Annotated in this window: 111 protein-coding genes, 1 other RNA gene, 4 pseudogenes, 1 riboswitch and 1 other annotated feature (2 of these 118 running past the window's edge); of the genes and pseudogenes, 36 read left to right on the top strand and 80 right to left on the bottom strand. The window is 40.3% G+C overall.

All coding sequences use genetic code 11. The features are described from left to right. Window positions 1–17 carry the final stretch of an IS1182 family transposase gene (locus NSS77_RS15625; protein ID WP_232019826.1) on the top strand. 1636 nt of this gene lie to the left of the window's left edge, so only the last 17 of its 1653 coding nucleotides appear in the window; the start codon falls outside the window, past its left edge; it ends in the stop codon at window positions 15–17. 33 nt (window positions 18–50) lie between these two features. Here the strand turns inward: NSS77_RS15625 and NSS77_RS15630 are convergent, their stop codons facing one another. Then, complete coding sequence (locus tag NSS77_RS15630; protein ID WP_342471307.1) at window positions 51–689, bottom strand: MBL fold metallo-hydrolase; 639 nt, start codon at window positions 687–689, stop codon at window positions 51–53. Between the two features lie 205 nt (window positions 690–894). Between NSS77_RS15630 and NSS77_RS15635 the strand changes: the two genes are divergently transcribed. Continuing rightward, entirely contained in the window at window positions 895–1071 is a 177-nt protein-coding gene (locus NSS77_RS15635; RefSeq protein ID WP_342469569.1) for a DUF2759 domain-containing protein, read from the top strand. 330 nt (window positions 1072–1401) lie between these two features. Here NSS77_RS15635 and NSS77_RS15640 read toward each other — a convergent pair whose 3' ends face one another. The 4 genes from NSS77_RS15640 to rpmG form a co-directional block, all read right to left on the bottom strand. After that, on the bottom strand, window positions 1402–3297 hold the full coding sequence (locus NSS77_RS15640; protein WP_342469570.1) for an LTA synthase family protein: 1896 nt from the start codon (window positions 3295–3297) through the stop codon (window positions 1402–1404). 329 nt (window positions 3298–3626) lie between these two features. Next, window positions 3627–3842, bottom strand: coding sequence for a YqgQ family protein (locus NSS77_RS15645; protein WP_342469571.1), 216 nt, complete (start codon window positions 3840–3842; stop codon window positions 3627–3629). After that, a complete protein-coding gene (locus NSS77_RS15650) occupies window positions 3826–4422 on the bottom strand; it encodes a 5-formyltetrahydrofolate cyclo-ligase (RefSeq protein ID WP_342469572.1) in 597 nt (198 codons plus the stop codon). Before NSS77_RS15650 ends, NSS77_RS15645 begins: the two co-directional genes overlap by 17 nt. 62 nt (window positions 4423–4484) lie before the next feature. Then, complete coding sequence (rpmG, locus tag NSS77_RS15655) at window positions 4485–4634, bottom strand: 50S ribosomal protein L33 (RefSeq protein WP_208649926.1); 150 nt, start codon at window positions 4632–4634, stop codon at window positions 4485–4487. Window positions 4635–4792: 158 nt separating this feature from the next. Between rpmG and NSS77_RS15660 the strand changes: the two genes are divergently transcribed. Both NSS77_RS15660 and NSS77_RS15665 read left to right on the top strand, forming a co-directional pair. Beyond that, window positions 4793–5185 (top strand): hypothetical protein, encoded by a 393-nt coding sequence (locus NSS77_RS15660; protein ID WP_342469573.1) that lies wholly within the window; start codon window positions 4793–4795, stop codon window positions 5183–5185. After that, complete coding sequence (locus tag NSS77_RS15665) at window positions 5182–5673, top strand: hypothetical protein (protein ID WP_342469574.1); 492 nt, start codon at window positions 5182–5184, stop codon at window positions 5671–5673. The genes NSS77_RS15660 and NSS77_RS15665 overlap by 4 nt, the downstream gene beginning before the upstream one ends. 4 nt (window positions 5674–5677) lie before the next feature. Here the strand turns inward: NSS77_RS15665 and NSS77_RS15670 are convergent, their stop codons facing one another. Further along, entirely contained in the window at window positions 5678–6622 is a 945-nt protein-coding gene (locus NSS77_RS15670) for a LysR substrate-binding domain-containing protein (RefSeq protein ID WP_342469575.1), read from the bottom strand. Window positions 6623–7115: 493 nt separating this feature from the next. Between NSS77_RS15670 and NSS77_RS15675 the strand changes: the two genes are divergently transcribed. Together NSS77_RS15675 and NSS77_RS15680 are read left to right on the top strand one after the other, a co-directional pair. Then, a complete protein-coding gene (locus NSS77_RS15675) occupies window positions 7116–8312 on the top strand; it encodes an MFS transporter (RefSeq protein ID WP_342469576.1) in 1197 nt (398 codons plus the stop codon). Window positions 8313–8327: 15 nt separating this feature from the next. Then, window positions 8328–8798: a glutathione peroxidase gene (locus tag NSS77_RS15680; protein ID WP_342469577.1), complete on the top strand. Its 471-nt coding sequence runs from the start codon at window positions 8328–8330 to the stop codon at window positions 8796–8798. Window positions 8799–8840: 42 nt separating this feature from the next. On the opposite strand, the gene NSS77_RS15685 is transcribed toward NSS77_RS15680, so the two are convergent. The 7 genes from NSS77_RS15685 to NSS77_RS15715 all read right to left on the bottom strand — a co-directional run bounded on the left by NSS77_RS15685 (window position 8841) and on the right by NSS77_RS15715 (window position 17286). Then, window positions 8841–9410 (bottom strand): aminodeoxychorismate/anthranilate synthase component II, encoded by a 570-nt coding sequence (locus NSS77_RS15685; RefSeq protein WP_342469578.1) that lies wholly within the window; start codon window positions 9408–9410, stop codon window positions 8841–8843. Then, window positions 9407–10792 carry an anthranilate synthase component I gene (gene trpE, locus NSS77_RS15690; RefSeq protein ID WP_342469579.1) on the bottom strand — a complete coding sequence of 462 codons (1386 nt, stop codon included), beginning with the start codon at window positions 10790–10792 and terminating at the stop codon, window positions 9407–9409. The genes NSS77_RS15685 and trpE overlap by 4 nt, the downstream gene beginning before the upstream one ends. 55 nt (window positions 10793–10847) lie before the next feature. Continuing rightward, window positions 10848–11060 (bottom strand) — a binding site (T-box leader). Window positions 11061–11178: 118 nt separating this feature from the next. After that, on the bottom strand, window positions 11179–11976 hold the full coding sequence (gene pstB, locus NSS77_RS15695; protein ID WP_342471308.1) for a phosphate ABC transporter ATP-binding protein PstB: 798 nt from the start codon (window positions 11974–11976) through the stop codon (window positions 11179–11181). A gap of 65 nt (window positions 11977–12041) precedes the next feature. After that, window positions 12042–12923: a phosphate ABC transporter permease PstA gene (gene pstA, locus NSS77_RS15700; protein ID WP_342469580.1), complete on the bottom strand. Its 882-nt coding sequence runs from the start codon at window positions 12921–12923 to the stop codon at window positions 12042–12044. 1 nt (window position 12924) lies between these two features. After that, window positions 12925–13869, bottom strand: coding sequence for a phosphate ABC transporter permease subunit PstC (gene pstC / locus NSS77_RS15705; RefSeq protein ID WP_342469581.1), 945 nt, complete (start codon window positions 13867–13869; stop codon window positions 12925–12927). A 64-nt stretch (window positions 13870–13933) separates the two neighbouring features. After that, window positions 13934–14899 carry a PstS family phosphate ABC transporter substrate-binding protein gene (locus NSS77_RS15710; RefSeq protein WP_342469582.1) on the bottom strand — a complete coding sequence of 322 codons (966 nt, stop codon included), beginning with the start codon at window positions 14897–14899 and terminating at the stop codon, window positions 13934–13936. 185 nt (window positions 14900–15084) lie between these two features. Beyond that, the gene (locus tag NSS77_RS15715; RefSeq protein ID WP_342469583.1) at window positions 15085–17286 is read right to left on the bottom strand and encodes a penicillin-binding protein 2; all 2202 of its coding nucleotides are present in this window, start codon (window positions 17284–17286) and stop codon (window positions 15085–15087) included. A gap of 286 nt (window positions 17287–17572) precedes the next feature. On the opposite strand from NSS77_RS15715, the gene NSS77_RS15720 reads away from it, so the two are divergent. Beyond that, window positions 17573–19219, top strand: a complete 1647-nt coding sequence (locus NSS77_RS15720; protein ID WP_342468967.1) for an IS1182 family transposase — start codon at window positions 17573–17575, stop codon at window positions 19217–19219. Window positions 19220–19257: 38 nt separating this feature from the next. Here the strand turns inward: NSS77_RS15720 and NSS77_RS15725 are convergent, their stop codons facing one another. The 6 genes from NSS77_RS15725 to NSS77_RS15750 form a co-directional block, all read right to left on the bottom strand. After that, on the bottom strand, window positions 19258–20874 hold the full coding sequence (locus NSS77_RS15725; protein ID WP_342469584.1) for an EAL domain-containing protein: 1617 nt from the start codon (window positions 20872–20874) through the stop codon (window positions 19258–19260). A 365-nt stretch (window positions 20875–21239) separates the two neighbouring features. Continuing rightward, window positions 21240–21659: a pyridoxamine 5'-phosphate oxidase family protein gene (locus NSS77_RS15730; RefSeq protein WP_342469585.1), complete on the bottom strand. Its 420-nt coding sequence runs from the start codon at window positions 21657–21659 to the stop codon at window positions 21240–21242. A 64-nt stretch (window positions 21660–21723) separates the two neighbouring features. Beyond that, window positions 21724–22608, bottom strand: a complete 885-nt coding sequence (locus NSS77_RS15735; RefSeq protein WP_342469586.1) for a patatin-like phospholipase family protein — start codon at window positions 22606–22608, stop codon at window positions 21724–21726. A gap of 153 nt (window positions 22609–22761) precedes the next feature. Beyond that, on the bottom strand, window positions 22762–22935 hold the full coding sequence (locus NSS77_RS15740; RefSeq protein ID WP_342469587.1) for a hypothetical protein: 174 nt from the start codon (window positions 22933–22935) through the stop codon (window positions 22762–22764). Window positions 22936–23057: 122 nt separating this feature from the next. Beyond that, window positions 23058–23669: a superoxide dismutase gene (locus NSS77_RS15745; protein ID WP_342469588.1), complete on the bottom strand. Its 612-nt coding sequence runs from the start codon at window positions 23667–23669 to the stop codon at window positions 23058–23060. 197 nt (window positions 23670–23866) lie between these two features. Beyond that, window positions 23867–24352: a DUF456 family protein gene (locus NSS77_RS15750; protein WP_342469589.1), complete on the bottom strand. Its 486-nt coding sequence runs from the start codon at window positions 24350–24352 to the stop codon at window positions 23867–23869. Between the two features lie 115 nt (window positions 24353–24467). On the opposite strand from NSS77_RS15750, the gene NSS77_RS15755 reads away from it, so the two are divergent. The 4 genes from NSS77_RS15755 to NSS77_RS15770 all read left to right on the top strand — a co-directional run bounded on the left by NSS77_RS15755 (window position 24468) and on the right by NSS77_RS15770 (window position 27140). Further along, entirely contained in the window at window positions 24468–24983 is a 516-nt protein-coding gene (locus tag NSS77_RS15755) for a DUF1189 family protein (RefSeq protein ID WP_342469590.1), read from the top strand. Window positions 24984–25025: 42 nt separating this feature from the next. Next, window positions 25026–25355 carry a hypothetical protein gene (locus NSS77_RS15760; RefSeq protein WP_342469591.1) on the top strand — a complete coding sequence of 110 codons (330 nt, stop codon included), beginning with the start codon at window positions 25026–25028 and terminating at the stop codon, window positions 25353–25355. A gap of 90 nt (window positions 25356–25445) precedes the next feature. Further along, window positions 25446–26546 (top strand): flavodoxin-dependent (E)-4-hydroxy-3-methylbut-2-enyl-diphosphate synthase, encoded by a 1101-nt coding sequence (ispG, locus tag NSS77_RS15765; RefSeq protein ID WP_342469592.1) that lies wholly within the window; start codon window positions 25446–25448, stop codon window positions 26544–26546. 18 nt (window positions 26547–26564) lie between these two features. After that, entirely contained in the window at window positions 26565–27140 is a 576-nt protein-coding gene (locus NSS77_RS15770; RefSeq protein ID WP_342469593.1) for a hypothetical protein, read from the top strand. A 47-nt stretch (window positions 27141–27187) separates the two neighbouring features. On the opposite strand, the gene NSS77_RS15775 is transcribed toward NSS77_RS15770, so the two are convergent. After that, window positions 27188–27316, bottom strand: coding sequence for a hypothetical protein (locus tag NSS77_RS15775; RefSeq protein WP_342469594.1), 129 nt, complete (start codon window positions 27314–27316; stop codon window positions 27188–27190). A 128-nt stretch (window positions 27317–27444) separates the two neighbouring features. Here NSS77_RS15775 and NSS77_RS15780 point away from each other — a divergent pair, with 128 nt between their 5' ends. Next, window positions 27445–27939: a 23S rRNA methyltransferase gene (locus NSS77_RS15780; protein ID WP_342469595.1), complete on the top strand. Its 495-nt coding sequence runs from the start codon at window positions 27445–27447 to the stop codon at window positions 27937–27939. 328 nt (window positions 27940–28267) lie between these two features. On the opposite strand, the gene NSS77_RS15785 is transcribed toward NSS77_RS15780, so the two are convergent. Continuing rightward, window positions 28268–28900, bottom strand: coding sequence for a dienelactone hydrolase family protein (locus tag NSS77_RS15785; RefSeq protein ID WP_342469596.1), 633 nt, complete (start codon window positions 28898–28900; stop codon window positions 28268–28270). Between the two features lie 287 nt (window positions 28901–29187). Here NSS77_RS15785 and NSS77_RS15790 point away from each other — a divergent pair, with 287 nt between their 5' ends. Continuing rightward, window positions 29188–29802 (top strand): hypothetical protein, encoded by a 615-nt coding sequence (locus NSS77_RS15790; RefSeq protein WP_342469597.1) that lies wholly within the window; start codon window positions 29188–29190, stop codon window positions 29800–29802. Between the two features lie 30 nt (window positions 29803–29832). Here NSS77_RS15790 and NSS77_RS15795 read toward each other — a convergent pair whose 3' ends face one another. The 7 genes and pseudogenes from NSS77_RS15795 to pxpB all read right to left on the bottom strand — a co-directional run bounded on the left by NSS77_RS15795 (window position 29833) and on the right by pxpB (window position 34157). Beyond that, window positions 29833–30150 (bottom strand): heme oxygenase, encoded by a 318-nt coding sequence (locus NSS77_RS15795; RefSeq protein ID WP_342469598.1) that lies wholly within the window; start codon window positions 30148–30150, stop codon window positions 29833–29835. An 83-nt stretch (window positions 30151–30233) separates the two neighbouring features. Then, window positions 30234–30914 (bottom strand): annotated as a pseudogene (locus NSS77_RS15800) (ribonucleotide-diphosphate reductase subunit beta); the annotation flags it as partial. 3 nt (window positions 30915–30917) lie between these two features. Beyond that, window positions 30918–31520: pseudogene (locus tag NSS77_RS15805) on the bottom strand (ribonucleotide reductase N-terminal alpha domain-containing protein); the annotation flags it as partial. Next, the gene (gene nrdI, locus NSS77_RS15810; protein WP_342469599.1) at window positions 31517–31888 is read right to left on the bottom strand and encodes a class Ib ribonucleoside-diphosphate reductase assembly flavoprotein NrdI; all 372 of its coding nucleotides are present in this window, start codon (window positions 31886–31888) and stop codon (window positions 31517–31519) included. The gene nrdI and the pseudogene NSS77_RS15805, both read right to left, overlap by 4 nt. Beyond that, the gene (locus NSS77_RS15815; protein WP_342469600.1) at window positions 31885–32115 is read right to left on the bottom strand and encodes a glutaredoxin; all 231 of its coding nucleotides are present in this window, start codon (window positions 32113–32115) and stop codon (window positions 31885–31887) included. The genes nrdI and NSS77_RS15815 overlap by 4 nt, the downstream gene beginning before the upstream one ends. 134 nt (window positions 32116–32249) lie before the next feature. Beyond that, a riboswitch (cobalamin riboswitch) is annotated at window positions 32250–32436 on the bottom strand. Window positions 32437–32502: 66 nt separating this feature from the next. After that, on the bottom strand, window positions 32503–33447 hold the full coding sequence (locus tag NSS77_RS15820; protein ID WP_342469601.1) for a biotin-dependent carboxyltransferase family protein: 945 nt from the start codon (window positions 33445–33447) through the stop codon (window positions 32503–32505). Next, window positions 33444–34157, bottom strand: a complete 714-nt coding sequence (gene pxpB / locus NSS77_RS15825) for a 5-oxoprolinase subunit PxpB (RefSeq protein WP_342469602.1) — start codon at window positions 34155–34157, stop codon at window positions 33444–33446. The genes NSS77_RS15820 and pxpB overlap by 4 nt, the downstream gene beginning before the upstream one ends. Window positions 34158–34279: 122 nt before the next feature. Between pxpB and pxpA the strand changes: the two genes are divergently transcribed. Next, window positions 34280–35038: a 5-oxoprolinase subunit PxpA gene (gene pxpA, locus NSS77_RS15830; protein ID WP_342469603.1), complete on the top strand. Its 759-nt coding sequence runs from the start codon at window positions 34280–34282 to the stop codon at window positions 35036–35038. A gap of 78 nt (window positions 35039–35116) precedes the next feature. Here pxpA and NSS77_RS15835 read toward each other — a convergent pair whose 3' ends face one another. Both NSS77_RS15835 and NSS77_RS15840 read right to left on the bottom strand, forming a co-directional pair. Next, a complete protein-coding gene (locus NSS77_RS15835) occupies window positions 35117–35293 on the bottom strand; it encodes a YezD family protein (protein WP_342469604.1) in 177 nt (58 codons plus the stop codon). Window positions 35294–35577: 284 nt separating this feature from the next. After that, a complete protein-coding gene (locus NSS77_RS15840; protein WP_342469605.1) occupies window positions 35578–36471 on the bottom strand; it encodes a TauD/TfdA family dioxygenase in 894 nt (297 codons plus the stop codon). A gap of 500 nt (window positions 36472–36971) precedes the next feature. On the opposite strand from NSS77_RS15840, the gene NSS77_RS15845 reads away from it, so the two are divergent. Further along, window positions 36972–37376, top strand: coding sequence for a DoxX family protein (locus NSS77_RS15845; RefSeq protein ID WP_342469606.1), 405 nt, complete (start codon window positions 36972–36974; stop codon window positions 37374–37376). A 49-nt stretch (window positions 37377–37425) separates the two neighbouring features. Here NSS77_RS15845 and rbsB read toward each other — a convergent pair whose 3' ends face one another. The 16 genes from rbsB to NSS77_RS15925 form a co-directional block, all read right to left on the bottom strand. Further along, window positions 37426–38355: a ribose ABC transporter substrate-binding protein RbsB gene (gene rbsB, locus NSS77_RS15850; RefSeq protein WP_342469607.1), complete on the bottom strand. Its 930-nt coding sequence runs from the start codon at window positions 38353–38355 to the stop codon at window positions 37426–37428. Window positions 38356–38370: 15 nt separating this feature from the next. Further along, window positions 38371–39285, bottom strand: a complete 915-nt coding sequence (gene rbsC, locus NSS77_RS15855) for a ribose ABC transporter permease (protein WP_342471309.1) — start codon at window positions 39283–39285, stop codon at window positions 38371–38373. Window positions 39286–39298: 13 nt separating this feature from the next. Beyond that, window positions 39299–40786, bottom strand: a complete 1488-nt coding sequence (locus NSS77_RS15860) for a sugar ABC transporter ATP-binding protein (RefSeq protein ID WP_342469608.1) — start codon at window positions 40784–40786, stop codon at window positions 39299–39301. A gap of 28 nt (window positions 40787–40814) precedes the next feature. Further along, window positions 40815–41204: a D-ribose pyranase gene (rbsD, locus tag NSS77_RS15865; RefSeq protein WP_342469609.1), complete on the bottom strand. Its 390-nt coding sequence runs from the start codon at window positions 41202–41204 to the stop codon at window positions 40815–40817. Further along, entirely contained in the window at window positions 41201–42082 is an 882-nt protein-coding gene (gene rbsK, locus NSS77_RS15870; RefSeq protein WP_342469610.1) for a ribokinase, read from the bottom strand. The genes rbsD and rbsK overlap by 4 nt, the downstream gene beginning before the upstream one ends. After that, window positions 42079–43059, bottom strand: coding sequence for a LacI family DNA-binding transcriptional regulator (locus NSS77_RS15875; protein ID WP_342469611.1), 981 nt, complete (start codon window positions 43057–43059; stop codon window positions 42079–42081). The genes rbsK and NSS77_RS15875 overlap by 4 nt, the downstream gene beginning before the upstream one ends. Window positions 43060–43423: 364 nt before the next feature. Beyond that, complete coding sequence (locus NSS77_RS15880; RefSeq protein ID WP_342469612.1) at window positions 43424–45097, bottom strand: formate--tetrahydrofolate ligase; 1674 nt, start codon at window positions 45095–45097, stop codon at window positions 43424–43426. Window positions 45098–45401: 304 nt separating this feature from the next. Beyond that, complete coding sequence (locus tag NSS77_RS15885; RefSeq protein ID WP_342469613.1) at window positions 45402–47912, bottom strand: EAL domain-containing protein; 2511 nt, start codon at window positions 47910–47912, stop codon at window positions 45402–45404. 291 nt (window positions 47913–48203) lie between these two features. After that, entirely contained in the window at window positions 48204–49355 is a 1152-nt protein-coding gene (locus NSS77_RS15890; protein ID WP_342469614.1) for a PstS family phosphate ABC transporter substrate-binding protein, read from the bottom strand. Between the two features lie 60 nt (window positions 49356–49415). Next, entirely contained in the window at window positions 49416–50168 is a 753-nt protein-coding gene (locus NSS77_RS15895; protein WP_342469615.1) for a VOC family protein, read from the bottom strand. Between the two features lie 12 nt (window positions 50169–50180). Next, a complete protein-coding gene (locus NSS77_RS15900; protein ID WP_342469616.1) occupies window positions 50181–50699 on the bottom strand; it encodes a YbaK/EbsC family protein in 519 nt (172 codons plus the stop codon). Window positions 50700–50796: 97 nt separating this feature from the next. Then, window positions 50797–51471 (bottom strand): phosphopantothenoylcysteine decarboxylase, encoded by a 675-nt coding sequence (locus NSS77_RS15905; RefSeq protein WP_342469617.1) that lies wholly within the window; start codon window positions 51469–51471, stop codon window positions 50797–50799. A 306-nt stretch (window positions 51472–51777) separates the two neighbouring features. Beyond that, on the bottom strand, window positions 51778–51972 hold the full coding sequence (locus NSS77_RS15910; protein WP_342469618.1) for a zinc-finger domain-containing protein: 195 nt from the start codon (window positions 51970–51972) through the stop codon (window positions 51778–51780). A gap of 224 nt (window positions 51973–52196) precedes the next feature. Further along, window positions 52197–52331, bottom strand: a complete 135-nt coding sequence (locus NSS77_RS15915) for a hypothetical protein (RefSeq protein WP_342469619.1) — start codon at window positions 52329–52331, stop codon at window positions 52197–52199. A 273-nt stretch (window positions 52332–52604) separates the two neighbouring features. Then, entirely contained in the window at window positions 52605–53255 is a 651-nt protein-coding gene (locus tag NSS77_RS15920; protein WP_342469620.1) for an IS66 family transposase, read from the bottom strand. Next, entirely contained in the window at window positions 53252–53437 is a 186-nt protein-coding gene (locus NSS77_RS15925) for a transposase (protein ID WP_342469621.1), read from the bottom strand. Before NSS77_RS15925 ends, NSS77_RS15920 begins: the two co-directional genes overlap by 4 nt. Before the next feature lie 249 nt (window positions 53438–53686). Between NSS77_RS15925 and NSS77_RS15930 the strand changes: the two genes are divergently transcribed. Genes NSS77_RS15930 through NSS77_RS15955 form a run of 6 tightly spaced genes read left to right on the top strand, consistent with a single transcriptional unit; the run spans window position 53687 to window position 58334 of the window. Then, a complete protein-coding gene (locus tag NSS77_RS15930; RefSeq protein WP_096550474.1) occupies window positions 53687–54013 on the top strand; it encodes a hypothetical protein in 327 nt (108 codons plus the stop codon). Then, window positions 54003–54359, top strand: coding sequence for an IS66 family insertion sequence element accessory protein TnpB (gene tnpB / locus NSS77_RS15935; RefSeq protein ID WP_141603366.1), 357 nt, complete (start codon window positions 54003–54005; stop codon window positions 54357–54359). The genes NSS77_RS15930 and tnpB overlap by 11 nt, the downstream gene beginning before the upstream one ends. A gap of 49 nt (window positions 54360–54408) precedes the next feature. Beyond that, window positions 54409–56004: an IS66 family transposase gene (locus NSS77_RS15940; RefSeq protein WP_342469277.1), complete on the top strand. Its 1596-nt coding sequence runs from the start codon at window positions 54409–54411 to the stop codon at window positions 56002–56004. A gap of 56 nt (window positions 56005–56060) precedes the next feature. Then, entirely contained in the window at window positions 56061–57581 is a 1521-nt protein-coding gene (gene istA / locus NSS77_RS15945) for an IS21 family transposase (RefSeq protein WP_342471310.1), read from the top strand. Beyond that, entirely contained in the window at window positions 57581–57913 is a 333-nt protein-coding gene (locus tag NSS77_RS15950; RefSeq protein ID WP_342469622.1) for a hypothetical protein, read from the top strand. Before istA (NSS77_RS15945) ends, NSS77_RS15950 begins: the two co-directional genes overlap by 1 nt. After that, window positions 57813–58334, top strand: a complete 522-nt coding sequence (locus tag NSS77_RS15955) for an ATP-binding protein (RefSeq protein ID WP_342471311.1) — start codon at window positions 57813–57815, stop codon at window positions 58332–58334. The genes NSS77_RS15950 and NSS77_RS15955 overlap by 101 nt, the downstream gene beginning before the upstream one ends. Window positions 58335–58499: 165 nt before the next feature. Here the strand turns inward: NSS77_RS15955 and NSS77_RS15960 are convergent, their stop codons facing one another. Genes NSS77_RS15960 through NSS77_RS15970 form a run of 3 tightly spaced genes read right to left on the bottom strand, consistent with a single transcriptional unit; the run spans window position 58500 to window position 62084 of the window. Continuing rightward, on the bottom strand, window positions 58500–59159 hold the full coding sequence (locus NSS77_RS15960; protein WP_342469623.1) for a hypothetical protein: 660 nt from the start codon (window positions 59157–59159) through the stop codon (window positions 58500–58502). A gap of 1 nt (window position 59160) precedes the next feature. Then, window positions 59161–60024 (bottom strand): ABC transporter ATP-binding protein, encoded by an 864-nt coding sequence (locus tag NSS77_RS15965; protein WP_342469624.1) that lies wholly within the window; start codon window positions 60022–60024, stop codon window positions 59161–59163. Further along, window positions 60021–62084 (bottom strand): ABC transporter permease, encoded by a 2064-nt coding sequence (locus NSS77_RS15970; protein ID WP_342469625.1) that lies wholly within the window; start codon window positions 62082–62084, stop codon window positions 60021–60023. The genes NSS77_RS15965 and NSS77_RS15970 overlap by 4 nt, the downstream gene beginning before the upstream one ends. Before the next feature lie 538 nt (window positions 62085–62622). Between NSS77_RS15970 and NSS77_RS15975 the strand changes: the two genes are divergently transcribed. The 6 genes and pseudogenes from NSS77_RS15975 (at window position 62623) to NSS77_RS16000 (ending at window position 68019) form a co-directional block, all read left to right on the top strand. Then, complete coding sequence (locus NSS77_RS15975; protein ID WP_342469626.1) at window positions 62623–63825, top strand: transposase; 1203 nt, start codon at window positions 62623–62625, stop codon at window positions 63823–63825. Window positions 63826–64147: 322 nt separating this feature from the next. Next, a pseudogene (gene istA / locus NSS77_RS15980) lies at window positions 64148–65651 on the top strand (IS21 family transposase). Further along, on the top strand, window positions 65652–66371 hold the full coding sequence (istB, locus tag NSS77_RS15985) for an IS21-like element helper ATPase IstB (protein ID WP_340435756.1): 720 nt from the start codon (window positions 65652–65654) through the stop codon (window positions 66369–66371). It begins immediately after the preceding pseudogene. Between the two features lie 136 nt (window positions 66372–66507). After that, window positions 66508–66738, top strand: coding sequence for a transposase family protein (locus NSS77_RS15990; RefSeq protein ID WP_342471312.1), 231 nt, complete (start codon window positions 66508–66510; stop codon window positions 66736–66738). Continuing rightward, window positions 66737–66882 (top strand): annotated as a pseudogene (locus NSS77_RS15995) (LuxR C-terminal-related transcriptional regulator); the annotation flags it as partial. The gene NSS77_RS15990 and the pseudogene NSS77_RS15995, both read left to right, overlap by 2 nt. A gap of 747 nt (window positions 66883–67629) precedes the next feature. Continuing rightward, window positions 67630–68019 carry a ribonuclease HI family protein gene (locus NSS77_RS16000; RefSeq protein WP_342469627.1) on the top strand — a complete coding sequence of 130 codons (390 nt, stop codon included), beginning with the start codon at window positions 67630–67632 and terminating at the stop codon, window positions 68017–68019. A 38-nt stretch (window positions 68020–68057) separates the two neighbouring features. Here the strand turns inward: NSS77_RS16000 and coaW are convergent, their stop codons facing one another. Together coaW and NSS77_RS16010 are read right to left on the bottom strand one after the other, a co-directional pair. Further along, complete coding sequence (gene coaW / locus NSS77_RS16005; protein WP_342469628.1) at window positions 68058–68921, bottom strand: type II pantothenate kinase; 864 nt, start codon at window positions 68919–68921, stop codon at window positions 68058–68060. 135 nt (window positions 68922–69056) lie between these two features. After that, on the bottom strand, window positions 69057–70115 hold the full coding sequence (locus NSS77_RS16010) for a 3'-5' exonuclease (RefSeq protein WP_342469629.1): 1059 nt from the start codon (window positions 70113–70115) through the stop codon (window positions 69057–69059). A 225-nt stretch (window positions 70116–70340) separates the two neighbouring features. On the opposite strand from NSS77_RS16010, the gene NSS77_RS16015 reads away from it, so the two are divergent. Then, window positions 70341–71168, top strand: a complete 828-nt coding sequence (locus NSS77_RS16015; RefSeq protein ID WP_342469630.1) for a phytoene/squalene synthase family protein — start codon at window positions 70341–70343, stop codon at window positions 71166–71168. Between the two features lie 198 nt (window positions 71169–71366). Here NSS77_RS16015 and NSS77_RS16020 read toward each other — a convergent pair whose 3' ends face one another. From NSS77_RS16020 to NSS77_RS16035, 4 genes are read right to left on the bottom strand one after another with little or no spacing between them, the layout of a single operon-like run. Further along, window positions 71367–72416, bottom strand: coding sequence for a thermonuclease family protein (locus NSS77_RS16020; protein WP_342469631.1), 1050 nt, complete (start codon window positions 72414–72416; stop codon window positions 71367–71369). After that, complete coding sequence (locus tag NSS77_RS16025) at window positions 72413–73483, bottom strand: DUF4236 domain-containing protein (RefSeq protein ID WP_342469632.1); 1071 nt, start codon at window positions 73481–73483, stop codon at window positions 72413–72415. The genes NSS77_RS16020 and NSS77_RS16025 overlap by 4 nt, the downstream gene beginning before the upstream one ends. 46 nt (window positions 73484–73529) lie before the next feature. Next, complete coding sequence (locus NSS77_RS16030) at window positions 73530–74855, bottom strand: D-serine ammonia-lyase (protein ID WP_342469633.1); 1326 nt, start codon at window positions 74853–74855, stop codon at window positions 73530–73532. After that, complete coding sequence (locus NSS77_RS16035) at window positions 74848–75324, bottom strand: YaiI/YqxD family protein (protein ID WP_342469634.1); 477 nt, start codon at window positions 75322–75324, stop codon at window positions 74848–74850. The genes NSS77_RS16030 and NSS77_RS16035 overlap by 8 nt, the downstream gene beginning before the upstream one ends. A 157-nt stretch (window positions 75325–75481) precedes the next feature. Between NSS77_RS16035 and gdhA the strand changes: the two genes are divergently transcribed. Together gdhA and NSS77_RS16045 are read left to right on the top strand one after the other, a co-directional pair. Continuing rightward, complete coding sequence (gdhA, locus tag NSS77_RS16040) at window positions 75482–76852, top strand: NADP-specific glutamate dehydrogenase (RefSeq protein ID WP_342469635.1); 1371 nt, start codon at window positions 75482–75484, stop codon at window positions 76850–76852. A 169-nt stretch (window positions 76853–77021) separates the two neighbouring features. After that, complete coding sequence (locus NSS77_RS16045; protein WP_342469636.1) at window positions 77022–77681, top strand: YIP1 family protein; 660 nt, start codon at window positions 77022–77024, stop codon at window positions 77679–77681. A 132-nt stretch (window positions 77682–77813) separates the two neighbouring features. On the opposite strand, the gene NSS77_RS16050 is transcribed toward NSS77_RS16045, so the two are convergent. The 4 genes from NSS77_RS16050 to NSS77_RS16065 form a co-directional block, all read right to left on the bottom strand. Next, entirely contained in the window at window positions 77814–79013 is a 1200-nt protein-coding gene (locus NSS77_RS16050) for a malic enzyme-like NAD(P)-binding protein (RefSeq protein WP_342469637.1), read from the bottom strand. A 416-nt stretch (window positions 79014–79429) separates the two neighbouring features. Next, window positions 79430–80347, bottom strand: coding sequence for a stalk domain-containing protein (locus NSS77_RS16055; protein WP_328215237.1), 918 nt, complete (start codon window positions 80345–80347; stop codon window positions 79430–79432). Window positions 80348–80855: 508 nt separating this feature from the next. Then, window positions 80856–82127, bottom strand: a complete 1272-nt coding sequence (locus NSS77_RS16060; protein ID WP_342469638.1) for an IS4 family transposase — start codon at window positions 82125–82127, stop codon at window positions 80856–80858. Window positions 82128–82405: 278 nt separating this feature from the next. Then, a complete protein-coding gene (locus NSS77_RS16065) occupies window positions 82406–86026 on the bottom strand; it encodes a dynamin family protein (protein WP_342469639.1) in 3621 nt (1206 codons plus the stop codon). A gap of 832 nt (window positions 86027–86858) precedes the next feature. Here NSS77_RS16065 and NSS77_RS16070 point away from each other — a divergent pair. From NSS77_RS16070 to NSS77_RS16080, 3 genes are read left to right on the top strand one after another with little or no spacing between them, the layout of a single operon-like run. Continuing rightward, window positions 86859–86987, top strand: a complete 129-nt coding sequence (locus NSS77_RS16070) for a hypothetical protein (protein ID WP_342469640.1) — start codon at window positions 86859–86861, stop codon at window positions 86985–86987. A 43-nt stretch (window positions 86988–87030) separates the two neighbouring features. Continuing rightward, complete coding sequence (locus NSS77_RS16075) at window positions 87031–87525, top strand: cytochrome c oxidase subunit II (protein WP_342469641.1); 495 nt, start codon at window positions 87031–87033, stop codon at window positions 87523–87525. Then, window positions 87509–89206, top strand: coding sequence for a b(o/a)3-type cytochrome-c oxidase subunit 1 (locus NSS77_RS16080; RefSeq protein WP_342469642.1), 1698 nt, complete (start codon window positions 87509–87511; stop codon window positions 89204–89206). Before NSS77_RS16075 ends, NSS77_RS16080 begins: the two co-directional genes overlap by 17 nt. A 105-nt stretch (window positions 89207–89311) precedes the next feature. Here NSS77_RS16080 and fabG read toward each other — a convergent pair whose 3' ends face one another. The 9 genes from fabG to NSS77_RS16125 form a co-directional block, all read right to left on the bottom strand. After that, window positions 89312–90052 (bottom strand): 3-oxoacyl-ACP reductase FabG, encoded by a 741-nt coding sequence (gene fabG / locus NSS77_RS16085; RefSeq protein WP_342469643.1) that lies wholly within the window; start codon window positions 90050–90052, stop codon window positions 89312–89314. Between the two features lie 168 nt (window positions 90053–90220). Next, on the bottom strand, window positions 90221–92122 hold the full coding sequence (locus NSS77_RS16090) for an ATP-dependent DNA helicase (protein WP_342469644.1): 1902 nt from the start codon (window positions 92120–92122) through the stop codon (window positions 90221–90223). Window positions 92123–92276: 154 nt separating this feature from the next. Next, on the bottom strand, window positions 92277–93422 hold the full coding sequence (locus NSS77_RS16095) for a class I SAM-dependent RNA methyltransferase (protein ID WP_342469645.1): 1146 nt from the start codon (window positions 93420–93422) through the stop codon (window positions 92277–92279). Window positions 93423–93657: 235 nt separating this feature from the next. After that, window positions 93658–94054: RNase P RNA component class B (gene rnpB, locus NSS77_RS16100), an RNA gene on the bottom strand. Window positions 94055–94111: 57 nt separating this feature from the next. Beyond that, entirely contained in the window at window positions 94112–94402 is a 291-nt protein-coding gene (gpsB, locus tag NSS77_RS16105; RefSeq protein WP_342469646.1) for a cell division regulator GpsB, read from the bottom strand. A 172-nt stretch (window positions 94403–94574) separates the two neighbouring features. Continuing rightward, the gene (locus NSS77_RS16110) at window positions 94575–95828 is read right to left on the bottom strand and encodes a ribonuclease H-like domain-containing protein (RefSeq protein ID WP_342469647.1); all 1254 of its coding nucleotides are present in this window, start codon (window positions 95826–95828) and stop codon (window positions 94575–94577) included. A 4-nt stretch (window positions 95829–95832) separates the two neighbouring features. Beyond that, entirely contained in the window at window positions 95833–98103 is a 2271-nt protein-coding gene (locus NSS77_RS16115; RefSeq protein WP_342469648.1) for a DEAD/DEAH box helicase, read from the bottom strand. Beyond that, entirely contained in the window at window positions 98081–98455 is a 375-nt protein-coding gene (locus NSS77_RS16120; protein ID WP_342469649.1) for a YppE family protein, read from the bottom strand. Before NSS77_RS16120 ends, NSS77_RS16115 begins: the two co-directional genes overlap by 23 nt. Window positions 98456–98491: 36 nt before the next feature. After that, window positions 98492–98689: an endonuclease gene (locus tag NSS77_RS16125; RefSeq protein WP_342469650.1), complete on the bottom strand. Its 198-nt coding sequence runs from the start codon at window positions 98687–98689 to the stop codon at window positions 98492–98494. Between the two features lie 158 nt (window positions 98690–98847). Here NSS77_RS16125 and recU point away from each other — a divergent pair, with 158 nt between their 5' ends. Both recU and NSS77_RS16135 read left to right on the top strand, forming a co-directional pair. Next, entirely contained in the window at window positions 98848–99471 is a 624-nt protein-coding gene (gene recU, locus NSS77_RS16130) for a Holliday junction resolvase RecU (protein ID WP_342469651.1), read from the top strand. Between the two features lie 98 nt (window positions 99472–99569). After that, on the top strand, window positions 99570–102152 hold the full coding sequence (locus NSS77_RS16135; RefSeq protein WP_342469652.1) for a PBP1A family penicillin-binding protein: 2583 nt from the start codon (window positions 99570–99572) through the stop codon (window positions 102150–102152). Between the two features lie 187 nt (window positions 102153–102339). On the opposite strand, the gene NSS77_RS16140 is transcribed toward NSS77_RS16135, so the two are convergent. From NSS77_RS16140 to lpdA, 8 genes are all read right to left on the bottom strand, one after another. Continuing rightward, a complete protein-coding gene (locus tag NSS77_RS16140) occupies window positions 102340–102525 on the bottom strand; it encodes a hypothetical protein (RefSeq protein ID WP_342469653.1) in 186 nt (61 codons plus the stop codon). Window positions 102526–102623: 98 nt separating this feature from the next. Beyond that, window positions 102624–102977 (bottom strand): YpoC family protein, encoded by a 354-nt coding sequence (locus tag NSS77_RS16145; protein ID WP_342469654.1) that lies wholly within the window; start codon window positions 102975–102977, stop codon window positions 102624–102626. Continuing rightward, window positions 102974–103633, bottom strand: a complete 660-nt coding sequence (gene nth, locus NSS77_RS16150) for an endonuclease III (RefSeq protein WP_342469655.1) — start codon at window positions 103631–103633, stop codon at window positions 102974–102976. Before nth ends, NSS77_RS16145 begins: the two co-directional genes overlap by 4 nt. 10 nt (window positions 103634–103643) lie before the next feature. After that, window positions 103644–104363, bottom strand: a complete 720-nt coding sequence (locus NSS77_RS16155; protein ID WP_342469656.1) for a DnaD domain-containing protein — start codon at window positions 104361–104363, stop codon at window positions 103644–103646. Between the two features lie 67 nt (window positions 104364–104430). Then, the gene (locus tag NSS77_RS16160) at window positions 104431–105624 is read right to left on the bottom strand and encodes a pyridoxal phosphate-dependent aminotransferase (RefSeq protein ID WP_342469657.1); all 1194 of its coding nucleotides are present in this window, start codon (window positions 105622–105624) and stop codon (window positions 104431–104433) included. A gap of 15 nt (window positions 105625–105639) precedes the next feature. Continuing rightward, window positions 105640–106119 carry a DUF5590 domain-containing protein gene (locus tag NSS77_RS16165; RefSeq protein WP_342469658.1) on the bottom strand — a complete coding sequence of 160 codons (480 nt, stop codon included), beginning with the start codon at window positions 106117–106119 and terminating at the stop codon, window positions 105640–105642. A gap of 58 nt (window positions 106120–106177) precedes the next feature. After that, window positions 106178–108940, bottom strand: a complete 2763-nt coding sequence (gene dinG / locus NSS77_RS16170; protein WP_342469659.1) for an ATP-dependent DNA helicase DinG — start codon at window positions 108938–108940, stop codon at window positions 106178–106180. 110 nt (window positions 108941–109050) lie between these two features. Beyond that, window positions 109051–110391, bottom strand: a complete 1341-nt coding sequence (lpdA, locus tag NSS77_RS16175) for a dihydrolipoyl dehydrogenase (protein WP_342469660.1) — start codon at window positions 110389–110391, stop codon at window positions 109051–109053. A gap of 167 nt (window positions 110392–110558) precedes the next feature. Here lpdA and NSS77_RS16180 point away from each other — a divergent pair, with 167 nt between their 5' ends. Beyond that, window positions 110559–111995, top strand: a complete 1437-nt coding sequence (locus tag NSS77_RS16180; RefSeq protein WP_340714312.1) for a DDE-type integrase/transposase/recombinase — start codon at window positions 110559–110561, stop codon at window positions 111993–111995. A gap of 450 nt (window positions 111996–112445) precedes the next feature. On the opposite strand, the gene panD is transcribed toward NSS77_RS16180, so the two are convergent. The 4 genes from panD to NSS77_RS16200 all read right to left on the bottom strand — a co-directional run. Next, entirely contained in the window at window positions 112446–112829 is a 384-nt protein-coding gene (gene panD / locus NSS77_RS16185; RefSeq protein ID WP_342469661.1) for an aspartate 1-decarboxylase, read from the bottom strand. A gap of 1 nt (window position 112830) precedes the next feature. Continuing rightward, a complete protein-coding gene (gene panC / locus NSS77_RS16190; RefSeq protein ID WP_342469662.1) occupies window positions 112831–113685 on the bottom strand; it encodes a pantoate--beta-alanine ligase in 855 nt (284 codons plus the stop codon). Window positions 113686–113688: 3 nt separating this feature from the next. Further along, the gene (gene panB, locus NSS77_RS16195; protein ID WP_342469663.1) at window positions 113689–114522 is read right to left on the bottom strand and encodes a 3-methyl-2-oxobutanoate hydroxymethyltransferase; all 834 of its coding nucleotides are present in this window, start codon (window positions 114520–114522) and stop codon (window positions 113689–113691) included. Between the two features lie 275 nt (window positions 114523–114797). Then, window positions 114798–115343, bottom strand: partial view of a biotin--[acetyl-CoA-carboxylase] ligase gene (locus NSS77_RS16200; protein ID WP_342469664.1) — the 3' portion only. It continues 444 nt past the right edge of the window; 546 of the gene's 990 nt are visible here — the last part of the coding sequence; the start codon falls outside the window, past its right edge; it ends in the stop codon at window positions 114798–114800.

A 115343-nucleotide genomic window follows, 5' to 3' on the forward strand; every position in this document is an offset into this window, starting at 1 on the left:
TCCTATCTAGAAGCTAGTTTTGTCCCAGCCTCTTTTTTATTTTGCCCAAATTAAAATCCATGCAGAAACGGATTTGAATCCATCTCATGGGCAGGTGTTGTATAAGGGCCATGGCCTGGATAAATAATAAAGTCATCAGGCAGCACAAGCAATTTCTCATGAATGGATGAAAGCAACACTTCCATGGAACCGCCGAGGAGATCCGTCCGGCCGATGCTTCCTTGAAACAGTGTGTCGCCCACAATGGCAAATCCATCTTCCTTAAAAATATAGGAAATGCTTCCTGGTGAATGGCCAGGGGTAAATACGGCTGAAAACCTCATGCCGGCCACTTCAAACGATTGTTCTTTGTCGATGATTACATCAGCCGGTTGCAAACGATAGGTTGGCAATGCCGCATATTTTCCGGACCCGTTTTTATTTGGATCCATCAACCAATCCTCTTCTTCTTTATGGATGTATACAGGGATATTGAAAGCTTCCCTTACTTCATCCACAGCGCCAATATGGTCAAAATGGGCGTGAGTCAAAAAGACCGCCTTTGGTCGCAACTGTTGGGCTTGTATGGCCGAAATGATTCTATCCCCCTCTTCACCGGGATCAAAAATGATGCAATCTTTCGCTTCATTGCTCACGATGTAGCAATTCGCCTGCACAGGTCCGACAGTCAATATTTTCACATCCAACAATTTCATCACCTCTAGCGTATTATACAATGGTTTGGAAAAAATGAACATTCCGAAACCATTTGAATTCCATTGATGAAATAATTTATGTTGTTCAAATAAACGTCACTTTTTAACCTCGACATTTTATGACCGTTGCTATAAAATAGAGTAGGAATATTCTTTTACCGACATACTCTGTGGATGTCGAAAGGAGTGTAATATTTTAATGAACTTATTAATGGTTTTATTTGGTTTAATTGCAATTCTTTCATTAGTTGCGGCATTCCGCGCAATCAAAGCGAAAAATGTTCTTGCGATTATTTTTGGACTAGCTGCTGGACTTGTTTTTGGTTGGTTTACAATCATGACAATCGTTCATCAGGGATATCCTCCAATGATGTAAAACAATGTATAAAAAACGAGATACGTCATGTATCTCGTTTTTTATATGGCCAAAAAAATGACAAAAAAATAAGAGGCTGGGACAAAAGATAAAAAACACCATTTTCTCCGGGAGAAAATGGTGTTTTTTTGATAATTGAAGAAAATTGATTTCCGTTCCGGGGACGCTTTCCGCGGCCCGACTCGAGCCTCCTCGGAGCTCAATCCTTCGCTCCTGCGGGGTCTCGAGAGGGCTCGTCGCAGGAGTCGCCCCGTCACTCCAATCAATTTATTACAAAAAATCTTTTTGCAGCTCGTTCACTTTATTAGTTATGTCCCAGCCTCCTTATTATTATTTCACAGCATCAGATAATAGATTTCCTGTTTCTTCATCATAGAATCTTAACAAGTCACCATTGATAATCTTATCGGAATATTCAAGTTCTTTCTGTGCCCGTTCGATATAAGGCTTACATCCTTGAATATCCACTTCTTCCCCTGTTGCCCGGTCATAGCATGTTTCTTCAGCGTACACATATTTATCTGTTACAAATCGGCCATCGCGGAAGATAACGAAGTCTTCATGCTCATCAGAGAACAAGTCGGCACCTAATTGCATATCGTTGGAAGTATCGATACCCAATAGATGTAGAATTGTTGGTCTTAAGTCCATTTGACCTCCGACTTTATCAATCACATGCCCATCACCTGAGCCAGGAATATGAATGAATAAAGGAACAGATTGCAATAAAGCTGTATCATATGGTGTAATTTCGTCTTTGCCTAAATACTGTGCCATTGCTTTGTTATGGTTTTCAGAAATACCATAATGGTCGCCGTACATGACAATGATGGAATTATCATATAAACCTTTTTCTTTTAACTCTTCAAAGAATACTTTCAACGCTTCATCCATGTAACGAACTGTTTGGAAGTAACGGTTCAATGTACCTGAATTTGAATTATATTCAGGAATCATTTTATCTTCTTCATCCAATGTGAATGGGAAGTGGTTTGTTAAAGTAATCATCCGCGTATAGAATGGCTGTGGTTGTTCAGCCAACAAATCCGCAGATTGTTCAAAGAACGGAATATCTTTTAATCCCCAGTTCACTGAGTTTTCATCGTTGACATCATAGTAAGTAATATCATAGAATTTTTGCATTTTCAATGATTGGTACATCATGTCACGGTTCCAGAAGGATTTGTTGTTGGCGTGCATGACGCTAGTGTAATAACCATTTTTCCCGAGTTTTTCAGACATGGAGTTGAATGTGTTTCCGCTGTGTGTAAAGAATACGGCACCGCGGTCCAACCCGAACAATGAGTTTTCCAAAATGAACTCGGCATCACTCGTTTTTCCCAGCCCTGTTTGATGATAGAAATTGCTGAAATAATACGTATCTTTATCGTGAATCAAAGAATTCAAGAACGGTGTCACTTCATAACCATTCATGTCATTTTGCAACACAAAGTTTTGCAATGATTCAAGCTGGATCACAATCAAATTTCGACCTTTGTATTTGCCAAACATATCTTCGTTCACAGCAGCCTGGTTGGCTTGAACATAGTTGTCCACTTCCACCAATTCGCTTCCATCGGCAAGAGCGCGTTGAGCGGAAGATTTGGATTGAATATAAATATCATACAAATGGTAATTATAAGTTCCGATGTTTTTCACAAGCAATTCACGGTCGAAGCTTCGAGTCAATAGTTGCGGACGCTCTGTTTCGGCAAGTCCCAAATTTAAAAACAGCACTGCCAAAGCCAAAACGAAATAAGCTCGACGGACATTTTTACGCACACTATAAGAACTTCCGAGTTTCGGTATATATTTCACGGCAATCAGGATAATAAATACGTCGATGAAATATAACAAATCCTTCAAGTTAAGGATTTCAGCAACGGATGTTCCCAATTCCCCAAAGTTGCTTGTTTGGAATAGCACCGGCAACGTGATGAAATCGTTGAAGAATCGATAAAAGGCAACGTTTCCGAATAACACAATGCTTAACAGGATGCTTGTGCCGATAATCCATCGATTCCGGGCTTTTTCCGTTTTGAAAAATAAAGATAATCCGTAAGCAAATAATAAAAAGCTGAGTGGATTTATAAATAAAATGAATTTTTGCATTCCATTTTCCAAATCAAATTCAAAGCTGGTTCGATAAACGATTGCAGTTTTAATCCAAGTCGCTAAAATGGCAATGATTAAAATTGAATGTTTCGGCCATTTCCATGACTTCATGTTATATCCCCCTTTTGATGGTTTAAAGAACCCCGGAACAAAATTTACATAATCTTCATATATTCCAATTTAAACAAATAATATCTTAATCCTTTTTTTACTATTAATCAATGAAAAGCAATACCTAAAATTAAAGAATATGTGTTATTGAAATTATATATTACCTTCCTTCCGCTTTTATCCATAAATATTTACGTATTTTTTACAAAAAGGTTCCCAAAAAGAAAACACAGTGGATTTTCCACTGCCACATTGGAAGAACGACTTAACAAGTCTAAGTCTTTTAACCATAATAGTCAATCATGATTTTCTTCTATTTTTAGCAATTCTTAATATTTCACGTTCATTTTTCTCTCTTCTTCCAATTTAATTTCATTTCGGATGATCAATAAGGCGGATTGGTATTCCTTTACATCCAAAATTTGCGACTTATATAACTCACGAATCTCATCTTCCATCATTATCAGGTCGCCAATACGATCCCCTGTATAAATGAACGATCCATATTGTCTCAACAAATTCCGAATATCAAGGATTGTCTTCATTTTGCTCCCTCCGATTGTGTTCGCAATTTATAACCGATTTTTCAGTAATGATTATATCGACCGGTATATCATGTGATTCCTTTGGCAATTCGTCAACAATCTGCAAATGAAAGGCCAGTGAGATAAAACGCCCGCTACATTTTGGCAAATAGCGGTCATAATAACCCCCTCCATATCCGATTCGATACCCTTTTGCATCGAATACGATTCCCGGAACAATCATCAAATCGATTTCTTCGGGAGAGACGTAAACCGTCTGGGAAGGGATCGGCTCCTCCAAATCCATATAAACCGTTTCCAGTTGGCTGAAACTTGTAATTTCATAAAAATCCATCGTGCGACTTTCCGGATTGCATTTCGGTACAGCCACCCGCTTTTCCAAACGCCATAATTCTTCAATAATCTTGCGGGTTTCGACTTCAGGCGGCTTTGAAATCGTAATCGCTACCGTTCCGCATTGCTTGAGGAAGGGTTCGTTCATCAATCGTTCTTTAATCATCGATGAATATTTATGATAAGTTTCATTGGACAATTCGCTCAAAGCCGATTTTATCGTTTTTCGCCATTCTTTTTTGTTCAAACATCATCAATCCTTTTCGTATACATAAAAAGCCAAAACCGTAAATGGTTTTGGCAAAAAAATTACTTCGTTTCACGGTGAAGAGTGACTTTCTTCTCGCGAGAGCAATATTTTTTAAGTTCAAGACGTTCTGGATTGTTGCGTTTATTTTTTGTTGTAATATAATTACGTTCTCCGCATTCTGTGCAAGCTAAAGTAATATTTACACGCATGATTAACCCTCCCACTCTATATCATGAATTGTAATATATGCAATGATTTATACGACTAAGTCATTATATCATAAATCGAAAAAAAATCTAGCATCATTTATTAATTAACAGCGTTATGTTAAAATAATTGAAAAACGGATTAGTTCGGAGGAACGACTGTGGAACTGTCAACAATACTGATCATCATTGGTATTATTTCTATTATTGCATCCTTTTTCCTAAAAGATACATCCAAAAAATTAGAACGGGATGTCGAAGAATTGTCGATTCAATTTTATCAAGAAATGAATGGAATCAAAAGAAGATTAAAGGCGGTTGAAGAAGAACTGCTGCTTGAACCTTCATTCCAAGTGAAGCCGGCAAAAAAACCTGTACCGGCGCAACAGCAAAATATACAAAAGCAAACGTCGAATAAACCGATTAATCAAATTCTGGTGCAACAGGTGATCGAACTGAATAAGCAAGGTTACCCAATTGAGGAAATATGCAAATTGTCCACATTATCGAAAGAACAAGTACTTCACATTCTTAAATCTGGAGGTCAATCATGAAACGGTCGACTTTGCGCGGGTTCGGCATTGCTTGCATTTTGATCGGCATCCTTTATACCGGAATGGACCGTTTGCACCCGGCCGAATCCACATCAGGCGAAATGGAACAATATGAGGAAAAAATCGCCCAGCTGGAGTCGCAATTAAAAGAAGCGAAACAGCAACTGAAACAATATGAAAAGCAAACCTCTTCCAATGAAACAAACGAATCAGGCGGTAAGGATCAAACCCCTTCGCAAGAAAGTGCACCTGAAAATGAACAGAAAGATGTAAAAGAGGGGACTTTATACATATATGCCGGACAAACACCATATGAAATCGCAAAAAAATTGAAGGATATGGGCATTATCAAAAATGGCGTTGAGATGGAACTGTTTTTGGCCCAGCCGGAATACGCCCGTTCCATTCAGATCGGGCAATATCAAGTGAATTCGTCCATGTCCATTGAAGAAATCGCGAATTTGATCACCCGAAAATCGGATTCATGACGCATTAACCCTGAACAGATGAAGTTGAATCTGTTTGGGGTTTATTTTTGAAAAAATCACGGATGAATTCCGCAAACTGGATGACCGCTCCGCTCATATACCGATTATTCAAGTAACTTAGGCCGATTTCCCTTTTGCAATCTTTTGCATCCACTTTGATAATATGTACATCATATTGGTCAAGCCCTTTGATCAGCGGAATCAAAGAAACCCCCAAACCGCTTTCAACCAATCCGGCGATGGTGTGCACTTCCTCCCCTTCGAAGGCCACATTCAATTGAAACCCTTCTCTCCGAAACACTTCATCCACATATTTGCGCAATGAATTCCCTTTTTTGATGGAAATGAACGGCTCTTCAGCAAATTCGGCAATTTTCACCTTTTTTCGCGATTTTAGGGGATGCTGTTTGGGCACAATCAGATACAACTCTTCCTCCCATAATTTTTCCCAATGAACGTCTTTGCTCGTTTCCAGAGAAGAAACCAGACAAAGATCCAGCTCCCCCATCTCCAATCTTTTCATGATGGCGCTCGAATTGCTTTGGGTCAACTGAAAACGCATATGAGGGAATTGCTTCTTCGCTTTTGTCATCAAAGAAGGGATCACTTCTAGCCCCAATGTATGCATAAAGCCTAAAGAGACCTCTCCATAATTCGGTGAAACAAGATTCGCCAAGTCTTCCTTCGCCCGCTCGATTTCTTTTAAAATAATGTTGGTCCGTTCAAGGAAAAACTTCCCGTAACGGTTTAATTTAATGGAACGCCCATTTCGGTCGAATAATTCCACCCCTAAATATTCTTCCAACATGGAAATCGATTTGCTTAAAGCGGGCTGGCTGACATGCAATATTTCAGCTGCCCGGGACATATTTTCGTACTTTGCCACGGTTTGAAAATAAATGAGTGAATGAATATCCAATGCTCCAATCCCCTTATAACTTTTTTTCATACTTCCTAGTAAAAATATAGCATGAAAATGAAAAAAGCGCCCACGAAAAATCGTGGACGCTGTGCATTCCTCAACAATATAAAAATGAATCAAAGCGCCAAAAATAAATCAACCAAAGTCAAATCATTTTCCCATTCTGCAGTGACTCGTTATCTCCCAATTCATCAAAACCCTTCCTCTGCAATCTTTTTAAGGATTCATCTCTAAGTCCGTTATGCTTTTTCCAAAATCCGGCGCTTAGGATTTTCCATCCTTTTCATAGTCCCTACCTTTTTTTGCTTTCCTATGAGGAATGAAACGCTAGCTTTTTAATCATTCACGAAAGAATGGATCATCCCTTTCACGGTACTTTGAAATTCATCCAAACTTTCTTATAACCAAAAGTTATAAAAAAGATAAAAACTATGAAATTACGATTTGAGGAAATCCCCTTTATAATGAACATAAAAACGTTTGTTCAAATAAATGTCAAAATTTAAAGAGGCGAAGAACCATGTATATTCAAAAAGGAACCCGGGAGTTTCGATTGGCGAATCTGGCATTATTTGCGGCTGGATTTATCATTTTTGCCAACCTTTATATTACCCAACCCGTCTTTCCTCAATTTTCCGAGGAATTTCATGTTTCACCGGCTGTGGCGAGCCTTTCCTTATCCACTGCCACTGTTGCCCTGTCCATCAGCCTGATCTTTTTTGGTTCCTTATCGGAAGCCTGGGGGCGCAAACGGCTGATGACCTTTTCCATCTTTGCGGCATCACTGCTTACAATCGCGCTTGCTTTCTCCCCTTCCTTTGAAATCCTACTATTATTAAGGATCATTCAAGGCATTGTGTTTGCAGGGATTCCTGCCATCGCCATGGCCTATTTGGGGGAGGAAATGGATCCTTCCAGTCTCGGTGTTGCCATGGGGCTATATATCAGCGGAAATTCCGTAGGCGGCCTGAGTGGACGGATCATTATGGGAACGGTGACCGATTTGTTTTCTTGGAAAATTGGCATGCTTTCTTTGGGCATTTTAAGTTTATTGGTCAGCATCTATTTCGTATGGGCATTGCCGGCATCAAGGCATTTTGAACCCAAACCGTTGCAATTGAAATCTTTAACGAAATCATTATTCACTCATTTAAAAGATCCGGGCCTGCTTTGCCTTTTTGGCATCGCCTTCACCTTGATGGGCGGTTTCGTCACATTATACAACTATATCAGTTATAAACTGTTAGGCGAACCGTACAATTTGAGCACAACCATCGTCGGCTGGATTTTTATCGTCTATTTGGTGGGCACCTTCAGCTCCGCCTGGTTCGGCAGTTTATCCGATCAATTCGGCCGCGGAAAAGTGCTTTTTGCCGGCATCCTCATCATGCTGTCAGGTGCCCTATTAACATTACCGGTTCCATTACTCATAAAAATTTTGGGACTCATTGTTTTTACATTCGGCTTTTTCGGTTCCCATTCCATAGCCAGTTCCTGGGTCAGCCATCGGGCGAAGAAAAATAAAGCCCAAGCCTCCTCCCTTTACTTGTTCGCCTATTATTTCGGTTCAAGCGTGGGCGGTACAACCGGGGGCGTTTTCTGGTCGTTATTCGGATGGAATGGCGTCATCGCATTTATCAGTGCGTTTATCACCCTTTCTCTGCTGCTAGCTGTTATACTTAACTTAACAAGTCGCAGATCCAACAATGAACAGTGAAAGCGGGGGCAGCTTATGGAAATTTACGATATTGAAGTGACAACAGCAGGAGGAGAAACGTATCCTTTAAGCCGTTACAAAGGGCAGGTCATGTTAATCGTCAACACAGCAACCCATTGCGGCTTTACTCCTCAATTTGAAGAGTTGGAAAAACTTTATCAAAAATATAAGGACCGGGGATTTGTCGTTTTAGGTTTTCCTTCCAATCAATTCAAGCAGGAACTATCATCGGCAAAAGATGCGGAGGAGGCTTGCCGCCTGAATTACGGTGTCACTTTCCCCATCCATGAAATCGTTGCGGTCAATGGGGAAAATGCCCACCCACTGTTTCAATTTTTGACAAGCCAAAGCAAAGGGGTTTTAGGTTCCAAAGTGAAATGGAATTTTACAAAATTTTTGGTGGATTGGAACGGAAACGTTGTTGCCCGATTTGCGCCGATCGATAAACCTTCCAAGTTCGAAAAGGAAATTGAAAAATATTTATAAATAAGAAAGGGACGCCATCTGAATGCGTCCCCTTTTTTCATATCATACACCCGCCAAGAAAGCTTCCATCAATTTTGTTCCCTCAGGTGTCCCTATCGACTCGGGATGGAATTGCACCCCGTAAACCGGATACTGTTTATGTTGGATGGCCATGATTTCCCCGTCGTCTTTTGATGTGGCAACAACCTCAAACTCTTCACTCAATGACGATGGTTCAATCACCAATGAATGATAACGCATCACTTCCACCTCGTTATCAAACTCTTTGAACAAACCTTTACGTTCATAATTTAATAAGGAAGTTTTTCCATGCATGATCCGATTGGCCTGCACAATTTCCCCGCCAAATGCGGCCCCGATGATTTGGTGGCCCAAACATACGCCAATCATCGGAATATCCTTGTAAAGTTCTTTCACAAGCTGCACGCTTTGGGGAATCTCATCCGGATTTCCCGGGCCCGGTGATAATACAATCGCTTCAGGATGTAAAGAACGGATTTCCTCAATGGTGATGTCATCATAGCGGACGACTTTGACCGCTTTTCCCAAAGCGGCAATTTGCTGATATAAGTTGTATGTGAATGAATCATAATGATCGATTAATAAAATCATCGCTCTACCTCCAACAACGCCTTCATTTTATTGATCGTTTCCTCATATTCAGACTCAGGAATGGAATCATACACAATGCCTGCTCCAGCTTGAACGTAGGCTTTGCCGTCTTTCACAATCATCGTGCGGATGGCAATGGCCAAGTCCAGATTGCCGTTTATGGAAATATATCCAATCGCTCCTGCATAAATCCCCCGTTTCTGTTGCTCCAGCTCATTGATGATTTGCATGGCCCGGATTTTTGGGGCGCCGGAAACCGTTCCTGCAGGCAAACAGCTCGTCACCACATCCACCACATGAACATCATCCCTTAATTCGCCAATCACTTCTGAAACGATATGCATCACATACTTATACCGTTCAATTTTCATATATTTCGAAACTTGCACAGTGCCTATTTTGGATACACGGCCGAGATCGTTTCTTCCTAAATCCACAAGCATCCGGTGTTCTGCCAATTCTTTTTCATCGTTCAACAGGATTTGTTCAAGTCTTTCATCTTCTTCCTTCGTTTTTCCTCGAGGTTTCGTTCCAGCGATTGGATTGGTTTTGATGATGCCATCCGTAATTTTCACTAAGCTTTCAGGAGAAGTTCCAAGAATCGTATAGTCATCAAATTCCAAATAATACATATAAGGCGAAGGATTGGAAGTGCGCAAACGGCGATATAGAGAAAATGGATTTCCCTCAAAATTGGACGTAAACCGTTGGGATGGTACAACTTGGAAAATATCGCCCCGTTCAATATATTTTTTGGCCTGATTCACCATTTTTACGAAGGTCTCTTTATCGATGGATGGCTGAAACTGAATTTCGCATTTTTCAACATCCATCAAACTAGGACCATTTTTCAGCTGTTCTTCAATGTCGCTGATGTATCCATTCAACTCTTCTTCCGTTTTGCCTTCAGAAAAAAGATCAATGGCCACGATAGCGACTTTTTGCAGTAAATGATCGATCACAATAAAACGATCATAGAAGAGCAGATGCACATCCGGCATATTTAGTTCATCCGGCAATACATCACCGATCTTTTCATTATAAAAAGCCGTGTCGTAACTAATGTATCCGATTGCGCCGCCAAAAAAGGAAAAAGGAAATGGTTCCTTTGAAACCGGGAGTAATTCTCTTATTTTTTGGAAGACGGTGCCTTCCACCTTCTCTTCCTCCCCATTTTTCTTAAACAAATAATGTTGGTTATCACCGATCAGTTCCGCAATCGGATCAAAGGCGATAAAGGAATATCTTCCGCTTTCTTCATGTTTGGCGGCTGATTCAAACAACACTTTATTTCTGCCCTTTATGCTGAGAAAAGCAGAAATTGGGGTAACCATATCCCCTTGCAAAGTTTTCATTACATAATTGACTGTCTCCACTGTCATCTCAACTTTCTCCTCTCGACTCATCTATACTTAAAATAATAAAGGCTTCCCGACGTTAAAGGACGGGAAGCCGTGGTACCACCTTTATTGACATAAGAGACCTTATGTCCACTCATGTTGGTAACGCCAACGACACGCCAGCACCTACTGAAGGTTCAGCACTGGAGCTAGAAAACCCATTCGTATTACGGCTTGCGCTAGCTCGCACCAACCGCTAGCTCTCTTTTAGCAAATCCGTAATACTACTCTTTTTCATCATTGCTTCTCTATTATGTTGAAAATATTTTATTATAAATTTTTTGATTATTCAATAAAACTCTTTTGAAAAATTATCGTTCACTATATTATTTGCACATAACTTCAGTGATTCAAAGGCCGATTCACCTTTAACCGAAACGGCCGGAGATATAATCTTGCGTACGCTGGTCTTTTGGTGTTGAAAATATTTGTTCCGTACGGCCATATTCCACCACTTCCCCATTTAAGAAAAAGGCGGTTTTGTCGGAAATGCGGGCCGCTTGTTGCATATTATGGGTCACAATGATGATGGAATAATTCTTCTTTAATTCCAGTATCAGTTGCTCGATTTTTAATGTGGAAATCGGGTCGAGAGCAGATGTCGGCTCATCCATCAAAATCACATCCGGTTCGATCGCCAGGCATCTCGCAATACATAGACGCTGCTGCTGCCCACCGGATAATCCATAAGCGTTGTGGTGAAGCCGATCTTTTACTTCCTCCCAAATCGCTGCTTTGCGCAACGACTTTTCCACAATCTCATCCAGTATTTTTTTGTTTTTTATTCCATGGATTCTTGGACCGTATGCAATGTTATCGTAAATGGATTTCGGGAAAGGATTTGGCTTTTGAAAGACCATCCCGACTTTTGTGCGCAGTTCTTCCACTTCAAACCCTTCATCAAAAATATTGCGCCCCCGATAAAATATTTCACCACCCGTTTTCACTGCCGGAACAAGCTCCACCATGCGGTTCAATGATTTAATAAAGGTGGATTTCCCGCAGCCGGACGGACCGATGATGGCCGTCACTTCATTTTCATTGATGGCCAAATTGATTTCTTTTAACGCATGATGTTTGCCGTACCATAGATTAAAATGGTTCGTACGGAATACCGAAATCCGCTCGATGGAATGTAAATTTTGACGCTCACCCGGATTCTCCATTATTCCGATACCGCCAGTCTTCTTTTCCATTTTGATTACCGTTTGCACCATATTTTCCCACATCCTCAATATCGTTTTTGGAATTTATTTCGGATATACACCGCAATTGAATTCATCAAGATGAGGACCATCATCAAAACGATGATTCCTGCGGCGGCCACATGCTGAAACTCTTCTTGGGGGCGCTTTGCCCAATCGTAAATTTGCAACGGCAAAGCGGTAAATTCACTCAATAAGCTGTCTGGCAAGAAATGTACAATTACCGGGATTCCAATGACGACCAATGGAGCTGTTTCCCCGATAGCACGGGATAACGCCAAAATGCTTCCCGTCAGAATTCCGGGGATGGCAGCCGGCAGCACCACACGGCTGATGGTCTGCCATTTCGTCGCCCCCATCGCATAAGAAGCTTCCCGCTGCTCATTCGGAACGGCCCGGATCGCTTCCTGTGCAGCAACGATAATGATGGGCAGAATCAATAAACTCATCGTTAATCCTGCTGCCAGGACACTTTTTCCTAAACCGAACATCCGTACAAAAATCGTTAAACCCAATAAACCGAAAACAATGGAAGGTACACCAGCCAAGTTGGAAATATTGGTACGAATCAAATCATTTAATTTATTTTTCTTCGCATATTCTTCCAGATAAATTGCTGTAGCCACTCCGAGAATAATGGAAGTTGGAGCCACAACGAGCATCAACAAGATTGAACCGATGAAGGCAGCTTTTACTCCCGCTTTTTCAGGGAAACGGGAAGCATACTGATTAAAGAAATACCAATCGAAGTATCCGATTCCTTGGAAAACTATTCTTCCTACTAATACGACAAGGATGAATAAGGCAAACATCGTCGCAAGGAAAAAAATCCTTTTCCAAACTTTATTCCATTTCAAACGGGTTTGTATACGCTTCATTACGATTGTCTCATCGGTATATTTCACCATGTCAATATTCCTCCCTGAAGCGTTTCGAAATATAGTGGGCGACCAGATTCATCATTAATGTGAAAATAAATAAGGTAAATCCAACCGCATACATCGAATAATAGATCGTTGTTCCAAAACCGGCATCCCCTGAAGAAACTTGCACGATATAGGCCGTCATGGTCTGGATGGAACCGGTGATGTTAAAATCGAAAGTCGGTGTAGCACCCCCTGCAAGGGAGACAATCATGGTTTCGCCGATTGCCCTGGATATTCCCAATACGATGGATGCCATAATACCGGATAACGCTGCAGGCAGGACGACTTTTAATGAGACTTCGAGCTTTGTCGCCCCAAGTGCAAGTGCTCCTTCCCGAATGCCATTGGGCACGGAACTCATGGCATCTTCTGACAAAGAAATGATGCTCGGCAATATCATAATCCCCACCACAATCCCCGGACTGAGCGCATTGAATAACTTCAACGACGGAATGATGGTCTGCAATACCGGCGTGACAAAGGTTAATGCAAAGAAACCATAGACGATGGTTGGAACCCCTGCCAGCACTTCCAAAATCGGTTTTATGATCCGACGGGTCCGGTCCGTCGCATATTCAGTTAAATAAATGGCGACCGCCAATCCAAGGGGGACTGCCACAGCAATTGCGATGATAGTGACTTTTAACGTTCCCAAAACGAGCGGCAAAACACCGAAAGTTGGGTTGCTTCCGGAAAATGGGTACCATTCCGTACCGGATAAATACTCAACGATGGAAACCCTTTTGAAAAATTCTATCGTTTCAAAGATCAATGTGAATACAATTCCCAATGTGGTGATCACTGAAATGAGTGCTGCCATGATAAAGAATAAAGGCATCCCTTTTTCAATGATGTTTTTGAACGTTCTTTTTTGGTTCTTCGCAATCAATTGTTGGATTGATTGTCCGTTTCCTGACCTTTGCACCATTCATCCCCCTTTTGTTTGCGCAGGAAAAGTGCGGGATTCCTTCCACCCGAAACGTTCCAAAGAATCATTTTAATTCTTCCAGCCTTTTTAGCCCTTCTTCATATTTCTCATCCGGCAATCGAACATAACCGACCGCTTCAGCCATATCCCCCGCGTTTTCCAATGAAAATTTCATAAAATCATAGAAAGCTTTATTTTCTTTGACTTTTCCATCATTGACAAAAACATATAATGAACGCGAAAGCGGAATGTATTCCCCATTTTCGATGGTTTCGTTGGTTGGTTCCACACCATTGACACTAACGGCTTTTAGTTTGTCTTTATTTTCCAGGTAGTAAGCATAGCCAAAAAATCCAATCGCATTTTTATCAGAAACAACACCTTGAACAATCACATTGTCGTCTTCCGATAATTGTGCTGAGCGGACCAAATCTTCTCCATCCAAAATGATTTCATCAAAGTAGTCAAAGGTGCCTGAGTCTGTTCCCGGCGCATAGTATACGATTTCTTCATCCGGCCATGATGGATCGATATCTGACCACTTTTTCTTAGTTCCGTCTTCAATCCAAATTTTTTTCAATTGATCGATCGTCAAATCAGTGGCCCAGTCGTTCTCCGAATTCACGACAACTGTAATCCCGTCATAAGCAATCTCAAATTTCGTATATTCAATGCCCGCATCCTTCAAAGCCGCCGCTTCTTCCTCTTTAATATCCCGTGACGCGTTCGAAAAATCCGTTTCACCGGCAATGAATTTTTCAAAACCTCCGCCGGTTCCTGATACACCGACAGAGACTTGTACATTCGGTTGCACAGCAGCATATTCTTCCACCAGCGCTTCTGTAATCGGGGCGACTGTCGATGATCCATCCCCCATCACGGAACCTGTGATTTGTCCTTCTCCGTTTTCCTTTTGTTGTGCCGAATTGCCTGAGTTTTCAGCTTCTTCATTGGAAGTCCCTGCACAAGCTCCCAATAATAGAGCCGAACCTAAAACGGCCGTCAATGATACGTATTTCCATTTTTTCATCCTCGATCTCCTCCATCTTTCATCCAGTTTTCCTTACATTTCCCACTTTATCGTCCGTTTATTGAAAGGATATAAACCCAATGTTAAGAGATTGTAAATTTCGAAACTTTAATAAAAGAATAAAGCGGTAGGAATTCGGGGAAACATGGCAAATAAAAAAACCGCAGCAATCGTGCTGCGGCCAATTATTCATTGACAACTTTTTCTTCTGTATCTTCATCAATTTTTTCGTCCGTTGTTGGAGGTAATATTTCTTTGTTGACTGTTTGATCAGTGATTTTGTTACTTTCATATTTATATTTTAATTCGAAATACTTATCCAATATTTCACGGGCAATTTGGTTATTGTAGGATGTATAAGTATCGCCTGTCGTCACCCATGGAATCACTACGGCATAAGCAACTTCCGGATTTTCATAAGGCGCAAAGCCAACATGGGTCAAGGTTATTGTACGAGTTCTCCATTTTTCCCGCAAAGGTCCATAGTAAACAACCTCCGCTGTACCTGTTTTCCCCGCTGCTGTATAAGGAGCATTGGCAAATGCAGTGCGGGCTGTCCCTTGATTGCCGACATATACTCTGCGTAGCCCTTGTTTCACATAATTGACTTCATCTTCGGGATTTGAAATCCGGTTCAAGATTTTCGGTTGAACTTCTTCAACAAGGGGACCCAACGTTTTTCCATCTTCAGATGGCTCCCGGACTTCTTTCAATAGTCTTGGCTGTACCCGATATCCGCCATTGGCAATCGTTGAAATATATTGGGCCAATTGCAAAGGCGTATACGTATCAAACTGTCCGATTGCCAAGTCCAATATTTTACCTGGCGTATCCATCTCTCCTTGGAATCCTGCGAATTCATTTGGCAAATCGATTCCTGTTCTAACGCCAAGACCAAATTCGGCATAGCCGTTTCTCATTCTTTGCAAAGTATCGTCTCTTAATGATTTCAACGACATATTATACCGGTAATTAAGTCCGCCGATTTTCATGGCAACTTGGAACATATAGGAGTTTGAAGAACGTTCCAATGCTGTCAAATCATTCATTGGAATACTTCCCGATCTGTTAAAGATGGAACTTTTGGGATCTGTTCCGGCAAGTTTGATCGGTTGGTCGATTAATCTCGTACCCGGTTTAACGACCCCTTCTTTATACCCCATCAATAAAGTGGCTGCTTTTACAGTCGACCCCACTTCATAAGCCGTTGTAAATGTGCCGTAGGAATAATCTGCTACATATGTTTTTCCTGTATCAGGGTCCTTCTCAATTTTTTTGCCGACCATTGCAAGGATTTCACCGGTCTTCGGATTCATCATGACATAGAAAGCGCGATCTAAAAGGGAAGAGCCGCCTTTCGATTTCGCTTCAAGCAATTTTTGTTCCACAATTTTTTCCGCTGCTGCCTGCAATTCAATATCGATGGTTGTGACTAAATCCTTTCCTGGTTCACCATCGAAGGTTGTAACCGTATCAATCACTTCGCCTTTTCTGTTCGTAATATTTTTCACGACAGATTTTCGGCCTTGCAGCAATTCTTCATATTGGGATTCAAAATAACTTTCCCCTACCCGGTCATTACGGGAATAATCACGGGCCAAATAATGATATAATTGGGATTTCGGAATCCCTTTGCTTGGAACTGTTGTTCTGCCCAAAACCGCCAACGAGCTCAATTTAACCCTTTTCCAATCGGTTGTCGTATTGACTCCCGGCAATTCGAATAACCGTTCAGAAACGCGGGCAAATTCTTCATCGGATACATTTTCGCTTTTGATAATCTGTGGCGATAAATTATATCCTGAAGACATTTCACGGTAAATCGCCAACACTTCCAAATCAAAATCGGAAAGCTCCGCCAATTCTTCGTCCGTGATACGGTCTCTCACCAGCTGATCTATTTCAGCTTGCGCTTCTTTATCGTCCTCAAATTTTTCCCTTATTTTCTTTTCTTCCTCTTTGGATACTTTCTTATAGGCTTTTTCTTTATTTTTCATAATCCAGAAATCTTTTTTGTCGCGAAGGGTTACCCGATTGGTCGGTTGGTCGATCAACTTCGCCAATTTCTCAGCCACTTCAATCATTTCTTCTTGTTTGGTGTTTGGAAATTTTGTATATGTAATGGCATTTTGGGGCTCATTATCGACCAGAATTCTTCCGTACCGATCGTAAATTCTTCCACGGGGTGAACTCGTATTAACCGATACTTCCTCCGTTCTTTGCACTTCCAGAACGTATTCTTCCCCTTTAACAATTTGCAAATAACCTAAACGCAATATTAAAATCGAGAACAAAATAAAAATCGAAATAAACAGAACGTTCATTCGAAATGAAAGGCTCGTACGAGAATCTCCTTTGTTGTTTGATTTCTTTAACAGCTTCCGCATCGGCACCCTCCTTTTCAACGAAGCTCATCCATGCTCTTTAGTATAGCACTTTACCTTTTGATTAAAAAGAAAATTCCTTCAGCATTTGTGACGGTTCCTATTTTTTAAAGGTTTCATTTCAAACAAAAAGAGGTTGGGACAAAACCCCCTCTAAAATGGAAACAGCCCATGAAATTTTGGAATAAAATTTCATGGGCTGTTCTTCATTTTTTCAATAAAAATAAGGACATCTTCTGTTAAAATTTAAGTATCCAACCCCAAAAATTTTAACGAAAGAAGTGTCCTTATGTTTAAATATTATAACATGAATCAATTAGTTTTGCCTTTAGATTTAGAAATAAAATTACAAGAAAATGATATTGCCTTCCACATCCACCATTTAGTTGAAAGTATTCCAGATGAAGCCTTCCAGCCGTTTCTTCGAAATACAGGTTGTCCTGCTTATCATCCACGCATGATGCTAAAAATTATTTTGTGTGCCTATTCGCAGTCTGTCTTTTCAGGTCGAAAAATTGAAGCGCTATTAAAGGACAGTATACGAATGATGTGGTTGGCACAAGGATATGAACCAAGTTATCGGACGATCAATCGTTTTCGTGTGCATCCGGAAGTAAAAGAATTAATTCGTCAATGTTTTGTCCAATTCCGTTGCCAACTGGTGGAAGAAAAGTTAATCGATCAAGAAGCCATTTTTATCGATGGTACGAAGATTGAAGCGAATGCCAATAAATTTACTTTCGTATGGAAGAAATCCATTGAAAAATACAACCAAAGCTTAATTGAAAAATCCAATCAGCTCTACAACGAACTGTTAGAGAAGGAAATCATCCCTGAAATGGAGCGGGAAAATGAGGGAGAACTGTCCGTTGAAGAACTCGCTCAAATGGTGCAACAAGTCGATGAAGTGATTACGGAATATGACCAAAAGATAGAAGCATCGCCCGATGCCACAGAACGAAAAGCATTAAGAAGCGAACGGAAATATCCGAAGCGAGTGTACAAACAGTTGATTGACTTGATTTTACGTAAACAAAAGTATCAAAAAGACTTCGAAATCTTGGGTGAACGGAATAGTTATTCCAAAACAGACTTAGATGCGACGTTCATGCGAATGAAAGACGACTATATGAAAAACGGTCAATTGAAGGCTGGATACAACGTACAAATCGCAACAGAAGGTCAATACGCACTAGCTTATAGCATCTTTCCAAATCCTACTGATACACGTACATTAATTCCGTTCTTGAATAAGATAGAAAAGGATTATTTTCCGTTGCCAAAGTATATTGTCGCAGATGCTGGTTATGGTAGTGAACAAAACTATGAAGACATCCTTTCGAATCGAAAATGTGAGGCACTCATTCCATATACCATGTATGAGAAAGAACAAAAGAAGAAATATAAACAAAATCCATTTCATCCAGACAATTGGATGTACGACGAAGAAAGTGATACCTACATTTGTCCAAATCAGCAGCGAGTAACCTTCCGTTATCGTTCTGTACGTACAGATAAGACTGGTTTCAAACGAGAATTGAAAATCTATGAATGTGAAAACTGTTCAGGATGTCCATTTCGTTCATCATGCACAAAAGCAAAGGAAGGCAATCACCGAAAGGTCATGGTGAATGAAAAATGGGAACAACAAAAAGAATATGTAAGAGCGAAGCTTTCAGAAGAAAAAGCTGGTTCTATTTTCCGTCAACGTAAAATAGACGTAGAACCAGTTTTTGGATTCTTGAAGGCTAATTTGCGTTTCACTCGATTTTCCGTTCGAGGAAAATCGAAAGTGGAAAATGAAATGGGCATTGCCTTAATGGCCGTGAATTTACGGAAATACACGGCCAACAAAGATCAACTGACCAAAAATAATGGAGAGAAATGGAAAAAGGAGAATTTGAGTTGGCTCAAATTCTCCTTTTTCCTATTTTGAAGCTAGTTTTGTCCCAGCCTCCGCATAAACCCTTTGGCTTATTTTATTAATTGATCCACATTCTCAATTGGCATCGGTTTATAGAAATAAAAACCTTGGGCTGTCGGACATTCCATTTTATGTATTAATTGGAGTTGTTCCCTTGTTTCTATTCCTTCAGCTACTGTATGCAACCCCATATTTTTTGCCATTTGGATGATCGACTGGACAATGATTCTTCCTTTATCATCATGCACTTTATTCACAAAGTTCCGGGCAATTTTAATTTCGGAAATGGGAAGATTCATCAAATAGCTTAATGATGAAAACCCGACTCCGAAATCATCGACAGAATTTTCAAAACCAAACTTCTGCAAACTTTGCAATATCGAGTTTGCCCGTTCAATATCAACCAAACAAATGCTTTCTGTAATTTCCAGTTTCAAATATTTCGGGTCAATACCATATAGATTTGTCAACCCGATTAAATCTTCAACAAATGTCGGTGTGTAAAAATGGGAAGGTGAAATATTGACCGCCACTTGATATAAACGCTGATTTCTCTCTTTTCTCTTTCTGAGCCATTGAAGAACTTGTTCAATGATAAGGGAATCGAGCTCTTTGATTTGCCCAAGAGATTCCGCCACTTCAATAAATACGGCGGGTGAAACAACCCCCAACTGTTTGGAATGCCATCTGGCAAGCGCTTCGAAGCCTTCCACTTCACCGGTTCCAATTTTCACTTTTGGCTGCAAATGCACAGCGATTTCCCTATTTTGAATTGCCCGAATCAACTCGTTTTGAAGTTCCATTGTTTTTTCAATTTCGATTCCATACTCTTCTTTGTAAGATACAATGGTATTGCCGGGGGATTTTTTGGCCACATTCAAGGCAATATCCGCAAAATGCGCCAATTCATGGATATTCCCTGTGAAATAACTTAATGAGACCACGCCAATATTGAAAGAGATAAATAACTCCATTTGATTAATAATAAATGATTGGTTCTTTATTTCTGACAATTTTTTTGTATAATGCTCAATTTTATCCTCATGGCAAATTCCGAAAACAATTAAAGATGCTTCGGAAGTTTTGGAAATGATGATTTCGATATCGGATAATTCGCTGCGTATCCTCTTTTCGATTTCCTTTTGCAATAAAGAGAGCTGGGCATTCTTTAAAAAATGGATGATTTGAAGGTAATTTGTCGGCTGTATCAACAACACAAAGCCCGTTGTATTCTTCCCGATTTTCTTCTGCAATTGATTTAAGAAAAATTCGTAGTCGGTTAATCCGGAAATTGGATCTATGTATTCCAGTTGATTTGGAATCTTATGATTCTTTTCATGAAAGATCATTACATCAAATATGTGGTTTCCTTCATCATCAAAAAACGGTTGACGCAATACATCAATCAACAAAGCACTTCCATCTTTCCTCCGGCATAACACTTCCCTTTTACTGTTCCAATCCGTGGAGCCAAACTGTAAAATAGATTCAAAGGTTTGATTTTTCACATCATCTGTTATGTGTCCTGTTAATTCCGTAAATATGTTATTGGCATATAAAATACGATGATTAACAGTATCTAAAACGAGGAAGGCCGTTTGGAACTGTTCGCCGATTCTGCAAAGCCAAAAAAATAAATTCTCTTTTTCCAATTTCGTTTCTAGCACTCGATGTCCCCCTTCCAATTACACCTCCACCTATATATTATAGAAAAATATGAAAAAAAAGCTACTTTTTAGTAAGTGATTTTTCTTCAAATAAAATAAAAAGCGGAACAAAACTTTGAAAAATAACAAAAATGAATTACAAAAGCAGATTAGATGATAATATTTTATAAAAAAACTACAAAAAATTTTTTTATTATTTTTCCCAAAAAATTCATTTTTTATTGAAAATCAATGGCATTTTTGTGAACCTTCGCTTATTAAAAATTAGAAAAAATAAATTACCATCCATATTTGGATGATAATTTGTTTTCATGATATACCATGGCTATTAAATCATGATTCATATATAACATTATTCAACAAAATTATAATTGAATAATTTTTGGGTCTTTCCCTTTTGAATTCATTATTTTTATTTGTGAAGGGACGATTTTTAATACCACCATGTTCGGATCATCCGGACCATCAAACCAAAATCTTAACACTTTATTCCAAACTTTCTCTTTCATTCCTTCATCGGAAGACACTTCCACCCTGCCTTCAATTTCCAAGTAGGAATCTCCAAATCCTTTGCCGTCATAACCGATTAAAATGTGGGTATAAGGATTTTTTGAAAGTTCCTCCACTTTATGCGTGTCTTTTTTGGTAACTGTGTACAATGTAAAATTATCATTATAAAACGCCATATACCGGGAATGGGGCTTATCTCCCTCGATGGTCGCCATTGTCCCCACCAGATTATCATTCAATATTTTTTCTGCGATTTCTCGATCTGTTTTTGGCATAACAACCACTCCATCCGTTTTTTTATTTTTTAGTATTTCAAAAAATGATTGTTTTATGTGAATGTCATACAACTGGCCGCCAACTTTTTAAAAATTGTTCCATTTTTGATCTGCCTAATTGGATCAAATGTTCCTTCGCTTCTTCGTCCAGGTCGAATTGGGTTGCATGGATGTGCTCCACCGGAATGAATATGATGTTCTTTTCGTGTCTTCTGGAAATGTAGCGGTTATCGTGGGCGTTCATCATGGCTTTAAACAATGCCTCAAATAAATTCAATCCGTTATTTATCTTTTGGGGAGGAATTTCCGCGGCTGGACTGCTGAGCTTCAGCCCCAATAAAGGACGGATCCTTTTCCCATTATCATAGATCCACAAAGGGAAATTGCTTAACACGCCTCCGTCGACAAAAACGGAATCCCCATTCCCATTGTTTAATCTTACAGGTTCAAAGAAAAATGGTATTCCGCAGCTCATTCTTAATGCCTTGGCTACCGAAAATTCTCTCCAATCTTTTCCATACAAATGCAGATCATCGGGAAGCACAATCATCCGGCCATTGGTTAAATCTGATGCAACGACTTTCAACGTATCGTGGGGCAAGTCTCCAAATGTATATACATCTTTCTCCGCCAGTTTTTTACACAACCATTTTTCAAGAGCTTTTCCTTTGTACAATCCTAATCGGACATAAAGATTGAGCCATTTCAAAAAGGGAAGAGTTTTAGAATATTTCGGCGGATCCAATAACGATTTCGTGTCCAATTCTTCCAGTGCCTTTTCGATCTCTTTAACTGTGTAACCCGCTGCGATAAAAGCTGCGACAATTGAGCCGGCGCTTGTTCCGGCTACCCTTTTAAAGGTGAATCCCTTTTCCGTCAACACTTGATAGGCACCGACAAAGGCAAACGCTTTTATTCCACCGCCTGAAAATACACCATCAATTTCCATGTACCCTCTCCCTTATCTTTCATTGTTATACTTTAAGAAAAAATAAGGGATTTTAGAACTTTTTATCGAGAAAAATCGAAAACAAGTATGAAAAAAATCGCAAGCCCATCGTACTTTTTTCTTGTAAGGCCTGCGATTTTCCTTAAACGTCTTTTATTCATTTAAGATGGACGGATTTTGCTTGCTGGACGGCTTTCCCTTATTTTCATTCTGGTTTTCTTTTTTTGCTTTCTCGTTTTGGCCGAGTACATCCAAATCATCCGGGCTTAAATCATATCCGTAACCGTATTCTTCCCGGTCCAATGGTTTTTCTTTCTTCTTTGCCATATCGGTCACCTCCATCGGACTTAATTTGCCTCATCATGGCCGATTTATACTTTGAATGACCGATGAACGTAAAAAAAGGCGAACCCCAACAGGATTCGCCTTCTTCTTATGATTGAATCATATTATTTTTTCGCAGCTGCGTATTTTTCAGCTACAACGTCCCAGTTTACTACATTCCAGAATGCGGAGATGTATTCAGGACGACGGTTTTGATATTTCAAGTAATAAGCATGTTCCCAAACGTCCAAGCCAAGGATTGGTGTTTCACCTTCCATGTATGGAGAATCTTGGTTTGGAGTGGAAGTAACTTTTAGTTCGCCGTTTTTGTCCACAACAAGCCAAGCCCAACCTGAACCGAAGCGGCCAGCTGCAGCTTTGGAGAATTCATCTTTGAACACATCGAAGCTGCCGAATTTTGCATCGATTGCAGCTGCTAAATCACCTGCAGGAGCTTTTGCACCGCCAGGAGTCAAGATTTCCCAGAATAATGAGTGGTTAGCATGTCCACCACCGTTGTTGCGTACCGCAGTTTGTTTATCTGCAGGCACTGCATCAAGATTTGAGATTAATTCAATCAAATCTTTATCAGCAAATTCTGTGCCTTCAACAGCAGCATTTAAGTTTGTCACATACGTATTGTGGTGTTTCGTATGGTGAATTTCCATTGTTTGTGCATCAATATAAGGTTCTAAAGCGTCATATGCATAAGGTAATTTTGGTAATTCAAAAGCCATGAAAATTTCCTCCTTTTATATAAATCAGTAATTTCTTACCTCTTCTATAAGATTATCAGAATAAAGATAGCCGTTCAATTATTACGCTCACCTGCTCAATGATTTTCAGACTTTTGACCGAAATTTGATCAACCCCAAAAATTCAGCCAACTTCACTATAACCTTATGAAGGGTTTTTTATACAATGAAATGCTTCATTAAAAAACAATCGCAATGATAAAGATGAGAATCATCACCAATTGAAGAATGCTTTTGGTGATCACGGATGTCAAAAAGCCGACAAGCGAACCGATCCCTGCCCGGACAGCTTGTGGGAAATCAGATCTTGCAACGATAAATTCCCCGAGCACCGCTCCAATGAAAGGGCCGATAATTATGCCCAAATACGGTATGATGAAAGGTCCAATCAACAACCCGATCGTGCTGCCCCAGAGGCCGGCTTTCGTGCCCCCAAACTTTTTTACACTGACAAGATTCGCTAAAGCATCCGCCATAAACAATAAAACCACGAACAATATTTCAATCAGCCAGAACCACCAGGAAAGTTCAGCAAAGGAGAAAAACAGCCCATACAAGATGAACCCGAACAATAAAAACAGCACTGATGGTATGACAGGATATAATAACCCTGCAAAGGCAATGATAAAACAAATGATAATCAACAACCAGGCCAGTATTTCCATCCTTTTCCCTCCATATCTTAACTGTATTTACGTAAAGATTTTGAAAAAGTTTCATTTCAACAAATTTGTCCATTTTTTCTTATTTCATGATAAACTTTCAATGGAGGAGAAGAAGATGGTCACACATATACAATTGTTCATAGACAGCCTATTTCAACCGAAAAAACTGGCGGCTTATCGTGTGCTGCCAATCGGCAAAGTGATTCAATACGTATTTATTTTGATTGCAATCGTAACGATATTTGCATTTATTCAATTTTTGACGGGCGTATCGGAAACGGCGATCCAATTCAAAGGATTGCGGCAATACGTCAAAGATATTCAATGGCTTCTTTATCCATTCGCACTTTTTTTATTATTTTTCACCTCTACCGTCCTGCTGTTTGTCAGAATTTCGATTTACGCGGCAATCGGGGCATTATTACTGAAATTGTTGAAACGGCGGGGAGAATATCGTCATATGTGGAGAACAACCGCTTTCGCCATTACTTGGTCAACCCTTCTTTCCATTCTATTTTCTTTCCTATCCATTTCTAGCTGGGTTGCAACAATGGTTTCTTCGATTCTTACCATTGTTCTATTAATTTTTGCTTCATTAAACTATCCAAAATTGGCAAAATCGAAGTTCTGAATCCTTCCTTGCTTCATATAGTGGAGCAAGGAGGGATTTTTTATGAGGCTCTTTCTATCAATCGCCATTGCAATCATTTTGATAACGGTCATCAAAATAGATTTGACGGAAGGAACGGTTCCTGTAACCGCCTATTCCAAATCGGCCCCATGCAATGAACAACTGGCTGTGAAATATGTGCCGGTCATTACGGAAGAAGGGGATACGGTGCAAAGCTTGCTTGCCCAATATCCTGCCGACGAGAGAATTTCCTTGCCGGAACGTATGGCGGATTTCTATAAATTGAATCCCCATTTAAAAAAACAGGTCATTGTGCCTGGCGAATTGATCAAAATACCAATCTATTCTAGCAATCAAAATTGCGAAAAATAAAATGTTTCTTCCTTGTCGACACTATTTTACACTGCTAAAATAATGGAAGTGAAGGTACGGGAAAAGTACCTCAAAAAGGAGAGAGTTTTGATGAGTGAAATTATTCATCGTACAAAAACACGTCCTGTACGAGTTGGTAATTTAACAATCGGCGGGAACAATGAAGTCATTGTTCAAAGTATGTGTACAACAAAAACCCACGATGTGGAAGCGACTGTCGCTGAAATATTGAGATTGGAAGAAGCAGGTTGTCAAATCGTGCGGGTTGCTGTTCCGGATGAACGGGCGGCAGCAGCCATTCCTGAAATAAAAAAACGAATCCATATCCCGTTAGTGGCGGATATTCATTTCAACTATAAACTTGCATTAATGGCAATCGAAAACGGCATTGATAAAGTGCGCATCAATCCTGGAAATATCGGGCGCCGTGAAAAAGTGGAAGCCGTTGTCAAAGCGGCGAAAGAACGGGGCGTTCCAATCCGGATTGGCGTCAACGCAGGCTCCCTTGAAAGACATATCCTTGAAAAATATGGTTATCCAACAGCGGATGGAATGGTCGAATCTGCTTTGCATCATATAAAAATACTTGAAGATTTGGATTTCCATGACATCATCGTATCCATGAAAGCTTCCGATGTGAATCTTGCCATCGAAGCCTACGAAAAAGCGGCGCGCACCTTTGATTATCCATTGCATCTTGGCATTACGGAATCCGGAACACTCTTTTCCGGCACAATCAAATCCGCTGCCGGTTTAGGTGCCCTTCTTTCAAGAGGCATCGGAAATACAATCCGTATTTCCCTCTCCGCTGACCCGGTGGAAGAAGTGAAAGTGGCAAGGGAATTATTGAAATCCTTTGGTCTTGCATCCAACATGGCAACATTGGTTTCCTGCCCTACTTGCGGACGAATCGAAATCGATCTCATTTCCATCGCCAATGAAATCGAAGAATACATTTCCAAATTAAATGTACCGTTGAAAGTGGCTGTGCTTGGCTGCGCGGTAAACGGACCTGGAGAAGCGAGAGAAGCGGACATCGGAATCGCCGGGGCCCGCGGTGAAGGCCTGCTCTTTATGAAAGGCAAAACCGTACGGAAAGTCCCTGAGGAAACGATGGTGGAAGAATTGAAAAAAGAGATCGACAAATTGGCGGCAGAAAAATTGGCTGAACGGGAACAGCAGCAAATCTGAATTTAAGGGGGGTCTATCATGAAGCAGGAAAAGCCCCGTTTCGGTATTGATATCGATGGGACAGTGACTACTCCTGATACGCTGATTCCGCATATCAATAAACAATACAAAACAAATATCGTGCTTGACGATGTGGTTGAGTACGACTTTTTAAGCGCTTTCCCCCACCCCGTTGACCGGAACGAGTTTGCGCGATGGTTCAAAGAAAATGAACCGTATCTCTACTCTGTAAGCAAAATTGTCAACGATGCCCAACGAATTTTAAACCATTGGCATAAACAATATGAGTTATATTATATTTCCGCGCGGGACCAGCACTTGTATGACGTAACAAAACGTTGGTTTGAAGAGCATCAGGTGCCTTATGATCACATTGAATTGATCGGCAGCCACAATAAATTGGAGGCTGCAAAAAAATACCGCATTGAAGTATTTTTTGAAGATAAGCACGATAATGCGGTGGAACTTGCGGAAGAACTGAAAATTCCCGTGCTGTTATTTGACACCCCTTATAATCGCAAAGCCGTTCCTTCCAATGTCATAAGGGTGCAAAATTGGAAAGAAGCGAACCAATGGATTCAGCGCCATTTTTGATGGCATCGCTAGACTTGTCCATCTTGCCGGACCAGCCTAGCGTTTTTTTATATATCCAAAATCCCCCTCACCCAACGGTCCACAAACGATTCAAAAGTAATCCCATAGCGGTTATAAATATCATGATAGACAAAATAAATTCCCAGTTTTTCCAGCAACTCATCATTGATTTTCATGAAAACTTCCCTTCTATTAGAGTTGATTTCATTGAATTTTAACGGAAATTTCATATTCCTCTAATCCAACGATGAATTTTTTCGCTATTATGATAATGAACGGTAGTTCCATCACTGGGGGGTTGGTAATGCGGAGAATGCATTGTTTTTTTGCACTCATATTTTTTATTTTTCTACTAGCTGGATGCAGCGATATTAAAGAGGCGGTTTCCGGCATACATACTCAGGCGGAAAAAGCGAAAAGCGGTTTAACGGTTGATGCTTACTCATTGCGCGAATTTGAAATTGAATATAATGATGAAACCTTTACTGTAGAAGAATTGTTTAAAACTATTCTACGTGATGTCCAATGGGAATATGAAAAAAATCAAAATCAGCATCAATTGCTGATCAAGGGCACTTGGAAAGAGCCTCTTTTCGACTATTTGCAATTATCGGATGAAGTAAAAGAAGAACTTGCAACTACGGGAAAAATTTTGATTACATTAACATTTGAAGAGGATCAGCTGGTTCCCGGCGAAACAACGGTGACAATGAAATTAAAAGAAGATACATTGGTGGATGAAAAAGGAGAAGATATTTTACATTACTTTTATGATATTTATTTGGGCGAAAAAATGTGAATGGAGCCAATGCTGTGCACCCATCAAAAAGAGGCTGGGACATAACTAATAAAGTGAACGAGCTGCAAAAAGAATTTTTGTAAAAAATTGATTGGAGTGACGGGGCGAGTGCTCCTGTCGCGCACGCTTAGTCGCAAAGCAAAAGCTTTCCTGCGACGAGCCCTCTCGAGACCCCGCAGGAGCGAAGGATTGAGCTCCGAGGAGGCTCGAGCCGGGCCCGCGGAAAGCGTCCCCGGAACGGAAATCAATTTTCTTCAATTATCAAAAAAACACCATTTTCTCCCGGGAGAAAATGGTGTTTTTTATCTTTTGTCCCAGCCTCTTTTAATTATATTTGTTCAAGAATAAAATGAATAAAATCATTCATGTTTTCGGGTGAAACCCCATGGCCCACAGGATATGTTTTATAGACCACCTTTGCCCCATATTCCTCAAAAAACGCTTTGCTTTTTTCACTCCAAACGATTGGGTAGTCATAATCATATTCCCCGTGGGAAATGAAAATTTTCGTCTCCGTCATATTCTGTTTATAATATTGATCTTTGACAAAGTCCGGCAAATATCCGGACAATGCAGCACATGCTTTAATCCGGTTCCCCATTGCCACACATAAAGTTTGTGCGATCACAGCACCTTGATTAAAACCTGCCACAAAAATTTTCTCCGGATCCAATTGATATTCGTCGATCGCTTGCAAAATAAAATCTTTGGTGACGGCCACCACTTTATCGAAAATTTCCTGTACCGGCTTTCCTTCTTCCTCAAACGTATAAAAGGCGTAACCGGGATCATGGGTGATCGGACCTCTTAAACTGAAAACATGGCAAACCTCCTGAATGCCCCCGATAATTTGCAGCAAATCCTCCTCATCGCTGCCCAATCCATGGAACAAAAAGATCGCTGGACTTTGTTTACTTTCCACTTTAGGTTCGATATGTTTAAAAGTAAATACTGATTGCATTTTATTTCCTCCCGACTTATATCCTACTATACAACTATATTTTCTTTATTTTATGAAAACATATTATTTTTGCATTAATTTTGTTGATAACCCTTTTTAAGTTTTACTAGAAATCAATGATAATATTTCAAAAAATGTCGATAAAATGTATCTTTTTTATTATTTTTAAAAAATTTGTCTATTATTTGAAAATTAATTTGGTAAACTAAGATTAGAAGTATTTTATCAATTATCCTTCAACCACTTTCGGGGAAAATTTTACCGATTTTCATAGTAAAGGGGTGTCAATGTTGTATAGGGAAATTACAGTAGATCGCAGCTTATTATATATCGAGCAATATCATATCGACAATTTTAATAACCTGGCAAAAAAGTATAATCAATGCAATCATCTTGTAAAAGAGGGAGCACTTAATATCATAGATGCATGGATTATCGCCTTTAATATTTGGCTTTTATTACTTCCCGATAAATATAACATCATTCACTCAGCCGAAAAAACCCTATACTACTCCTCGAATTTCGTCATACTAAATGCACTTCAAGAAAATGTTCATTTTAATCAATTAAAAGCTCGAAAAAATCGCCCCGAATTATTATATTATATCATTTCTCTTTTACTGGCTACAGGTTTAAATAAATGGATTTTGCAAGTGATGACAAAATACGATTTAACCCATATGATTGAACGGAATAAACGACGGATCTACTTTGATGCGCATTTAGGGTCGGAGGAAGATCTCCAAGCCTTTTTGGAGGATCAATCAAAATTCGTGAAAGCGGCTGTAAAAGAGTTAAATTCCACAAATTCCTTTGATAAAATGATAAAACGTGCCATTGATGAAGCCTACAAAATTTTTAATGAATATCGGAATAAATCAAAAGAGCCATCCACTTCCTGAAGATGGCTCTTTTATTTGGTTATTATTATATTAATTGTTTTCCAATGTGGAAGCGACTTCCGCAATCACCACAATATTGTCGATTGTAGGACTCTCTTCGCTTCCGCCTGCAGGACGTTTATGCGCTTCTTTGAATGAATCGCTCTCTCTCCATGCCTGGAAGTCTTCCAGTGTATCCCAATACATGACTACACTCATTTCATCATAATCTTCAAATTGGGTGCTCACCAATACTTCCACTTTCTTGAAACCTTTGAATGTCAATAATGGGCCAGGTTGTGTAAATCGTGGAGCCATTTTTTTCGCAAATCCTTTTTTAACTTTGATGCGATTTGTCACTGTATACATAAAAAACAAACCCCTTTTTCTATTGAGAATAACTATCATTTACATTATTAACATAGTTTAATGGAATACGCAATCCGTCCCTTTTATTCATTTGCCAAAAAATCAAAACGGAATGTATCATCCGTGATCGGTTCCACTTTTGCCAATGCATACGTGGAACCTTTTTGGGAAAAGAAATCGTATGTGGATCCTTCATTTCGGATTCCGTTCATTACAATGGGGTTGATTTCCTCCTCCGGAAACATGGTATCCAAGCCCAAATTCATCAACGCTTTATTGCCGTTATAGCGAATGTACGCCTTCACTTCATCCTCCAGGCCGGTTCCCCTGTATATTTCATCTGTGTATTGCAATTCATTGTCGTACAATTCCAGCAGTAATTCATAACCCCATTGTTTTAATGATTCTTGCTGTTCTTTCGTAAATTGGTTGAATAGATTTTGGGCAAAGATTCCGACAGCCACTCCATGAATCGATTCATCTCTCAATATGAGGGATATCACCTCTGCGCTGTTTCGCAAAATCCCTTGTCCGCCCAGATAGAGCGGATAGAAAAATCCGGAATAGAACAGGAAGGATTCGAGCATGACAGAGGCAAACATGGCTTTCCATAAACTCACCGGATCATGTTCTTGAATGGCTTGATAAATTTCCGCAATTTTTTGCGCTTTATACTGCAAATGTCCATTTTCTTTCACCCATTGAAAAATTTCTTCGATTTCGTCTTTGTTGCAAAGGGTTGTAAATATATAGGAAAAAGGCCTCAAATCCGTCAAATTGACCCCCACTCCTCCGCCAAGTCTTGAGAGTTCCAGACAATATCCAATGTTTTCGGCAATGCTGTTCATCGAATCATCCATCGACAATTTGAAACAGCTAACCAATTCACCCCGCGCTTTTTTCCCGCTGTTCAGGGCAGTTGGCGTCGCCGGTTGAAAAGCTTCCATGATGGCACGGATCGCCTTTTCCGCCATTTGTTCATTTCCATCCGCCAGATAAAGGGCAATAATGCTCATACGATCTTCATAAGTTTCTAAAATTTCCTTTCCATCCCGGCTTTTCATTGCGTAGCTGTCATAAAATTTTTTAGCGCTCATAAACGTTTGGAAACGGAACCGGTAGGCATAGGCGATTTCAAATATTTGCCGGATAAAGTCCATGGAATACTTTTTCAAGAAAGCTTCCTCATAATAACCTTCTTCTATTAAATAACGAACCTTTTCTTCTATGCCCGAAAACTGGCGCATGCGGGGATGAATATACTCGAAGAAAAATTGACGGGTGGCCTGCCGATCTTTCTCCAAGTCGATGCGGCCCGTTTGCCGATAGTGATTCAACACTTCATTATTGAGCATTAAATATGTTTTCATCTGAAAATCCCCCCTTGTATCGTTCTTTTATAAAACTCCATAATGGCGTGATAATTTTTTTGAAATCCCCTTAATTCAATCTTTTCAACAATCGGGATGCCATAAGTTTCACTGATCACATCTGCAGAACGGCAAAAATAAGAATGACCAAAATTGGAATTCCCGCTTGCCACCACTCCTTTGCAAAGGTGGGCATTATTTTTTAAAAACCCTTCTACAATTGGTGGCACTTCCCCAATTCCATCGGTATAAGTGCACAACAAAAAGGGTTCGTCCAATATCAGCCCTTCTTGAATTTCAATGTTCGGCAATCCTAATTGATGAACGATAAACCGCACATTTCCGGTTCTTGAGGCATAAGCGATCATACCTTCATCATGCCGATGATTTTTTTAGCTTCTTCCATGTCATCCATCAGCTCACCGTCAATTTCCATAACCGGGACAGTAAAGAATCCGGCTTTCAATAATCTTTCTTTCGCTTCTTCATTGGAATCAACGTTTATTTCCTCATATTGTCTTTCGAAACCCAGTTTCTTTAACTCAAATTTCATCAACATGCACTTTGGACAAACTTTTTTGGAATATAACTTCATATCCTTTCTCCTTTCCATCAATTCAATGACAAAAAAATAAGCCATACCCTTTTTCGGGTAAGGCTTTGAAATGGAAACAATCAGGCGCTAAGAAATGGACCTTTTGCTTCCATTTCTTAGCCCCCGAAGAAATGAGCAATTTCCGTTTATCAGGCAGGTCTCCTGGCTCATGCATCATCCTACAAGTTCCCTTCCCATGCCATTGGCACAGTGGATTTGAACTTTTCGTCAGCAATTACAGTTGCGGGGACAGCATCAGATTTTCACTGATTTCCCTTTTAATCTACTATATATAGTAGAACCTGATAAACAAATATACTATATATTGTGTTGTCGTGTAACATTGTAACATGCAGATTTGTTAAATACAAGTGGAATTGGAAAAACTTAATGTTTAAGCATGATTTCCAATCGTCTTAATGCTTTTTCCTGCTGAATGTACAACTTTTGGGCCTCTTCCAAAGAAATGAGTTGAAAGCGTATTTTCGAAAAGGGTTGAAGTTGGGCGAGTTTCGGCAAATCAACGGAAACCACTTGAGCCAATTTAGGATAACCGCCCGTCGTCTGACAATCCGCCATTAAGATAATGGGCTGCCCGCTTGGAGGCACTTGGACGGTTCCAAAGGTGACTGCCTCTGATAATAATTGGATAGGTTCTTTCGTAATTAGTGGACTATCCCCCATTAAACGGTAACCCATGCGATCCGCATCTTTCGAAATCGTAAAGATGCAATTGATGAAGGCATTCCTGCTTTTTTCCGCAAATCGATCATATTCCGTCCCTTTTACCACCCGAATTTCCGCATCCCGACTCTTAATCAACCAATCTCCCGGAAGAATCCCCCACTTCCCTTTTTGCACTGGCTTCGATTCCGGAATTGGAAGTTCGTCTCCTTTTTGCAAAGGGCGGCCTTTAAATCCTCCTATCCCGGCACGGATATAAGTGCTGTAACTATTTAATACTTTCTTGACTTGAATTCCACCTTTGATGTGCAAATAGCCCCTTGCTCCATCTTTGCAGGAGCCCAGCTTTAAAATGCTGCCCTTTTCGGCAAAAACCGGCTTCCACATCCGGCATGGTTTCTCATTCAAGAGCGGATGAAAATTGGCCCCTGTCAAACAAAACACCGCATCACAATTAAATTTCACCGTCGGACCGATTAAAGTGAATTCCAGTGCCGCAGAAGGCGCTTGCTGTAACAGCATTTCCCCCATGCGATAAGAGAGGGTATCCATTGCCCCTCCAACAATGACGCCATACTGCTGAAAACCCCTTCTTCCTGAATCTTGGATCGTCGTTAAAAGACCCGGTTTCAGTATTGTCATCGTCATGACCTTTCACCTTCTAATTCCATAAACTCTTTTTCAGTAATGGGGACAAAACGGATCCGGTCTCCTGCCCGCAATAACGTTGGCGGGTTTTGATCCGGAAGAAACAATTTTAATGGGGTGCGGCCAATGATTTGCCACCCTCCAGGTGTTTCAAGGGGGTAAATCCCTGTTTGCTTTCCGGCAATCCCTACAGAACCGGCCGGGATTTTCAATCGGGGTGTTTCTTTGCGGGGAGTTGCGATTCTTTCATCCATCCCGCCCAAAAAAGGAAATCCGGGTGCAAAGCCCAACATGTAGACAAGATAATCGTTTTTTGTATGTATCTCAATGACTTCTTTTTCAGACAAATGGTGAATTCGGGCAATTTCCGTTAAATCCGGGCCATAGATTCCTCCGTAACAGACAGGGATTTCAACCAATCTGTTTTTTTCCTTTGGCAAATCAATCTCTTTTTGTAACAGCCTTTGAAGCCGGGAGACCACTTTTTCGTACGGGGAGCGCCCTTCAATATCCCATTGATCCACTGCCATTACATCATAATAAACACAAACATTCGTATAACTTGGTACAACCTCTATCAGACCATCGAAGGGCTCCTTTTCAAGAAGGGAAAGAAATTTTTTTATTGATAAATGGATCTCTTCTGAAATGGCATTTCCGAAATAGACCAATACAGCACTTTCCCCCAGTGGTTTAAATTGTACGGCCATGTTTGCTACTTTCCTCCAATTTGTATCAATATTAAAGGAATTATATCAAAAGCACATTTTTTATGATATATTTTTCCATAAATCCATTGAGTATCTGGAATAATAAATTGGAGGTTATTGATGTGAACCGGGTCGATTTGAATTGTGATATCGGAGAGGATTTTGGAAGATACACGCTCGCCAACCAAAAAGAAATTTTACAATATGTTTCTTCAGCGAATATCGCCTGCGGTTTTCATGCGGGGGATCCATCCGTCATGAGGGAAACGGTGAAAGTGGCTCTGGATCATGGAGTGAAAATCGGGGCCCATCCGGGATTGCCGGATTTATTGGGATTCGGAAGAAGGGAAATGGCCATCACTTATCAAGAAGCTTATGATATGGTGGTCTATCAAATTGGCGCATTACAGGCTTTTTTAACGATTGAAGGAGAAAAAATGCAGCATGTGAAGCCCCACGGCGCCCTTTATAATATGGCGGCAAAAGATCCTGAAATTGCGGAGGCCATCGCAAAAGCGGTATATGACGTTTCTCCCGATTTGATCTTATTCGGCCTTGCATCGAGCGAATTAACAAAAGCGGGTGAAAAAATCGGACTTCGGACTGCCCACGAAGTATTTGCTGACCGTACTTATCAAAAGGATGGCACGTTAACATCCCGAAAACAGCCCGATGCAATGATTACCGACCAAAATGAAGCCGTTCAACAAGTGATCAGAATGGTGAAAGAAGGAAAAGTAAAATCCCGCCAAGGCGTGGATGTGCTTTTACGGGCGGATACCGTTTGTATTCATGGTGATGGTGAACATGCCGTGGATTTTGCAAGATTTATCAAAGGGGAATTGCTGAAAAATGGAATTGAAGTGAAGGCTTTCATATAAAATTACACTTTGGATTCAATGAAACTTAAACAATATGAAAGGCTGCCCAATCATGATTTCCACTGGGCAGCCTTCCTTTTAACGGGCAACTTTTGTTAATACTCTTTCCACCGATGCCCGGTCGAATCGCTGTTTTTTAGTGACATCCAGTTGGACAATTTCGCCATTGTGTACTGTAATTGATAAGTTGCCGTAATCTATATTATTTAATTGTTTAATGATTTGTTTTAACACGTCTTCTTTTAATTTAGCCATACCACCACTTCTTTCTTTTTATTCTTATTGAAATACTAAGGATAAGGTCGAAAAAAATGAATCAGTTCCCAAAACGTGTAAAACTTCTTCCTGCTTAGATTATATGCCGGGAAAAGGAATGTTATCATCTGTAAGCATAGGGATCAATAATAACTTTGCCACTGTGTCAATGCACTTTTCAGGTGGCAACCCATGATCAAATCCGCCAGTTGCTCTTCCCTGCCAATTGGCCAATTATAATAACACCATGGCTAAATCTTCTTCATCTAAAGTGAATTATTACCTTATTTTTTTCTAATTAATGAACTTTCTTCCCCATTCACATTTTTCGGAGTATTTTTGGAAACCGTCACACGGCGGACGATGCGGCGTTCATCGTAATCGGCGACTGCATAATGCTGGGATGCCAGGTTATCCCAAATGACAAGATCCCCTTTTTGCCAATTCCAGCGAACTGTGTTTTCCGGGCGAGTCACATAGCTTTGCAAGATTTCATAAAGCGCCGCTGATTGTGACGTTGAATAACCTTCAAATTGGCGGACGAAATGACCAAGCAACAAATGTTTCTTGCCGTTTTCAGGATGCAAGATTACCACCGGATGGCGTGTTTCATATTCGATTCTCGCAAATACACTCCGATGTTTTTCAATATACTCTCTTGCTTTTTCTTTTGATTGGTTTACATATGCTAAAGCAGCATAGTCGAATTTATTGGAATGGATTGCCCATAATTTTTCCGCCAATTCTTGCAATTCTTCAGGCAAATCAGTATAGGCCGTATGGGTATTCGCCCAGATCGTATCTCCGCCCACGGATGGAATTTCCACACCGCGCAAGATGGAATAACGGGGCACTTCAGGAACGAATGTTACATCTGTATGCCAAGAGTTGGCTTTCCCCCCATATTGGGAATCCAACTCAAGAATTGCTGCTGTGTTTTCCTTCACCGGCACTGTTGGATGGGCGAACAATTCACCAAAACGTTTTGCAAACTCCTCATGTGTAGCATCATCCAAATGTTCTTGACCACGGAAGAATAGCACCAAATGCTCACTTAAAGCTTCCTTGATTTGTGATAAAGTCTCCCCATCAATATCCGGCGTCAACTTCACCCTATGCACCTCTGCCCCGATGCGGCCCGCTTTTTTCACGATTTCAATTTTTGATTTTGTTGCCATCAAAATCACCCTCCGTTTTTATATTATTATTCTTATAAGATAACTTGGTTTATAAATAATAATTAACTTATTACCAAAATTTTAGAATGAATCCATCATGCCCTTCATCTGCATCCAAAAGTTTTGCTTCAAGCAAACATTCTGAAAAGCGACGATGGAAAGCAAAAGAGGTTTAACAATTTCAGCATCATAATCCGCTAAAATGTTAAACCTCTTTTGGAAAAGTCGGTTCGAATATTTGGTTGATAACAATTTACAATCCTGAGAAACATTTGTCAATAGTTTTCCGATAAAAAAACTTTGTTTTTTTATTTTGTTTCCAATTCTAAACCCAACCATTCGGCATTTGACAAACCCTCATTTGGTTTATGATGCAATTTTCCTGTTTATTGGAGAAGCACTTTATACTCAGGATACGGCTGATTAGAAAATTCAGGGCAACAGTGTTATATGTGGACGAGCGATAATATGATAGTAAAAAAAGTAGAAAGGGGATTGTGTTGAGGCAAAGTGAAATTGGAGGTTTTATTCTCCGGCTTGTATTGGGGGCCACTTTCATCATGCACGGTTTGGCAAAATGGCAGGAAGGGATTCCGACGGTGGCGGAACGATTTGCCAACTACAATTTGCCGTATGCAGAACTATTGGCTTACGGCGTAACCGGTCTTGAAACGATCGGCGGAATCTTTCTCATCATCGGGTTTTCCATTCGCTTTTTCGCATTTCTTTTTGTACTGCTTATGGCGGGGGCCATTGCAACCGTGAAATATGACGCCGGTTTCCTTCATGGATATGAATTGGATGTCGCTTTGATGGCCATGGCCGCTTATCTTCTGTTTGCCAGCAATCGTTTCCTTGCCCTTGACAACTTCATCGTGGAAGAGAAAAAGAAAAAAAATAAATGAAAAAAAGGTAGAACACGAGCTCGCGCCACTATGTTCTACCTTTCATCCTTTATTTTTTAGTCACCAATTCAAGTTCAACCGGTACAAACTCTTCCACTTTTTCACCGTTCAAATATTTCACGGCCGTTTCAATGGCAGTTTTCCCAATTTCTTCAGGTTTTTGGGCAACACTTGCAGCCATTTTTCCTTCATCAATTTTCTTCAATGCGTCATCTGTCGCATCAAAGCCGATGACAACAATCTCTTTGCCGGCAGCTGAAATCGCTTCAAGGGCACCTAAAGCCATTTCATCATTTTGAGCAAATACCGCTTCAATATCAGGATGGGCTTGTAGCATGTTTTCCATTACAGATAATCCTTCGCTGCGGTTAAAGTTGGCTGGCTGGCTTGAAACAAGATCCACTTTTCCTTCCACCACTTTAAGGAAACCTTCTCCGCGGTCACGGGCAGCAGATGAACCTGGAACGCCTTCAAGCATTGCCACTTTGGCACCTTCACCTACCAATTCCAACAAATATTCCCCTGCAAGTTTGCCGCCTTCCACATTGTCAGAGGCGATGTGGGCAACCACTTCACCGCTGTCTGCTGAACGGTCCACCGTAATGACCGGAATTCCTGCGGCATTGGCAGATTCCACGGCAGATCCAACCGCAGAAGAGTCTACCGGGTTGATTAATAATAAATCAATGCCTTGCTGGATTAAGTCTTCCACGTCGGAAGCCTGTTTGGACGCATCATCTTGCGCATCGACAACCACTAAATCCACGCCTTTTTCTTTGCTGACCGCTTTTGCACCATCGCTAAGAGTGACGAAGAATGGGTTATTTAATGTGGAAATGGAAAAACCAATTTTGTAAGAACCTTCTTCTTTTGTTCCTTTTGCCGCATCATCCTTTTTTTCCAATGAAGAATCCATCGAACAGGCGGATAACACTAGCATTGCAATCACAATGAAAAATAAAAGCTTCATGTTTTTCATCATAAACACTCCTTTTTAGTCTTTTTTTCGGTCTAAAAGTACTGCGAGCAGTATGACGATCCCTTTTACGACTTGTTGCCAGAAAGAAGATACGCCAATCAAGTTCATACCATTATTGAGAACCCCAATAATCAATGCACCGATTAACGTGCCGAAAATCCAACCTTTCCCGCCATTCAGGCTTGTCCCGCCTAATACAACGGCCGCAATGGCATCCAATTCATAGGACTCGCCCGCCGTTGGTTGAGCAGAATTCAAGCGGGAAGTTAAAATTAATGCGGATAACGCAGCAAGGAATCCGGAAATGGCATACACTGCGATTTTCACTCTGTCGGCATTAATGCCGGATAATTTTGCCGCTTCTTCATTTCCGCCAACCGCATAGACCCGGCGGCCAAATGTCGTTTTGTGCAAAATGAAAGCGAGAATGGCGAAAGAAACGATAGTTGTGATCACCGGAATAGGGACACCTAAGAAATAGCCTTTCCCAAATAATTGAAATGATGCATGGTCTCCCAAACCGGAAATCGGTTTACCGTTTGTATATACAAGCGTCAATCCCCGGTAAATTGTCATTGTTGCCAAAGTCGCAATAAATGGGGCCACTTTTCCTTTTGTAATAATCACCCCGTTGAAAGCTCCCAACACAAGTCCAAGGATTAACGCAACCGCCATGGAAACGATTGGGTCCGTTCCGCCTGCCAATAAACTGGCGGCAACAGCCCCCGTCAATGCAAGCGTGGAACCTACGGATAAATCGATTCCCCCTGTGAGAATGACAAAGGTCATCCCAAAGGCGATGATGGCACTGATGGAAACTTGTCTCAACACGTTAAAAATATTGGAAATCGTTAAAAAACTGGGATTCATGATGCTTACGACGATAATTAAAAGAATTAAACCGATTAACGGTCCCAGTTTCGATATCATTTCTTTTGACGACTTAGTCAACTTGCTCACCTCCAGTAGCAAAATGCATAATTCTTTCCTGGGTCATTTCTTCTTTTGAAACTTGGCCCGTTATTTTCCCTTCATGCATGACAAGGACACGGTCCGCCATGCCAATGATTTCCGGCAATTCGGATGAAATCATTAAAATCGCTACACCAGCCTGTGCCAGATCATTAATAATCTGGTAAATCTCTTTTTTCGCACCGATATCGACGCCGCGGGTCGGCTCGTCCAAAATCAATACTTCCGGCTCAGTGCCAAGCCACTTCGCAAGCACAACCTTCTGTTGATTTCCTCCACTTAACGATTTCGCACTTTGCTTTGGACTGGAAGTGCGGATTTTCAACTGTTGAATATATTGGTTGACAAGGGAAGTCTCCTTCTCTTTGTTCACCACACCTGAAGAAGATACTTTTTTCAGGTTGGCAAGGGACACATTTTCCTGGATGGAAAAATCAAGAACCAATCCTTTTGTTTTTCGGTCCTCGGTCACATAGCCGATTTTGTGTTTCATTGCATCAATCGGCGTTTTAATGGAAACTTTTTTTCCATCAATCAAAATGTCGCCACCGTGGGCTCTTCTGTAGCCGAAAATGGTTTCAGCCACTTCGGTTCTTCCAGCGCCCATCAGTCCTGCCATACCGACCACTTCGCCTTTGCGGACGTTGAATGAAACATTTTCAAACAAACCTTTGACCGTCAAGTTTTGAACTTCCAGCTTAACGTCGCCAATTTCCGCTTTTCGTTCAGGGAACCGTTCCCCAAGTTCCCTTCCAACCATCATGGCCACAATTTCATCAAAGTTTGTCTCCGGTATATTCCGTTCCCCTACATATTGACCATCCCGCAAAATCGTGATCCGGTCACAGATGGAGAAAATTTCTTCCATTCGATGGGAAATATAAACGAAGGAAATTCCTTTGGCTTTTAATTCCCGAATGGTTTCAAACAATGTTCGGATTTCCCGATCCGTCAAAGCGGCAGTCGGTTCGTCCATGATGATATACTTGGCATTGCTTGCAATCGCTTTTGCAATTTCTATGATTTGTTGCTTCCCAACGGAAAGATCTCCGGCCATCGTTTTCGGATGGATATCCAAACCCAATTTGGCAAGCAATTCCTGGGCTTCCTGATCCATTTCTTTATTTTTCAAAATCCCAAACCCGAATGTTTTTTCTTTCCCCAAAAACAGGTTTTCTGCAACAGTCAAATCAGGCAATATATTTAATTCCTGATGGATGATGACAATTCCATGTTTTTCTGCATCCTTTGGGGATTTAAAGTGCACCGGTTGTCCATCCACCTTGATTTCACCAGCATCATTTGAATGGATGCCGCCCAAAATTTTCATTAATGTCGATTTGCCGGCACCGTTTTCACCCATCAACGCATGGATTTCGCCATCTTTTAAATTAAACTGAACATTTTTTAATACGGCATTGCCGTTAAACGCTTTTGAAATGCCTGTCATTTCAATCATTTCATCACCTACTTTTGGAAGGAATCAATTAAAAAATCACACCGCATTGCAAAATGACATTGGCATAAGGCGTCGTTTCGCCAGTGCGTATGATGAATTTCGCTTTTTCTGTCAACCGTTTGAATTCCTCATGGGGAACATAAGAAATATTTGGAAGTGCTTTCATTAATTCATTTGAAAGCCCTCTATTCTCCGTTTGGATTTCATCCGCAAGTACCGCACTTTCGACCACCAAATCATCAAGCACTACTTCCAAGATGGAAAGGAAACCCGGTTCCCCCAATTTATAAGATAAATCGATGCAAGGCACGCCATCCGGTATCGGCAAACCGCAATCGGCGATGACGATCCGGTCGGTATGTCCCAATTTGGCAAACCGGCCGGCCAATTCTCTATTTAAAATTCCATGTTTTTTCAACGTTCATGTCCTCCTAAGCGTGCTAATACTTCATCCAACTTTGGCATGCCGCCTTGGGCCCCAAACTTTTCCACGGAAAGGGATGCGGCAATATTGGCAAATTGTACCGCTTCTTCGATGGTATTTCCGCTGCAAATCGCATGGGCAAAAGCGCCATTGAACGTATCCCCTGCTCCCGTTGTATCAACGGCATCCGTTTTATATCCGGAGATTCGCACAATTTTTTTGCCATCGTAAAATGCCGCGCCTTCACTGCCCAATGTGACAATGATTTTATTCGGATGCTCTTTTAATACCGTTTCCCAATCGGCACCAAAGATGAATTCACATTCTGTTTCATTGGGTGTCAAATAAGTGATTTGATCCATCCATTCTTTCCTGAAGTTTTTCGCTGGCGCCGGATTCAACAAAACGGGGATGTGCTTTTCCTGACAAATTGTCAACACATGTTCAATCGTTTCTACCGGAATTTCCAATTGCATCATCACCAGTTGACTTTCCAGAATGTGATGAATATGTTCATCAATGATTTCTTTGCTTAAATCATAATTCGCCCCAGGTATGACGATGATGCGATTATCGCGATTATGTAACAAGATATTGGCAATTCCGGTTGAATTCGTTGTTGTTACCACTCCGGACACATCGACTTTTTCATTTTTCAGATTGTCGTAAAGTTCTTTCCCGAAACTGTCATTTCCAACTGCTCCAATCATGCGTACCCGGCTGCCCAGTCTTGCTGCCGCAACGGCCTGGTTTGCCCCTTTGCCGCCTGGAATTGTTGAAAACCGTTTCCCTTGCACCGTTTCACCTTGTCTTGGGAAAATATCCGTTTCGACAGCTAAATCCATATTGATGCTTCCGACTACAGTTATCATTGTTTGAACTCCTTTCGGGTCGTTTCACGCACAACCAATTCCGGATTAATCAAAATATTTTTTTCCTCCAAGCTTTTTCCTTCAATTTCATTGATCAGCAATTCTGTTGCTGTTTCCCCCAATTGGTAAATTTTTTGTGCCACCGTTGTTAAACTCGGCGTAGTATAATTTCCAAGCTGTATGCCGTCAAAACCAATGATTTGCAATTCATCCGGCACTTTTTTCCCCAATTTTTCGCAGGCTTTCAGCGCACCGATCGCCGAAACATCACTGCTCCCAAAAATTCCATCGACGCTAGGATGTTTCTGCAAAAATTCATATGTTATGTTTTCTGCATCATGCAATTCATAAGGACTATCGACAACATGTATTTTTATATTTTTTCCCTCAACGGCTTTTAAAAAACCTTCCAGCCTTTCTTCGGATGAAGTCAATTGATTCGGCCCTTTTAAAATGAGCAGTTCAGATGCTCCGCACTCCAGCATAAAACGGCCCGCCAATTCGGCCCCAAGCTTATTGTTTGTCGTTACAGATGGAATATCCGTTTTTGGGGCACGGTCCAATGCAACAATCGGAATATCCGTTTCCCTGCTGATTCCTTCATCGGTGGAAGTGATGATGATGCCTGCCACATATTCTTGTGTCAGCACTTTCAAATAATGTTTTTCTTTTAAAGGGTCTTCATCCGAATTGCATAATATGACGGTATAGCCGAATCGGTAAGCGGTATCTTCAACCGCGCGGGCAAGTTCCGGGAAGAATGGGTTTTTGATATCCGGAATGATTAATCCCATCAAATTTGATTTTTTGGTTGAAAGTGTCCGCGCCACATTATTTGGGACGAAATTCAACTCTTTGATTGCCCGCTCGATCGCTTCTTTTGATTTTTTTCCGACATACCCATTTTGGTTGATGTATCTGGAAACAGTTGCAACAGAAACATTGGCCCTTCTTGCTACATCATGGATTGTTGCCATCTAATCACCCGCCGCAAATTGTGGTACCGGTTACACATTTGGGCTAATGAAATATGTAATCGGTTACATATTCTTACTCCGAAAAAATGTGTAATCGGTTACACATTACTAATAGTATTTCTTTCATTCAAGTGGTGAAATAATCTTTTATAGTATGTCACTTTTCATCCATTTAGGCTATACCAATTATGACAGTTCACAAAATGTTCAATATTTTGTAACGAAATGGCAATTTTTCAATCGAATCATTTACACTGATGCCGCGGATGGGACATTTTTTCTTCAACAATTTAATTTCAGGAGTTGCCCGAATTAAATAAAGCGAATTGGAGAACAAGATGTTCTCCCAATTCGCTTTCCCATATTAAAACAGCCCGATGGCATTTCCTTTTTCATCAACGTCCATATTTAGTGCTGCAGGTGTTTTTGGCAAACCTGGCATGGTCATAATCTCACCTGTCAAACAAACTAAGAACCCTGCCCCCAATTTCGGGATGATTTCTCTCACAGTAATCGCAAATTCTTTTGGACGGCCAAGCAATTTTGGGTTGTCCGTTAGTGAATATTGGGTTTTTGCCATGCAGATTGGCAGGTGAACCCAACCATTTTCCTCAATCACTTTCAACTGCTTTTTCGCTTGATCGGTAAATACGACACCCGTACCGCCGTATACTTTTTGAACAATCGTTGCAATCTTTTGTTCCACGGAATCGGATAAATCGTATAACGGAGCATATTGTTTTGGTTCATCCAACACCTCAAGCACCTGTTTGGCAAGGTCGATTCCACCTTTTCCGCCTTCTTCCCATACATTCGTTCTTGCCATCCGGACATGATTTCTTTTTGCCCATTCCAAAAGTGCCTGAATTTCTTCCTCCGTATCTGTGATAAAGCGGTTTACAGCTACAATCGGTTCAATGCCGAAATTTCTCACCGTTTCCACATGACGTTCCAGGTTTGAAATTCCTTGCAATAGAGCGGAAACATTTCCCTTTGTTAACTCCGCCTTTTCCACCCCGCCATGCATTTTTAATGCGCGGATGGTTGTCACAATGACTACCGCATCAGGATGGAAATTGCCTATTCTCGCTTTGATGTCCATGAATTTTTCGGCACCCAAATCCGCCCCAAAACCGGCTTCCGTGACCACGATATCCGCAAGTTTGCGTGCCGTTTGTGTTGCAATGAGGGAATTGCAGCCGTGGGCGATGTTTGCAAAAGGGCCGCCATGAACAAGGGCAGGTGTCCCTTCGATCGTTTGCACGATATTTGGATTGAATGCTTCTTTCAAAATGAGGGTCAATGCCCCTTCAATGCCCAAATCTTTCACATAAACGGGCTTTCGGTCATAGGTGTATCCGATCAAAATATTGGATAAACGTTCTTTTAAATCTTCAAGGCTTGTTGCCAAACAAAACACTGCCATAATCTCGGAGGCGACGGTAATATCAAAGCCATCTTCCCTTGGCACACCTTGGGCCGGCCCTCCAAGCCCAACCACCACTTTTCTAAGGGCACGGTCATTCATGTCCAAAACCCGTTTCCAAATGATCCGTCTTGGGTCAATGTTCAATTGATTGCCTTGGTGGATATGGTTATCAATAATGGCTGCAATCAGATTATTGGCCGTTGTAATCGCATGGAAGTCTCCATTGAAATGCAGATTGATTTGTTCCATCGGGAGCACTTGGGCATAACCGCCGCCGGTTGCCCCGCCTTTCAATCCGAAAACGGGACCTAATGATGGTTCGCGAAGGGCTACCACAACTTTTTGATTTAATTGTTTTAAAGCATCGGCTAGCCCTATCGTAACGGTCGTTTTCCCTTCTCCGGCCGGCGTCGGATTGGTTGCTGTAACCAGCACCACTTTTCCATTCGGCTCCCCTGGGATTTTATTCGGATCGATTTTTCCTTTATAGCGTCCATATTGCTCAAGGGCATCTTCAGGAATATTTGCGCTTTTTGCAATTTCCGTTATCGGTTTTATTTCTGCGTTGTAAGCAATTTCTAAGTCGGTTAAAGGTTTCGTGATTGTCATACTAATTCCTCTTTCTGATCGATGATAATAATGCGAATTTTCTTTTGGTTATTGTCGGACATCATCAGTGATTCTTTATGATTCCTTTTTACTACGAACATTATTATTTGCACCAGCATATGTTTTATGATGCTGATCTGTTTTGAAACATCCAAGCACCATTATACTATTATTCCAGAAAAATGCCCCATAAGTATATCAAATTTCCTCAATTGGCAATATTCAATATGTATTTATAAACTTCCAAAAAATAGGGCTGCCATTTGAGACAGCCCAATGATTATTCGGGATGAAAATTTGTTTTTCAAATCATGTTTATTTTCTTTTGCAAATAGATGTTTTCGAATTCTTCAATCGGACATGGTCTGCCGAAATAATATCCTTGTATATAGCGGCAATTTTCATTTAACAGGAAATTTAATTCCTCTTCCGTTTCCACCCCTTCCGCAATCACTTCCAAGTTTAACTGGTGTGCCACTTTGATCATCGCTGATGTGATACTTGCATTTTCCGGATGGTTGGATATATTGCGGATAAAGGTTTGATCAATTTTTACACCATCGATTTTAAAAGTTTTTAAATAATTAAATGAAGAATAACCCGACCCAAAATCATCAATGAAAACCCGCACGCCCATTTCTTTTAATTCCTTTAATGTTTTTTGTACAACTGCCTCGTTGCGCATGATGGAGTTTTCAGTTATTTCGATTTCCAGCCACTTTCCTTCCAATTCAAATCGGTTTAATAACTCTCGGATGCTTTCGGCGAAGTCTTGTTGAATAAAACGTTTGGACGTGATGTTTACACTGATGGGAATGAGCGAAAATCCCTCGTTTCTCCAGGATGCTAACTGTTCACATACCCTTTTCATCATCCAATCGCCAATGGAATCGATCAAGCCCGTTTCTTCCGCAATCGGAATAAATTGACCCGGCGGTAATAAACCGTATTTCGGATGATTCCAGCGAATCAATGATTCCGCTCCGACAATCTTCCTGTTTTTTGCATCCACCCTCGGTTGGAAATAAGCCACCAACTCATCATTCATAATGGCTTTTCTTAAATCCCTCTCCAATATAAATGATTTATAATGAGCCTTGTTCATCGAACGATCAAAGACTTGATACATATTCCGGCCAAGTTCTTTTGCCTTGTAAAGTGCAATATCCACACTTTTCATCAACTTCGTCACATCCGTATCATTGGATGGAAAAACGATTCCGATACTTGCGGTTACGAATAATTCAAACCCCTGCACATAAAAAGGCTGCTTTAAACTGTCCAAAATATTTTGGGCAGTTTCAGTCACTTCCTCTTCCGATTCTATATTCGGACAGAGTATCATAAATTCGTCCCCACCCATCCGGGCTACAAAAAATATGTCTTTATGAAGATTCTGTTGGAACCTTTCCGCAATTTGCTGCAGCAGTTCATCGCCCACAAAATGCCCCAACGTATCATTGATAAATTTAAAGCGGTCCAAATCCAACGATAAAATTGCAAACTTTTGATTGTTTTCTTTCGCCAGTTTCAAAGTTTCCTGAATTTGTTTTCCCATCCAACGGCGATTATATAACCCGGTTAATTCATCATGATGGGCCAAATAGGCGTTCTGTTCTTGCACAAGCTTTTGTTCTGTAATATCTTTGCCGATTGAATAGACTCCTTCGATTTCATTATCCACCACGATTGGCACCAAAGTGACATTTAAAAATCTCCGTTGTCCGTTATTTTTCACTTCATGTTCAAAAAATTGCACTTCTCCCCGGATCGCTTTGTTAAAATACTCCGCAATTATCGGCCGATCTTCTTCTACGGTGGCTTCAATCAACCCCAATTTTCCGAACATATCTTCCTTTACGCCGATCAACTCCATCGTTTTCGGGTTCATATCGACGATAATCCCGTCTTTATTGATGGTCGTAATATATTCATGGCTATAATGGATTAAAGATTGATAGCGTTCTTCATTCACTTTCAGCTGCTTCTGTACATCACGAAATTCCGAAAAATCATAAATTGTGCCAAACACTTCCATAACCGCACCGTTATGTATAATTGGATCTAAATCCACGTAAATCAGCTTGCCATTCAACTCCAATTCAAAGTTTACTTTCTCCCCTTCAAAGGCTTTTATGTACATTGTATGCTTCAGTTCAGCAATGTCTGGTTCAAATACTTCAAAAGGTGTTTTCATTAATATCCGCTCTGTATTTCCCCCCAATTCAACCATTAATCTTCCTTCTGACATGGTATATTTCATTGAACCATCCTGCTCTTTTCGCACTTTGAAAAAACCATATTGGAGATTTTGCAATGTTCGAATAAAATTCGATTTCCCTTTTGATTCAAGCTGCTTTATTTCAGTAATATCCGTATGGAATCCAATCATATACTTCAGTTTCCCTTTGTCGTCTTTAAAAGGCACAATAATAGTGGAAGTCCAAAAGATGCTGTCATCCTTTGTTTTATGCTGCATTTCACCCCTCCAGGTGCGGCCGGATTTCACCGTTTCCCATATCTCGTCGAAAAGGTGCTTTGATTCAAATCCGGCATGAAAAGTTCGGACATTTAGCCCAATAATTTCATTTTGATCATATTTTAAGCGCTTACAATATTCTTCATTTGCATAAAGGATTGTGCCATCCCGGCTGATAATGGTCATATCAGCCCATTGATTCATGGCATATAGAAGAGGAGCCAAAATTTTATAAAATGCATCCATATCCGTAATTTTTTGTAAATCTAAAGCGGTAGAGAATTGCTGAATAAACGTTTTTGCCAAACCCAAATTATCTTTTTCCATATTTGCCATAGATCTCACCTTTATATCTCAGATTGCTGCATGAACATAACTTTATCTATATTATATTAATATACACTAATATATTGTATAAATTTTTTGACAATAGGTTAATCTATTTTTTATCAAAATTTTTTAAAAAAATCCTTTATCCGGTTTCGATCGCATCAAACGATCAAAACCGAATAAAGGATTCCAATGCCTATTGATCCGAATGGAGATGGCCTGCATCCCATTTTCCTCAAGGCTTCAAAAAAGCGGACCAGAGAGAGTTTTTCTTCTCCCAATCCGCTATCACGTCATTCAATCCTCCTGAATCGGTACATATCCCACTTTTTCAATCAATTTTTGACCTTGAGGAGATAAAACCCAATCAATCAATTTTTGCACATTTGGATTATCCGTTCCCGCGGTAACAATATAAAATTCTCCGGTAATCGGATACTCTCCGCTGCGGATCGTTTCTTTTGTCGGTGGCACTCCGTCAACGGACAATAACTTGATTTCCTTATTCCCCACCATTTCTTGTGAATAATATCGAAACGTATAACCGATGGCGTTTTCAAAATTTCGGTATTGGGCGACCTCATTGATGATTTCTCCCATTCCGCTGGCGACATTTTCCCTTGGCGGGTCCATGATCGGCGTATCCCCCATTAGCGACTGTAACGCCGTTTGGGATCCGCTGTCTTCCGGCCGTTGGTAAGCACGAATCGGCTCATTTTTTCCTCCAACTTCTTTCCAGTTGGTAATTTTTCCTGAATAGATATCTTTTATCTCTTGCAGTGTCAGCCCATCCACTTCATTTTTTTGATTTACGAAAAAGACAAAAGCTTCTTTTCCAATAGGGGTCAATTGCAATTCGACACCTTTTGCTTTCGCCCGTTGCAGTTGATTTTTGGATGGTTCATTGACAAAAATCAAATCCACTTTTCCGTTGATCAGATTTTCATAAGCTTCCGGCGTCGTATTAACCATCACTTCACTGTTATAAGGATCGTAAGTTTTCTTTGGATACGTCGCTTGGGCTATGGCGGAATACAAAGGATACAATGCCGTTGCTCCATCCATGACCGGCAACGGTTCCGTCAACTGAAGGGATGCTTCCTCATCCAAAGAGACCACTTTCGAATCTTCCTCGAAAGGCATATATTCAAATATATCCACTTCTGATGAAACGGTTGGAATGCTGTCTATATATTTTTCGTAAATCGGCCATACAGAACCGGCCGCAAGGGCAACAAAAGAAATCCCGATAAACCACAGAACCCTTTTCTTTGTTTTGAAAAAGCGGAACAAAAAGGCCAAAAAGAGCAAATAAAGAATAAGGGCTGATATGATCATGAATGGGATCCACTCAAAGTTTCCTATCAACAATGCCATAAAAACACCGGCAAAAGTGAAAAAACCTAGTACGATCAAAACAAGAATTGAAGCAAAAATATTGGTTATCATAAAAAATACCTCCTATAAGAAGATATTTCTTCATCTAGGAGGCATTTTCCTTTAATTGATTTAACGAACAAATAAATATTTTCCTTTCTCCAATACCACTTGCTTTTCTTCTTTTGCACCGCCGATTGTCACTTCGGCGATTTCATTTTTCCGGCCCAAATTGAAGCTGAAATGGCAATTTGGCGCTTTCAGTTTTATGTATGCCGGCGTGCTTTCCACGATTTCATGCTGAAATAAATCGGCCCACTCTTCCGCCCACTTTAAATCAGTGACCGTAAAAGAGATTTCCTTGATTGATACTTCACCGATCGGATGTTTTTGAATAGTTCCATTCTTTGCTAAATCATTGTAACGTTCCTCGTCGGAACCATCCCACTGGATGAGAAAGGGAAATTCAAAAGGTGAATCTTTTTTTCCGAAATGCAATAATTTCCAAGTCAGTACGCTTCCATCCGGCCGAACCCTTGAAAAAGAATCCGGCCCAATTACTTCATATCCTCTTTCCCGCAATTTTACCGCGTCTTCTTCGATGGAATTTGTTCTTAAAGCAATCCGCGTAAGTCCATCCTGTTCGTTCCGTTTTTTGTATGACGCATGCAGAGTGAAAGGAATTTCCGCAGATTGTTCCAACAGTTCTTTATCAAAAACGCCAATAAATTCGATGTAGGATAACCCGAAATAACAGAGGGCATTATACGTTCCCCACATTTCATGCTTTCCGCCTTCCCCCGTATGAAGGCCAAGCTCTCTCGTTTTTTCCGCCATGGATTTTGGCTCTTTAACAAAATGAACAATATGATCAAGCCAATACATATTCATCCCCCATTAAACTTCAGATGTTGCCGCAATTTCGCCAATATCGGTCAATGATGCATCCCAATCTTTTCCGACATCCACCCAATCTTTGGCGTATGAATATTCAAACAACTCATCACATGTTAATTCAATCGCCGAATTGATGCTGCCGCACGCAGGGAACACCGTTGAAAAACGCTTTAACGAAACATCCAAATAGACATCCAAATCATGGGCCAACCCAAAAGGACAAACTCCCCCGATTACATGCCCTGTGAAATGTTCCACTTCTTCCGCGCTCAACATTTTCGCTTTTACGCCAAATGTGGATTTGAATTTTTTATTATCAATTTTTGCATCGCCTGCTGCCACGACGAGAAAAGCATTGCCTTCCTTATCTTTGAATGACAACGTTTTGGCAATCCTTGCAGGAATAACGTTCAATGCGGCCGCAGCCTGGTCCACCGTTGCACTGATTTGATCATATTCCAATATATCTTGTTCACGGTTAAACTTTTTCAAATGTTCTTTGACACTTTGAAGTGACATGCCACCCATCCTCCAATCCCTATTAAACATATTTAAATGATTTATTGTTGGATAAAATAAAAGACTAGTGGGACTAGTCTTCCAATATCATTAAATTTTATACTTTTTCAGCCAAAATTTCCATTAATTTTCTTGCCGTTTGTTCTTTTCCTTGAACTTCAATGAGGTCCCCATCGGAAGGGACGATATAATGCTGGACATCGCCGTATAAGGATTGGGAACTATTTGCCACCATGAAGTCCGCTTGGGATTCTTTCATCCGCAGTTTTGCCCGTTGTATCAAATAGCCGACATCCTCCGTTGCTTCCAGTTTAAAACCGACCAAGAGCACTTCCGGATCCCAGCCTTTAATTTTCCCTAAAATTTTAGGTGCTTTTTTAAAATGGATGATCGGAGGTTCATCGGAAGGCATTTTTCCTTTTTCCGTTAATAAATTCCCGCTTTGATCATAAACCTTGTCCACAATCCAATCAGAACCTGCTGCTGCCATAATCACGATATCGATTTTTTCCTTTTGGAGAATTTCTTTCATTTTTTCCCCTAAATCTTCAATACCTTCAAAACATACTAAACGCATCGATTCTTTATGTTCAGGAAGCTTTGTGAAATAGCCGTGCAAATAGATCACATCCGCTCCCATGGAATATGCCGTTTCAGCCAAAAAGCAGCCCATCGTTCCTTTTGAAAGATTGGTATGTCCGCGGACCCGATCCCATTTTTCGAGGGTTCCTCCGCTTGTAATGAGCACTTTTTTTCCATTCAATGTCTTCACAGCTATCACCTATCATTTTATCTGTCGTTATAGCTTAAGTTTACTGAACTTTATATCAATTTTCATTATTAAAATCGAAAATTTTCTATTTTAAAAAACAATTTCACCAAAAGAATCAATGATAATTAAAAAGCAGCCCCTGTTCGGAAGCTGCTCAGCTATGGTAACCAACCGTGTAAATTAATGCCCACGCAATATGCTTTAGTAGAAATCCACTGTATCATATCCGCGAGTATTAATATTACATTGATAATGGTATCATTATTTTATCAAAAAATCAAACAGAAAAGGTACTAAAGTTCTATTTTAATCTTTCTCTTGCATTTTCAATAACTCGTTTCCCAAAAATTTTAATTGCTCCCCCACACTGCATTGTTCTATACAAAAGCGGTGGGCTCCCGCTTTTCCCCGGGTCTGCCGCAATTCTTTTTTGATGGGACAATCTATACAAAAGGTATCAATCAATTCATCTATATCTTTAATCACTGCACTCTTGTTCACAAAACCCGTTCCCCCTTTTATTAGTTTCTATATTTTACTATCGGGATTTTTTATTTGTCAAAGCACTTTTCATCATTTCTTCATGATAAATATGAATTATTGCGCAATAAAACAATCCATGCAAAGTATTTCACAAAATGCCGATTCAATACCCGAAATAAAAAGGGGAATAATAAAACAGAAGTCCCAAATGGATGACCATTGGAACTTCTGCAAAGAAGAGCTTATTTAGATAATGGAACCCGCCATTCCGTTTGAAGCGGAATCACTTCCCTTTCAGCGATGAGGTGAAGCGTCAATTCATCCGGTATGTTTTGATCCAACAGCCTATATACAATAAAATCTTCACGACTAACCATCTGGTGGTTTTATCTGCTCGTTTTCAATTAATTACTAGAAAAGTTTTTTGTGTAAGGAATCCGTTTATCATCTATAAAGATTCTCATGTCCTTCACATTCTATCGTTTATCTTCAATAATACTTAAGTGCCAAAAATTACTTGACGGTCACACCTGTCTTTATCTTGTAATTTTCAAGGTAAGCCCGAAATATAGGAGATAAATAAAAAATGCGCACCCTTCTGGTACGCACAACGAATAGCCCTACAATCCCAAGTTTTTTCGGATTGAGGGCTATTTTGCTATTGCACATGATTCACGAATGGTTTTCGACCATGGCAAATAGCGATCTAATATTTTTGGCTGTTGATGGATTGGTAAACTTGGGAGTTCCGACAATACTTTCACTAAGTATTGATAAAAATCAATGCCATTCGCTTTTGCCGTTTCAGCCAAGCTTAAACAGATGGCATTTGCATCAGCTCCCGATTCACTGACCGAAAACAGCCAATTTTTACGTCCAATGACATTTGGGCGAATCGCATTTTCAGCTGGGTTGTTATCCATTTCAATGCGCCCATCATACAGAAAAGCTTTTAAACCTTCGGCGTGCTTCAATGTATACTCCGCAGCTTTGGCAAGGGCATTCTTCCCATAGAAAGGAGATTCTTCAATCCATTTGAAAAATGCCTCGACAATAGGTTTGGACTCTTTTTGTCTAGCTTTTCTCCGTTCGCTCGGCCGAAGTTTCTTAAATTTCCGTTCTAGGCGGTAAAGTCGATCACAATAATCGACACCAATCCGTCCATTTTTACTTTCGGCTTTTAACCAGTATCGACGAACATGAGCCCAGCAGTTGGCAAAATGAATATTTGGCACATCATGGTATGCAGAATATCCATCGCAGATAATCGTCCCTTTAAAGCCTTTCATAAAGTCAGTCAAAATTTCCCGACTTCGGGATAATGCACTATGGAACAGAACAATTGCCGGTCCTTGGGAAGCACGCTACGGAACACCCAGTTGTAAGCTTTAGATTGAGCTGGCTTTCCATCTGAGCGGTTCAATACTTGGGCATAGGTTTCATCGACATGAAGAATTGATTTTTTCATGAGGGTTTCTTTCATTCGATTATATAATGGAAGAAGCCCATGTTTTTGTTAAGCTAAAAATGAGCCGCCAACGCAATTGAAATGAGAGCCACTTTATATCAAAATAGTCCTAACTGTAAATAGTTAGGAGGATATAGAGGTGATTAGTTTGGAGAAAAAGCAATTAGTACTGATTGGTAAGCGCCAAATATCCCACACCTTCTAACCCTTTTGATGTTTTGTGATAATGAGATCAACATCAAAAGTTAGGAGGTTTTTATTTTTATGTCCCCAGATGAACGAAAACAATTGTGGCAACAACGAATTGAATCTTATCGATCTAGTGGAGAGTCAAGTGTAAAAGCTTGGTGCAAACAAAATCAAGTAGGTCACCAAAGTATGTATAAATGGATGAAAAGACTAGAGTTAGAGACAACTGAAACTTCACGGACTTCCCCTCAATGGCTAACTGTTGAAGTATCCCATCCGTTGGATGAAAAAAACTCCCCGCTCATCGTTAACATTGGGGAATTTTCCATCGAAGTAAAAGAAGGTTTCAATCCACTCCTTTTCAACGAAGTGGTTCAGGTGCTGAAAACACATGTTAAGTAAAACACCCATTCAACATGTTTATTTAGCAGCGGGGGCAACGGATTTACGCAAGTCGATTGATGGATTAGCAGCCATTATTCAAATGAGCTTTCAGTTAAATCCTTTCTCTTCTAATCTCTTTGTTTTCTGTAATCGGAAACGAGATAAATTGAAAATTCTCCATTGGGATCACAATGGGTTTTGGTTGTACTATCGTCGTTTAGAGAAAGGGGTCTTTCAATGGCCTGATGAAAGAACTCCCGGCCCTTTGTGCATCACTCCCCGCCAATTCAGTTGGTTGCTCGATGGTCTTTCATTTGAACAAAAACAAGCACATGAACAAGTATCAGCTAAAATCATGGTTTAAAAGGAATTTGACATTGACCTGTCAATTCCTTTCCTTTATTCTTTAACTTATGAACAAACACAAACAAACCAATGAATCAACAATTGAAGAACTGCAAGCGAGAAATGCGGAACTCAAAAAACAAAATGAAGCCTTACAGGCTAAAATCAAATGGTTGGAAGAACAATTCCGCCTTAGCCAACATAAAAAATTTGGGGCTTCCAGTGAAAAAACGAATCCGGATCAACTCGAACTTCCTCTTTTTAATGAAGCTGAAATCACAGCGGATACAGAAGTGGAAGAACCTACACTTGAAACCATTACTTATAAACGGAAGAAGTCTGTAGGACAACGCGATGCGAAACTAGAGAACTTGCCGACGGAAACGATTCACTATCGTTTAGCCGAAGAAGAGCAGGTTTGTTTGTGTTGCGGTGGAACCGTACACGAAATGAGTACGGAAATACGAAGAGAAATCAAGATTATTCCTGCTCAAGTAAAAGTCGTTGAGCATGTTCAACATATTTACAGTTGCCGTCAATGTGAACGGGAAGGAATCGAGACACCGATTGTCACAGCCAAAATGCCAACACCAATTTACCCAAAAAGTTTGGCATCTGCATCGGCTATGGCCTATATCATGAACCAAAAATACGTGGAAGGAATGCCTCTTTATCGTCAAGAAAAGCAGTTGGAACGATTCGGTGTGTATTTATCACGCCAAACGCTCGCCAACTGGATGATTTATGGTGCAACCAATTGGCTTTCCATTCTATATAAACGGATGCATGAGCTATTACTCGAAAACGATATTCTACATGCGGATGAAACTACACTTCAAGTTCTAGCAGAACCTGGACGAAAAGCGGATTCGAAGTCTTATATGTGGATGTATCGAACAGGACGAGACGTACCGCCAATCATCTTATATGATTATCAAACGACTCGTCACAGTAAACATCCGAAGGCTTTTCTAAAAGGATTTAAGGGATATCTGCATGTAGATGGATATGCAGGATATCATGAATTAAAGGATGTCGAACTGGTAGGGTGTTGGGCACATGCAAGGCGAAAATTCGATGAAGCACTGAAGGCATTACCAGCCAATGTGGATAAAACATCATCAACCGCTGCAGAAGGAATTCAATTCTGTAATCAATTATTCCAGATTGAAAGACAAATCAGTGAAAAATTTGAGAACTGTACTCCCGAACAGCGCAAAGAATACCGTCTTGAACACAGTAAACCTGTGTTAGACGCTTTTTTGGCATGGCTAAAAACAAAACGCCCTCAAGTTCCCCCAAAAAGCAAATTGGGAGAGGCAATTACATATTGTATAAATCAATGGAGTAAGCTCATAGTGTTTTTAGAAGATGGTCGACTTGAAATCGATAATAATCGTGCGGAACGATCGATTAAACCATTCGTGATGGGCCGGAAGGCATGGCTATTTGCACAATCGATGAAAGGTGCATCAGCCAGCGCTATTATTTATAGCATTGTCGAAACAGCTAAAGAGAATCAATTAAATCCATTGAACTACTTAACCTATCTTTTCGAACAATTACCATTGATAGATCACAATGATGTAGAAGCCATCGATCAACTCCTTCCTTGGTCGAAGACAATTCCAGAAGAATGTCGCGTACCAAATAAAACTAAATAGAGCATATAATAAACGCCCACGAAAAAACACGTGGGCGTTATTTTACGCTTACACTGATTGAGTACTATCAGCACAATATGAGCCAACGTCAAATTGCAGAAAAGCTCAAAATGTCTCGTAATACCGTAAAAAAATACATTGAGCAAGATCTAGTAGCTAGACAACAAGACACAAGGAATTTACCAATCACAGATAATTACGTTACGCCTCCAGCATATAAAAAGCGAAATGGAAAAAAGAGAGCTTTAACAAATACAGTGATGAAACGTATTCGCGAAATGATGAAACAGAACAAAAATAAGCGTGAAGTGAATATGCATAAGCAACAATTAAAGATTATTGATATACATGAAAAACTTTTAGACGAAGGTTTTAAAATTGGCTACACTACGGTTCGCAACTTCGTGAATCGTGAGGAAAAGAAGGAAAAAGAAGTCTTCATTCGTCAAGAGCCAACAGCTGGTCGTGAAATTGAGTTTGATTGGGGAGAAGTAAAATTATTCATTGACGGTAAGCTAAGAAGTCTTTCAATGGCTGTATTTACGTTAGCCTATAGTAATGATCGTTATGCCCGACTCTATGAATCGGAAACAATGGTTTGTGTACAGGATGCACACGTAAAATGTATTGAAGACTTGGGCTTCGTACCGAATGTTTTTACATACGACAATATGCGTACCGTCGTCAAAAACTTTATTGGTTACGACCGCTTTATTACCGACGGTATGAAAAGTTTATCTTTGCATTATCATTTTCAGATTCGACTTTGTCAGCCTCGTAAAGGCAATGAAAAAGGCCACGTAGAGCGAAGTGTAGAATATATACGCCGGAAAGCATTTGCGCACCGTGATACGTTTACTTCTTTAGAAGAGGCACAGGAATATTTAGTTTCGATCATCGAAAAATTTAATCAACGTCCTCATTATTTGAAGGAGAAAACACATCATGAATTGATGTTGGAAGAAAAAGCTGAACGTGCTGGTAGCTTAACAGCTGCACCATTCGATCCGGCAGAATTAGTAGAACTACGTGTGGACAAATATAGTACTGTTACCTATCGGCACAACCGATATTCTGTACCTGAGGGGCATGTAGGAGAATATATTAAGTTAAAAGCTCGTGCTGAGGAAGTGCTTCTGTTTAGTGAAGGTGAATGTATCGCAAAGCATAAACGAAGCTGGCAAGTGCATGTCTGGGTGATGAATATTTACCACTATTTAAACACGCTGCAAAAGAAAAAAGGTGCCTTAGCCCAAAGTGAATGTTTGAGCCAAGCACCAAAACAAATAAAAAATATCTACCAACGTTATTATATCGGAAATGAAAAAGATTTTCTAGAGCTGCTTGTTTATACCAAAGAACGAGATTGCCTAGCAAGAGTATTAGAAGTCATTACTGAACTAGAAAAGAACCCTTTGGTTCAACTAACAACTGAAAAAATCATTTTCTTAGCAGAAAAATCAGCGGAAGTACGTACTGTTCTAACTGGCCAAGATGATGTCGCCAGCCAATCCTTAGATAATCTCTCTTCATTAGCAGCGTTATTTCATTCTAAAGGAACAGGAGTGGTTCATTAATGGACAAGCAAAAAGAAATGATTGATATGTGCAAAGAATTACGTTTACCAAGTATTCGTTCTTTACTTGAACAGGAAGTCTTAGTTGAACAATATACATCACCAGCTGAGTTTCTTTATTTCGCTTTAAAACAAGAAATGGAGGATCGTTACGTACGAGCAAAAGCTAACCGAATTCGATTAGCCAATTTTCCAGAGAAAAAAACTGTTAGAAGAATTAGATGTAGAGGCACTGCCGCAAAATGCGGCGGTCCGCCTTCCTCATTTGAAAGAGCTAAAGTTTATTCAGGACAAGCAGAATGTGTTATTAATTGGCTCACCTGGTACTGGTAAAACCCATCTTGCGATTGGATTAGGAATCGAGGCCTGTTTAGCAGGCTATAAAGTGTATTTCACGAGTGTAGCCTCACTTGTGAATCAATTAAAGGAAAGCCGTTCCGCAAGAACGTTACGCTCGTTTGAATTGAAATTTGAAAAGTATGATTTAGTCATCATTGACGAACTTGGCTACATTTCGTTCGATAAAGAAGGAGCAGAGCTTCTGTTTACGCACTTATCGTTACGTGCCGGTCGAGCAGCAACGATTATTACAAGAAACCTCACATTTGAACGTTGGGAAGAGGTCTTCCATGATCCAGTTTTAACCTCAGCGTTAACCGATCGACTCACGCATCGTGCGCACATCATTAACATGATTGGTGAATCTTACCGAATTTTAGAAACGAAAGAATGGATGGAACAGAGCAACTTTTAGTGGCTCACATTTTAATTAACAATTGGCTCAAATTTAACTTGCGAAACACAACTTGAGAAACCACAAGCAAGGTGAGCTCAATCTATTATTTTCTTATTTATGGGAAAAGTCTTACTTTCTTTCCCATCCCTTGCATCCTGAAAAAAACGCAAGCATCTCTATATGCTACTGAGGTTTCCTGTCCGCCCTCCGAATGAAAATAACCGTTGTGAACATTAGCACAATGACCGTTATCAATAAAATTACAAATTTCCTTAATAAGAACGGATCCCAAACGGGCGGCTGGAATAAAAAGATGTGCGGCCATGGCATAAATTCCCCTAACGTTACCACTTCTAAAACCGTATAAATAAAAATAATGGTAAGGGAAATCTCAATGTTGTTGATCAGCACGATAAGGGATGTTCCAAAAAACATATAGAACAACACTAAAATCATGAAATGAATCACGTTCAAAGCAGATAATGAAGACATCCCGTATTTCAACACAAATGCGGTACACAGAAGAAAAACCCCGATGATATTGATAATAAAGTATCTGAAGAAGTCAATCCCAAACCGTTTGGAGTAATAAGGAACCAATGTTTCCTGCGCACCTTCTTCATACATTTCGCTCAGCCGATACATCAGACACCAGCAAGAAAATGGAATGAAAACGCCTTGGATAATAATTATATTGTCGTAAATGCCGCTTTGATCCCTTGGAACAAGCAGAATCAGCAACAGAGATAACCCAAACACCACAACCGGGACAAAAAAAGTGAGCCCCATCGTCTTTCGGTCAAATAAAAAGGTGGCATAAATGCTTTCTAAGTAATCCCTCATTCTAGTTCACACCCCTCACAACGGCCAAATAACCATCGATCAACCTTGGTGAAACTTGCCTTGCCCCTTCTTCTCCTTCTTTCGCGAAAACCCGCACATTCACGCCATCTTCCTCTTCCAGAAGCTGAACCACTTCCTTTTCCGCCATGATGCAATCCAATTCTTCCGGTGATACATGATATTCCCAAACATATCCTTCCGCATTGGCTTTAAGATCGGCCGGCGTTCCTTCAAATAGTACCCTCCCGCTTTTTAAAATGCCGATCTTTGTACATAAAAACTCAATGTCTTCGATAATGTGCGAGGAAATGATGACGGTATGCTCCGAACCAAGATTTTTTAACAAATTGCGGAAGCGGATCCGCTCTTCAATGTCCAATCCCGCTGTCGGTTCATCAAAAATGAGGATCGACGGCTTTCTCATCAACAGCTGGGCAATACCTACCCGCTTTCTCATTCCGCCGGATAATTCCATCATTTTCTTATTTTCATGCCCCGCCAGATTCACCTTGTCGATTGCCTCTCTTATGGCTCTTGCCCTCTCCTTTTTATTCAACATGCCTTGCATGATGGCGATATGATCCAACGTTTCCACCACACTAATTTGGGGATAGACCATAAAATCTTGGGGCAAGTATCCGATCAGGTGATTGGCCTTCACATACCGCCCTTTCACATAATTCTCTCCGTTGATTTCTATTATTCCTTCATCCAAGGAGATGAGACTTGACAATATTTTCATCAACGTCGTCTTACCGGCACCATTGGGCCCCACTAAACCGTAAATCCCCTCCATCTCCAACGTAACATCCGATAATATTTGATATTTTCTGAACCGTTTCTTTACTCCCGAAACCCGGATCATCTTCTTCCCTCCTTAAATTCCTGGAATAACTTTTCTGTTTTCACCCAGCTGTCCGAAACCTTGTCCATTTCCTTGTACCATAGCAAAAGAAATTGTTTTTTCTCTTCATCCGATAGTTGAAATAATTCTTCATATATATGTCTAACCGCTCTCTGTGTTTCTTGGTCATACTCTTCAAAGTGTTCAGGTAAATAGGTATGAAAATAATAGGAATTTAACATTTCCAGTTCTAATTCATTTCGAATCAAATAGGTCAACAATTGATTAAATGCTACAATTTGTTCATAAGAAGAAAACTCCCGCTTATCATAATTCCAAAGTAAAGCTTTCAACAAAACTTCAGGCATATTCACCAATGTATACGGGGATGCAATACTATACAAAGTATGGGTTTGAAACAGCAAATGATCACTGCTCAAATAAGCGTTTGTTTCCCAAGTGGGATTGAGAAATATTATTTTTTTCGGAAGTTCCATATCCTGTATTTGAAACATGTCCACTAATTTTTTATGCGCTTGGATCAGATAACTTTGAAAAATCGGCCAATTCTCAGTGATATCCTGCCAGTCATTTGGATACACGATTTCCCATTCATCGATTTGTTTCTTTAAAAACATGCCGGCTACAACGGTAATTCCCCCGGACACTTCCCCGCTGTACTCCCCTTCTTTATTTCGCGGCAAATTCGTATAAAATGGCACGTCCCCCTTAAAAGATAAGGTATAGTGGACCGGTTCTTTTGTTTGCATGGACAAATCAATCGTGCCCTCATTCGTAAAATAGTCAAAATCAAAAGGCGGATGTTTGGCTTTCATTGGAATCCAACTGAAGTAATTGGGCAAATATAAATAGTTTGAGGAAACAGGGAGATGCGATGAATTCTTCATTTGATAATAAAACGTCAATTCATCTGTTGGATCATTGGCTGTTCTTTCCACCACTACAAAATCCCCCTTTTGGGTAAACGGCAAATTTTGGCCTTCCTTGTCCGTCACTTTTTTCACATCAAAAAAATGGTAGAGCACAAAGGATAATGTTGGATTTTGTATTTCATCCAAGATGACCTTCGTTTTGGCTTTTGTCCCGTTCCTTGCATCCAATTGAATGTCATATCCCTGGATGGAATATTGTAAAGTATCAGGATGAATGGTTGCTTTACGGGTTTTATAATACAATGACTCTTGATCATAATCGGCATAACTAAAGGCAAGCTTTCCACCTTCAAATATTTTAGGAAAGATAACGGAATTTCCTATCAATAGGAAAACGATCATCATTATAATGATCAACTTCTCCGGTACTGTGCGGGTGGTCTTCAAAACTGCTGCAAAAACCGCCATTATCGCCAGGACAATCCAAAAAAAGATCTTCATATATACAGATAAACTGAGATTATATCCAACTACCTCTTTGAATACAGCGCTGCTATTCAATGGACCGATGTAAAACAAACTTTCTGCATCAGAAAATGAAAATTGACGAAAATAACGAGAAAACAATTCTGTATTCATCGGTCCAATCGCCAGCCAGACAACCATCATAAATACGAAGCTGATCTTGTTTTTCCCAAAAAGAAGGGCTGTGAATATCCCCAAGAAAAAGGCAAGCACAAACGGCAAAAACCAATAAACGATGACATAAGACACGGTTTGTGTATAAAAAGAGGAAAACGGAATTTCCCACGTACGGTAAAAAAAGAAAATCAAAGCAATCTGAAACCCGATCAAAACAACCAGAAATAATAGATGATTACAGAATAAAGCCGTTATTTTGAATAAAGTGATCCGGAAAGATCCAACAAATAAATTGTTGGCGCCAAACTTATATTCATCGGAAAATAACTTATAAAAGAAAATCATAAATAGAAGCATAACCGCCTGCACGATTAATGTCATTTCCCCTACAAAATTTCCGTAATTTGTATATCCAAAAAAGTCATTTTGTCTAATCACAAAACGGAAAAACAGCATAATGACCATGAAAAGAAACGTTCCCAAATACAGAAAACTTTTCAACATTTGTTTTGCATAAAATACCAATAAACTGAAAAACATGCTCATAAAAAAATGACACCTCCTCATGAATGGATTAGAAATGGCTTTTTTGCTTATGTTATTTTTGAATGAATAGCCTATTGAACGCTGACGGAACAGCCTTAAGCTATTACTATGATAGATTTTTTGAATATTTGGTTTATTTTTTATGTTTGATTGATTTTTAAATGAATTTTATTTTTGATATGATTTGACTAGAATATAATAATGTAAATATTAATCCTAAGAATATTAAATAATTAGATGTTGTTATAAAATCACCACTATTATTTACATAAGGGTTTGAAAAGAAGTATAAGATAAAAATAAAAAATAAAATATAAGTTAGCATTAACAAGCGATTGTTTAAAAAATCAATCCATATTAATTTAATTAGATTAATTTTTTTAATCAATTTACTCTCCACCTTTTATAATTGAGCATTTTGCATATTTTTTGACCCAAGAGCCATAAGGATTTCAAAGACACAAAAAAGGACTTCACCCCTAAAATGTAGAATTTTTGAAGTGACGAAACCACAAAAATTCAAAAGGAGGAAGTCACTTTGTATATTCTACAAGAAAGCCTATTTTCCTTTGAAGAACTGCAAAAATTAGAGTCAAAAGAGAAATTACCTATCTTTTTTAGCTCGCTTGATTTACGCCCTTATGCTAAACAGTTGAGAAGTTCTTCACCCCGAGGGGCTGACGGTCATTCCAGAGAAGGGATTCTAAGGGCTCTCATCGCTGCCCCATTAGAAGGTATTGATACTTTTACTTCTCTTCACAATCGATTAAAAAATGACCTGCGTTTTCGTTACCAATGTGGTTTAGATATTAGCAGGCCTGCACCATCCATCTCTACTCTTAGCCGAGTATTTTCTTCACTAACCAAAACTGGACTTGTGAAAAGAATCTTTCAAGATCTCGTCCAGTTAGCTCAAGAGGAAGGAGTAATTGATGGAAAACATCAGGCTATCGACAGTGCCGCCATTGATGCTTATGAAAAGAAGCAGCCTAAGAAGCGAAGTGAACAAACAGGCAACGCCAATTGGGGGGCAAAGTTTGATTCCTTCGGTAATAAAATTACTTGGTTTGGCTATAAGATGCATCTTTCCGTTGACACCAAAAGTGAATTACCAATGGCGATTGAAGTAACCCCTGCTCATATCAACGATGGGGATGTCGCACCACAATTAATTGAACAAGTAAAGAGTTGTACAAACTCTAAAATTGATTTCCTGATAATGGATGGTGGGTACGACCAGCTAAAAAACTACGAATCCGCCAAGAACATCGGGGCTCAAGCTATTATTCCACTCAATTTGCGTAATGAAAAGGAGCCTCCCGAAGGAATTGCCTCCAATGGAACCCCACGCTGTTCGATGGGGTACGAAATGACTTATTGGGGCGCCAATAAGGATCAGCTCAAATTCAGATGTCCACACGCAACCGGAAAAGTGGATTGCCCATTAGGAATGGCAGCCTGTTCATCCTCCAACTATGGAATGGTAGTAAAAATTAACGTGAATAAGGATCTTCGCCGGTACTCTAATCCACACCGCGATTCCAAACGTTGGAAAGAACTTTACAATGAGCGAACCAGTGTAGAACGGTGCAATTCAAGAATGAAAAGTTATCTTACAGCGAACTCCCTGCATGTGTGGGGAATCGATAAAGTAAAAACTCATATTTACTTGAACGCCATCGTATTACTGGTTTCAGCTCTCGCAATGGCAAAAGAGAGTAAAAAGCAACAAACCGCTTAAAAAATTTTTAAAGCGAAAAATTCTGCAAGTACGCCCAAAAAAGGACAAACAGAATATTTGTAAACCAAAGATACAAAATACCCCAATTTATTTGGGTTTCTTTTAAAACTCTTTTTAATAAAAATCTAATTTTGCAAAACTCTCAGATAATTATCAACTTACTTATTATCTATCAAATAAGAATGTTTTTGGCAAGCAGAAAATGTAAATTTTGGCAATTAATTTATGTAGATCCAAAAAATAAAAAAACCACTTGCCAACATTCCGACAATACACTACCCTCCTAGTTGGGCAAACAGTTCAACGGGAGGTATTGAAGGAGATGTTAGCAGTGGCTGAAATCAATTATATCAGACATCAGGCGAATCAAAAAGGATGTTCCTATTCCGATATTGCCAAAAGAATGAATCGGGACCCAAGAACGGTGAAGAAATATGCGGAAATGGAAGATTTCACTCCGAGGAATGTGAAACAAAAAAGAAAAGCCAGGGTCATGGATCCCGTTAAACCTATACTCAATCGATGGATTCAGGAAGACTTGACAAAGAAGAAAAAATACCGAAGAACAGCCAAACGCATGTATGAAGTTTTAAAAGAGAAATATAGCTTTACAGGTTCCTATCGCTCTGTTCGACTCTACGTATCCAAAAGAAAACAGGAACTTCTCGAACAAAGTGAAGCGGCGGCGTTGCCACTGGAGACAAAAATGGCAACGGCTCAAGTGGATTTTGGTGAAGCCCCTTTTCTCTATCAGGGGAAACATATAGACCTTCCTTACCTAGTTCTTTCATTTCCTTACAGTAATGCCGCTTATATGCAAGTCATGCCTTCCCAAAATCAGGAATGTTTTTGGGAAGGATTGAAAAGAATATTTCATCATGTAGGTGGAGTTCCAAAAATCATCCGTTTCGATAATTTATCACCTGCGGTGAAAAAAATATTGCCAGACGGCGAAAGAGAACTCACCGAAACATTTGAACGGTTTGTTTTACATTATGGCTTTGAATGTGAATTCTGTAACCCTGCCAGTGGAAATGAGAAAGGAAATGTAGAGTCAAAGATAAAATATATCCGAAACAACTTCTTCTTACCGGAACGAACCATTTATGATCTGGCAATCTTTAATCAATCTTTATGGGAAGAAGCGGAGAAAGATTGGCATCGCCCCCACTATCAGAAAGGGCGGAATATCGATGAATTGTTTATGGAAGAGAAGGAATTCTTTCTTCAATTGCCGGCCAAAGAATTTGAATGCGTTCGATATGAACAGGCCACAGCGGATAAATACGGTTTTATCCGTATTGAAAACAATCTGTATTCCACTTCCCCCCGTTTTGCCAAACAAAAGGTTTTGGCAAAGATCTCATATCATGAGATTGCTGTTTTAACGGAAGATCAAGAGTTGATTATCAAGCATGAACGTTTATATGGCACAAAACAGAAATCGATGAAATGGCAACCATATCTTGCCCTAATGGCAAAAAGGCCAAACGCGTTGAAGTATACAGATTTCTATGAAAAGATGCCGGAAGAATGGAAAGCGTATTTTTCAAACTGTACTGTTCAAGAAAAGAAAGAAGCCTTACAATTATTAGCCGTTTTATTAAAAGAACATGATTTTGAAGTTTCTACGCAAGCCTTGAGGCTTGCCTCCCAATGGCCATCCCAACGTGGAATCCATCAAACAAGTCTTTTATCAATTAATCAATGGAAGAGGCATACAGGAACCGATTCAAATGAAAAGCAACATCCCGAAAATGCCGGAAGCCCCTCGGGGAGTGAAACATTATGACCGCTTATTCGGCTCCCAAGGGGGCAAGATGTAAATGGAAAAGTTCATTAGGGAGTATGCCAAAAGATTGAAATTAAGCTGGATTCCGGCCAATTATCAAACCGTCCAGGCAACCACAAACGAGGAATTCCTATTGAAACTGTTTGAACAGGAAGTACAGCACAGAGACGAGAGAAGAACCAATTTATTATTAAAACAGGCAACATTGCCAAAAATTCCGGAAAAAACTTATGATTGGCGGGATATTCAATTGGCCCCGGGCATTACAAGAGATTATCTATTAGAAGGAAGATTTATTGATAAACAGGAAAATCTGATTTTCTATGGAGGGGTAGGAACGGGAAAAACGTTTCTTTCCACCCTCATCGCCCTGAATATAATCAAAAAGCAAGGAAAAAGAGTGAGGTTCTTTACCGCAGCTTCAATAGTAAATGCATTATTAGAAGCAAATGAAAAAGGGAACATCGGAAAATTTTTGAGACAAATAGAAAAACTGGATCTGTTGATCCTGGATGAATTGGGTTATATTCCGTTGCATAAACAAGGGGCTGAGCTGTTATTCCAGGTGATTTCCATGTGCTATGAAGCGAAAAGTATCATTGTCACAACAAATTTACAGTTTAGCCAATGGAATAACGTCTTTGGCGATCCGATTTTGACGGAAGCGGTAATCGATCGGCTGATTCATCATTCTCATTTAATTATTTTCAAAGGAGAGAGCCATCGTTACAAAGACTCAATTTCGCAATATTAAAAAAGGAATTCGGCAAGTGGGCTCGGCACTGCATTTTTAATTGCCATTCCATGCATTTTCTGGGCTCTTACGCATATTTGGTGAAGGTCCATAATTTTACTTTTATAGTATAATAAAAGAAAAGGGGTGATGAATGATGAATCGTCAAATCCATTGGTCTTCACCAGATCCTTTCCTAGAAGTTCTCGATATTCAAGAAGAACCATCCTCCATTACCTTTATTGTTCGAAGCACTCATGAATCCTGCCCTTGTCCTCATTGCCAAGTACCTTCCACACGTCCACACAGCCGATATACACGCATGATTCAAGATTTGCCGATTGCCGGAAAAGCTGTTTCCATCCTGCTTTATCCATACTACATCTAATATGACAAATGAAGAAATTAGCAAGTTATTAAACATAAGTAAAAGAACTGTGGAACATCATGTATCATCTATTTTAAAAAATTGGATGTCAACTCACGGGTCGGAGCAGTAGTCAAAGCAATGAAACTGGGAATATTGGAATAATCAAAAATGAAAAGCAGTATCCATTTTTGAACATCTTAAGGTTTTCGTTAATAAGTAAAAAACAAACCTACTTTAATCTGGAAATTTGAAAAATTTTCGATTCCTATAAACACAAAAGAGGAGTCTATTATTTCAATGAAAAATCAAAAACGACAAAACCCTTGATATGAAAGGATTTTGACGCTCATTGAAATCTTATGAAATTCTAAATTGGAGACTGCGGGAGTCGAACCTATTAGCTGAGTAAATTATTAACTAAATTAATATTTACAAGCAATTGTTTCACACTTTAAAAGTAATAAAATTTAAATGCCATTTAATTAACTTTTAGTGAGGACGAGTTTTAATATTATTAATGAAATCTAATCTAATTTTTCAATGCGAATATAATATAAAGTAAAACTCATATATTTTTGGAGTATACACCAAAGTTCTTTTCACAAAATATTTTGGTCGTCTTTAATAAACTGGATGCAAGAAAAGTATTCGGATAATGGTGTGGATATTTGCCCTCTTATTCCCTGCCAAGATTTGGCGTACATAACGAACGTCCTCATCCATGTTATTCCTCCTTTTCCTCTTCACTTAATAAAACGGAATTGACGTTGAAAAAATCTCACTTGATCAAAAAATAATTATCGATGTCCAAAAAAATTGAAATCCGTAATCGTTCCCTTTCACTGATTTTCTATATTTGCGCTATAATAAGATTAGAAAATAATTTTATGTAAGAAATATGGGGGAAATATGTTAGAAGTCTACATCGATGGTGCCAGCAGCGGAAATCCCGGTCCGAGCGGAATCGGTTTGTTTATCAGAGGGGAAGGACATTCCATTCAAATCGGAGAGTTTATAGGCGATTCAAACAACCATATTGCGGAATTTATCGCCTTGATTCGCGGATTGGAAGAAGCGAAAAAACTGGGAACGTCTTTCGTCTCGATCCGTTCCGACTCGAAAATTGTGGTAAGTTCCGTTGAAAAGCAATATGTGAAAAACGAACTGTTCAAACCGTATTTGGAAACCGCATTGAAACTGATCGAAGAATTTGAGCTGTTTTTTATCAAATGGATTCCGGAACAACAAAATAAAGCGGCTGATATGCTGGCGCGCCAAGCAATCCGAAAAGGGATTTAAACAATTTAATATAAAAAATAAATGGGATTCTTCTTTATTCAAGTAAGAATCCCATTTTTATCTTCAAGCAATTTTCTTTGTTCAACTTTATTCAATAGAGCCCCGATTGCTCCGGAAAATCCGCAATCATTCAAGAAGATGGGCGTATGCTTTTTCAAAATGGTGTAATTGGCGATCACTTCTTTTAAATGGTCGTTATCCGCCAATGTGGAACCAATGTAAATGATGGTTTCGGATTTTTTCATATCCGCATATTGGATGCTTAAAGTCGTAATCACTTCCCCGACCAAAGCTTGGATGGTCGCAAGCAAGTCAGGAATCGGATACGAATTGTGATTTAATATATTCACCTTTCCAAAATTGCTTGCCGTCAAATGTCCCTCGATTGGAGGTTCCATTCCTTCGAAAATATCCTTTACAAACAAATCAATGAATTCCCGTTTCCCCTGTTTTGCGATTTTTGTAATTTCCCTGAAATCCGTAAGTCCTGTAATGATGGTGGAGAGGCCGGTTAATGTGCCGCCGCCAATGCCTGTCCCACCGACGCGCACATGATTTTCATTTTCCATATAATGAATGCTTGTGCCTGTTCCTACATTTGTAATGATGCTTTTTTGAATATTATGGCCTTCTTTTTTTAATAAGTATTTTACCCCTTTGATTGTCGCATCAAATTCCACAACATAGTCGATGGATTTATTGGTCTTCAACTTGGATAAAAGCTGTTCGGTTCTGCCGCCGGTAATTCCGATTTCCTCAATTTCAGGAAGGGATTCAATCCATTCTTTCACCAATGACAAATCTTTTGATGGGAACGCTTTAAAATGGAATTCATTATGATCGTCCAAGAATGCTACTTTCGTTAAAGTGCCGCCTGCATCAATTCCTATTGTATTCCTCATAGACTTTCTCCTTTATTGATTCCCTCTCTACACTTTAACTGGATTAATTTTTTATTGCAATATTTTTTTACAATTTTATTAAAATTCAAAACAAAAAAGAATGATAGTAAAATTATATAATTTTTGTGGATAAAATTAAACTTTTACCCCTTCTCTTGCAAACAAATTTCTTCTTTTGAATTCTTTGATTAGTCTGTGCTTATATCTGAATAATAATTTACATAAAGATTTTTCATATGTATCCAATGGCTGCCCATTGATTGTAAACTGGCTCAACGCCTCGGCATCCATCAACAAATTTTGCAATGTCATCACTTCCGTTTTCGGCATGACACATTGATGCAGGCGGTTGATGCGGGAAATTTGTTTTAAACCGGAACGGGTGATCAACACTTTATTTTCAATATCTTCGGCCACTTTCCGTAAATATTCGGCCAACTCTGCGTTTGGCAGAACTTCAACATAATCCGTCTTGATAACACTGCCGTCTTCTTGAACGAATTCCCGTTCTTTTTTTATATACGATAAAGACTTATGAATGGTATCCATTGAATGGATGCTGATTTTTGAAGGGAAAATTTCACCGGTGATATATGTTAAATATACCTCGGCTGCATTCTCGCCGTGATGGACCTCACTCAAATATACAGCAAATTGGTTCGTCTTTTGTCTTTCAATGACTTTATGGCCGTCTACAGATTTAAAAATTTGAAATAATGTCTTTGCATCATCCAGTGCCCGGTGCTGTTGAACCGAAACGATATCGAATTTTTCCATCAATTCGTTCAAACTCGGTTGCACCTTGATTTGATTCTCAATCATATATTTTTGTTGAAAATCGACCATTGGATATATAAAACGCCGTTGGATTCGATTGCGGAAAAGTTCCTCTTCTAAAATTTTCCTGTCAAATTCGCCAAAGGTAACGAAGATGGCATTCCCTTGGCACCATTCCTTGAACCGGTTGATGACTTGTTTGAAGGAAGGGGCCGATAATAAATCTTCCGTTTGGATGCCTGTTAATTGCTGTATTTTATTGCTCAATTTTTTTAATTTATACGGCTGAATCAATTCCGAGAAAAACTCAACCTCATCATTCGGCAGCCATTTCACCGCCCCTATTTCAATGATGTGCTGTTTTCCGCGGACTAAAGCCGCCTCAATATCCAAAAAAATATAAGTTTCCTTTCTCACAAGTGAATCCACCTTTTTTCTATCAATCTATCCCCTCCCATTGTATCGGAAAGTTGAAAGAAAAACACGCAAATTTACACAAAAATATTTCCGGTGTTTATTAATCAAAGGATGAAAATAATAACTTTTTCTTGTCCATAATAATTTCAGAGGTTTTGTTTTTCTTTTTGAAAAAATTAATGTAGGATAAATAGAAAGGGTAATGATCGGAGGATTATTTGTCATATGAACATGAAAGCACTCGAAAAAGATGCCATGAGAGTACTGAAAGAAACGAGTCGCACCTTTTATATACCGATTACTTTTTTAAAGAAAGATTTGAAAACGGCTGTGGCGAATGCTTATTTGATTATGCGCGCTTTGGATGAAATTGAAGATAACGAGCATCCGGAGGTGACAAACGAAACGAAACATTTTCTTTTAATGGAAGTAAGCGGGTTGTTAAAGGAAGAACCTTTTGATAATGAATGTTATTTGCAACTATTGGAGCCTGTGAAGCAGTACATGCCTGAAGTGACGATGCGCATGAATGACTGGATTTCTTTATTGCCCGCGGGATCCAAAAAAATCGTCTGTGATGCCGCCAGCGAAATGGCCTTTGGTATGGCGAAATGGGCAAAAGCCAACTGGCAAGTCCGGACAAAGGAAGATTTGGACGATTATACATATTACGTTGCAGGACTTGTCGGTGTCATGCTTTCAGATTTATGGGAATGGGACAGTCAAGTCAAAACGGACCGCGATTTGGCAATCGGATACGGCAGGGGCTTGCAAGCGGTCAATATTTTGCGCAATCAACACGAAGATATGGAAACACGCGGCGTAAGCTTCATCCCCCAAGGATGGACGAGGGAAGATTTATTCCGATATACCGAGGAAAATTTGCAAAAAGCCGATCAATATATGGATGATATATCGAAACGTTCCATTCTGTTGTTCTGCCGCTTACCTCTTGCCCTTGCCCATAAAACATTGGATGCTTTGAAAAATGGCAAGGAAAAAGTGAGCCGCAGCGAAGTGGAAGAAACGGTAAAAGAAATTTTGGCAGAATGAAAATACGGCTTATCCTTAAGTGAAATGCTGATTTACACTTGAGGATAAGCCGAAATTTTTTAGCGGAATCTTCGACAATCCTACTGGCGGAATGTCCATCCCTGATTGGATTTCCCGCTTTACACCCGTTTTCAAAAAAGAGAATGAGTGAATGAAAAATGACCCATTCATCATTCCCTCTTCTTCCAAACTATTGCATCATCTTTCGCAGGCGTAATTGTCATGGTCCCGGTCGAATTTGCTCTGATAAGCAGGATGACCTGCCGGAACACCATCCGGATAAACTTTTCTCAATTCGGTACAGTTTTTGAAATTTTCTGTTCCCCCAGATGTTGCGCCTCTATCCGACTTCTGTTCAGATGTTCCGCTTGATGAACCGGAAGACGATGTTGAAGAGCCACCCGATTGCTTATCAAAGTCCCCCTTCGTCGTCCCTTCCGGACCATAAGACCATAACCCCGTTCCCTTTTCCCGCGCTTCTCTGGCGAATTTTCTAAAATATTCGGCATAGGTTACATCAGGCGGATAAGTGGATGGTTCTGCATAGCCATTTAATACAAGATCCGCATTAAACATTTTTGTCCGGATTTCATTTTCATCCATCAAATCGGTCGGAATGTCCAACCAAACGATTCTCAAAAGCCTGCCATATCTGTCCGTTTCTGAAACGTCTTTTTGCAAGTATACTTTTTTCCCTTCCAATTTTGATTTCGTATAATTGCTCGCTTCTTTCCCGTAAGGTTCCGTACGGGTAGTGGATTCAGGGGTGTTGACGCCTATTAATCGAACTTTGCTGCCATCAGAAAGTTCGATTGTATCTCCATCTACCACCCGTGATACGGTAGCCGCTGCTAGACCCAAGTTTTGCAAAAGCTTTTCCTTATCCTGTCCAACTGTCCCCTTCTCATCCTCTTTATTCACTTTTTGTTCTTCCGGAAGTGTTTCCTTTTCTTCCTTATGGTTTTCAAGTTCCACATCTTCCGGTTTTTCAGTGTTCCTTTCTTCGGAAGCCACGTCTGTCTTAACGGTTTCTTCTTGTCCATCCATATTGGCCAGCCCTATCATTGCAACAGCCAATCCAATAATGAAGATAACGGGAGGCATTTTTGAATGGACTTTTAATTGTTTGTTCACCTTCCATTCATAAAGCCCCCAAACGGCAATTCCTAATCCGATCGCCAATACCGGTTGGATCAATGACAGCAGTAAAGCTATAATTGCCAAAAAAAACCAGATCCACTTTTTCATACATTCAATTCCTCCACAAACTGAAAGCCCTTCGTTTTTAAAAACCGCATATGATGCGGGAATTTTTCAATGGTCTCTGAACAATCGATATCGGTAAAATCCAAGTGTCGGAATTCATTTCCAGGGAAAAAGACAGATAAAATGCATCCATATGTCTTGGATTCCTCCGAAAGGGACTCATCGTATACATGGATCAACACTTCATCGACCGGCAATAAATGAAAAAACTCTCTGGCGATTTTTAATGTACAACTGCATACATAATCTTGATATAGTTGAAGATATTTTCCCTTTGCCATTTTCCGTTCAGAGAGCTTCCCCGTTTTTGTTAAAGACAGAACATTGACGGGAACAACCGTACGATTTAATATATCCAATTTCACAACAGCACGAAGACCTTCAAATTCAAACCGGACTTTGCTTCCGAGTTCCTCAATCTCTTCAAAAGGAGCATATTTGGTGATGACGGCCTGCCAAGCATCCTTTTGATGCTCCAGAACTTTTTCCGCCAATCTTTTGTCATTCTCCCAAGTTTTATATATCTTTTCATCTTCCAATTTGGCAAGTTCGATATCTGCCAAAATGGCTTTCTTCCGCGCTTCCACCCTATTGAACAATTTATCCCTCCAAGAAGGCGAAAACTGATCCGCCTTCTGTTTCAATGCTTTTACCGTAGGGCCCTCTTCGCTATGAATGTCAAAGGGAGGGTTGGAAGATGCAATTTCATGCCAATTGATCGGGGAAGAAACGCGTTCATGGAGATTCGTCAGGGATTGAATAAGCGTTTCATACATGCCGACTATCTCTTTCGCTTTCTCCTGTTCTTGAAGTTTTTGTTGTTCTTTTAAAATTTTTTGGTAGTTTGTCCGGGATGTTTTGGAACGGGAAGTGAGTTGTTTTTGATAAGACAAGCCGCTTCCGGGGATTCCCGCACTAAACGTTGTCCCGCGGCTGCTCGAACTAATCCGCGCCCCTTTCCCGCCGACAGAAACGCCGACCCCCTTTTTCCCGACATTTAACCTCACACCTGGAGCCAATTTAATACTTTTTCGGAATCGAAACCCCATAATTGCCATCACTCCTGAAACTGTTTGCATGCATAAAATTCTTTCGTTACCGCAATGTTTTATTTAAATATGAGTCCCTCTGTTCTTGCGGAACCATATTGCCGCCTGTCCCCCACAAAATGTGGGTGGCTTGATCGAAACGCTCGATCAATCCCTGTTCCTTCAAATAGTCTTTGCCTTCCTTCAACAATTGAATAGGTCCGAATACACTTGCATGGCTCGAAGGTTCCATAAAAATCCCCTCTCTTCGGACCATTTCCTTCAAACTTTCAAATAAAAATGCATCTTCCACTGTATAACATCCGCTTAAAATCGGTTCCATCAATTTCCCGACAAACTTCGACGGACGGCCAACCGCCAACCCGTCCGCTTCCGTACGGTTCGTTAATCCGATGTCATCAACGGATATTTGGTCATGCAACCCTGTCATCATCCCTAACAGCATGCACGGAGACTCGGTCGGTTCCCCAAAGAAAATATGGACATGTCCTTTATACAAAGCTTTTAATCCATATGCCACTCCCCCAGGTCCGCCGCCGACTCCGCAAGGCAAATAGACAAATAAAGGATGCTCTTGATCTACCGGGATTTTTAAATCCTCCAGCTGTTTTTTCAATCGAAGGGCGGCCACAGCATATCCGCTGAACAAATCGATGGAGTTTTCATCATCCACAAAATGGCACATCGGATCTTTTTCGGCCTGCTTTCTTCCTTCTTCCACGGCCAAACTATAATCGGACTCATATTCAATCACTTGGACACCCTTTTCCCGAAGCAAATTCTTTTTCCATTCTTTTGCGTCCTTGGACATATGCACAGTCACTTGAAAACCCAATTTTGCGGCCATGATTCCAATGCTTAACCCTAAATTGCCCGTTGATCCGACCGCAATTTTATATCGGCTGAAAAGCTTCTGAAACTCTTCGCCGGCAAATTGGGAGTAATCATCCGTTTCTTTTATGAATCCGTGTTGGATGGCGCATTGTTCCGCATATTTCAATACTTCATAAATGCCCCCGCGCGCTTTGATTGAACCGGAAACCGCCAATTCATGATCGCATTTTAATAGAAGCTTGCCCAAAAGCTTCTTATTTGCATTCTTCTCAATAAATGGCTTCATATTGGGTATTTCAATTATTTTTGATTCAATGATCCCTTGTAATTTTTGAGTTTCGGGAAACACTACCTGTATATATCGGCTGAATCTTTTCAGGCGTTTTTCCGCTTCAAGAACATGCTGAAAAGTAAAGGAATGATTTTGCGGCAATTGATCCGTTTTGTTCGGGTTTATCCATAATACAGGTTGAGATTTTTTCATTTTGTCCAACATCAACTGTTCATTTTCCGAAAGATTGCGTGGTAAGTCAGGCATTTTCATCCTCCTTTTTCGCCAAAAGCGCCCGTTCACAAATTTGTCGAAATTTTATTTCAAAGTCCAAATTATTTTTCTCTGTTCGTTTTTTGGGTCCCTTCGTTTTTCCGCCCGAACGACGAAATTTTGCATTTTCATGCCTAAAAAAGAGCATTTGATCAATGTTTTCATCTGTAAATTCTTTTCCATTTTGGTTTAAAACAAAGGCACCTTTTGCCAAACACATGGCAGCCAAACCGTAATCTTGTGTGATCACAATATCGTATTTTGAAACCGCATTCACTATCGCAAAATCAACGGAATCCCGCCCTTCCGATACTTGAATTGTTATTGCATTCTCCATTTCTATTTGATGGGAAGTATCGCAAAACAAGAATGGTTTTATCTCATATTGAGATGAAACAAACACAGCAATATCAAGGACTGGGCAGGCATCGGCATCAATTAGAACGGAAATTATACACACCATCCCCTTTACTAATATTTGGGAATAAATATTATTTAAATATAATTTTATTTTACATAATTTAACATTTTATTTTCCTTAGTACAAAAAATGGTGATTGAATTGTTTGAAAAATCGTAATAACATTTTCTCATAAGATTTCTAAGGGGGAAAACAAACAATGACAACAACTGTAAAAAATAAAGCGAATGCAAAAGAGTACATCGATTCTGTTTATAACCAACTCAAAAATAAATATGATTATCAACCAGAGTTTTTACAAGCAGTAGAAGAAGTATTCTCCACATTGGTTCCGGTATTTGAACAACATCCTGAATACATCGAACACAACATCCTTTCAAGAATCGTTGAACCGGATCGCATTATCAGCTTCCGCGTAACTTGGCAAGATGATCAAAACCGTGTTCATGTAAACAAAGGTTATCGTGTTCAATTCAATAATGTAATTGGACCATACAAAGGCGGACTCCGTTTCCATCCATCCGTAAACGAATCCATCATGAAATTCTTAGCCTTTGAACAAATTTTCAAAAACGCATTGACAGGACAGCCAATCGGTGGTGCAAAAGGCGGTTCCGACTTTGACCCTAAAGGAAAATCCGATGCGGAAATTATGCGTTTCTGCCAAGCATTTATGACTGAATTATACCGTCATATCGGTCCTGATGTCGATGTTCCTGCCGGAGATATCGGTGTAGGTGCACGCGAAATCGGTTATTTATGGGGCCAATACAAACGCATCAAAGCAATGCACGAAGCAGGTGTGTTAACTGGTAAACAACCTGGTTACGGCGGTTCTTTAGCTCGTAAAGAGGCGACTGGCTACGGTTTAGTATACTTCGTGGAAGAAATGTTGCGCGACCAAAACGAATCATTCTTAGACAAAACAGTTGTTGTTTCCGGTTCTGGTAACGTTGCAATCTACGCTATCGAAAAAGCCCAACATTTCGGAGCAAAAGTTGTTGCATGTTCTGATTCCAACGGTTACATTTACGATCCAGAAGGCATCGATTTGAATGCAGTCAAAGAAATTAAAGAAGTAAAAGGCGAACGTATTAAAAAATATCTTGAATATCGTCCAAACGCAACTTATACAGAAGGCTGCAAAGGCATTTGGACAATTCCTTGCGATATCGCATTGCCTTGTGCAACTCAAAATGAAATCGACGGCGAATCTGCAAAAACTTTGATCGCTAATGGCGTAAAAGTGGTTGCAGAAGGGGCAAACATGCCTTCAACTCCGGAAGCCATCAATGAATATTTGGCAAATGGTGTATTATTCGGACCTGCAAAAGCTGCCAACGCGGGCGGTGTTGCAACTTCCGCTTTAGAAATGGCGCAAAACTCCAGCCGCACTTACTGGTCTTTTGATAAAGTGGATGCAAAACTCCATGATATTATGAAAGAAATCTACAGAACAAGCAAAGAATGCGCTGAAAAATACGGTTCTCCAGGCAATTTAATGGTTGGTGCAAATATCGCGGGATTCATTAAAGTCGCAAACGGTATGGTTGCTGAAGGGGTATATTAATCGCTTCAAAAAATAGGGGAATTTATTTAAAAAAGGGGTTAAAATATATAACATTTTCCGAGCCAATTGTTGTGATTTTTATCACAGCAATTAGCTTTTTTTGCCTATTGATACATAAATATGGAATATGTTTTACTTTATATTGGGAGAATATTAAGGAGGTTTTTTAATGAACGAAAACGAATCTTACCAGCAAGAACAAGAACAAGAAAAAATCAATCCGTTATTGACCATTTGGTTGCATCCGAAACGGACAGCACGTTATGTATTAGAGTATAAAAAATTCCCATTCGTGATTTCACTCTTATCCATCGGTTATATTGGAAGCCTTTTTTCAGGATATATTGACATGGGATTGTATCCGGATTTCCCCCTTTGGGCAATCGTTTTACTCACCATCATTCTTTCCCCGATCGTTGGCATAATCAGCAATGCTTTTTCCGCATTAGGAGTATGGCTCATCGGAAAACTGTTTTCAGGCCAAGGTACTTATGAACAAATATTTAAAGCGTCTTCCCTTACCGCATGGCCATTCATCGTGTTGATTCCGATTTATCTGCTTTGGATGATCATCGATCCGGAAAGTTTATTCAATATGAGCGATCAATTTGGAGCCTTCTCGATCATTGGTTTACTGTTCACCGTTGCCGTCAGCATCTGGTCGATTGTCATCATGATTGCGGCAATCGCTGAAGCGCATCAGTTTTCCAATTGGAAATCTTTCTTCACTGCATTGATATTCATTATTATTTTAACAATCATATTCGTCATCATCGGACTCATTATCGGTGTAATCATCATGTTCTTAGGAATCGCATACTTTTTCTGATCATTGACAAAAGGCTTGGAGTTGAAAAGATACGGAAGCATTTCCTTTTCAATTCCAAGCCGTATTTATATTAATTCCAAAATGTTCAGAATATTTCGAAAGGATTAAATATAATCATCCCTTCGCAAATCATTAAATGACATTTGCTTGTTGATTGCTGTAGAGCTTCGATACACCGGATTCGATTGCCGCATTTGCCACGGCCTTGGCAACAGCCGGTACGACCCTTTCATCCAATGGTTTCGGAATCACATAATCTTCCCTTAATTCACTTTCCTCAACAAGGGATGCAATGGCACGGGCAGCAGCCATTTTCATTTCTTCGTTAATCTCCGAAGCCAACACATCCAATGCTCCTCTGAATATACCAGGGAACGCAAGCACGTTATTAACCTGGTTCGGATAGTCTGAACGTCCTGTACCGATGATTCGCACTCCCCAACGCTGCGCATTCTCATATGTGATTTCCGGATGTGGATTTGCCAATGCAAAAACAATCGGATCCCGTTTCATGGAATCGATATGGGCTTTCGTCAAAATGTTGGCAACGGAAACGCCGATGAATATATCCGCACCGACAATGGCATCATCCAATGTCCCTTTCAATTTTTCCGGATTTGAAATCCTTGCGATTTCTTCCTTCACCGGATTCATGGAAGCGCGGCCTTCATAAAGGATTCCTTTTGAATCACAAACGACAATATTTTCATAGCCGAAATTCTTCAACAGTTTCAATGTGGCGATCCCAGCCGCACCTGCACCGTTAATGACGATTTTTACCTCTCTTTTCCGTTTTCCAACAATTTTTAAAGCATTTTCCAATCCTGCTGCAACTACAATTGCCGTTCCGTGTTGATCGTCGTGGAAAACCGGAATATTGCATTCCGCTTTAAGGCGTTCTTCTATTTCAAAACAGCGGGGAGCTGCAATATCTTCCAAATTGATCGCGCCAAATGTAGGCTCCATTGCTTTCACTGTTCTGACGATCTCATCCACATCTTTTGTATTTAATGTGATTGGCACCGCATCCACATTTGCAAACCGCTTCAACAATAACGCCTTACCTTCCATTACGGGAAGTGCCGCTTCCGGACCAATATCCCCCAACCCTAACACGGCAGTTCCATCAGATACAACCGCCACCAAATTTCCTTTCATTGTATAATCATATACTCGCATTGGATTTTTTTCGATTTCCTGACAAGGTGCAGCAACTCCAGGAGAATAGGCCAAACTTAAATCCCGCGCATCATTTACGGGCACTTTTGAAATAATCTCCATTTTCCCCTTAAATCGCTGATGCATTTCCAAAGATTGTTTCATTAAATCCATTCTTATTCATCCCCCTCAACCACTTTTTAAAATATTGTTTTTTGTATAATATTACTTTACCCAATTGAAGTCAATAACATTTTTTGTAAATCATCGAAAAAATATTGATATTCAAAGGTTTTTAAAGCGCTTTCATGATTTTTAAACGGCTTCACTCTCTATAAAAACCGGGATTTTTTATTATATTGATATAATAAATAACTCACTTTTCACAATAGAAACCTTGATTTCACAAGCTTTTTATTGTGAAAAGGAAAACACACTATTTTACTTGGTCAAATATGATAGTTTTCACATACTTCAATTAATAAAAAAATAGAGTTGTCACAAAATTTTCATAATTTCAACAAAAAAATAAGAGACACCCCAAATGATTTGAAGTGTCCCATTCATGATTGGTAACCCGATGTATCTAATTAATTCCCTGCAAGTTCCTCGATAAAGTCGTATGGCACGTATGTTTTACGTGGCTCCAACAGTGCAGGCGCCTTGGCGAACTGCTTCGTTGTTTGGTTTTGGATGTAGCTTGTTTTGCCTCTCGTAATGATATAGAAAACGCAGCCCTTGGATACAACCGCTCCATTCCCAGTGGAATCCACCCTGTATCCAAGCTGTTCGGCTATCAATCTTAACGGCACCATTTTCACATTGTTGATATAATAGTGATCCTGTTCCGCAATTTTATATGCTTTCTCTATATTTGATGCTTGTTGCCCATTCTCATCCCGTTCCAACACGATGACCTTTGACGGGCCTGTTTGTGCCGGATAGGATTCAAGCACAACTTCATAGAAAATCAGTACTTCCTTATCGATCACCGAGTCTTTCTTTAATTTTTTGCCGGATAAATTGATAATTTCCGTTTTTTCATCAAAGTGAATGTACAAATCTTTGGCCGCATTTAAAAACTTTTGGTCGAATTTGTCCAACTGAACCGTGCCCGGATTGTCCGTATTAACAATGACCACATCCGGCGAATATTGAGGCGGATAAATCATGATCATCGGCTTTGTACCATCGACAAAGGCGGTTATCTTCATGCCCTCTTTCAATTCAACCGCATTTCCGGCATTATCAAATACCAAAGTTTCATCATCGAAGTAAAAACCAAAAGGATTTTGTTCCGAATCAATTGTGGCAAAGAATTGGCCGTTCTCTTGTTTCGAGATTTTACTGATTGTTCCGCTCACCTGAAAATAGTTGAATTGAACCTCCGCCTTTTTTTCCACAGTCTCGTTGGGAGCGTTTTCTTGCGCTTGTACGCGCGCATCCGGGAGCACTGCAAAGCTGCCGAGCAATGCCAATGCACAAAGAGTTGACAAGGTTTTTTTCATGCTTTCTCTCCTTTCTTTTTTGTTTTCGTTCAATTAGTCGAATGGAAGCGGAAAAGGTTACAAAGTTCCCCAAAATTTTCTTTTTCCGGTTGTTTTTCAAAATAAAAAAGAGGCTGGGACATAACTAATAAAGTGAACGAGCTGCAAAAAGATTTTTTGTAAAAAATTGATTGGAGTGACGGGGCGAGTTTCTGTCGCGCACGCTTAGTCGCAAAGCAAAAGCTTTCCTGCGACGAGCCCTCTCGAGACCCCGCAGGAGCGAAGGATTGAGCTCCGAGGAGGCTCGAGCCCAATGTCAGAAACTTATTCAACCAATAATTTACAGTTAGTAGGCAACCATCTGGCTGTCTACTTTTAAAAATACTATTCAACCTACAAAGTGTTGATAATTTTCTAAAATCGGCTAAAAAAGGCAATAGGATGCCCGGGGCTTAAATTTTTATTTTTTTAAGCCCCTAATTTATTTACATTTAATAAACAAATAGGTTATATTTATCCTATGTTTTGTTTATAGACACCTTTTTTGGTTTAGGGGATACTTTGTTGAGAACAGACCATTCCTTCGTGGGTAGCTTCTCCCAGACCGAATAGGTGTCTTATTTCTTATAATCACTTTCATGATTTTTGTAAACATTCTCTCTCTTTTGATTGGACAATCTTCTAATAATAAGTGAACCATCCTATCCTTTAATTTTCCTATTAAGATATTTGTGTTTACTTGATAATCATGTTTTCGTCTTTTTTTCTTACTCTCCTCATTAATTGTTTCATTGGCATCATTTCTCAATAAACTGACCATATTCGATAAATATATTGATGCATAGAAATCTTGTTCAATTGCGATTTTCGAACTACCCGTGAAATTTTCTATTTCGATTTTATTTTTCACATCATTATATTCTGTTTCAATTCCCCAGCGTTTAAAATAAAGAGATTTAAACTCAGAGATATCAAACTCTTCCTCGGTTAAATTTGTGACAAGTATTTCTTCCGTGCCAGAATCCAGTGGGAATCTAACTACACGAGCAGTAATCACTTGTTTCCTATGTATTATATGAATGTTTTGATCAGCATCTTTCGCTTCGACAATTTCCTTTATCGTATTTTTTTGACATCGCATCACATATTTGATACCAAGGGCATCTAAATAGGCAATAAAATCTCTCGATGGATACCCTCGATCAAATAAAAAAAGATCATTTTTTAATCCAATTTGTACGAGTTCTTCAATCATATCCTTTGCACTATCTCGCTCAGCTACCTTATATGGATTGATTCTAGAAGTAATAATGATTCCATTCTCAAGATCGTAAATACAAGAGGCACTAGCTCTTGCATAACTTGTCTTATGATTTTTTCCATACCCAAAATAATTTCGAAGCTCCTCAGTATCAGGAATTTGGAGCACACTTCCATCGATTGCGCAAAGTCTAAATCCACGATAAGTTTTAAAGGAATTTTCTTCATAATACCAATTCACAATCGCTTTTGTAAGTTTTACAAAAGCGAGAGGAGAAATCTTTTTTCGTGCGGCTGAATAGCCTTGTTTGGAAATACTAATTTCTGATAAATTAAATTTGTCGAAAAAGTCGTCAAGTTCAATTTGGAGGCTCTTTTTAACAAAGTTTAAGCTAAATAGAATAGTATTTTTAAAATTTAACTTCTTTTCTTTTCGTGTAAAATACGTTTCTTTTGTCCGAGATTCAAGCATAAACATCACATCATTCAGCAACTTTCGAGTAATCTCAATTGCCCCTAAAAAAGTACTTTTTGTTTTCAAAAAAACCACCATCCTCGTTTTATTAACCAAAAATTGGCTTCTAAAACGATTTTGGTGTCCTTTTTAAAATTACAAGAGGCTTATTACCTAATTTTATAAAAGTTAAATTAAATATTATTTTCCATTAAATGTAACATTAAGTTGATGACATTGGGCTCGAGCCGGGCCTGCGGAAAGCGTCCCCGGAACGGAAATCAATTTTCTTCAATTATCAAAAAAACACCATTTTCTCCCGGGAGAAAATGGTGTTTTTTATCTTTTGTCCCAGCCTCTCTTCCTTATTTCAACTCCACCTTCTGCAATTGTTGATATATTTCTTTCCAAGTCGCCAAACGGCTTTCTTCCCGCAATAACAGACGCTCTGTGTGGATTTGATTCATCGCTTGGTGGTAAATATGCTTGCGCAATCCTTCCGCTTCCTTCGCAATTTGCTCTTTCGCCCAGTCCATCATCCGCTGCTTTTCTTCTTCCAAATAACGCTCCGCATCCGGTTTTGTCATATCTTCCAACGCTTGTTTCAACTGTTCCTTCTCATTCTTTTCAAAGAAGGATTTCGTGTTCTTGAAGTAGGATTTCACGGATGCATATTTATTGAAGTCTTCAAATGGACCTTCAAAATCCAATAATTCCGCATCTTCGAATTCATAAGCGATAAATGAGAAGCTCGGATTCATTTCTTTCAAAGAACGGCTTTCTTCTTTGAAACGTTCTTTGATTTGTTTTTGAATGAATTGGGCGATGCGGAAATTCGTCACCCGAAGCTCTTGGGCAAAGTCGAATTTCAATGAACTCAATGTTTCTTTCAATGCTTTGCTTAAAGCTTCCTGAGGCGATAATGCCGCAAAAGTCGATGGATTATAACTTTCTCTGAAAAAGTCAGGATAACGGTAATATACCCGTTGCAGCACGTAATATAATAATTCATCGAGCTCTTGTTTCGTATCGCTTTCAATCATGCTGGTAGACGCACTGCTGTAATGCTTTTCCACATAATTTTCTAATTGGGCGAGTTCTTCCAGGCGCTCATCTTTCCGTTTTAAGTTTTCCTCTGTTTGCGTGATTAAATCGGACAAGCGTTGATGGGTTTTTTCCACTTCCTCATGAAGCGCTTGGATTGCGATGGATGCAAGGTCTTCGTTCAAGAAACGGTAAAAGGCTTCTTCAAATGGCTGCATGCCGGAAGCATATTCCGCTTTTTCCCGCTTTTCACGCAACGCAAGCAAACTGGACACACCAAACAATTTAGGGAATCGGATGCCAAAGCGCTGCAATTCATTGCGGACGTATGCCTTCACTTCTTCCGCTTCCTCTTCATTTTTTGCCAAGTCGATGGCATTCACAATAAAGAACATTTTATCCAATTCAAAGGCATCTTTTACGCGGCCCAACTGGATCAGGAATTCCCGGTCCGCCTTTGCAAAGGCATGGTTGTAGTATGTGACGAACAAAATCGCGTCGGCATTGCGGATATATTCAAAGGCGACACCTGTGTGGCGTGCGTTGATGGAATCCGCCCCCGGTGTGTCTACAAGGGTTACCCCCATGCGCGTAAGCGGGCAATCATAATAGAAGTTGATGTTACCCACAAAGCAGGAGCGGCGTTCTTCCGCAACAAAGCGCTCAAATTCTTCCCTGTTGACCCGAAGAACTTCACCGAGTTTTTCGCTGTACGTTGGGTATCCTTCTTTATAAGCGCGGATAAAGGATTTATGCACATTCAAACGCTCGTCTTTCAGTTCAACCTGCAAAGCTTCATCCGCCCGATTATAAGCCTCTTCCAGCGATTGCACCGTCATGCCGATCGCTTCGTAGGCAAATTGGATATCTTCCAATAACTGATCCTTTGTTTTTAATTGCACATCCGCCGTTTCGTGAAGATGTTCTTCATCGACTGGACGGATTTTATTGATGGCCGCTGTTGTCGGGTTTGGAGAAACCGGCAATACTTTTTCGCCCATCAATGCATTGGAGAAGCTGGATTTCCCTGCACTGAAAGCGCCGAATAAGGCAATTGTAAAGTCTTTATGTTCAAGTCTCTCCACTTTTTTCAATAAGAAGTCTGACACTTCTTCAAAACCTTCGACTTGTCGGACAAGTTTTGCCGTACGCACTGCGTTTTCAACGACTTCTTCCCCTTGGACGGATAGGCGGTTATGCTCCTCATGCCCTTCGACAATGACCTCTTCTTTTTCTTCTTTTTTCAACATGGATGGATCAAATAACCGAATTTCTTTCAATTCTTGTTCAAATCGGTTTTCCCATAGCGCCTTCTGTTTTCTTGCTCCATCCCTTGTATCTTTCGATGCATGAACGAGCTGTCTTTCCAAAAATTCTTTTCTCTCGTCCATTTGGGCAATGCTTTGAATCGCCTTCGCTTTTTTCTCCAGGTTTTTCAATTTTTGCCGAGCCGGCGCTTGAGCCGTTTCACTGATTTCTTTCAAAAGCGGAATTTGACTTTCTTTCCATGCGTCCGTTTCCCGGATGAAATAACGGCGTGTCGCCTCTCTTACCCGGTTGGCAAAGTTGAGCACCGCATCGCCAGTCACGATGGCGTTTTTTTGCACGCATTCTTCGATGAGGCTGAACGGCACATCAAAGGAAATGGCATCGATTTCGCCCGCCCTTTCATCGGTCAACGCGCCAACATCTTTCAACAACTGTTTCATTAAAGACTTCATGTGCCCGATGATCTGGGATTGCAAAATGGATTGATATTGATCGTAAACGTCTTTTTTCCGGCGATCGATCTCTTCCTGTGTTTTCTTCTTCCAACCGAATAAGCCGCCCACTTTGAAACCTTCCTGCTGGCTTTCCAGATAAAGCCGCAATTTTTCCCGGAAATCCGCAGGGATGATGGCCGCATTTTCCAGCAAGTCATTGCGCTTTTCTTTAAAGCTATCTTCCCATTTTTCAATAGAGAAAAGTTCCGTTTGCAATTTCAATTTTTCATATTGTTCGAGAATATCTTCACGGTTTGCCCAATCATCGGCGGATAAAACTTCCGAGAACTCCTCAAAACGGGCATTTTTCTCTTCTTCCAAGAAGGCCAAATGTTCACTTTGCATTTTTTTCAAAGTGTTTTCGGCCGTTTCAATCAATCGTTCCTGCCAATGATTCATGGAATCCATGACAATGTTCTTCACTTTTTCAAAATCATTGTGCGGATGATCCAATTGCTTCAACGATGTGAAAAAGATGCCTTTTGGCTCCACTCCCCAAGCTTTGAAGGAGTTGTGGACCGATTCTTTATATTCATCAAAAGAAAGCTCATTCTCATTATGCTTGTCGATTTGGTTCACAATCAAATAGACGTTTGGATTGTATTTCATTAATTGTTTCGTAAATTGGAAGTTCAATTCGGATTGCACATGGTTGTAGTCCATCGTATAAAAAACGATGTCTGCGATATGCAATGCGGATTCTGTGCTCATTCGGTGAGCATCGTCTGTGGAATCCACTCCCGGTGTATCCATTACAGTTACACCAACAGGCAATTTCGAATCTTTATGCCCGATTTCGATTTGAGTCACAAGCTCTCCGTTTTTGCTCAATTCTTTGACCGTTTTTATATCGTAACCGGCTTCAAATTTCACCGGCTTATCATTTTTCATGTAACAAATGGCAAAATCCTCATCCGATTTATGCACTTTTACGATATTTGCGCTTGTCGGAATCGGACTGGATGCTAAAATATCTTCTCCGGATAAAGCGTTGATCATACTGGATTTTCCAGCAGAAAAATGCCCCGCAAATCCAATGACATACTCTTTTTGCAGAATTTTTTTCGCAAACAGATGGAGTTTTTCCATCCGCTTTTCATCTTCATTCCGTTTGAAGACTATGTATTGAACCGCTGCTTGTTCTAACAGTTGCTCCATTTTTTCGTCAAAAGTACTCATGCAATAAATACCCCTTTGCCTTCATTTTGTCACAATTATAATATTAACATGGTTTTAAAGCAAAATCGCTAGTAAATCAAAAAGATTCAAAGGAAAATGGAGTTTTTTTCGTATAAAAAATGAGGCTGGGACAAAAGATAAAAAACACCATTTTCTCCCGTGAGAAAATGGTGTTTTTTTGATAATTGAAGAAAATTGATTTCCGTTCCGGGGACGCTTTCCGCGGGCCCGGCTCGAGCCTCCTCGGAGCTCACACCTTCGCTCCTGCGGGGTCTCGAGACTCGGGCTGTTCCCGCAGGAGTCGCCCCGTCACTCCTATCAATTTTCTACGATATCAATTTTTTACAAAAAATTCTTTTGCAGCTCATTCATTTTATTAGTTATGTCCCAGCCTCATTTTGTCACGTGATCGAAAATGTATGTACCGATCCAGCAATAGATGGCAATTGTCGAAGCAATGAACAGGTAAACCATTCGTCTTTCCCTTCCTAATAATGAGAATCTTTATCAATTATTATATAAAAAATTTCAACATTATAAAATAGAAAATTTTTTATTTGGCTGGTTATTCTTTTGTCGAAAAAAGGTATTGAATGTACAAATACCTAATCTATTTTTCCTCATAAAAAGCTGTATTTTCAATACTTCTATTAAGTTTTTTATGAAAACCCTCACAGATTAAGCGCCATAAAAGGGGGGAGGATGGTATTAGCTTTCACAGTAATTTCACATTTCCATTATAGAACTGTGATTTTTATCACATCTTAGCAGTTTTATTTTTATTATGATGAATCGTGAAGTAACACATTTGAAGTTCATAGGAGGGAGAGACATGTCAAATCACAAAAAGCCTTCGTCAGAAGAAAATTTAAAAGGTACCCTATTAGCGACCTTCGGAGTGGGGCTGGTCATCATCATTTTCTGGGTACTTGCATTCGATCTGTACACTGGTCGTTTCTAAACGATCAAGCTCGCTTCTAACAACTTGAGTAGGAGGGAAAACAATGGAAATACACAAGTATGAGAAATGGTGGATGATTTTCGGAACAGGTACGCTGATCGTGTTCCTTATCATCCTCGGTGTAAGCGCATTCCATAGCGGAACGCATCCAAATAACTCTAAATGGACAATTGACTATGAAAAGGTTGATGAATATGCTCCGTTTGACAATCCAGGATTGCATAAAGTGGAAGGCAAAGATTGGGATTATGAAGTAGTGCTCGTTGCACAGGCTTTCGCTTACAATCCAACTGAAATTGAAATCCCGGTCGGATCTAAAGTTCGTTTCATCGCTACTACAAAAGACGTTATTCACGGACTCGAGGTTGCAGGCACAAACATCAACATGATGCTTGAACCTGGTTATGTATCTGAAAAAATTACAACTTTAGATAAAGCCGGAACGTATACAATCGTATGTAACGAGTACTGCGGTACAGGTCACGCATTGATGTACTCTACATTAAAGGTGGTGGACACTAATGACAACAGCAACTAAGGAAACTGTAAAAAGCACTGCATCTTCAGGCTTGAAAAAACAGCTTGAATTTGTTGATAAAAAAGATGGAAAATTGGCATTAGCTTACATTTATGTCGCATTCATAGCAGTATTTTTAGGTGGTACAGCCGGACTATTACAAGTTTTAGTTCGTTCAGGTAAATTTGAACTTCCAAGTTTCCTAAACTACTATCAAGTATTGACAGTGCACGGCGTATTACTCGGACTTGTATTGACTACTTTCTTCATTATGGGATTCCAAACAGCTGCTGTCAGCCGAACTAGCGGTACATTCACAAATAAACAACGCACAATCGGCTGGGTAGGTTTCTGGCTTGCAACAATCGGATTAGTTGCAGCAGCGGCAATGGTCTTAACAAATCAAGCTTCTGTCCTTTATACATTCTATGCGCCATTGAAAGCTCACTGGGTATTCTACCTTGGCTTGGCATTAGTGGTTGTAGGTTCATGGATTACAGGTTTAGCACAAGCGATGCGTTTTGTTCAATGGAGAAAAGAACATAAAGGTCAAAGCACACCATTATTATCCTTTATGGCTGTAGTTAACAACCTCTTATGGTTCATCGCTACATTGGGTGTAGCAATAGAAGTATTATTCCAATTGATTCCTTGGTCCATGGGCTTGGTTGAACGTGTGGATGTATTATTATCCCGTACTCTATTCTGGTACTTCGGTCACGCATTGGTTTATTTCTGGTTATTGCCTGCTTACATGGTTTGGTATGTTGTCATTCCAAAAGTCATTGGCGGAAAAATCTTCTCTGAATCTTTGGCAAAATTGGCTTTCATGTTGTTCTTGATCCTTTCAGTGCCGGTTGGTCTACACCACCAATTCACTGAACCAGGTATCGATCCATTATGGAAATTTATTCAAACAGTCTTAACGTTCTTCGTTGTTGTTCCATCTTTAATGACTGCCTTCTCCATGTTCGCAACATTTGAAATGCGTGGTCGCGAACTTGGCGCTAAAGGCGTATTCGGTTGGTTCAAAAAATTGCCTTGGAGCGATTCAAGATTCTTATTGCCATTCATTGGTATGGTTGCCTTCATTCCTGGTGGTGCCGGCGGTATCGTTAACGCATCTTACCAAATGAACGAACTTGTACACAACACAATTTGGGTAACAGGTCACTTCCACTTGACTGTAGCAACTGCTGTTGCGTTAACATTCTTCGGAACAGCCTTCTGGTTAATACCACACCTAAATGGCAGAAAATTAACAAAACGCGCAAACAGCATGGCTAACTGCGCAGGTATTTTATGGGCTATCGGTATGACAATCATGTCAAGTGCCATGCACCTTGCAGGTTTACTCGGTGCGCCACGTCGTTCCGCTTACTCCGAATATGGCGGTTCAGAACAAGCAGCTGAATGGATTTCTTACCAAATTACGCAAGCAATTGGTGGTTCAATCCTATTCATCGCCATCTTAGTAATTACTGGATTAATCATTTACCTTGCATTCTTTGCACCAAAAGGCGAGCAAGAATTCCCTATTGCAGAAGTTGCACCAGGTGCAGAAAAAGTACCTGCAGCCCTTGAAAACTTCAAACTTTGGGGAATTATCATGATTGCGGTGATCATCTTCGCTTACACAATCCCAATCATTGATATCATCAATAACTCTCCAGTTGGTTCAAAAGGTTTCAAACTCTGGTAAAATGACAGCACAATTCCCTCCCCTCAAATGGGGAGGGTTTTTTCTATTACACACAAATTAAATATTAAAATAGTGTGAACATTTTTTCAACTAGTACTTTTCATTTTACATCATAATTCCGCCATCCACATGCAATACGTGGCCGGTAATATAATTGGATTCATCGGAAGCCAAAAACAAGTAAGCGTTTGCAATATCATCCGGTTCTCCAAGTCTTTTCAAGCTTGTAATCGATTCCATATAATTTAATATTTTTTCAGGCATTTTCTCCACCATTGTGGTTTTCGTAAATCCCGGAGCCACCGCATTCACATTGATTCCCTTTTTGCCCAGCTCCTTCGCCCATGTCTTCGTCATCCCGACAATGGCCGCCTTTGCAGCAGCATAATTTGTTTGCCCGATGTTTCCATAGATGCCGCTGACAGAGGATGTATTGATAATTTTCCCATTTCCTTGTTCAATCATGACTTTTGCAACCGCTTGCGTACAATGAAATACGCCTTTTAAATTCACATCGATCACGTCATTGAATTGCTCTTCCGTCATTTTGACAAGCATAGCATCCCTTGTAATCCCCGCATTGTTAATTAAAACATCGATTTTTCCATAGATTTCCTTCACTTTCTCGACCATTGTTTCCACTTCATCTTTGGATGCAACGTTCACTGGATAGAACATTACTTCATGACCCTGATCCCGGAATTGTTTCGCCAATTGCTCCCCCGCTTCCTTTTGTATATCCGCGACAACCACTTTTGCCCCTTCTTCCAAAAATCTTTTTGTAGCAGCCTTGCCAATCCCGTTTGCTCCTCCGGTAATAATCGCAACCTTCCCTTTTAGTCTCATACGATTCTCCTTTTCATAGAATTTCAAAAAAACAGACAATCATTGACATAATACGCCGTCGCCCCGACCAAATTCAACAAATTTTATAAAATTATATTCCAAAAAATAAAAAAATATGCAAAAAATCCATATAGACTTTTTGCATATATCTGTGGCAGTTTCATATTCTTATTGTGGTTCCACCGGCAATACTTCAAGGAAGCGGGACCGCATTTTACGATCTTCTTCATTTAATAAAATATGGATATCTCCATAATCATTGGCCGTCCGAATAAGCCGGCCGATTCCCTGCTGCAACCGCAATAACATAAATGGCATATCCACTTCTTCAAATGGATTTCCGGCAAATTTTCTTTTTGCTTCAAAAAGCGGATCTTTCGGCGGGAAAGGCAATTCATAAATGATGATCTGCGTCAAAGATTCTTCAGGCAAGTCTACCCCTTCCCATAAATGATAAGAGCAAAGGGTTTTGATTGTACCGTTTTGGAAATCTTTGATGATGGATGTGAGTTCACGATCCCCTTCAAAACCGACCGTCAACCGGGACATCAATGGCAAATTCTCTTTGAATTTTAGCATCGATTGTCTTGATTTGAAGAGCACCAACGTTTTCTTGTTTTGCTTGAGCAGCTCTTCCACTTTTTTCATCTTTTGATCTTCGTCCAGCTCATGCAAATAGATTTTCATCACTTCATCATAATCAAAAGGAGAAGGCACGCTGAAATGTTGATATTTTTTTACACCTAAGCTGGATGCAATATAGGAAAAATCATTATTTACCGATAACGTTGCCGATGAAAAAATGATTGGTATGTTATTAGAGAATAATTTCTCTTCCAATACTTCTGTAATCAATCTTGGCATGATGACCAATGTTTCTTCTCCATCCGTATCCTCCAGCCAGTCAATGGCATCGCTTTTTGAGATAAATATCTTTAATGCTTCCTGATAATCTTCCAAAAATTCTTCAACAATATTCAATTCATATTCCGGAATCACATACATTTCCGATTCGAATACAAACTCTTCCAGCAACTGTTCCACGTCAGCGATCAATTGTTTTCCCAATGCAATCAACTTTTCTGATTTCCGGATACTTTTTCTGTCCTCTTCTGACGGGATTACATCATCCCGGAGCTGGTCAAAAAACAATTCATGGTCATCTTGCAGTTTTTCCATTGCATATAAAGTGCTTTCACGGATTCCGTCCGCCATCAAGTGATCCAGCAATTTTACGATTGTATAATTCTGCACTTTATAAGTCATCGCCTTTTGGGCAGCATATTCCAACAGATGCCCTTCATCCAGGACAATCATTGACACTTCCGGCAAGAGAGTCAATTGCCCTTCCCGTTTGCGGGATTCTTTCGTTGCCAAATGTTCCATTAAAAAATCCTGGGAGCAGACGATCAAATCCACCGCTTTCCGATAATAGGCCCGATGCAAAGTTTGTCCGCATCGGTTGCGTTTTTCGCAAATGCTGCATTGCATGATGGAATTGTAATTCACTTTATTCCAATTTTCGTCGCTTATTTGGGGAAAATCGCTTCTTGCGCCATACAAAGGAATTTTTACCGCCGAACTTTCTGAAAACACCTCTTCCGGAATGGTGAAGGCGATCTCATCAATCCATTCTTCATCTTCATATAATTCCGCTTCTTCAAAGCGCTTTAAACATAAATATTGGTCCCGTGATTTTGCAAGGCGTACGTCCACTTTGATCCCCAAATGTTTTTCGATTTTGGCGATGTCCCCTTCTTCTTTAACCAGCTGGTCAATCAATGTTTCATCTGCACAAGCAATCAATGCCGGTTTCCCTTTATAGCGCGCATACGCGATTGCGGGCAATAAATAAGCGAGGGTTTTTCCCGTTCCAACACCCGCTTCCGCAAACAAAACGTTTTTTTCTTTTAAAGCTTTTTCGATTTGATAGCTCATGTAAATTTGTTCATCGCGACATTCAAATCCTTTTTCGGGCAAAATGTCATAAAAAATGTCGCCGATCCAATCCCCCAACGAATCAAAAAAGCTTTTTTCTTTCGATAATTCAAAAGGTATCGATGATTTCATATTCTATTCTCCTTTATCAATGTCTACTTGTTAGACATGAAGAAAAAGTGTCTCGAAAAAATTCAAGACACTGCCTAAAAAGTTCAGAAATTACCTTGATTACAATAATTTTATTATAAGAAATTCGACATAAAATAACAACATTCGATCTTCCTTAAATCAATGATTGTTTGTTTGATTTTTGGCCCCAAAATTGATAAAAATCGGTGCGGATGAATCCGTTAAACAATTTCCGTTTTTTCGTCGCTTTCTTGCCATACAGTTCCTCAAAATTGTCCATGGATGACAGCATATAGACCGACCACGTCGGATAATTTCTCATTATTTTCCCAAGTTCGCGGATTACTCTTTCAATCTCTTCCCTTTCCCCGATTCTCTCCCCATAAGGAGGATTGGAGACAATGACACCGTCTGTAAGAGTCGTCGTGAAATCGGTCGCCTGCATTTGTTTGAAAGTGATTAAATCGCTCAAACCGGCTTCCAGCGCATTCTCTTTTGCGATTTTTACCATTCTATGATCAATGTCCGTCCCCAATATTTCAAGAGGTTGATCATAGTTTGCCAAATCCTCCGCTTCTATCCGGGCGTCATCCCAGATTTTCATATCCATCCAGGGCCATTCTTCCGAAATGAAATCCCGATTATACCCTGGTGCAATATTTTGGCCAATCAACGCCGCCTCGATCGGAATCGTGCCGGAGCCGCAGAAAAGATCGACAAAAGGACGATGAGGGGACCATTTTGAGATTTTTACCAAAGCGGCAGCCAACGTTTCTTTTAAAGGGGCATCCCCCTGGCCTACCCGATAGCCTCTTTTGTGGAGTCCGGCACCACTTGTATCAATTGTAAGTGTTGCCATATCTTTCAAGATTGATACTTCAATTTTGAAAGTCGCCCCCGATTCATCCAATAATCCGGTTTTCTTATAGGCTGTTTTTAACCGTTCCACAATCGCTTTTTTTACGATTGCTTGGCAGTCCGGAACACTGAATAATTTTGATTTCACCGATTTTCCTGAGACCGGGAAATTCGCATCAACAGGCAAATAACGTTCCCATTCAACAGATTTTGTATTTTCAAACAATTCCTCAAAAGTCGTTGCCGGGAATTGGGCTGCAACAATTTTTACCCGATCGGCCACCCTCAGCCAAAGATTGGCTCTGGCAATCGCCCTTTCATCACCTTCAAAATAAATTTTTCCGTTTTCCGTACGCGTTTCGTACCCCAATGCTTTTACTTCGTCTGCAACAATGGATTCCAGTCCCATTGCAGAAGTAGCAACCAGTTGAAATTTCGTCATTTGCATCCATCCTCGATATCTTTCCATATTTTCAAGAAATTAATTATATCATCATTTTGTTTCGGATTACAAAATTAGATCCTTCCACTATCTATAGCCTTCATTAGGAAGATTCATTCTTCTTATTGACATTATTCCCTACTTGCATCTACAAAAGAAAAAGCTCTCCTTCATGATGGAGAGCTCCTGATGATAAAGCATAATCATTTCGATTAATGTTTCTCATCATAGTGATTTCTATAAGCCATGTTCTGTCCCTGCGTACTCGAACGGCTTTCGCCTCGTACTGTCAGGTAGTAATCATCTATCTACGGGAAGAAATCCTCCCCGTCCCCCCCTCCGTTCATTTCCTTCGGGGGGGCGCCCCTACCATAATTTGGGTTTCTCACTCGTGGGGTTTACCGCGTTCCACCTTCACCGTTTCCAGTGAAGCTACGTCACTGTGGCACTTTTCAGGAAGTGTCGACCATATCGCCAGTTGCGACTTAGGTCTTCCTTCCGCCGTCAAAGCTGCAAGAGCTTTGCCTTACCTTATTTTTTCGGTAAGCACGAACACTACGGTCATCTCAGAGCCGTGTGAGCATGGACTTTCCTCTACAAACATAGAACGTTTGCAGCGATTACTCGAAATCACTATGACCATTTAATATTATACTAAACAAACGATTTAAATCAACTTGTGGATTTTATCAATCGTACAATTTATTGCCAAAAACATGCTTTTCCAAATTTGATAGTCTTTTTAGAATATCAAAGTTCGTACTTCCGGCATATTGAGGCGTTTGTTGCTTTTTGGCCGCTTCCAGCTCTTTTTTCAATCTTTCGTTTTCCGCTTGCAATTCTTTTATGATTTTATTAAAATTGTCATAATCTTCCATTATTATATCTAAAAATTGGTCCACCTCATCAATGTTGTAGCCTTTCATTTGTCTCTTGAATTCTTTTTCCAAAATCATTTTGGAATTTAATTTGATTTCCATCCACATCGCCCTTCCATCGATACATACGTACTATATATTATACCACATGTAACCCTATAAAAGGACAGGAAAACACCGCAAAATCATATTTTTTGCATATTTCGACATGCGGTAGATCGTTTTTTTTGTCAAACTTTGCGCTTCCCCGGGAAATACTTTTCATTACCAAACGTTATAAATATTTCCCGTTTTTGATTTCCAACCTTTGCAATCTTTTGTCCCAATTTTCTAATTGTTTTTTCTTTTGATGATCGCTGAAAAAATCCGCTTCCTGAATCATTTTTATTCCTTTGAGTGTATACTGGAGCGCCTCCGGGTAATTTTTCATTTGATGTTCATATAGCTTTGCCAGTTGCTCATAGGAATCCAATTTTTTTCTTCCATCAATTGTATGAATCGCCTTTTGAAAAGATTCAATCGATTCTTTGAATTGCTTGTGACGTTTTTGTTGCAATGCCAAATAATAATAGGCAAGGCCGGTTTCATGTTCCGCAAATTGTTCCGTCACTTTCAAAAATAGTTGCCTGCTTTGTTCAGGTTCTTTTAAATCATTGTACCATTTGCCGATATTTGTATACGTTGTGGCTCCATCCCGCAACACATCATCCAGAAGAAGATTTGTTGAATGAATGTACAGCACAAGAAGTGACAGGATGTCCCATTCATTATGTTGAAGCACTTTCATGAGCCCTCCAGCATTTCCGCTTCTGACCGCATCCGCATAAATAATCGGTGCAAGAAACCCGGGAATATCATTTTCCCTTTTGAAGCCCAATTTTTCTTCTTCCACTTTTATTAATTTTACTTTTTCCAAATGATTTTTCCAGATTCTTTTTGAACTATGGAATAAATCGATTTGTCTGGGACTTTGTAATGTTGGCAAATAGTTTTTATGAAAGATCCACCGCATCTCCAATTGGGGCCAATCGAAACTTTTCCCATTATATGTAACGATCGTTTTTCCCCGTTGCCATAACTTGGATTCAAACAAGAAGGCGGCTTCATTCGCCGGATCCGCCAGCACATATTGATTCAGCACGAATGCCTCTTCATCGACCTCAAGGAGGCCCAAAAGAAAAATGTGCGTGCCTGCGCCCTTTAACCCGGTTGTTTCCGTATCAAAAAACAGCACCTTTTCTCCAGGATAAATGGAATAGGGATGCTCTATTTTCGACTGTTCCCATTTTTCGACCGCTTGGAAAAACTCCTTTAATTCATACCGTCCATGTTTATAGTCGAAAGGATATTGGACTTGCCTTTTTAATACGACTCCGAAATCATTTTCTACAATCGAAAGACCGGCTTTTTTCCATTCATCGATGTAAGCCGGTTTTTCAGGTTTTTGGTAGGAAGGTTTTTCGGATTCTGCCGCTTTCTTTTTCCCCACCATTTTTTTCAATTGTAATATTTTATTTTCGTAGCTCATCCCATCACATCATTTCATTATAAATCATGTTCAATACTTTCACTACCCGTTCTTTTCCATTTGACAAACTGTCCTGCGCCCCGATGCAGGATGGACATCCGTGTTCACAAGGACAGGATTTCACATGTTGGATGGTCATTTCCAAAATCGGGACAAGCAGATCATAAACCTTTTCACTCAACCCGATACCTCCCGGATAGCTGTCATAAATAAACAAAGTCGGTTTTTCATTGTGGACGGACTTTACTTGTGGTACGACAGTCACATCTTTCCGATCGCATTGAATATATAGAGGTATGAAAGATCCGATGGCGTAACTTGCCCCCGTTAAAGCATCGGTCAGCATTTCCTCCGACCAATTTTCAGGCAAATCAAATGAAATCCACGTTGCATTTGTATGCATTTCCATCGGTGGAATATGAATTTTACCGGACCCGATATTATCCAAAGTGGCCATATGGATTTTTTTGAAAATTGTAGGAATCGCTACCAAACTCACATCTCCGTAGCTGACCGTCACCTCTTTATAGGCTGCGGTTTTATCTTCGCTCAACACTTTCAATTCCACCGCCAAATTCGCATCTGTATAGTAATTGACATCCACCTCGCGGACGTACGCTTTCTTCTCTTCCCAATCCAGTTTTTCCACTTGATATTGAACGCCTTGATGAAGATAAATCGCTTCTTCATGCAAAAGGGTCATGGCGGAATACGTATCCATTTCCCCAATCACCTTTGTACCCGCCGGAACCGTTTGATCAATGATGACGACATTTTCCTGGGCGGCGGACCGCAAATTCACATCATGGGCAGGGAATCGGTCGCTCATCCAATAATAATGGGCATTTGTTTTGACGAGCACCCCTTCTTCCTTCAAATAGTCAAGCAGCTCCTGCACTTCAAATTCACCATAGGAATCGTTTGTTGAAAACGGCAATTCAAAAGATGCGCATTTCAAATGGCTCATTAAAATGAGAATGTTGTCCGGATTGATCAATGCTTCTTCCGGAGAATTGCCCAATAAGTATTCGGGATGATTGATGATATATTGATCAAGGGCTGTGGAATTCGCCACATAAATGATTAATGCGGATTCCTGTCTTCTTCCGGCCCTTCCCGCCTGTTGCCATGCACTCGCAATGTTTCCCGGATACCCTGTCATGATGCACGCCTGGAGTTGTCCTATATCGACGCCCAGTTCAAGGGCATTTGTACTGACGACAATTTGAATCGTCCCATCCCTTAATCCTTTTTCGATTTGACGCCTTTCCGATGGCAAATAACCGCCCCGGTATCCTTGGATGGATTCGTCGTTGATTTTATTTTTCGTCAACTCTTTTAAATATGTAACAAGCCTTTCCACCGTCACGCGGGATTTGGCAAACACAATCGTTTGTATCCCCGCCTGATAGAGCCGCGCCGCCAAACCGCTCGCTTCCAAGACCGAACTTCTTCGGACGCCGAAAGTCTTATGGATAATTGGAGGATTATAAAAAATCAATGTTTTCTTTCCGACCGGCGCCCCGGATTCTGAAATCAGCTCATGCTCCGTATTCGTTAATTTTTCCGCCAGTTCTTTCGGATTTTTGATGGTTGCGGAAGTGCATATAAAAATAGGATGGCTTCCGTAAAATTGGCAAATCCGCATGAGCCGCCGCAACACATGGGCCACATGGCTTCCAAAAACCCCTTTATATGTATGCAGTTCATCAATGACGATAAACTGCAAATTTTCAAATAGTGAAACCCATTTCGTATGATGGGGCAAAATGCCGGAATGGAGCATATCCGGATTCGTCATGACAATATGGCCCGCTTTTCTCACCTTTTGCCGGATGCTCGGCGCCGTATCGCCATCATATGTATAACAGTAAATTTCTTCATCCATCGCATCGATCAACTGATTTAAATCCGTCTTTTGATCTTGTGCCAACGCTTTTGTGGGAAATAAATAAATCGCTCTGGCAGAAGGATTTTCCAAAATTTTTTGCAGCACGGGTAAATGATAGCATAGAGATTTTCCGGAAGCGGTAGGTGTGATTGCGGTAAACGACTTTCCGGCGAGGGCCAAATCAAACGCTCTCCGTTGATGGGTATACAATTTTTCAATCCCCCGGCCGCCCAACGCCTTTTTGAGGGATGGATGCAAATTCTCCGGAAAGTCCGCATACTCCCCTTCTTTTCCATCAATCGTCACGACATGTGCTATATTTTCTTTTAATTCTTCATCCTGCTGCCATTCGTAAATGAGTTCATCGATTGATTTCTTCACCATTGTTCTCCTCCAAATACCTTGACAAAGTTGTAAGGATGAAACGCACTGAATGCACGGTTTGGAAAAATCTTTTCTTGCTCGTTTCTTTATAAAAGGATTCAACGACAAACTTATCCATTGAATCCGCCGCATTTTCAATCTGCTGGACATGCATGTATTTCGGTTGATGCTCATTAATCCATTGAATGGCTGATGCTTTCCAGGCCATCACCAATTCATGTATTTCATCAGCATATGGTTTCACTTCATCAAAAAAATTTGGTGTGGCGTCAAGTTCCCTCATTTTCAAAAAACGGTTCCTTGACGCATCACACTCTTCAATCAACTTTTTAGTCATTTCCAACAGTTCCATAGAATAGCTACCTCTTACTCCTTAGTCTATCAAAATCTATTCTAAATCACTAGCCATAGGGGAACAAGTATTCTTTACATGAACATTCTTTTCTGCTAAGCTTACTTTCTGATGAGTGGAAACAATTTGGGCGAAAAAATAGTCATTAATCAATGCCCGCTCGTTCTCCAATTTGGCCGTCATCATTTCGTCCAAACAATCCAGTTGGGAAATAAGCAATTGAAATTTATTCATAACATTCCTCCTTTTTATGTGTTTATTCCATGCATGGAGGAAAAAACCTTTCAGCCTGTCAAAACTAGACAACGTTAGATAAAAGAACAATTTTTTCGATAATTTTTTATGTTAAACTAATTACTAGATTTGGATATTATTTTTTTAGAGGGTGATTGATGATGCTGAAGTATCCGAACGGCAAACCTTATAAGCCGAAAAATCAAACACCGGAGCAGGTCGGCACTGGCAAAGTGAAAGATTTTTCTTTTGGAAATAGGGGGAAAACCCTTGAAGAAGAAATCAATGAAACGAATGCATACTATTTAAGCAGGCAAATCGCAATCGTCCATAAGAAACCTGTTCCCATCCAAATCGTCAAAGTAGAGTACCCGAAAAGGAGTGCCGCGGTCATCCGGGAAGCTTATTTCCGCACTCCATCAACAACGGATTATAATGGTGTTTGGAACGGCTATTATATCGATTTCGAAGCAAAAGAAACGGAAAGCAAAACTTCTTTCCCGTTGAAAAATGTACATGAACATCAAATCACCCATATGAAAAACGTCGTTGATCAACAAGGGATCGCATTTACCATTGTAAGATTTTCGAAACTGGGTCGATATTTCTTACTTCCATTTTCAGTATTATATGAATCATGGTGCCATATGAAAAAAGGCGGAAGAAAGTCGATACCATTGGAAACCTTTGAATCAAAGAGCTATGAAATCATTCCAGGCTACAATCCTAGAATTGATTATATAAGCATAATAAAGAAATTTATAATTAACAAAGAATGTTAGTTTAATGAAGCGAGGCGATAGCATTGAGCGAAAATCGACGTTCTCGGTCTGAATTAAGAAAAATGCGAGAATCTCAACAAAAAAGAAAGAAAAAACCGATGAAGAAATGGCTTAAATGGGGGATCATAACCATTCTGACACTGTTTCTGGCAGGAGCCGTTTTTGGAGCCGGGCTGTTCATTTATTACGCAAGTTCAGCGCCGGAACTGAACGAGGATCTTTTAAAAGATCCAATTTCAGCGGAATTTTACGATATGAACGGGGAGCTTTTTGCAACCATCGGGGTTGAAAACCGAAAATATGTTGAATATGATGAAATCCCGCAAGAAATGGTCGACGCGATTCTGGCAACAGAAGACGCAAGATTTTTCGATCATTTTGGAATCGACGTGTTCCGCCTCGGTAAAGCCGTAATGGCAAACTTGACCGGGGGATTCGGATCACAGGGTGCCAGTACAATCACCCAACAGGTCGTGAAAAACTCTTTCTTAAGCAATGAAAAAACATTGAAACGGAAAGCGCAGGAAGCATGGCTTGCCATTCAGCTTGAACGCATGTACAGCAAAGAAGAAATCTTTGAAATGTATTTCAACAAAGTACTAATTTCCGGAAACATTTATGGGTTTGCAACAGGTGCCGAATATTTCTTCGGCAAAGATCTGGATGAATTGGAATTGGACGAAATTGCCCTGCTTGCAGGTATGCCGCAAAGTCCGAACAACTATAATCCGTTCAAAAATCCTGATCGGGCCCAAAAACGCCGTGATATCGTATTAAATTTGATGGTTCAGCACGGCAAAATCACGGAAGCGGAAGCGGAAGAAGCGAAAAAAGTCGATGTAACATCACGCCTACTTCCTGAAGAACAAAGAAAAGGCGTTGCCGGCACAAAATATGACGCCTTTTTGGACATTGTGTTAAATGAGATTGAAGCGAAGGATCCGAGCCTATTATCAGAAGGGATCAAAGTGTATACAACGCTCGATCCGAAAGCGCAATCTGTCGTTGAAAACATCATGAACTCTGACAGCAATTTCCCGACAGAAACCATCCAATCAGGGATTGCAGTCGTTGACACAAAAACCGGTGCATTAAGAGCGGTCGGCGGCGGACGCAATTACGGGGCGGGCCGTGGCTATAACTATGCCGACGATGCCAAAAGACAGCCTGGTTCCACAATGAAGCCTCTTGTGGCATACGGCCCTGCCATCGAATATTTGAAATGGTCCACCGGAAAAACGATTGTGGATGAACCGTACAAGTATTCCAATGGAAAAGCGTTTGGAAACTGGGACGGAAAATATTTTGGTACGATTACCGTAAGAGAAGCGTTATATGCTTCCCGAAACATTCCTGCAGTCAAAACGTTGCAGGAAGTAGGAACAAACAAAGCAAAAGATTTCATTTCTAAATTAGGTATTGATGCTGAAAACGTGTATGAATCTGATGCCATCGGCGGTGGTGGCATCCATCTTTCGCCTATTCAATTGGCAAGCGCCTATGCTGCCTTTGGCAATAACGGCGTTTATAACAAACCGCATACAATCAAAGAAATTGTTTTCCGTGACGGTTCTAAAATTACAAATAAAGCAGAACCGGTTGTGGCGATGAACGACTATACAGCTTATATGATTACGGATATGCTCCGCGATGTGGTCAGCTCAAAACCGAATGCTACCGGTACAGCTGCACGGGTCTCCGGATTGGACATTGCCGGAAAAACGGGTACAACAAACTATGATTCCGATGAATTCAGAACATACAACTTGCCAAGCACAGCAGTGCCGGATTCGTGGTTTGTCGGTTATTCAACGAATTATTCCATTGCCATCTGGAGCGGCTATGAAAAACGGAAAGATCCGATTACCACTTGGGATGAACGCCGTCTTCCACAAGTATTGTTCAGCAAAATCATGAGCCAAATTTCGGAAGGAAAAGAAACGAAACGGTTTACAAAACCAAGTTCCGTTGTGGAAGCGACCATTGAAGTCGGCACAGAACCGTTGAAATTGGCAAGCGAACATACACCAAGCGATAAAAGAAGAACAGAGCTGTTTGTCCGTGGTACTGAACCGACAGAAGTTTCCGATGAATATAAAGAGGAAGACATCGGGGCACCATTTAACTTACAAGCAGTCAATCACACACCTGGATTGGTCGATTTGACATGGGATTACACAGTTCCGGAAGATTACGAAGACGCTAATGTTCAATTTGAAGTGTCGATGACATCTGAAGATGGCAAATCTACGATCGTGACGACCACTGCGGATAAGCGTGCAACCGTATCTGGCATTGAAGCCGGAAAAACATATACATTCACCGTTGTGGCAATCATTGATGATGTGCGGAGTTCACCTGCTTCCGTAACGATTAAGATTGACGGCGGTGTTGAAGAGCCGGATGTGGAATCACCGGATGGAGCGGATGAACCATCCCCACCAAATAACAACAACGGCAACGGAAATCAAGGAAAACCTGGCGGAAACAATAATGGTGGCAATAACGGAAACAATGGTGGAAACAATGGTGGAAACAATGGTGGAAACAATGGCGGAAACAATAATGGAAACCATCCGAATCCAGGCAACGGAAACGGCAACAACAATAATCAAAATGATGGAAATAATCAGGGAGTGAATCCTCCAGCCGAGCCGGCACCACCTACCCAAACCCAATAAAATAAACGGACTTTTTTGAAACCAAAAACAGAGGCAAGTGGAATCATCTTTGTTCCGCTTGCCTTTTTCTTTTGCCCATTCCATCTATGGCTATAGCAACCGACTGATTGAAATGATATTGCAATCTACTTTCTGACAAAGCAAATAACGGTGCAAATGTCATATTGATATGATTTTGGGAACGCTTTTATTGAATCTTCTGTTCATTCCCGCTTTTATCCATTTTTTCTAATAAAGAAACAATCTGCTTATTTTGCTCCAACAATAAATCAATGTTTTTCTTGATCTTGAAAATCAGATTGAAAAAAAGATAGGCGACAGCCAACAATATCAGGTACGGAATAAGTGCAGATAAAAAAGCGATATGGCCCATGGAAACATCTCCTCATAATTTTACAACTTTACCATCATTTTACCAAAATAAACCATTAAAAATAATGAAAAAAAGTACAACCACCATTGGCTGTACTCCTATTTCTGCACCCTTAACCGCGCAAACCGCTTTTTCACTTCCTTGAATAATTCATCCAGTTGCACATAACAGGCATATTGCCCCGGTCTAGATTTGATGAATTGGAACCGCTCCATTCCGTTTAAAGGCATTCCTTCGTATTCTTCATGCACCAACAGTTCTTCGACATCCGTATCCGAAGTGTTTACCATCAGCTCTTCAAAAAGGGCAATACCCTGCTCCATTAAATTTTTCGCTTTTTTGCTATCGCGCTCATCATGGGCAGCATAAATTTCTTTCGATAGGTTTTCCCATTGTTCAAAATAAGGTTCGATTCGGTCCTTTTGAATGGCTTCTTTTCTTACGCGAATCATTGTTTGATCAGCCCTTTTTTCAGCCGTTTTTGCCCTTCCCTGCACAGATCAAGCAATGGGCATTGGTGGCATTGGGGATTTTGAGCTTTGCAATGATATCTTCCGAAGAAAATTAATTGATGATGGGTTTTGGACCATCTTTCCTTCGGCGTCTTTTTCATCAACGTTTCTTCCACTTCCAATACGCTGTCCTTCCATCTGCACAAGCCGAGACGCTTTGTGACTCTTTCCACATGGGTATCGACCGCGATGGCAGGAATTCCAAAAGCCACAGACATGACAACATTGGCCGTTTTCCTTCCGACCCCTGGCAAAGAAGTCAATTCTTCCCTCGTTTTTGGAACTTCCCCGTTAAATTCTGTTATCAACTTCTCACACAGTTTTTGAATGTTCTTTGCTTTATTCCGGTAAAGCCCGATGGAACGGATATCCTGCTGCAATTCCTCCAAAGGTACCGATAAATAATCTTCCGGTGTTTTATATTTTTGGAATAAATCTTTTGTCACTTTATTGACCAATTGATCCGTACATTGAGCAGATAGCAGCGTTGCGATCAATAATTCGAATGGATTGCTATGTACCAGCTCGCAATGGGCATCCGGGAACATGTTGTCCATTTCTTCCAAACAATGTTCCCACTGTTTTATTGTCAGCATTCTATCTCCCCTATTCTCTTTCATCTAACCAATTGTAAAATGGCACTTTTTTATGATGATCCGTTGTGAATGGTTTAGGTGGAATGGAAGGGGAACTCTGTTTTGCGAATTGTTCCCTTTGCTTTTCGACTTGCTGAATGGTCCGGATGTTTTTCTTTTTCCATTCAAACAAAATGCGGTCGATATAACGCAAAGACAGCTTTCCCGCAAGCACGGCTTCTTTTAATGCTTCTCGAATGATGGCCGGGGAGTGGTTGTCCTGATCCAACCAGGAAGAAATCGTTTCTATTTCCATCGGTGAAAGCAAACGGCCAAATTCCTGTTCAAAAAGCGTGAAGATTTCCCCTTCTTCTTTTTTCTGATTTTCTTCCTCTAGATTCATCGTTTGTAGATCGATGAGATCCAAAATCCGCTCCCATAATGGGCATAATGTAATTTTTTCATATAGTTTCCCGTTCGCGTCAACCCCGCTGGTGATTTCGATTATGCCCTTTTTCACAAGCCGCCCCAGCTTCTCGGAAATTTCTTCTACCGAAAAGTGCATTCTTTCGGCCAAAGCGTTTGGCGTTGGAAAATGGATGTTTTCGGAATGAAAAGCGATCAAATGCAATAATAACATGGCATCTTCATCTGAGATTCCCAATTTTTTGTAATAACGAAAAAAAAGTTCAGGGATGCCCACATGTTTTTGCTCAATCCACTTACGGAGCCGATCATTCTGTTGTTTCATTTCCCTGACTCCTTTCATTAGAAAGTAAGCGCCCGTAAAAAACGGACGCTATAAGTGAAAACAAATATTATTGTTGCCAACGATCTTTTACGAATTTTTCGATGCGGCTCACTGCTTCTTCCAATAAATCCAAAGAAGTGGCATAACTGATGCGGATATTGGAAGGGGCACCGAAACCGGAACCAGGGATCACCGCAACATTCGCTTCAGTTAAAAGCGCGCTTGCAAAATCATCCACCGATGCAAATCCCGTTTTCGCCGCTGCCTCGCTCACATCCGGCAATAAATAGAAAGCACCTTGAGGTTTTACCACTTTAAATCCAGGGATGGCGCTCAATTTTGGATAAATGATTTCCAAACGGGATTCGAAAGCTTTTCTCATTTCTTCCACCGAATCTTGCGGACCATTGTAGGCTTCAATCGCCGCATATTGGGAAGCTGTCGTCGGATTGGAAGTTGAGTGGGATGCCAAGTCGGTCATCGCTTTAATAATATCTGCATCTCCGGCCGCATATCCGATTCTCCAACCTGTCATTGAATGGGATTTTGAAACACCGTTAATGACAATGGTTTTCGCTTTTACTTCTTCGGAAAGTTGCGCGATGGAATAATGTTCCGCACCATTGTAAACAAGTTTCTCGTAAATTTCATCCGAAATGATCAAAATATTGTGCTCGAGCGCCACTTTCGCGATTTCTTCCAATTCTTCGCGTGTGTAAATCATTCCCGTTGGATTGCTTGGGGAGTTGATGATCACCGCTTTTGTTTTATCCGTAATGGCGTTTTTCAGTTGTTCCGGTGTTATTTTATAATTTCTTTCACTCGTTGTTTCGATAAAGACTGGAACACCGCCGGCAAGTTTGACTTGTTCAGTATAAGAAACCCAATAAGGAATTGGAATAATGACTTCATCGCCATCATTAATAATCACTTGGAATAAAGTGTAAAGAACATGCTTTGCTCCAACACCTACAATAATTTCATTCGGTTGATATTCCAATTGGTTATCACGTTTAAACTTTTCGATGATCGCTTGTTTTAAAGCCGGAAGACCACCGGAAGGAGTATATTTTGTGTATCCTTTTTGCATTGAATCGATAGCTGCATCGATGATGTTTTGCGGCGTATTAAAATCCGGTTCACCCGCTCCAAGTCCAATCACGTCGATGCCTTGCGCTTTCATTTCTTTCGCTTTTGCCGTAATTGCTAAAGTTGACGAAGGTGTTAAAGTTTTTACACGATTGGCCAAAAATTCTTTCATTCCTAATCGACTCCTCTATAAATTCAAAATGCGTTTCCACCATTGTCCATCTTCAAACAAAATATAGACATAATTGAGTTTGTCCGATTTGTTGATATAGGCAATTTCCCAAACGGCCCCCGGTTCCTCATAGCCTAATTTTGTATGAAGCACTTCTTTGACATCTTTTTTATCTATGTGCGATATCGCCTCTTCCTCTGAAATGCCTTCGTCCAACCGAACGATTTGTATCGATTTTTCATCCAACGTGATCGGTACAAAAACGGCTTTTTCAACCCCTTCTTCATCAACCCCAAAAACGGTGACATACGGCTTATTTCCATTGTAGACATAAGCGTCATCAGCCGTTTTGATCGAGTCTGATGAGATTGCCAATTCCACCGCCTGCTTTTCAATTTTCGTGAATGGACTCGATGCTTCCCAGAGGACTAAAACAGATATTCCAATAGTTAATATTAACACAAAACTAATGATAAAAATAATCCAATTTTTCATTTGAACACCTTGTTTTTTGTCAAGTTTTATCGTTGTTTATCTGCTGTTCTTCCTCACGTTAGTTATTATACCAATGTTGCAAATCTTTCACCATATGTTGAAGCGGGAGTTTTTCAATTTTGATGTCCGGAAGGGCTTTGATAAATTCCTTCCCGTATGATTTCGTTTCAATCCGTCGATCCAACACGATCAATGCCCCCCGATCTTTCGATGAGCGGATGAGCCTTCCAAAACCTTGTTTGAATCTTAAAATCGCTTCGGGCAATGACAAATCCGTAAAAGCGTTCTGCCCTTTTGCTTTTAATAACGCCGCTTTGGCTTTAAAAGTCGGTTCATCCGGTGATGAGAAAGGAAGCCTTACAATAATGACGGCGCTCAACTCCTCACCGGGAACATCGACTCCTTCCCAAAAGCTGTTTGTGCCGAACAATACGGAACGCTGAAACTTTTGGAAAGATTTTAATAACCGCATTCGGCTGCCCCCTGTAACCCCCTGGGCAAAGAGTAAATAATCATTTAATAATTCCGCTTCCTGGATCAGTTCCACCGTCCGCTTTAACATTTCCTGGGAGGTGAACAATACAAAACAGCGGCCTTCGACGGATTGGACAATTTGAGTGACAGCCGCTGCCACCGATTCAATATACTCCGACTGCGGAACTCCTTGAATATCCGGCATATCCGTTGCAATATAAACTTTTGCGCCGGCGTAATAGTTTTGGGGGGCTTCCAATTTCAAAACAGGAACATCGTCTGAGATCCCCAAGTCCTTTGCGATAAAACGTTCATTATTGGGAATGGTGAGTGTCCCCGAAGTCCAGACAATGCCGGCATTTTTTCGTAATGACTGAGACATGCGTACAATCGCTTCTTTGATTTCGATCGGCTTTCTATAAATGCGTACGCTTCCCGGAACATGTCTTTTATCAAATTCAATCCAAACGGCATGCCGATGATTATCCACAAAAAAGATTTGATCCCATTCCGCCAATTTCATTTTCCATTCACGAATCCAATAATCCCATCGCTCCAGTAGCAGCCTGCTTTCCTTTGATAATTCTTCCCCATGATGACGAAAATGGTTTGACGCTTGTTCCGCCAAATCGATCCAACTTTGCAAAGCGCTCGACACTTCTTTTAATAAAGGTTTTTTTAATGATAACTCTTTCAAGAATGCCGTATGCCGATATTCCAAAAAAGGCTGTCTCCGATCTTTCATCGAGTGGACAAGGTCTTCCATCACTTGCTCAAACCGTTCCAATGTTATTTGAAAATATTTTTCTAATTGAATGAATAGCTGCTTTGAAAATCTTCCTGTTTGCATTGCTGCCACTTGGAATTTATGAAATAACCCATTTTCCGATGCATGTCCAATTTGTCCAAAATAATATTTCCATTGAGCATAAGAAAAAACCACTTGCTGGCGATGAATCGCCGCATGGATGAACTGATGCGCCTCATCGATGATCCATCCGTCAATCGATTGAAAAATTGGCTCAAGGCGCTCCAAATCGGCCAATAACATTGCATGGTTTGTCACAATAATATCGGATTTTTCGCTTTCCGCCAGTGCTCTTTCATAAAAATCATAGGGATTGTCATTTCGGCGCACTTTGCGGATTTTATCAATCAACAGCTGTCCTCCGCCGGAGAGATTCAATTCACTCAAGTCCCCCGTTTCGGTTTTGGAAAGCCAAACAAGAATTTGCATAAGCGTCAATGTTTCATCATAGGAATGCTCCTCTTGTTCGAGCAGCTGTTCAAATAATTCAATATCGATATAATTTTGCATCCCTTTGAGGAGGGAGGCATGGATTTTCATTCCAAAAACCTTTTCCATTTTCGGAATTTCTTTATATAAAATTTGTTCCAGCAAAAAAGAGGTGTACGTGCTGATGCAAACTTTCTTTCCTTGCTGCTTGGCATAAATGAAGGAAGGCAATAAATATCCCAGGGTTTTCCCTACCCCGGTGGAAGCCTCGATCATGATTTCATTTTTTTGCTGGAGCGTATCCCAAATGGCATCCATCATCTGAAACTGGCCCTGCCGCTCTTCGAAATGGGGAAATTGCTTGGATAGAAGCGCCGTTTTTTCCTGATCGGAATGCGGATATGCCGAAGTTAATTCATCGTAATCAGCGGTAGGCTCTTTCTTTTTTAATGCCAGCTGGTTGTAAAAAATAAATCCATCCTCATCCTCAACTGATTTCCGCTTGATTTGCAATGCATGAAACAATAAATGGGAAATGTTCGATTTTAACTTGAATGAATGTTTATGCAATTGTTCAATTGTATGGATGGGCAATGCCAAAATTTCTTCCCAGCATTTTTTTAAGAGCAGTGCCGTCGCCATTGCGTCATCATCCGCACGATGGGCATGGTTGAGCGGAATCTTCAAATCGCTTGCAAGATCTCCCAATTTAAAGCCTAGCGCCGTTGGAAATACAATTTTTGACAGTTCCAACGTGTCGATTTTCTTTCCCTTCCATTTCGGGAACCCTGACCGTTCCAGTTCCGCCTGCAAAAAAGATAAATCAAAGTCCGCGTTATGGGCAACAAATATCCCATCCCGCAACAGGCCATAAATGACTTCCGCATGGGATTCAAAAGGCAAAGCGTCTTTGATTTCTTCTTCGGAAATATTCGTTAAATCCTGAATAAAAAAGGGAATGGATCGTTTCGGATCTATAAAGGTCGTGAAAGTCTCTTCCACTTCCCAATTTTTCATGATCACCATTGAAATTTGGATGATCCGATCCCCCGCTTTTGGGGAATGGCCGGTTGTTTCCAAATCCACAATGACAAATTTTTGGTTTTCCATTTGTTTCTCAACTCACAATTTCCATAGTATAAGCTATAAGCGAATTTTAACATAGATATAAAAAATGCGAAAAGGTTTCAAATAACCTTTTCGCCCTGCCCATCCGGAGATTAAATATGAATCCCCCTCCAAAAAACCGTTCTGGCAGCATCTCCAATCACTTCGCTTTTTGTAGGATGCGGGAAAATAATTTTCCCCAAATCCTCCGCCGTTCCACCGGCCACTTTTACTGCAAGCATGGAATTCAGGATTTCCGTTGCACCATCCCCTACGACACATGCACCTAAAATGCGGCTGTCCTTTTTGCTGGAAATAAATTTAATAAACCCGTCCGAATTGCCTTCCATTAAGGCTTTCGGATTTGATTTAAACGGAAGTTTCGTCACAATTGCCTCTTCGGGATTCACCTCATCCTCCATGACCCCGAATGTGGCGATTTCCGGTGTGGAATAAACACATCGTGGAATCGCCGATTGATCGATCGGTTCCGGTTTGTTCCCCAAGATCGCTTCAATGGCATGGATGCCTTCCGCGCTTGCCGCATGGGCCAATTGATAGCCTCCAATAATATCGCCGATTGCATACACATGCGGCATGCTTGTCTGATAATATTCATTGACTTTAATGTAGCGCCCATCCATTTCCAACCCGAGCGCTTCCGCAATTTCCACATTCGGTCTTCTGCCGGTCGCAAATAATAAGTTTTCGTATGTATAAACACCTCTTGAAGTCACAATTTCATTTCCGCGAATTTCTTCAAAATCAAAATCCAGAACAAGTTCCACTCCCAGATCATACAATTTTTGACGGATAATGGGCCGCGCATCCGGCTCTTCCGTCTGCAAAATATCCCGGCTTTGGTTCAAAATTGTCACTTTCGTACCTAATGGCGCCAAGCTGAAAGCCATTTCGATGGAAATGACTCCGCCGCCAATGATCGTTAATTGCTTCGGCAGTTCCTTAATATGGAAAATTGTATCGGTTGTGTGGTAATCGGCCGTCTCAAGCCCTTTAAAAGGAGGCACGAACGGTCTGCTGCCAGTCGCCAATATGATGTTCTCCGCTTCAAACGTTTCTTCATTTACTTTCACCGTTAAATCCTTTGAAACTTCCCCTTTGCCTTCATAAAAAGTGATGGTGTTGTTTCCGATATACCGGTGAATATCTTCCAATAATTGTTGAATAATGACATCTTTCCGCTTCATCAGCTTTGGAAAATCGATGTCAATTGAACCCGCCGTAATGCCCCACTCTTGTCCAAGCTTCATTTTCTGGACGAGTTTCGAATGCTCGATCATGATTTTTGATGGAATACAACCTAAATTAAAGCAGGCTCCACCCACTTTTCCTTTCTCCACCAAAGCAACGTTGAGGCCGCTTCTTGCCGCATAAATGGCCGCCACATATCCGCCCGCACCGGCTCCGATAATTGCAACATCAAATTTTTTCATTTCATCACCTCATTTAAAAATTACGTATTGTCAAAAATTACTTAATAAAACTTACGTTTTTGTTGATATAACTAGTTTTATATAAAAAAAACTTGCCACCCCCTTAAAATTAGGGTATTTATGAGGTAACCACACACTCAAAAATCCCTAATAAAGGAAGTGACAAGTTGTTACCTCAATTATTAACCTATTTGCTTGAATATATCAAGTACCAAGATCAAATGATTCGAACATTACTTACCCTTCTGATTGGAAAAAACATGTTTGATAAGCCAACTGAAAAGCCTGTCAATAAGCCTTATCAAAAACTCCAGGTGGATGAGCTGCCAATCATTGAAACTCTACAAAAGCTCGATTATCAAATTCTTCTCAAAGAATATTTGGAGAAGAACGGGAAACCTCTCAAACCTGTTCAGAGGCGTTCCAATTCAAAAGGTAAAGTACCTTCATCCATGAAATGTCCAAGGTGTGGTGCTCCGTCAGATTATCTTTATGCCAATAACGGAGGTAAAGGACAGTATCAATGCAAGGTGTGTGCGTGTCTGTTTAATAAAAAGAATCAATATGCCAAGGAGGCTATACTAAAATGTCCACACTGTTCGAAAACACTCGAGAAGATCAAGGAAAGAAAAGATTTTCTCGTATTTAAGTGCAAAAACAATGACTGTCCGTATTACAAAAAGAAACTGCAAGGAATGTCTAAAAAAGAGAAAAAGCAGTTCGAAAAGGATTCTCCGTCTTTTAAAGTTCGATACATATTTCGTCAGTTTCAAATTGATTATCAGCCGTTAGCCAAACATTCACCTAAGAAGCCAAAAGTGGATTTGTCCAGGCTTCATGTGTCACCGCACACATTGGGGCTCATTTTAACCTACCATGTAAACTATGGCTTATCGGCTCGGAAAACAGCTGCACTGATGAAGGATGTTCATGGCGTACCCATCTCTCACCAGAGTATATTGAATTACGAAAACAGCGTAGCACTTCTTCTCAAACCTTATGTGGATCATTATCCTTACGAGCTTTCTGATCAATTCTGCGGAGACGAAACATACATTAAGGTGAATGGTCGTTGGCATTATCTTTTTTTCTTTTTTGATGCGGTAAAGAAAATTATTCTGTCCTACCCTGTTTCTCCAAATCGTGATACGGTATCAGCCATTCGTGCGATTGATGAGGCCTTATGGAAGATGAAAGAGATCCCGGAAGACCTCACCTTTGTCGTAGATGGCAATCCGATTTACCTTTTAGCACAACACTTTTTTGCCCAGCACGGTATTACGTTTGATGTGAAGCAGGTCATTGGACTAACCAACGAAGACCAGGTTTCAACGGAATACAGACCGCTAAAACAAATTATTGAAAGACTGAATCGAACATTTAAGGGCAATTACAGATCGACACACGGATTTGGATCCGATCACGGATCCGTTTCTTATGTGACTTTGTTTGTGGCTTATTTTAATTTCTTGCGGCCACATTCAGCCCTGGAAGGCAAAGTGCCTGTAGTTATTCCAGAGCTAAAAGGACTGCCGAATATGCCTGCACGTTGGACAAAACTGATTGGTTTAGCTCAACAATGGCTAGTAGAGCAAACTGCCTAACTTTTTGTTTAGCAGAGCCCTTACCAGCATCGGCGAAGCGAACTCTTGACAAACCGAACCAGTCAATGGTTTAAAATGGGAATTGGCAAGGGCTTCTTTGGTGTGCCTTCTTTTTGTTCCCTTCGCCCTTGTTGGTTCGAAATCAAACCATTGACGTGTTTGTCAAGAGCGATTGCGGCGGCATTTCCTCTAGTTTCGCTAGATCACATCCCTCCAAAACTAAGTTTTCATAGATTTTTTGACACTACCAAAAATTAACATTCATAAAATTGTGAATCAATCTAATTCTGTTGCGGATTTTATTAACCATCATTTCCCCATTACAATGGATCATTTTCAGAAATAATATTCAACGGTACAGAAATAAAAAAAGCAAATTGGAATATGGACTTTCCAATTTGCTCCTGATTGCCCTATGTCCGGTTTTCATCTTTGCCATTGACCGGTCGCTTATAGCACTGTTGCCTCAGGTTCATAATGGATGATTTCTTTGATTCTATTGCCTTCCCCCATAATCGCAACAGTCGGTTTGTGATCGGCAAGTTTTTCCTGCTCCACATAAGCGTAAGAAATAATGATGACAATATCCCCCTCCTGAACGAGGCGTGCAGCGGCACCGTTGACGCAAATCACGCCGCTTCCACGTTCACCGGGGATGATATATGTTTCAAATCGCGCACCGTTGTTGTTATTCACCACTTGTACTTTTTCGTTTGGAAGCATGCCGACAGCATCCAACAGATCCGCATCAATCGTAATGGAACCCACATAATTTAAATTCGCTTCCGTTACTTGTGCACGATGAATTTTGGCGTTCATCATTTCTCTAAACATTTTAAATTTCCCCTTTTTTTGAAAAGATAATATTGTCAATTAAACGAGTTTTTCCAATATACACTGCAGCAGCAAGCAACAATTGTTCCGTTGAGTCGTCCACCGGTGCCAAATCCGGATAGGACAATAATTCGACGTAATCGATCCGTCCACTTGTATTTTCCAAAATATAATCTTTCGCAGCCCGAACCGCTTTTTCAGCATCATTGGAAGATAGATATTCTTCTTTTGCAAGTTTTAATCCTTTATAAATAGCCGGCGCTTCTTTGCGTTCAGTTTCTGATAAATAGACGTTCCGGGATGATTTTGCAAGTCCGTCCTCTTCACGGACAATTGGAACTGTCCGGACTTCCAATGGGAAATTGTAATCCCGGACAAGCGTCGTCACTATGGCCACTTGTTGGGCATCTTTTTGGCCGAAATAGGCTCTTGTCGGTTCAGCAAGATGGAATAATTTCGTCACCACTTGCAACACCCCGTCAAAGTGGCCGGGTCTTGATGCACCACAAAGAATCGTCGCCTGTCTTCCTGCATGGATCCGGATGCCGCCATCTGTCGGATACATTTCTTCGGCAGAAGGGGCAAAAACGACATCCACCCCGACGGACTCCGCAATTTTTTTATCCCGCTCCAAATCTCTCGGATAAGATTCATAGTCTTCATTCGGACCAAACTGGGTAGGGTTTACGAAAATGCTCATAATGACAAAATCATTTTCTTCTCTTGCCGCTTTGGCAAGCGCCATATGCCCTTCATGAAGATAACCCATCGTTGGTACAAGCCCGATCGTTTTTCCCTCTGATTTTACGTTTTTAACGATAGATTTCAGTTCAGCAATTGTTTTTACAACTTCCATGAATTATTTGCCTCCATAAATCGAGAATAATTCTTCTTCTTTCATATTGAAACAATGTTCAGGTGCGGGGAATGAACCTTCTTTTACCGCTTTTGCATACCCTTCAATTCCCTTTTGAATCTGTTCTCCCGCATTGGCAAATTCTTTCGCAAACTTCGGAATACGGTGCTTTCCATATCTTAACAGATCATGGAACACAAGTACTTGTCCATCGGCTTCAGGACCTGCACCGATGCCGATTGTCGGAATCACCAATTTCTTGGAAACGATTTCAGTCAATTGGTGAGGGATGCATTCCAAAACGACGGCCATGGCCCCTGCTTCCTGGCAACGAAGGGCGTCTTCAATCAATTCTTGAGCTTGTTCAGCCGTTTTTCCTTGCACTTTATATCCTCCAAGCACACCAACCGATTGGGGTGTCAATCCCAGATGTGCTACAACCGGAATTCCTGCATGAACCAATTTTTTTATCACATAAAGCACTTCTCCGGCACCTTCGACTTTTAAAGCATCCGCGCCGGATTCCTGAATCATGCGAACGGCGGTTTTTAATGCTTCATTCGGATCGCCATGATAAGAACCGAAAGGCATATCCACCACCATAAACGTATCTTTTGCGCCGCGGCGGACCGCTTTTGCATGGTGAATCATATCGTCCACTGTCACTTGCACCGTGGAGTCGTATCCTAACACGACCATCCCCAAAGAGTCACCGACAAGGATCATATCGACTCCCGCTTCTTCCGCGTATTTGGCGGAAGGGCAGTCGTAAGCAGTGATCATGACAATTTTTTCACCATTCGCCTTCATTGTTAAAAAATCGCTTGTTGTTTTCACGAAGTTTCCTCCTTTGAAAATTCAGAGGAAGAAAACAAAAATATCCTTCTTCCAAAAATGGACAGAAGGATGGTGTATGTTCGCATGTTTCGAACTTGTTTTCTTCCGTCCCTGTCATAATCGATCAAGGCAGATTCCTTAATTTTATAGTTGCTTTTGGTACAGTTCAAAAAGATACTGTCCGTTGATGTAAGCAACTTAATAAAAAGATACAGAAAATTGACAGGTTTGTAAAGCGTTGAACCTTTGGAAAAGAAGGAAGTTGTTCGAAACACTTATTCATTTTGAATTTCAATATCCGCAGAGTAGACCTTTTTCACTTGGCCGTCATCCAAAAGAATTTCCAGCACCCCTTCATCGGTGATGCCGACCGCTTGTCCTTCGATGATCTCCCGGATGGTTGTGGCTTTGATCCGTTTGCCGATTGTGCCTGAATGTTCTTCCCACAATTTTTTGATCGACTTGAATCCATGGGCCACATATTCATCTGTATAATACTCCAAATTCTTTAAAATCTCCGCTACCAGTTGTGCCCGATCCACTTTTTGTTTTTCTTCAATGGCGATCGATGTGGCAATGGATTGGATGTCTTCAGGGAAATCGTCCAGTTCATGATTTGTGTTGATCCCTATTCCGATGAGCAAACCTTCCACCCGGTCCATTTCCGCAAGCATCTCCGTCAATATGCCGGCACATTTTTTCCCGTTGATTAAAATATCATTCGGCCATTTGATTACCGGCATAAAGTTTTTATATAGAGACTTCATTGCCAATACGACACTTACAGCTGCAACAAGTGTGAGCTGGGGGGCTTGGTGGGG

Origin of the sequence: Ureibacillus sp. FSL K6-3587, assembly GCF_038593165.1 — a bacterium.
Lineage (GTDB): Bacteria > Bacillota > Bacilli > Bacillales_A > Planococcaceae > Ureibacillus > Ureibacillus suwonensis.

What these genes read in the sequence shown, in the direction of transcription:
- NSS77_RS15635 (WP_342469569.1), top strand. Translation starts at nt 895, where the DNA reads ATGAACTTATTAATGGTTTTATTTGGTTTAATTGCAATTCTTTCATTA.
- NSS77_RS15640 (WP_342469570.1), bottom strand. Translation starts at nt 3,297, where the DNA reads ATGAAGTCATGGAAATGGCCGAAACATTCAATTTTAATCATTGCCATT.
- NSS77_RS15645 (WP_342469571.1), bottom strand. Translation starts at nt 3,842, where the DNA reads ATGAAGACAATCCTTGATATTCGGAATTTGTTGAGACAATATGGATCG.
- rpmG (WP_208649926.1), bottom strand. Translation starts at nt 4,634, where the DNA reads ATGCGTGTAAATATTACTTTAGCTTGCACAGAATGCGGAGAACGTAAT.
- NSS77_RS15665 (WP_342469574.1), top strand. Translation starts at nt 5,182, where the DNA reads ATGAAACGGTCGACTTTGCGCGGGTTCGGCATTGCTTGCATTTTGATC.
- NSS77_RS15670 (WP_342469575.1), bottom strand. Translation starts at nt 6,622, where the DNA reads ATGAAAAAAAGTTATAAGGGGATTGGAGCATTGGATATTCATTCACTC.
- NSS77_RS15675 (WP_342469576.1), top strand. Translation starts at nt 7,116, where the DNA reads ATGTATATTCAAAAAGGAACCCGGGAGTTTCGATTGGCGAATCTGGCA.
- NSS77_RS15680 (WP_342469577.1), top strand. Translation starts at nt 8,328, where the DNA reads ATGGAAATTTACGATATTGAAGTGACAACAGCAGGAGGAGAAACGTAT.
- NSS77_RS15685 (WP_342469578.1), bottom strand. Translation starts at nt 9,410, where the DNA reads ATGATTTTATTAATCGATCATTATGATTCATTCACATACAACTTATAT.
- trpE (WP_342469579.1), bottom strand. Translation starts at nt 10,792, where the DNA reads ATGACAGTGGAGACAGTCAATTATGTAATGAAAACTTTGCAAGGGGAT.
- pstB (WP_342471308.1), bottom strand. Translation starts at nt 11,976, where the DNA reads ATGGAGAATCCGGGTGAGCGTCAAAATTTACATTCCATCGAGCGGATT.
- pstA (WP_342469580.1), bottom strand. Translation starts at nt 12,923, where the DNA reads ATGGTGAAATATACCGATGAGACAATCGTAATGAAGCGTATACAAACC.
- pstC (WP_342469581.1), bottom strand. Translation starts at nt 13,869, where the DNA reads ATGGTGCAAAGGTCAGGAAACGGACAATCAATCCAACAATTGATTGCG.
- NSS77_RS15710 (WP_342469582.1), bottom strand. Translation starts at nt 14,899, where the DNA reads ATGAAAAAATGGAAATACGTATCATTGACGGCCGTTTTAGGTTCGGCT.
- NSS77_RS15715 (WP_342469583.1), bottom strand. Translation starts at nt 17,286, where the DNA reads ATGCGGAAGCTGTTAAAGAAATCAAACAACAAAGGAGATTCTCGTACG.
- NSS77_RS15720 (WP_342468967.1), top strand. Translation starts at nt 17,573, where the DNA reads ATGTTTAAATATTATAACATGAATCAATTAGTTTTGCCTTTAGATTTA.
- NSS77_RS15730 (WP_342469585.1), bottom strand. Translation starts at nt 21,659, where the DNA reads ATGCCAAAAACAGATCGAGAAATCGCAGAAAAAATATTGAATGATAAT.
- NSS77_RS15735 (WP_342469586.1), bottom strand. Translation starts at nt 22,608, where the DNA reads ATGGAAATTGATGGTGTATTTTCAGGCGGTGGAATAAAAGCGTTTGCC.
- NSS77_RS15740 (WP_342469587.1), bottom strand. Translation starts at nt 22,935, where the DNA reads ATGGCAAAGAAGAAAGAAAAACCATTGGACCGGGAAGAATACGGTTAC.
- NSS77_RS15745 (WP_342469588.1), bottom strand. Translation starts at nt 23,669, where the DNA reads ATGGCTTTTGAATTACCAAAATTACCTTATGCATATGACGCTTTAGAA.
- NSS77_RS15750 (WP_342469589.1), bottom strand. Translation starts at nt 24,352, where the DNA reads ATGGAAATACTGGCCTGGTTGTTGATTATCATTTGTTTTATCATTGCC.
- NSS77_RS15755 (WP_342469590.1), top strand. Translation starts at nt 24,468, where the DNA reads ATGGTCACACATATACAATTGTTCATAGACAGCCTATTTCAACCGAAA.
- NSS77_RS15760 (WP_342469591.1), top strand. Translation starts at nt 25,026, where the DNA reads ATGAGGCTCTTTCTATCAATCGCCATTGCAATCATTTTGATAACGGTC.
- ispG (WP_342469592.1), top strand. Translation starts at nt 25,446, where the DNA reads ATGAGTGAAATTATTCATCGTACAAAAACACGTCCTGTACGAGTTGGT.
- NSS77_RS15770 (WP_342469593.1), top strand. Translation starts at nt 26,565, where the DNA reads ATGAAGCAGGAAAAGCCCCGTTTCGGTATTGATATCGATGGGACAGTG.
- NSS77_RS15775 (WP_342469594.1), bottom strand. Translation starts at nt 27,316, where the DNA reads ATGAAAATCAATGATGAGTTGCTGGAAAAACTGGGAATTTATTTTGTC.
- NSS77_RS15780 (WP_342469595.1), top strand. Translation starts at nt 27,445, where the DNA reads ATGCGGAGAATGCATTGTTTTTTTGCACTCATATTTTTTATTTTTCTA.
- NSS77_RS15785 (WP_342469596.1), bottom strand. Translation starts at nt 28,900, where the DNA reads ATGCAATCAGTATTTACTTTTAAACATATCGAACCTAAAGTGGAAAGT.
- NSS77_RS15790 (WP_342469597.1), top strand. Translation starts at nt 29,188, where the DNA reads ATGTTGTATAGGGAAATTACAGTAGATCGCAGCTTATTATATATCGAG.
- NSS77_RS15795 (WP_342469598.1), bottom strand. Translation starts at nt 30,150, where the DNA reads ATGTATACAGTGACAAATCGCATCAAAGTTAAAAAAGGATTTGCGAAA.
- nrdI (WP_342469599.1), bottom strand. Translation starts at nt 31,888, where the DNA reads ATGATCGCTTATGCCTCAAGAACCGGAAATGTGCGGTTTATCGTTCAT.
- NSS77_RS15815 (WP_342469600.1), bottom strand. Translation starts at nt 32,115, where the DNA reads ATGAAGTTATATTCCAAAAAAGTTTGTCCAAAGTGCATGTTGATGAAA.
- NSS77_RS15820 (WP_342469601.1), bottom strand. Translation starts at nt 33,447, where the DNA reads ATGACGATGACAATACTGAAACCGGGTCTTTTAACGACGATCCAAGAT.
- pxpB (WP_342469602.1), bottom strand. Translation starts at nt 34,157, where the DNA reads ATGGCCGTACAATTTAAACCACTGGGGGAAAGTGCTGTATTGGTCTAT.
- NSS77_RS15835 (WP_342469604.1), bottom strand. Translation starts at nt 35,293, where the DNA reads ATGGCTAAATTAAAAGAAGACGTGTTAAAACAAATCATTAAACAATTA.
- NSS77_RS15840 (WP_342469605.1), bottom strand. Translation starts at nt 36,471, where the DNA reads ATGGCAACAAAATCAAAAATTGAAATCGTGAAAAAAGCGGGCCGCATC.
- rbsB (WP_342469607.1), bottom strand. Translation starts at nt 38,355, where the DNA reads ATGAAAAACATGAAGCTTTTATTTTTCATTGTGATTGCAATGCTAGTG.
- rbsC (WP_342471309.1), bottom strand. Translation starts at nt 39,285, where the DNA reads ATGATATCGAAACTGGGACCGTTAATCGGTTTAATTCTTTTAATTATC.
- NSS77_RS15860 (WP_342469608.1), bottom strand. Translation starts at nt 40,786, where the DNA reads ATGATTGAAATGACAGGCATTTCAAAAGCGTTTAACGGCAATGCCGTA.
- rbsK (WP_342469610.1), bottom strand. Translation starts at nt 42,082, where the DNA reads ATGATAACTGTAGTCGGAAGCATCAATATGGATTTAGCTGTCGAAACG.
- NSS77_RS15875 (WP_342469611.1), bottom strand. Translation starts at nt 43,059, where the DNA reads ATGGCAACAATCCATGATGTAGCAAGAAGGGCCAATGTTTCTGTTGCA.
- NSS77_RS15880 (WP_342469612.1), bottom strand. Translation starts at nt 45,097, where the DNA reads ATGACAATCACGAAACCTTTAACCGACTTAGAAATTGCTTACAACGCA.
- NSS77_RS15885 (WP_342469613.1), bottom strand. Translation starts at nt 47,912, where the DNA reads ATGGCAAATATGGAAAAAGATAATTTGGGTTTGGCAAAAACGTTTATT.
- NSS77_RS15890 (WP_342469614.1), bottom strand. Translation starts at nt 49,355, where the DNA reads ATGATAACCAATATTTTTGCTTCAATTCTTGTTTTGATCGTACTAGGT.
- NSS77_RS15895 (WP_342469615.1), bottom strand. Translation starts at nt 50,168, where the DNA reads ATGTATTGGCTTGATCATATTGTTCATTTTGTTAAAGAGCCAAAATCC.
- NSS77_RS15900 (WP_342469616.1), bottom strand. Translation starts at nt 50,699, where the DNA reads ATGTCACTTCAAAGTGTCAAAGAACATTTGAAAAAGTTTAACCGTGAA.
- NSS77_RS15915 (WP_342469619.1), bottom strand. Translation starts at nt 52,331, where the DNA reads ATGGTTAGTCGTGAAGATTTTATTGTATATAGGCTGTTGGATCAAAAC.
- NSS77_RS15925 (WP_342469621.1), bottom strand. Translation starts at nt 53,437, where the DNA reads ATGAAAGAAACCCTCATGAAAAAATCAATTCTTCATGTCGATGAAACC.
- NSS77_RS15930 (WP_096550474.1), top strand. Translation starts at nt 53,687, where the DNA reads ATGTCCCCAGATGAACGAAAACAATTGTGGCAACAACGAATTGAATCT.
- tnpB (WP_141603366.1), top strand. Translation starts at nt 54,003, where the DNA reads ATGTTAAGTAAAACACCCATTCAACATGTTTATTTAGCAGCGGGGGCA.
- NSS77_RS15940 (WP_342469277.1), top strand. Translation starts at nt 54,409, where the DNA reads ATGAACAAACACAAACAAACCAATGAATCAACAATTGAAGAACTGCAA.
- NSS77_RS15950 (WP_342469622.1), top strand. Translation starts at nt 57,581, where the DNA reads ATGGACAAGCAAAAAGAAATGATTGATATGTGCAAAGAATTACGTTTA.
- NSS77_RS15960 (WP_342469623.1), bottom strand. Translation starts at nt 59,159, where the DNA reads ATGAGGGATTACTTAGAAAGCATTTATGCCACCTTTTTATTTGACCGA.
- NSS77_RS15965 (WP_342469624.1), bottom strand. Translation starts at nt 60,024, where the DNA reads ATGATCCGGGTTTCGGGAGTAAAGAAACGGTTCAGAAAATATCAAATA.
- NSS77_RS15970 (WP_342469625.1), bottom strand. Translation starts at nt 62,084, where the DNA reads ATGAGCATGTTTTTCAGTTTATTGGTATTTTATGCAAAACAAATGTTG.
- istB (WP_340435756.1), top strand. Translation starts at nt 65,652, where the DNA reads ATGGAAAAGTTCATTAGGGAGTATGCCAAAAGATTGAAATTAAGCTGG.
- NSS77_RS15990 (WP_342471312.1), top strand. Translation starts at nt 66,508, where the DNA reads ATGAATCGTCAAATCCATTGGTCTTCACCAGATCCTTTCCTAGAAGTT.
- NSS77_RS16000 (WP_342469627.1), top strand. Translation starts at nt 67,630, where the DNA reads ATGTTAGAAGTCTACATCGATGGTGCCAGCAGCGGAAATCCCGGTCCG.
- coaW (WP_342469628.1), bottom strand. Translation starts at nt 68,921, where the DNA reads ATGAGGAATACAATAGGAATTGATGCAGGCGGCACTTTAACGAAAGTA.
- NSS77_RS16015 (WP_342469630.1), top strand. Translation starts at nt 70,341, where the DNA reads ATGAACATGAAAGCACTCGAAAAAGATGCCATGAGAGTACTGAAAGAA.
- NSS77_RS16020 (WP_342469631.1), bottom strand. Translation starts at nt 72,416, where the DNA reads ATGAAAAAGTGGATCTGGTTTTTTTTGGCAATTATAGCTTTACTGCTG.
- NSS77_RS16025 (WP_342469632.1), bottom strand. Translation starts at nt 73,483, where the DNA reads ATGGGGTTTCGATTCCGAAAAAGTATTAAATTGGCTCCAGGTGTGAGG.
- NSS77_RS16030 (WP_342469633.1), bottom strand. Translation starts at nt 74,855, where the DNA reads ATGCCTGACTTACCACGCAATCTTTCGGAAAATGAACAGTTGATGTTG.
- NSS77_RS16035 (WP_342469634.1), bottom strand. Translation starts at nt 75,324, where the DNA reads ATGGTGTGTATAATTTCCGTTCTAATTGATGCCGATGCCTGCCCAGTC.
- gdhA (WP_342469635.1), top strand. Translation starts at nt 75,482, where the DNA reads ATGACAACAACTGTAAAAAATAAAGCGAATGCAAAAGAGTACATCGAT.
- NSS77_RS16045 (WP_342469636.1), top strand. Translation starts at nt 77,022, where the DNA reads ATGAACGAAAACGAATCTTACCAGCAAGAACAAGAACAAGAAAAAATC.
- NSS77_RS16050 (WP_342469637.1), bottom strand. Translation starts at nt 79,013, where the DNA reads ATGGATTTAATGAAACAATCTTTGGAAATGCATCAGCGATTTAAGGGG.
- NSS77_RS16055 (WP_328215237.1), bottom strand. Translation starts at nt 80,347, where the DNA reads ATGAAAAAAACCTTGTCAACTCTTTGTGCATTGGCATTGCTCGGCAGC.
- NSS77_RS16065 (WP_342469639.1), bottom strand. Translation starts at nt 86,026, where the DNA reads ATGAGTACTTTTGACGAAAAAATGGAGCAACTGTTAGAACAAGCAGCG.
- NSS77_RS16070 (WP_342469640.1), top strand. Translation starts at nt 86,859, where the DNA reads ATGTCAAATCACAAAAAGCCTTCGTCAGAAGAAAATTTAAAAGGTACC.
- NSS77_RS16075 (WP_342469641.1), top strand. Translation starts at nt 87,031, where the DNA reads ATGGAAATACACAAGTATGAGAAATGGTGGATGATTTTCGGAACAGGT.
- NSS77_RS16080 (WP_342469642.1), top strand. Translation starts at nt 87,509, where the DNA reads ATGACAACAGCAACTAAGGAAACTGTAAAAAGCACTGCATCTTCAGGC.
- fabG (WP_342469643.1), bottom strand. Translation starts at nt 90,052, where the DNA reads ATGAGACTAAAAGGGAAGGTTGCGATTATTACCGGAGGAGCAAACGGG.
- NSS77_RS16090 (WP_342469644.1), bottom strand. Translation starts at nt 92,122, where the DNA reads ATGAAATCATCGATACCTTTTGAATTATCGAAAGAAAAAAGCTTTTTT.
- NSS77_RS16095 (WP_342469645.1), bottom strand. Translation starts at nt 93,422, where the DNA reads ATGACGAAATTTCAACTGGTTGCTACTTCTGCAATGGGACTGGAATCC.
- gpsB (WP_342469646.1), bottom strand. Translation starts at nt 94,402, where the DNA reads ATGGAAATCAAATTAAATTCCAAAATGATTTTGGAAAAAGAATTCAAG.
- NSS77_RS16110 (WP_342469647.1), bottom strand. Translation starts at nt 95,828, where the DNA reads ATGAGCTACGAAAATAAAATATTACAATTGAAAAAAATGGTGGGGAAA.
- NSS77_RS16115 (WP_342469648.1), bottom strand. Translation starts at nt 98,103, where the DNA reads ATGGTGAAGAAATCAATCGATGAACTCATTTACGAATGGCAGCAGGAT.
- NSS77_RS16120 (WP_342469649.1), bottom strand. Translation starts at nt 98,455, where the DNA reads ATGGAACTGTTGGAAATGACTAAAAAGTTGATTGAAGAGTGTGATGCG.
- NSS77_RS16125 (WP_342469650.1), bottom strand. Translation starts at nt 98,689, where the DNA reads ATGAATAAATTTCAATTGCTTATTTCCCAACTGGATTGTTTGGACGAA.
- recU (WP_342469651.1), top strand. Translation starts at nt 98,848, where the DNA reads ATGATGCTGAAGTATCCGAACGGCAAACCTTATAAGCCGAAAAATCAA.
- NSS77_RS16135 (WP_342469652.1), top strand. Translation starts at nt 99,570, where the DNA reads ATGAAGAAATGGCTTAAATGGGGGATCATAACCATTCTGACACTGTTT.
- NSS77_RS16140 (WP_342469653.1), bottom strand. Translation starts at nt 102,525, where the DNA reads ATGGGCCATATCGCTTTTTTATCTGCACTTATTCCGTACCTGATATTG.
- NSS77_RS16145 (WP_342469654.1), bottom strand. Translation starts at nt 102,977, where the DNA reads ATGATTCGCGTAAGAAAAGAAGCCATTCAAAAGGACCGAATCGAACCT.
- nth (WP_342469655.1), bottom strand. Translation starts at nt 103,633, where the DNA reads ATGCTGACAATAAAACAGTGGGAACATTGTTTGGAAGAAATGGACAAC.
- NSS77_RS16155 (WP_342469656.1), bottom strand. Translation starts at nt 104,363, where the DNA reads ATGAAACAACAGAATGATCGGCTCCGTAAGTGGATTGAGCAAAAACAT.
- NSS77_RS16160 (WP_342469657.1), bottom strand. Translation starts at nt 105,624, where the DNA reads ATGAAAGAATTTTTGGCCAATCGTGTAAAAACTTTAACACCTTCGTCA.
- NSS77_RS16165 (WP_342469658.1), bottom strand. Translation starts at nt 106,119, where the DNA reads ATGAAAAATTGGATTATTTTTATCATTAGTTTTGTGTTAATATTAACT.
- dinG (WP_342469659.1), bottom strand. Translation starts at nt 108,940, where the DNA reads ATGGAAAACCAAAAATTTGTCATTGTGGATTTGGAAACAACCGGCCAT.
- lpdA (WP_342469660.1), bottom strand. Translation starts at nt 110,391, where the DNA reads ATGAAAAAATTTGATGTTGCAATTATCGGAGCCGGTGCGGGCGGATAT.
- panD (WP_342469661.1), bottom strand. Translation starts at nt 112,829, where the DNA reads ATGTTTAGAGAAATGATGAACGCCAAAATTCATCGTGCACAAGTAACG.
- panC (WP_342469662.1), bottom strand. Translation starts at nt 113,685, where the DNA reads ATGGAAGTTGTAAAAACAATTGCTGAACTGAAATCTATCGTTAAAAAC.